Annotated in this window: 99 protein-coding genes, 5 tRNA genes and 1 pseudogene; 33 read left to right on the top strand and 72 right to left on the bottom strand. The window is 71.4% G+C overall.

What is annotated here, in order from left to right; genetic code table 11:
* Window positions 1-184 precede the first annotated feature (184 nt).
* Both ACZ6B1_RS26495 and ACZ6B1_RS26490 read left to right on the top strand, forming a co-directional pair.
* Window positions 185-418, top strand: coding sequence for an Lrp/AsnC family transcriptional regulator (locus ACZ6B1_RS26495; protein ID WP_143635949.1), 234 nt, complete (start codon window positions 185-187; stop codon window positions 416-418).
* A gap of 20 nt (window positions 419-438) precedes the next feature.
* Complete coding sequence (locus tag ACZ6B1_RS26490) at window positions 439-957, top strand: DUF3515 domain-containing protein (protein ID WP_468782315.1); 519 nt, start codon at window positions 439-441, stop codon at window positions 955-957.
* Window positions 958-967: 10 nt separating this feature from the next.
* Here ACZ6B1_RS26490 and ACZ6B1_RS26485 read toward each other — a convergent pair whose 3' ends face one another.
* The 3 genes from ACZ6B1_RS26485 to ACZ6B1_RS26475 all read right to left on the bottom strand — a co-directional run bounded on the left by ACZ6B1_RS26485 (window position 968) and on the right by ACZ6B1_RS26475 (window position 4,100).
* Window positions 968-2,125, bottom strand: coding sequence for a D-alanine--D-alanine ligase family protein (locus ACZ6B1_RS26485; protein ID WP_468782314.1), 1,158 nt, complete (start codon window positions 2,123-2,125; stop codon window positions 968-970).
* A 125-nt stretch (window positions 2,126-2,250) separates the two neighbouring features.
* On the bottom strand, window positions 2,251-3,261 hold the full coding sequence (locus ACZ6B1_RS26480) for an NAD(P)H-dependent glycerol-3-phosphate dehydrogenase (RefSeq protein ID WP_468782313.1): 1,011 nt from the start codon (window positions 3,259-3,261) through the stop codon (window positions 2,251-2,253).
* Window positions 3,258-4,100 carry a lysophospholipid acyltransferase family protein gene (locus tag ACZ6B1_RS26475; RefSeq protein WP_468782312.1) on the bottom strand — a complete coding sequence of 281 codons (843 nt, stop codon included), beginning with the start codon at window positions 4,098-4,100 and terminating at the stop codon, window positions 3,258-3,260. Before ACZ6B1_RS26475 ends, ACZ6B1_RS26480 begins: the two co-directional genes overlap by 4 nt.
* Before the next feature lie 217 nt (window positions 4,101-4,317).
* On the opposite strand from ACZ6B1_RS26475, the gene cofC reads away from it, so the two are divergent.
* Together cofC and ACZ6B1_RS26465 are read left to right on the top strand one after the other, a co-directional pair.
* Window positions 4,318-4,956, top strand: a complete 639-nt coding sequence (gene cofC, locus ACZ6B1_RS26470; protein ID WP_468782311.1) for a 2-phospho-L-lactate guanylyltransferase — start codon at window positions 4,318-4,320, stop codon at window positions 4,954-4,956.
* Between the two features lie 109 nt (window positions 4,957-5,065).
* Window positions 5,066-5,269, top strand: a complete 204-nt coding sequence (locus ACZ6B1_RS26465; RefSeq protein WP_468782310.1) for a hypothetical protein — start codon at window positions 5,066-5,068, stop codon at window positions 5,267-5,269.
* A gap of 82 nt (window positions 5,270-5,351) precedes the next feature.
* On the opposite strand, the gene ACZ6B1_RS26460 is transcribed toward ACZ6B1_RS26465, so the two are convergent.
* The 4 genes from ACZ6B1_RS26460 to leuC all read right to left on the bottom strand — a co-directional run bounded on the left by ACZ6B1_RS26460 (window position 5,352) and on the right by leuC (window position 8,657).
* On the bottom strand, window positions 5,352-6,002 hold the full coding sequence (locus ACZ6B1_RS26460) for an HU family DNA-binding protein (protein WP_468782309.1): 651 nt from the start codon (window positions 6,000-6,002) through the stop codon (window positions 5,352-5,354).
* A gap of 136 nt (window positions 6,003-6,138) precedes the next feature.
* Complete coding sequence (locus ACZ6B1_RS26455) at window positions 6,139-6,369, bottom strand: SCO5555 family protein (protein ID WP_390057876.1); 231 nt, start codon at window positions 6,367-6,369, stop codon at window positions 6,139-6,141.
* A 264-nt stretch (window positions 6,370-6,633) separates the two neighbouring features.
* The gene (gene leuD, locus ACZ6B1_RS26450; RefSeq protein WP_468782308.1) at window positions 6,634-7,227 is read right to left on the bottom strand and encodes a 3-isopropylmalate dehydratase small subunit; all 594 of its coding nucleotides are present in this window, start codon (window positions 7,225-7,227) and stop codon (window positions 6,634-6,636) included.
* Window positions 7,228-7,229: 2 nt separating this feature from the next.
* A complete protein-coding gene (gene leuC, locus ACZ6B1_RS26445; RefSeq protein ID WP_468782307.1) occupies window positions 7,230-8,657 on the bottom strand; it encodes a 3-isopropylmalate dehydratase large subunit in 1,428 nt (475 codons plus the stop codon).
* A gap of 190 nt (window positions 8,658-8,847) precedes the next feature.
* Between leuC and ndgR the strand changes: the two genes are divergently transcribed.
* Window positions 8,848-9,564: an IclR family transcriptional regulator NdgR gene (gene ndgR, locus ACZ6B1_RS26440; RefSeq protein ID WP_009320373.1), complete on the top strand. Its 717-nt coding sequence runs from the start codon at window positions 8,848-8,850 to the stop codon at window positions 9,562-9,564.
* Window positions 9,565-9,645: 81 nt separating this feature from the next.
* Here ndgR and ACZ6B1_RS26435 read toward each other — a convergent pair whose 3' ends face one another.
* Window positions 9,646-10,170 (bottom strand): DUF4188 domain-containing protein, encoded by a 525-nt coding sequence (locus ACZ6B1_RS26435; RefSeq protein ID WP_468782306.1) that lies wholly within the window; start codon window positions 10,168-10,170, stop codon window positions 9,646-9,648.
* 88 nt (window positions 10,171-10,258) lie between these two features.
* Here ACZ6B1_RS26435 and ACZ6B1_RS26430 point away from each other — a divergent pair, with 88 nt between their 5' ends.
* Entirely contained in the window at window positions 10,259-10,903 is a 645-nt protein-coding gene (locus tag ACZ6B1_RS26430) for a MerR family transcriptional regulator (RefSeq protein ID WP_468782305.1), read from the top strand.
* Window positions 10,904-10,956: 53 nt separating this feature from the next.
* On the opposite strand, the gene ACZ6B1_RS26425 is transcribed toward ACZ6B1_RS26430, so the two are convergent.
* The 9 genes from ACZ6B1_RS26425 to ACZ6B1_RS26385 all read right to left on the bottom strand — a co-directional run bounded on the left by ACZ6B1_RS26425 (window position 10,957) and on the right by ACZ6B1_RS26385 (window position 15,358).
* Window positions 10,957-11,029: transfer RNA gene (locus ACZ6B1_RS26425), tRNA-Glu, on the bottom strand.
* A gap of 28 nt (window positions 11,030-11,057) precedes the next feature.
* A tRNA-Gln gene (locus tag ACZ6B1_RS26420) sits at window positions 11,058-11,129 on the bottom strand.
* 21 nt (window positions 11,130-11,150) lie between these two features.
* Window positions 11,151-11,223 (bottom strand) — tRNA-Glu (locus tag ACZ6B1_RS26415).
* Between the two features lie 62 nt (window positions 11,224-11,285).
* Window positions 11,286-11,358: transfer RNA gene (locus tag ACZ6B1_RS26410), tRNA-Glu, on the bottom strand.
* A gap of 38 nt (window positions 11,359-11,396) precedes the next feature.
* A tRNA-Gln gene (locus ACZ6B1_RS26405) sits at window positions 11,397-11,468 on the bottom strand.
* Between the two features lie 92 nt (window positions 11,469-11,560).
* Window positions 11,561-12,295: an HAD family hydrolase gene (locus ACZ6B1_RS26400; protein WP_468782304.1), complete on the bottom strand. Its 735-nt coding sequence runs from the start codon at window positions 12,293-12,295 to the stop codon at window positions 11,561-11,563.
* A 146-nt stretch (window positions 12,296-12,441) separates the two neighbouring features.
* The gene (gene gltX / locus ACZ6B1_RS26395) at window positions 12,442-13,926 is read right to left on the bottom strand and encodes a glutamate--tRNA ligase (protein WP_468782303.1); all 1,485 of its coding nucleotides are present in this window, start codon (window positions 13,924-13,926) and stop codon (window positions 12,442-12,444) included.
* Window positions 13,919-14,704, bottom strand: coding sequence for a fumarylacetoacetate hydrolase family protein (locus ACZ6B1_RS26390; RefSeq protein WP_468782302.1), 786 nt, complete (start codon window positions 14,702-14,704; stop codon window positions 13,919-13,921). The genes gltX and ACZ6B1_RS26390 overlap by 8 nt, the downstream gene beginning before the upstream one ends.
* 462 nt (window positions 14,705-15,166) lie before the next feature.
* Window positions 15,167-15,358: a hypothetical protein gene (locus ACZ6B1_RS26385; RefSeq protein ID WP_358936900.1), complete on the bottom strand. Its 192-nt coding sequence runs from the start codon at window positions 15,356-15,358 to the stop codon at window positions 15,167-15,169.
* 566 nt (window positions 15,359-15,924) lie between these two features.
* Here ACZ6B1_RS26385 and ACZ6B1_RS26380 point away from each other — a divergent pair.
* The 8 genes from ACZ6B1_RS26380 to ACZ6B1_RS26345 all read left to right on the top strand — a co-directional run bounded on the left by ACZ6B1_RS26380 (window position 15,925) and on the right by ACZ6B1_RS26345 (window position 26,466).
* Complete coding sequence (locus ACZ6B1_RS26380) at window positions 15,925-19,665, top strand: sensor histidine kinase (RefSeq protein WP_468782301.1); 3,741 nt, start codon at window positions 15,925-15,927, stop codon at window positions 19,663-19,665.
* A 9-nt stretch (window positions 19,666-19,674) separates the two neighbouring features.
* On the top strand, window positions 19,675-20,088 hold the full coding sequence (locus ACZ6B1_RS26375) for a roadblock/LC7 domain-containing protein (protein WP_003973453.1): 414 nt from the start codon (window positions 19,675-19,677) through the stop codon (window positions 20,086-20,088).
* A 111-nt stretch (window positions 20,089-20,199) separates the two neighbouring features.
* Window positions 20,200-20,598 carry a DUF742 domain-containing protein gene (locus ACZ6B1_RS26370; RefSeq protein WP_143635912.1) on the top strand — a complete coding sequence of 133 codons (399 nt, stop codon included), beginning with the start codon at window positions 20,200-20,202 and terminating at the stop codon, window positions 20,596-20,598.
* The gene (locus ACZ6B1_RS26365) at window positions 20,579-21,154 is read left to right on the top strand and encodes a GTP-binding protein (RefSeq protein ID WP_067301226.1); all 576 of its coding nucleotides are present in this window, start codon (window positions 20,579-20,581) and stop codon (window positions 21,152-21,154) included. The genes ACZ6B1_RS26370 and ACZ6B1_RS26365 overlap by 20 nt, the downstream gene beginning before the upstream one ends.
* A gap of 377 nt (window positions 21,155-21,531) precedes the next feature.
* On the top strand, window positions 21,532-24,816 hold the full coding sequence (locus tag ACZ6B1_RS26360; RefSeq protein WP_468782300.1) for a sensor histidine kinase: 3,285 nt from the start codon (window positions 21,532-21,534) through the stop codon (window positions 24,814-24,816).
* 10 nt (window positions 24,817-24,826) lie between these two features.
* Entirely contained in the window at window positions 24,827-25,240 is a 414-nt protein-coding gene (locus ACZ6B1_RS26355) for a roadblock/LC7 domain-containing protein (RefSeq protein WP_005479603.1), read from the top strand.
* Window positions 25,241-25,334: 94 nt separating this feature from the next.
* A complete protein-coding gene (locus tag ACZ6B1_RS26350) occupies window positions 25,335-25,904 on the top strand; it encodes a DUF742 domain-containing protein (RefSeq protein ID WP_468782299.1) in 570 nt (189 codons plus the stop codon).
* On the top strand, window positions 25,885-26,466 hold the full coding sequence (locus ACZ6B1_RS26345) for a GTP-binding protein (protein ID WP_026248371.1): 582 nt from the start codon (window positions 25,885-25,887) through the stop codon (window positions 26,464-26,466). Before ACZ6B1_RS26350 ends, ACZ6B1_RS26345 begins: the two co-directional genes overlap by 20 nt.
* Window positions 26,467-26,609: 143 nt before the next feature.
* Here the strand turns inward: ACZ6B1_RS26345 and ACZ6B1_RS26340 are convergent, their stop codons facing one another.
* The 4 genes from ACZ6B1_RS26340 to ACZ6B1_RS26325 form a co-directional block, all read right to left on the bottom strand.
* The gene (locus ACZ6B1_RS26340; RefSeq protein ID WP_199212144.1) at window positions 26,610-26,798 is read right to left on the bottom strand and encodes an acyl-CoA carboxylase subunit epsilon; all 189 of its coding nucleotides are present in this window, start codon (window positions 26,796-26,798) and stop codon (window positions 26,610-26,612) included.
* A 57-nt stretch (window positions 26,799-26,855) separates the two neighbouring features.
* The gene (locus ACZ6B1_RS26335) at window positions 26,856-28,451 is read right to left on the bottom strand and encodes an acyl-CoA carboxylase subunit beta (RefSeq protein ID WP_468782298.1); all 1,596 of its coding nucleotides are present in this window, start codon (window positions 28,449-28,451) and stop codon (window positions 26,856-26,858) included.
* Window positions 28,452-28,605: 154 nt separating this feature from the next.
* Entirely contained in the window at window positions 28,606-30,930 is a 2,325-nt protein-coding gene (locus ACZ6B1_RS26330) for a polysaccharide lyase 8 family protein (protein WP_468782297.1), read from the bottom strand.
* 24 nt (window positions 30,931-30,954) lie between these two features.
* Complete coding sequence (locus ACZ6B1_RS26325) at window positions 30,955-31,461, bottom strand: hypothetical protein (RefSeq protein ID WP_468782296.1); 507 nt, start codon at window positions 31,459-31,461, stop codon at window positions 30,955-30,957.
* 270 nt (window positions 31,462-31,731) lie between these two features.
* On the opposite strand from ACZ6B1_RS26325, the gene ACZ6B1_RS26320 reads away from it, so the two are divergent.
* Window positions 31,732-32,331, top strand: coding sequence for a YceI family protein (locus ACZ6B1_RS26320; protein ID WP_468782295.1), 600 nt, complete (start codon window positions 31,732-31,734; stop codon window positions 32,329-32,331).
* Between the two features lie 13 nt (window positions 32,332-32,344).
* Here ACZ6B1_RS26320 and ACZ6B1_RS26315 read toward each other — a convergent pair whose 3' ends face one another.
* Window positions 32,345-33,685 (bottom strand): hypothetical protein, encoded by a 1,341-nt coding sequence (locus ACZ6B1_RS26315; protein WP_468782294.1) that lies wholly within the window; start codon window positions 33,683-33,685, stop codon window positions 32,345-32,347.
* A gap of 58 nt (window positions 33,686-33,743) precedes the next feature.
* Window positions 33,744-36,755 (bottom strand): glycoside hydrolase family 3 N-terminal domain-containing protein, encoded by a 3,012-nt coding sequence (locus tag ACZ6B1_RS26310; RefSeq protein ID WP_468782293.1) that lies wholly within the window; start codon window positions 36,753-36,755, stop codon window positions 33,744-33,746.
* 234 nt (window positions 36,756-36,989) lie between these two features.
* Here ACZ6B1_RS26310 and ACZ6B1_RS26305 point away from each other — a divergent pair, with 234 nt between their 5' ends.
* From ACZ6B1_RS26305 to ACZ6B1_RS26295, 3 genes are all read left to right on the top strand, one after another.
* On the top strand, window positions 36,990-38,858 hold the full coding sequence (locus tag ACZ6B1_RS26305; RefSeq protein WP_468782292.1) for a lectin: 1,869 nt from the start codon (window positions 36,990-36,992) through the stop codon (window positions 38,856-38,858).
* Window positions 38,859-38,892: 34 nt separating this feature from the next.
* Entirely contained in the window at window positions 38,893-39,375 is a 483-nt protein-coding gene (locus tag ACZ6B1_RS26300) for a hypothetical protein (protein ID WP_468782291.1), read from the top strand.
* A gap of 82 nt (window positions 39,376-39,457) precedes the next feature.
* On the top strand, window positions 39,458-40,060 hold the full coding sequence (locus ACZ6B1_RS26295) for a GPP34 family phosphoprotein (RefSeq protein WP_468782290.1): 603 nt from the start codon (window positions 39,458-39,460) through the stop codon (window positions 40,058-40,060).
* A gap of 1 nt (window position 40,061) precedes the next feature.
* Here the strand turns inward: ACZ6B1_RS26295 and ACZ6B1_RS26290 are convergent, their stop codons facing one another.
* The 9 genes from ACZ6B1_RS26290 to ACZ6B1_RS26250 form a co-directional block, all read right to left on the bottom strand.
* On the bottom strand, window positions 40,062-40,490 hold the full coding sequence (locus ACZ6B1_RS26290; RefSeq protein ID WP_468782289.1) for a VOC family protein: 429 nt from the start codon (window positions 40,488-40,490) through the stop codon (window positions 40,062-40,064).
* Between the two features lie 13 nt (window positions 40,491-40,503).
* Window positions 40,504-42,114: a citramalate synthase gene (gene cimA, locus ACZ6B1_RS26285; protein WP_468782288.1), complete on the bottom strand. Its 1,611-nt coding sequence runs from the start codon at window positions 42,112-42,114 to the stop codon at window positions 40,504-40,506.
* A 341-nt stretch (window positions 42,115-42,455) separates the two neighbouring features.
* Window positions 42,456-43,067 carry a TetR/AcrR family transcriptional regulator gene (locus tag ACZ6B1_RS26280; protein WP_468782287.1) on the bottom strand — a complete coding sequence of 204 codons (612 nt, stop codon included), beginning with the start codon at window positions 43,065-43,067 and terminating at the stop codon, window positions 42,456-42,458.
* Between the two features lie 9 nt (window positions 43,068-43,076).
* Window positions 43,077-44,096, bottom strand: coding sequence for an agmatine deiminase family protein (locus ACZ6B1_RS26275; RefSeq protein WP_468782286.1), 1,020 nt, complete (start codon window positions 44,094-44,096; stop codon window positions 43,077-43,079).
* A gap of 15 nt (window positions 44,097-44,111) precedes the next feature.
* The gene (locus ACZ6B1_RS26270; RefSeq protein WP_468782285.1) at window positions 44,112-45,836 is read right to left on the bottom strand and encodes an urease subunit alpha; all 1,725 of its coding nucleotides are present in this window, start codon (window positions 45,834-45,836) and stop codon (window positions 44,112-44,114) included.
* On the bottom strand, window positions 45,833-46,543 hold the full coding sequence (gene ureA, locus ACZ6B1_RS26265; RefSeq protein WP_468782284.1) for an urease subunit gamma: 711 nt from the start codon (window positions 46,541-46,543) through the stop codon (window positions 45,833-45,835). The genes ACZ6B1_RS26270 and ureA overlap by 4 nt, the downstream gene beginning before the upstream one ends.
* Before the next feature lie 212 nt (window positions 46,544-46,755).
* Window positions 46,756-47,844, bottom strand: coding sequence for a branched-chain amino acid aminotransferase (locus tag ACZ6B1_RS26260; protein ID WP_468782283.1), 1,089 nt, complete (start codon window positions 47,842-47,844; stop codon window positions 46,756-46,758).
* A gap of 245 nt (window positions 47,845-48,089) precedes the next feature.
* Window positions 48,090-49,133 carry a 3-isopropylmalate dehydrogenase gene (locus ACZ6B1_RS26255; RefSeq protein ID WP_468782282.1) on the bottom strand — a complete coding sequence of 348 codons (1,044 nt, stop codon included), beginning with the start codon at window positions 49,131-49,133 and terminating at the stop codon, window positions 48,090-48,092.
* A gap of 143 nt (window positions 49,134-49,276) precedes the next feature.
* Window positions 49,277-49,408 (bottom strand): hypothetical protein, encoded by a 132-nt coding sequence (locus ACZ6B1_RS26250; protein WP_359553267.1) that lies wholly within the window; start codon window positions 49,406-49,408, stop codon window positions 49,277-49,279.
* Window positions 49,409-49,759: 351 nt separating this feature from the next.
* Between ACZ6B1_RS26250 and ACZ6B1_RS26245 the strand changes: the two genes are divergently transcribed.
* Entirely contained in the window at window positions 49,760-50,368 is a 609-nt protein-coding gene (locus ACZ6B1_RS26245) for an SMI1/KNR4 family protein (protein WP_468782281.1), read from the top strand.
* Window positions 50,369-50,436: 68 nt separating this feature from the next.
* Here the strand turns inward: ACZ6B1_RS26245 and ACZ6B1_RS26240 are convergent, their stop codons facing one another.
* On the bottom strand, window positions 50,437-54,948 hold the full coding sequence (locus tag ACZ6B1_RS26240; protein ID WP_468782280.1) for a golvesin C-terminal-like domain-containing protein: 4,512 nt from the start codon (window positions 54,946-54,948) through the stop codon (window positions 50,437-50,439).
* Between the two features lie 268 nt (window positions 54,949-55,216).
* On the opposite strand from ACZ6B1_RS26240, the pseudogene ACZ6B1_RS26235 reads away from it, so the two are divergent.
* Both ACZ6B1_RS26235 and ACZ6B1_RS26230 read left to right on the top strand, forming a co-directional pair.
* Window positions 55,217-55,423 (top strand): annotated as a pseudogene (locus tag ACZ6B1_RS26235) (alpha/beta fold hydrolase); the annotation flags it as partial.
* Window positions 55,409-55,924 (top strand): alpha/beta fold hydrolase, encoded by a 516-nt coding sequence (locus ACZ6B1_RS26230; protein WP_468782279.1) that lies wholly within the window; start codon window positions 55,409-55,411, stop codon window positions 55,922-55,924. The pseudogene ACZ6B1_RS26235 and the gene ACZ6B1_RS26230, both read left to right, overlap by 15 nt.
* Here ACZ6B1_RS26230 and ACZ6B1_RS26225 read toward each other — a convergent pair.
* From ACZ6B1_RS26225 to ACZ6B1_RS26215, 3 genes are all read right to left on the bottom strand, one after another.
* Entirely contained in the window at window positions 55,884-56,753 is an 870-nt protein-coding gene (locus ACZ6B1_RS26225) for an alpha/beta fold hydrolase (protein WP_468782278.1), read from the bottom strand. The genes ACZ6B1_RS26230 and ACZ6B1_RS26225 overlap by 41 nt on opposite strands.
* 91 nt (window positions 56,754-56,844) lie before the next feature.
* The gene (pruA, locus tag ACZ6B1_RS26220; protein ID WP_468782277.1) at window positions 56,845-58,476 is read right to left on the bottom strand and encodes an L-glutamate gamma-semialdehyde dehydrogenase; all 1,632 of its coding nucleotides are present in this window, start codon (window positions 58,474-58,476) and stop codon (window positions 56,845-56,847) included.
* A gap of 39 nt (window positions 58,477-58,515) precedes the next feature.
* Window positions 58,516-59,442, bottom strand: coding sequence for a proline dehydrogenase family protein (locus ACZ6B1_RS26215; RefSeq protein WP_468782276.1), 927 nt, complete (start codon window positions 59,440-59,442; stop codon window positions 58,516-58,518).
* A 145-nt stretch (window positions 59,443-59,587) separates the two neighbouring features.
* Between ACZ6B1_RS26215 and ACZ6B1_RS26210 the strand changes: the two genes are divergently transcribed.
* On the top strand, window positions 59,588-60,826 hold the full coding sequence (locus ACZ6B1_RS26210) for a PucR family transcriptional regulator (RefSeq protein ID WP_468782275.1): 1,239 nt from the start codon (window positions 59,588-59,590) through the stop codon (window positions 60,824-60,826).
* Between the two features lie 17 nt (window positions 60,827-60,843).
* On the opposite strand, the gene ACZ6B1_RS26205 is transcribed toward ACZ6B1_RS26210, so the two are convergent.
* On the bottom strand, window positions 60,844-61,425 hold the full coding sequence (locus ACZ6B1_RS26205) for a TetR/AcrR family transcriptional regulator (RefSeq protein ID WP_468782274.1): 582 nt from the start codon (window positions 61,423-61,425) through the stop codon (window positions 60,844-60,846).
* Window positions 61,426-61,523: 98 nt separating this feature from the next.
* On the opposite strand from ACZ6B1_RS26205, the gene ACZ6B1_RS26200 reads away from it, so the two are divergent.
* Window positions 61,524-63,071 carry an MFS transporter gene (locus tag ACZ6B1_RS26200; RefSeq protein ID WP_468782273.1) on the top strand — a complete coding sequence of 516 codons (1,548 nt, stop codon included), beginning with the start codon at window positions 61,524-61,526 and terminating at the stop codon, window positions 63,069-63,071.
* Window positions 63,072-63,140: 69 nt separating this feature from the next.
* Here the strand turns inward: ACZ6B1_RS26200 and serA are convergent, their stop codons facing one another.
* From serA to ACZ6B1_RS26170, 6 genes are all read right to left on the bottom strand, one after another.
* Window positions 63,141-64,730: a phosphoglycerate dehydrogenase gene (serA, locus tag ACZ6B1_RS26195; RefSeq protein ID WP_468782272.1), complete on the bottom strand. Its 1,590-nt coding sequence runs from the start codon at window positions 64,728-64,730 to the stop codon at window positions 63,141-63,143.
* Between the two features lie 230 nt (window positions 64,731-64,960).
* Window positions 64,961-65,959, bottom strand: a complete 999-nt coding sequence (gene ilvC / locus ACZ6B1_RS26190; protein WP_468782271.1) for a ketol-acid reductoisomerase — start codon at window positions 65,957-65,959, stop codon at window positions 64,961-64,963.
* Window positions 65,960-66,077: 118 nt separating this feature from the next.
* Entirely contained in the window at window positions 66,078-66,602 is a 525-nt protein-coding gene (ilvN, locus tag ACZ6B1_RS26185; RefSeq protein ID WP_030216544.1) for an acetolactate synthase small subunit, read from the bottom strand.
* A 26-nt stretch (window positions 66,603-66,628) separates the two neighbouring features.
* On the bottom strand, window positions 66,629-68,476 hold the full coding sequence (locus ACZ6B1_RS26180) for an acetolactate synthase large subunit (protein ID WP_468782270.1): 1,848 nt from the start codon (window positions 68,474-68,476) through the stop codon (window positions 66,629-66,631).
* Window positions 68,477-68,719: 243 nt separating this feature from the next.
* Entirely contained in the window at window positions 68,720-71,743 is a 3,024-nt protein-coding gene (locus tag ACZ6B1_RS26175) for a putative bifunctional diguanylate cyclase/phosphodiesterase (RefSeq protein ID WP_468782269.1), read from the bottom strand.
* A gap of 373 nt (window positions 71,744-72,116) precedes the next feature.
* Window positions 72,117-73,070 carry a 2-hydroxyacid dehydrogenase gene (locus tag ACZ6B1_RS26170; RefSeq protein ID WP_468782268.1) on the bottom strand — a complete coding sequence of 318 codons (954 nt, stop codon included), beginning with the start codon at window positions 73,068-73,070 and terminating at the stop codon, window positions 72,117-72,119.
* Between the two features lie 75 nt (window positions 73,071-73,145).
* Between ACZ6B1_RS26170 and ACZ6B1_RS26165 the strand changes: the two genes are divergently transcribed.
* Together ACZ6B1_RS26165 and ACZ6B1_RS26160 are read left to right on the top strand one after the other, a co-directional pair.
* Entirely contained in the window at window positions 73,146-74,144 is a 999-nt protein-coding gene (locus ACZ6B1_RS26165; protein ID WP_468782267.1) for an aldo/keto reductase, read from the top strand.
* Between the two features lie 109 nt (window positions 74,145-74,253).
* On the top strand, window positions 74,254-75,423 hold the full coding sequence (locus ACZ6B1_RS26160) for a PQQ-dependent sugar dehydrogenase (RefSeq protein WP_468782266.1): 1,170 nt from the start codon (window positions 74,254-74,256) through the stop codon (window positions 75,421-75,423).
* A 24-nt stretch (window positions 75,424-75,447) separates the two neighbouring features.
* Here ACZ6B1_RS26160 and ACZ6B1_RS26155 read toward each other — a convergent pair whose 3' ends face one another.
* The 11 genes from ACZ6B1_RS26155 to ACZ6B1_RS26105 form a co-directional block, all read right to left on the bottom strand.
* Entirely contained in the window at window positions 75,448-78,492 is a 3,045-nt protein-coding gene (locus ACZ6B1_RS26155) for a helix-turn-helix transcriptional regulator (RefSeq protein ID WP_468782265.1), read from the bottom strand.
* Between the two features lie 107 nt (window positions 78,493-78,599).
* A complete protein-coding gene (locus tag ACZ6B1_RS26150; RefSeq protein WP_468782263.1) occupies window positions 78,600-78,791 on the bottom strand; it encodes a hypothetical protein in 192 nt (63 codons plus the stop codon).
* Window positions 78,792-78,987: 196 nt separating this feature from the next.
* Window positions 78,988-79,620, bottom strand: coding sequence for a hypothetical protein (locus tag ACZ6B1_RS26145; RefSeq protein ID WP_468782261.1), 633 nt, complete (start codon window positions 79,618-79,620; stop codon window positions 78,988-78,990).
* Window positions 79,621-79,665: 45 nt separating this feature from the next.
* On the bottom strand, window positions 79,666-80,241 hold the full coding sequence (locus ACZ6B1_RS26140) for a GNAT family N-acetyltransferase (protein WP_468782260.1): 576 nt from the start codon (window positions 80,239-80,241) through the stop codon (window positions 79,666-79,668).
* Between the two features lie 67 nt (window positions 80,242-80,308).
* The gene (locus ACZ6B1_RS26135; protein ID WP_468782258.1) at window positions 80,309-80,653 is read right to left on the bottom strand and encodes a hypothetical protein; all 345 of its coding nucleotides are present in this window, start codon (window positions 80,651-80,653) and stop codon (window positions 80,309-80,311) included.
* Window positions 80,654-80,785: 132 nt separating this feature from the next.
* Window positions 80,786-82,300, bottom strand: coding sequence for an Asp-tRNA(Asn)/Glu-tRNA(Gln) amidotransferase subunit GatB (gatB, locus tag ACZ6B1_RS26130; RefSeq protein ID WP_468782256.1), 1,515 nt, complete (start codon window positions 82,298-82,300; stop codon window positions 80,786-80,788).
* A 16-nt stretch (window positions 82,301-82,316) separates the two neighbouring features.
* Window positions 82,317-82,556, bottom strand: coding sequence for a hypothetical protein (locus ACZ6B1_RS26125; protein ID WP_468782254.1), 240 nt, complete (start codon window positions 82,554-82,556; stop codon window positions 82,317-82,319).
* Entirely contained in the window at window positions 82,553-84,046 is a 1,494-nt protein-coding gene (gene gatA / locus ACZ6B1_RS26120) for an Asp-tRNA(Asn)/Glu-tRNA(Gln) amidotransferase subunit GatA (RefSeq protein WP_468782252.1), read from the bottom strand. The genes ACZ6B1_RS26125 and gatA overlap by 4 nt, the downstream gene beginning before the upstream one ends.
* A 2-nt stretch (window positions 84,047-84,048) precedes the next feature.
* On the bottom strand, window positions 84,049-84,345 hold the full coding sequence (gene gatC / locus ACZ6B1_RS26115; protein ID WP_018544665.1) for an Asp-tRNA(Asn)/Glu-tRNA(Gln) amidotransferase subunit GatC: 297 nt from the start codon (window positions 84,343-84,345) through the stop codon (window positions 84,049-84,051).
* A gap of 173 nt (window positions 84,346-84,518) precedes the next feature.
* Window positions 84,519-85,013, bottom strand: coding sequence for a cupin domain-containing protein (locus tag ACZ6B1_RS26110; RefSeq protein WP_468782250.1), 495 nt, complete (start codon window positions 85,011-85,013; stop codon window positions 84,519-84,521).
* A gap of 32 nt (window positions 85,014-85,045) precedes the next feature.
* A complete protein-coding gene (locus tag ACZ6B1_RS26105; protein ID WP_468782248.1) occupies window positions 85,046-85,417 on the bottom strand; it encodes a DUF4267 domain-containing protein in 372 nt (123 codons plus the stop codon).
* A gap of 87 nt (window positions 85,418-85,504) precedes the next feature.
* On the opposite strand from ACZ6B1_RS26105, the gene ACZ6B1_RS26100 reads away from it, so the two are divergent.
* The gene (locus ACZ6B1_RS26100; RefSeq protein ID WP_468782246.1) at window positions 85,505-86,083 is read left to right on the top strand and encodes a TetR/AcrR family transcriptional regulator; all 579 of its coding nucleotides are present in this window, start codon (window positions 85,505-85,507) and stop codon (window positions 86,081-86,083) included.
* Window positions 86,084-86,100: 17 nt separating this feature from the next.
* Here ACZ6B1_RS26100 and ACZ6B1_RS26095 read toward each other — a convergent pair whose 3' ends face one another.
* From ACZ6B1_RS26095 to ACZ6B1_RS26075, 5 genes are all read right to left on the bottom strand, one after another.
* Entirely contained in the window at window positions 86,101-88,341 is a 2,241-nt protein-coding gene (locus tag ACZ6B1_RS26095; protein WP_468782244.1) for a putative bifunctional diguanylate cyclase/phosphodiesterase, read from the bottom strand.
* Between the two features lie 260 nt (window positions 88,342-88,601).
* Window positions 88,602-90,797 carry an NAD-dependent DNA ligase LigA gene (ligA, locus tag ACZ6B1_RS26090; protein ID WP_468782242.1) on the bottom strand — a complete coding sequence of 732 codons (2,196 nt, stop codon included), beginning with the start codon at window positions 90,795-90,797 and terminating at the stop codon, window positions 88,602-88,604.
* Window positions 90,798-90,812: 15 nt separating this feature from the next.
* A complete protein-coding gene (locus ACZ6B1_RS26085; protein WP_468782580.1) occupies window positions 90,813-91,769 on the bottom strand; it encodes a methionine synthase in 957 nt (318 codons plus the stop codon).
* An 88-nt stretch (window positions 91,770-91,857) separates the two neighbouring features.
* Window positions 91,858-92,556, bottom strand: coding sequence for an SDR family oxidoreductase (locus tag ACZ6B1_RS26080; protein ID WP_468782240.1), 699 nt, complete (start codon window positions 92,554-92,556; stop codon window positions 91,858-91,860).
* 7 nt (window positions 92,557-92,563) lie between these two features.
* Window positions 92,564-93,103, bottom strand: coding sequence for an LOG family protein (locus ACZ6B1_RS26075; protein ID WP_468782238.1), 540 nt, complete (start codon window positions 93,101-93,103; stop codon window positions 92,564-92,566).
* Between the two features lie 51 nt (window positions 93,104-93,154).
* Here ACZ6B1_RS26075 and ACZ6B1_RS26070 point away from each other — a divergent pair, with 51 nt between their 5' ends.
* The 3 genes from ACZ6B1_RS26070 (at window position 93,155) to ACZ6B1_RS26060 (ending at window position 95,125) form a co-directional block, all read left to right on the top strand.
* Window positions 93,155-93,487 carry a DUF427 domain-containing protein gene (locus ACZ6B1_RS26070; protein ID WP_468782236.1) on the top strand — a complete coding sequence of 111 codons (333 nt, stop codon included), beginning with the start codon at window positions 93,155-93,157 and terminating at the stop codon, window positions 93,485-93,487.
* 63 nt (window positions 93,488-93,550) lie between these two features.
* Window positions 93,551-94,330, top strand: coding sequence for an alpha/beta fold hydrolase (locus tag ACZ6B1_RS26065; RefSeq protein WP_468782234.1), 780 nt, complete (start codon window positions 93,551-93,553; stop codon window positions 94,328-94,330).
* A gap of 474 nt (window positions 94,331-94,804) precedes the next feature.
* Window positions 94,805-95,125 (top strand): hypothetical protein, encoded by a 321-nt coding sequence (locus ACZ6B1_RS26060; protein WP_468782232.1) that lies wholly within the window; start codon window positions 94,805-94,807, stop codon window positions 95,123-95,125.
* A 29-nt stretch (window positions 95,126-95,154) separates the two neighbouring features.
* On the opposite strand, the gene mnmA is transcribed toward ACZ6B1_RS26060, so the two are convergent.
* Window positions 95,155-96,279 carry a tRNA 2-thiouridine(34) synthase MnmA gene (gene mnmA / locus ACZ6B1_RS26055; protein WP_468782230.1) on the bottom strand — a complete coding sequence of 375 codons (1,125 nt, stop codon included), beginning with the start codon at window positions 96,277-96,279 and terminating at the stop codon, window positions 95,155-95,157.
* 93 nt (window positions 96,280-96,372) lie between these two features.
* Here mnmA and ACZ6B1_RS26050 point away from each other — a divergent pair, with 93 nt between their 5' ends.
* Entirely contained in the window at window positions 96,373-97,026 is a 654-nt protein-coding gene (locus ACZ6B1_RS26050; RefSeq protein ID WP_468782228.1) for an N-acetylmuramoyl-L-alanine amidase, read from the top strand.
* Between the two features lie 260 nt (window positions 97,027-97,286).
* On the opposite strand, the gene ACZ6B1_RS26045 is transcribed toward ACZ6B1_RS26050, so the two are convergent.
* The 3 genes from ACZ6B1_RS26045 to ACZ6B1_RS26035 all read right to left on the bottom strand — a co-directional run bounded on the left by ACZ6B1_RS26045 (window position 97,287) and on the right by ACZ6B1_RS26035 (window position 99,050).
* The gene (locus ACZ6B1_RS26045; RefSeq protein WP_468782226.1) at window positions 97,287-98,456 is read right to left on the bottom strand and encodes a cysteine desulfurase family protein; all 1,170 of its coding nucleotides are present in this window, start codon (window positions 98,454-98,456) and stop codon (window positions 97,287-97,289) included.
* Between the two features lie 118 nt (window positions 98,457-98,574).
* Complete coding sequence (locus ACZ6B1_RS26040) at window positions 98,575-98,853, bottom strand: DUF4190 domain-containing protein (protein WP_468782224.1); 279 nt, start codon at window positions 98,851-98,853, stop codon at window positions 98,575-98,577.
* 32 nt (window positions 98,854-98,885) lie between these two features.
* Complete coding sequence (locus tag ACZ6B1_RS26035) at window positions 98,886-99,050, bottom strand: hypothetical protein (RefSeq protein WP_445280879.1); 165 nt, start codon at window positions 99,048-99,050, stop codon at window positions 98,886-98,888.
* A gap of 145 nt (window positions 99,051-99,195) precedes the next feature.
* On the opposite strand from ACZ6B1_RS26035, the gene ACZ6B1_RS26030 reads away from it, so the two are divergent.
* On the top strand, window positions 99,196-99,822 hold the full coding sequence (locus ACZ6B1_RS26030) for a TetR family transcriptional regulator (protein WP_468782222.1): 627 nt from the start codon (window positions 99,196-99,198) through the stop codon (window positions 99,820-99,822).
* Window positions 99,823-99,972: 150 nt separating this feature from the next.
* On the opposite strand, the gene ACZ6B1_RS26025 is transcribed toward ACZ6B1_RS26030, so the two are convergent.
* A complete protein-coding gene (locus ACZ6B1_RS26025) occupies window positions 99,973-100,953 on the bottom strand; it encodes a helix-turn-helix transcriptional regulator (protein ID WP_468782220.1) in 981 nt (326 codons plus the stop codon).
* Window positions 100,954-101,053: 100 nt separating this feature from the next.
* Between ACZ6B1_RS26025 and ACZ6B1_RS26020 the strand changes: the two genes are divergently transcribed.
* Entirely contained in the window at window positions 101,054-101,650 is a 597-nt protein-coding gene (locus tag ACZ6B1_RS26020) for a TIGR03086 family metal-binding protein (RefSeq protein ID WP_468782218.1), read from the top strand.
* Here ACZ6B1_RS26020 and ACZ6B1_RS26015 read toward each other — a convergent pair.
* Window positions 101,637-102,500 carry a thioesterase family protein gene (locus ACZ6B1_RS26015; protein WP_468782216.1) on the bottom strand — a complete coding sequence of 288 codons (864 nt, stop codon included), beginning with the start codon at window positions 102,498-102,500 and terminating at the stop codon, window positions 101,637-101,639. The genes ACZ6B1_RS26020 and ACZ6B1_RS26015 overlap by 14 nt on opposite strands.
* 177 nt (window positions 102,501-102,677) lie before the next feature.
* Between ACZ6B1_RS26015 and ACZ6B1_RS26010 the strand changes: the two genes are divergently transcribed.
* Window positions 102,678-103,982: an alpha/beta hydrolase gene (locus tag ACZ6B1_RS26010; protein ID WP_468782214.1), complete on the top strand. Its 1,305-nt coding sequence runs from the start codon at window positions 102,678-102,680 to the stop codon at window positions 103,980-103,982.
* Here the strand turns inward: ACZ6B1_RS26010 and ACZ6B1_RS26005 are convergent.
* The 7 genes from ACZ6B1_RS26005 to ACZ6B1_RS25975 form a co-directional block, all read right to left on the bottom strand.
* Window positions 103,891-104,550 (bottom strand): trimeric intracellular cation channel family protein, encoded by a 660-nt coding sequence (locus tag ACZ6B1_RS26005; protein WP_468782212.1) that lies wholly within the window; start codon window positions 104,548-104,550, stop codon window positions 103,891-103,893. The genes ACZ6B1_RS26010 and ACZ6B1_RS26005 overlap by 92 nt on opposite strands.
* 47 nt (window positions 104,551-104,597) lie before the next feature.
* On the bottom strand, window positions 104,598-105,989 hold the full coding sequence (locus ACZ6B1_RS26000; protein WP_468782210.1) for a M1 family metallopeptidase: 1,392 nt from the start codon (window positions 105,987-105,989) through the stop codon (window positions 104,598-104,600).
* Window positions 105,990-106,085: 96 nt separating this feature from the next.
* Window positions 106,086-107,639 (bottom strand): ABC transporter ATP-binding protein, encoded by a 1,554-nt coding sequence (locus ACZ6B1_RS25995; protein WP_468782579.1) that lies wholly within the window; start codon window positions 107,637-107,639, stop codon window positions 106,086-106,088.
* 26 nt (window positions 107,640-107,665) lie between these two features.
* Window positions 107,666-108,760 carry an ABC transporter ATP-binding protein gene (locus tag ACZ6B1_RS25990; RefSeq protein WP_468782208.1) on the bottom strand — a complete coding sequence of 365 codons (1,095 nt, stop codon included), beginning with the start codon at window positions 108,758-108,760 and terminating at the stop codon, window positions 107,666-107,668.
* Window positions 108,757-109,764: an ABC transporter permease gene (locus ACZ6B1_RS25985; protein WP_468782206.1), complete on the bottom strand. Its 1,008-nt coding sequence runs from the start codon at window positions 109,762-109,764 to the stop codon at window positions 108,757-108,759. The genes ACZ6B1_RS25990 and ACZ6B1_RS25985 overlap by 4 nt, the downstream gene beginning before the upstream one ends.
* A 71-nt stretch (window positions 109,765-109,835) precedes the next feature.
* A complete protein-coding gene (locus ACZ6B1_RS25980; RefSeq protein ID WP_468782204.1) occupies window positions 109,836-111,584 on the bottom strand; it encodes an ABC transporter substrate-binding protein in 1,749 nt (582 codons plus the stop codon).
* A gap of 59 nt (window positions 111,585-111,643) precedes the next feature.
* Window positions 111,644-112,642, bottom strand: a complete 999-nt coding sequence (locus tag ACZ6B1_RS25975) for an ABC transporter permease (protein ID WP_468782202.1) — start codon at window positions 112,640-112,642, stop codon at window positions 111,644-111,646.
* Window positions 112,643-112,754 lie beyond the last annotated feature (112 nt).

Raw genomic sequence — 112,754 nt, 5'->3', positions numbered from 1 at the left:
CCTCTGCGTGCCCGGTCGCGCGTCATCAGTGTCCCCGATACCGTCGAGATGACCGTCAACTTCTGTCGTGCCTGCACCCTGGCGCGCAAGCCCGGTCCCCGCGGGTCTCCCCGTGGGGAGCGGCGACGCGATACCGTGGCGTTCCTTTTCCCCACATGATCCTCGTGGCCGCCCTGGAGGTTCCGTGGTACAGGCGTACATCCTGATCCAGACGGAGGTCGGCAAGGCGTCGACCGTCGCCGAGACGATCGGCAAGATCCCTGGAGTGATCCAGGCCGAGGACGTCACGGGACCGTACGACGTCATCGTGCGCGCCCAGTCCGACACGGTCGACGAGCTCGGCCGCATGGTGGTCGCCAAGGTCCAGCAAGTGGACGGCATCACCCGCACCCTGACCTGCCCGGTCGTCCATCTGTAGCCCCCGTCTACGCTTGGCCGGTGAACTTCTTCCGTCACCGGCCGTTCGGCCTGCTCGCGCCGGCGCTGCTGATCGCGGTCGCGGGCTGCTCCACAGCAGACGACAGCGCCACGGTCGCGGTTCCCACCCCCGACGCGAAGACGGCGAAGGTCTGCCGGGACCTGCACCGGGCGCTGCCCGGGAAGCTCGACGGACGGAGCCGTCACGACCCCGAGCCCCGGTCCGCCTACACGGCGGGCTGGGGAAGCCCGGCGATCATACTGCGCTGCGGTGTCGTACGGCCGCCGAAGATGGTCGACCCCGAGGTCGCCCAGGGTGACGACCCGGACGCCGTTGCGGGCCGGGTGAACGGTGTCGACTGGCTGATGGAGAAGGACGGCGACGGCACCTGGCGCTTCACCACGGCGAACCGCGTGGCCTATGCGCAGGTGAGCCTGCCCGGTGGGATGTCGGCTCAGGACGAGGGCGCCTCGGTGCTCACGGAACTGGCTGACGCCGTGAAGAAGGCGATCCCCGAGGGGATCGCCTCCATGCGGTGAGCGCGCGGGGTCAGCGCAGTCCGGTCGAGCGGCGCAGGGCCGCCTGCACCAGCCGGTCCACCAGCTCCGGGTAGCCGATACCGGTGGCCTGCCACATCTGCGGGTACATCGAGATCGGCGTGAAGCCGGGCATGGTGTTGATCTCGTTGATCACGAACTCGCCGTCCTCGTCGAGGAAGAAGTCGGCGCGGACCAGGCCCTCGCAGGAGGCCGCCTCGAACGCCTCGACCGCGAGCCGCCGCACCTCGGCGGTCTCCTCGTCGGTGAGCGGGGCCGGGACGATGCCGGGGGTGGAGTCGATGTACTTGGCCTCGAAGTCGTAGTACGCGTGCGCGTCCGGCGGCGGGATCTCGGCCGGCACGGAGGCGCGCGGCCCGTCCTCGAACTCCAGGACACCGCACTCGATCTCGCGGCCGCGGACGGCGGCCTCGATCAGGATCTTCGGGTCGTGCGACTGGGCCTCGGCGATCGCCTCGTCCAGGCCGGCGAGGTCATCGACCTTGGTGATGCCGATGGAGGAACCCGCGCGCGCGGGCTTCACGAACAGCGGCCAGCCGTGCTCGCCGGCGAAGTCGACGATCCGCTTGCGGGCCGCGGACTCGTCCTGCTCCCACTCGCGGGGGCGGATCACCAGGTACGGGCCGACCTTGAGCCCGAAGGAGGTGAACACCCGCTTCATGTACTCCTTGTCCTGGCCGACGGCCGAGGCGAGCACGCCCGAGCCGACGTAGGGCACTCCGGACAGCTCCAGGAGGCCCTGGAGGGTGCCGTCCTCGCCGTACGGGCCGTGCAGCACCGGGAAGACCACGTCGACCTCGCCGAGCGCCTTGGGCACCGAGCCGGGCTCGCTGTAGACGACCTCGCGGTTCGCGGGGTCGACGGGGAGCACCACACCACCCTCGTCCGACTCGGCCAGCTCCGCCACGCTCGGGGTGCGGCGGTCGGTGATGGCCATCCGGTCCGGCTCGTCGGCCGTCAGCGCCCAACGGCCGTCCGCGGTGATACCGATCGGCAGGACGTCGTACTTCGTCCGGTCGATGGCCTTGAGGACGGCGCCCGCGGTGACCACGGAGATCCCGTGTTCGGAGCTGCGCCCGCCGAACACGACGGCCACGCGCGGCTTGCGGGACGGCTGGTCAGGGCTGTGGGGGAGGTTCTCGGTGCTCATATCGCGTTGAGAGTACCCGTTGGTATCCCCCAAGTCAGCGGCCGCTCCGGCGCGGTCGCTCAGCGTCGCACGGACGGTCGCTCAGCGTCGCGCGGAGGGTGGCCCGGCGCCGTGTGGGGCGGGGTTCAGCGCCGCTCGGGCTTGGCGCTGCGCGACATCAGTTCCTTGAGGGCGACCACCGGCGGCTTGCCCTCGTGCACGATGTCCACGACCGTCTCGGTGATGGGCATCTCGACACCGTGCCGGCGGGCCAGATCCGCCACCGACTCGCAGGACTTGACGCCCTCGGCCGTCTGCTTGGTGACCGCGATGGTCTGCTCGAGGGTCATGCCCTTGCCGAGGTTGGTGCCGAAGGTGTGGTTGCGGGACAGCGGCGAGGAGCAGGTGGCCACCAGGTCGCCGAGGCCCGCGAGTCCGGAGAACGTCAGCGGGTCCGCGCCGAGCGCCATGCCGAGCCGGGTGGTCTCGGCGAGGCCGCGCGTGATGAGCGAGCCCTTGGCGTTGTCGCCGAGGCCCATGCCGTCGGCGATGCCGACCGCGAGACCGATGACGTTCTTGACCGCGCCGCCGAGCTCGCAGCCGACCACGTCGGTGTTGGTGTACGGCCGGAAGTACGGCGTGTGGGAGGCGGCCTGGAGCCGCCGGGCGACGGCTTCGTCGGTGCAGGCCACGACGGCCGCGGCGGGCATGCGGGCGGCGATCTCCCGGGCCAGGTTGGGTCCGGTGACGACGGCGATGCGGTCGGCGCCGACCTTGGCGACGTCGTCGATCACCTCGCTCATCCGCATGGTGGAGCCGAGCTCGACGCCCTTCATCAGGGAGACGAGCACGGTGCCCGGGGCGAGCAGCGGGGTCCACTCGGCGAGGTTGGCGCGCAGGGTCTGGGAGGGGACGGCGAGGACGGTGAAGTCCGCGCCGCCCAGCGCCTCGGCGGCGTCCGCGGTGGCCCTGAGGTTGCGCGGGAGTTCGACGCCGGGCAGGTAGTCGGGGTTGGTGCGGGTGGAGTTGACCGCCTCGGCCAGCTCCGGACGGCGGGCCCACAGGGTCACCTCGCAGCCCGCGTCGGCGAGAACCATGCCGAAGGCGGTGCCCCACGAACCGGTACCCATGACGGCGGCGCGGACGGTCTTGCTCACTTGCCGCTCTCCTCCTCGGTGCCGGCCCGCGAGACTTCCCGGCCGGCCTCGGTGGTCTCCGGACCGGCGGGGGCCGGAGAGGCGCCGGCTGCCGCTCGCGCGGCCTGCGCGGCGGTCCTGCGGCGCTGCTCGATCCGCTCGCGGCGCGGGTCGTAGGGGGTCTCGGGCGCCTTCTCGCCGCGGATCTCCTCGAGCTGGCGGGTGATGGCCGCCATGATGACCTCGGTGGCCTCCCTCAGGAGGTCGGCGGTCATCTCCTTGTCGTAGAAGCGGGAGAGGTCCACGGGCGGGCCCGCCTGGACCTGGTGCGTCTTGCGCGGCAGGAGGTGGGGCTTCTTGGCGTAGGGCGGCAGCAGTTCGTTGCAGCCCCACTGGGCGACCGGGATCACCGGGCACTTGGTCTGCAGGGCCACGCGGGCGGCGCCGGTCTTGGCGGTCATGGGCCAGCCGTCGGGGTCGCGGGTGAGGGTGCCCTCGGGGTAGAACGCGACGCACTCGCCGCGCTCCACGGCGTCGATCGCGGCCCGGAACGCGCTGAGCGCGTCCGTGCTCTCGCGATAGACGGGGATCTGCCCGGTGCCGCGCATGGCGGCGCCGACGAATCCCTTCTTGAAAAGGCCGCTCTTCGCCAGGAATCGCGGAACCCGTCCGGTGTTGTACTGATAGTGCGCGTACGCGAAGGGGTCCACGTGTGAATTGTGGTTCACCGCGGTGATAAACCCGCCCTCGGCCGGAATGTGCTCCATTCCGCGCCAGTCCCGCTTGATCAGAACCACCAGCGGCGGTTTGCAGAGGACCGCAGCGAAGCGGTACCAGAACCCGATTTGGCGGCGGGGCACGCGGACACCTTCCTCTAGGCCTCTATGGGCTTGTCACCTCGGCACTCGGCCGGGGGCCGCACAAGTGTCGCCCCAGGCCGCCGGTCTGTCGAGAACACCGTACGCCCGCCCGTCCCCGGCCACCGCCCTGCCGGGAGCCTCGCGTCCTCACCGGTACCCCGCGCGGCCGGACGCGGCGGGGTGACAATGAGCGCGACAAGAGAGGGGCGGTACGCCGGTGCAGTGGACGTTGGTCATCCCCCTGAAGCCTCTGGCGCGGGCCAAGAGCAGGCTCGCGGACACCGCCGCGGACGGGGTGCGCCCCGGACTGGCGCTGGCGTTCGCGCAGGACACGGTGGCCGCGGCGCTGGCCTGTGCGGCGGTCGCGGATGTGGTGGTCGTCACGGACGACGCGCTGGCCGGCCGGTCGCTCGGGGCACTGGGCGCCCGAATCGTCCCGGACGCTCCGGGCAGTGGGCTGAACGCCGCGCTCGGGCACGGGGCGGCCGTCGTACGGGAATCGCATCAGGCCGCCGCGGTCGCGGCCCTGAACGCGGATCTCCCTGCGCTGCGCCCAATGGAATTGTCCCGGGTACTGGACGCGGCGGCCGAATATCCGCGCGCCTTTCTCGCGGACGCGGCCGCGGTGGGCACCACTCTGCTGAGCGCGGCGCCGGGGCGGCCGTTGCGGCCGGCATTCGGCACCGATTCCCGTGCCCGGCACCGGGCGTCGGGAGCCGCGGAACTCGGGCTCGCGGACGTGAATTCGGTACGGCAGGACGTGGACACCGGTGGGGACCTGCGGGCGGCGCTGGCGCTGGGAGTGGGGCCGTACACGGCGGCGGTGTCCGCGGGGTTGCTGATCCCGGGGTCCTGACGAGCACCCCGAAGGAGCACGGGGAACGCGCGACCAGCCATGACGGGCCGGCGTCCGGCGGCGAACCGCGGCCCGGCGGCGAACCGCCGAAGGCACTACGCTGGCCGTCATGCAGGCCACCGCATACTCCTACGACCCCAGCAGCCGCAGCGGGCAGGTGCTGCTCGACGACGGGACCCCGGTGCCCTTCGACGCGGCGGCGTTCGACGCGGGCGGACTGCGGTTGCTGCGGCCCGGACAGCGGGTGCGGATCGAGACGGAGCGCGAGGGCGCGGCCGTTCGGATCACCCTGGTGACCCTGCAGACGTTCTAGGGGTGTTGATCAAGGCCGCACAAACGCCGCGGGCCGGGCTCCCCAGGGGAGTCCGGCCCGGCGCGTGAGTGCCCTGGTGGCCTCAGGAGGCCTTGCGGGCGGTGGCCTTCTTGGCGGTGGTCTTGCGGGCCGTCGACTTCTTGGCCGGGGCCTTCTTGGCGGTGACCTTCTTGGCCGGGGCCTTCTTGGCCGTCGCCTTCTTCGCGGTGGTCTTCTTCGCCGCGGCGGTCTTGGCGGTCGCCGTGGTCTTCTTGGCGGTGGTCTTCTTCGCCGTGGTCTTCTTCGCGGCGGCGGTGGTCTTCTTCGCCGGCGCCGCCTTCTTGGCGGTGGCCTTCTTCGCCGCGGCCGCCTTGGTCGTCTTCTTCGCGGCGGCCTTCTTGACCGTGGCGGAAGCGCCGCCGGTCAGGCTGCCCTTGGGCGCCTTCTTCACCGAGACCTCGCCGCCCCGCGGCAGCTTCTTCGAGCCGCTCACCAGGTCCTTGAAGCCCTGGCCCGCGCGGAAGCGCGGCACGGAGGTCTTCTTGACGCGAACCCGCTCGCCCGTCTGGGGGTTACGGGCGTAGCGGGCGGGGCGGTCCACCTTCTCGAAGGACCCGAAGCCGGTGACCGAGACCCGCTCGCCCGCGACGACCGCGCGGACGATGGCGTCCAGGACATGATCGACAGCCTCGGCGGCCTGCTGGCGGCCGCCCATCTTGTCGGCAATCGCTTCTACGAGCTGCGCCTTGTTCACGTCTTCCCCTTCGGAGACATCGCCAGAACGAAAGTGTTCAAGCTTTTTCGCACGTTAGGCAGATATATACCGCAAATCAAACACGAAACGGGCTTATCACCCTTGTGCCGCAGCGAAATCGGCTGTCCCGGACCGCTCAGTGGCCCTCTTCGGGGATCCGTCCCTCGTCGAGGTCCGCGTTGAACCGCTCCAGTCGCCTTGCCGCACCGGCGAGATCGTGCTTGGCCGCGGCCGTAATGACCAGCAGCTTCCGGGTCAGCGCCATCCGTACGCCCTCCGGGACTTGCAGTGCGCGCACCCTTGAGTGCGCTTCCTTGAGTTGGTCCGCGACCGCCGTATAGAGCTCGAGTTGGCCGTCGTGTTCCATGCACAGATTGTGCCATCTGGGGCGAGTTGTCGCCTGCGCAGGGTGCAACTGCCGCGCCGGACAGTCCTGTCGGCGCTCGCGCGGACCCCGGCCCCGCAGGGCGCCTACCCGGCCAACCACCCCTCTAACGTGGGAAGTTGTGAGGGCCGAGGGGCCGGCGCGGGGCCGTTCGGGTGCAGACATGGCTGTACCCCCAATCGTGGCGATCGGGGGTACAGCCGGTGTGTTGGGGTGGCCGAAAGTCGACCTGGTGGGGCCGCCGGGTCAGCCCTGGAGGGTGCGCGGCTTGTGGGCGGGGCGCTTGCCCTCGTAGTCGGCGATGTCGGGCTCGTTCCGCAGGGTGATGGAGATGTCGTCCAGCCCGTTCAGCAACCGCCAGCGGGAGTTCTCGTCCAGCTCGAAGGAGGCGGTGATCCCCTCGGCGCGCACCTCGCGGGTCTGCAGGTCCACGGTGATCTCGGCCTGCGGGTCCTCCTCGGTCAGCTCCCACAGCGCGTCCACGACCTTCTGGTCGAGCACCACCGTGAGCAGGCCGTTCTTCAGCGAGTTGCCCCGGAAGATGTCCGCGAAGCGGGAGGAGATCACGGTCTTGAAGCCGTAGTTCTGCAGCGCCCAGACGGCGTGCTCCCGGGAGGAGCCGGTGCCGAAGTCGGGACCGGCGACCAGGACGGTCGCGCCCTGCCGCTCGGGGCGGTTGAGCACGAACTCCGGGTCCTTGCGCCAGGCCTCGAACAGCCCGTCCTCGAAGCCGTCCCGGGTCACCTTCTTGAGCCAGTGGGCGGGGATGATCTGGTCGGTGTCGACGTTGCCGCGGCGCAGCGGGACGGCCCGGCCGGTGTGGGTGGTGAAGGCTTCCATGGTTATCGGACTCCAGCGGGCGTGCGGTCGTCGGTCAGGTCGGCGGGCGAGGCCAGGTGGCCCAGGACCGCGGTGGCCGCCGCGACCTGCGGCGACACCAGGTGGGTGCGGCCGCCCTTGCCCTGCCGGCCCTCGAAGTTGCGGTTGGAGGTGGACGCGGAACGCTCACCCGGGGCCAGCTGGTCGGGGTTCATGCCGAGGCACATCGAGCAGCCCGCGTGCCGCCATTCGGCGCCGGCCTCCTTGAAGACCACGTCCAGCCCCTCGGAGACGGCCTGCAAACCGACCCGGGCGGAGCCGGGGACGACCAGCATCCGTACGCCGTCGGCGACTTTGCGGCCGCGCAGCAGATCGGCGGCGGCGCGCAGGTCCTCGATGCGGCCGTTGGTGCAGGAGCCTACGAAGACGGTGTCCACGTCGATGGAGCGCAGCGGCTGGCCGGCCGCCAACCCCATGTACTCCAGGGCCTTTTCGGCGGCGAGGCGCTCCGAAGCGTCTTCGTACGAAGCCGGGTCGGGGACGGACGCCGAAAGCGGCGCGCCCTGGCCGGGGTTGGTACCCCAGGTGACGAACGGCGACAGCTCGTCGGCGGCGATGACGACCTCGGCGTCGAAGACCGCGTCCTCGTCGGTGCGCAGGGTCTTCCAGTACTCGACCGCGGCGTCCCAGTCGGCGCCCTCGGGGGCGTGCGGACGGCCCTTGAGGTACTCGAAGGTGGTCTCGTCCGGGGCGATCATGCCCGCGCGGGCACCGGCCTCGATCGACATGTTGCAGATGGTCATCCGGGCCTCCATCGAGAGCTTCTCGATGGCGGAGCCGCGGTACTCCAGGATGTAACCCTGGCCGCCGCCGGTGCCGATCCGCGCGATGATCGCCAGGATCAGGTCCTTGGCGGTGACGCCGTCGGGCAGCTCGCCCTCGACGGTGATGGCCATGGTCTTCGGGCGGGCCATCGGCAGCGTCTGGGTGGCCAGCACGTGCTCCACCTGGGAGGTGCCGATGCCGAAGGCCAGCGCGCCGAACGCGCCGTGCGTCGAGGTGTGCGAGTCGCCGCAGACCACGGTGGTGCCGGGCTGGGTCAGGCCCAGCTGGGGGCCGACGACGTGCACGACGCCCTGCTCGACGTCGCCCAGCGGGTGCAGCCGCACCCCGAACTCGGCGCAGTTCTTGCGCAGCGTCTCGAGCTGGGCGCGGGAGACCGGGTCGGCGATGGGCTTGTCGATGTCGAGGGTCGGGGTGTTGTGGTCCTCGGTCGCGATGGTGAGGTCGAGGCGGCGCACCTGACGACCGCTCTTGCGCAGTCCGTCGAAGGCCTGCGGGCTGGTCACCTCGTGCAGCAGGTGCAGATCGATGTAGAGGAGGTCGGGCTCGCCCTCGGCGCGCCGGACGACGTGGTCGTCCCAGACCTTCTCCGCGAGTGTCCTACCCATCGCTTTCCCTCCGGCCGGCAAACGTCCACCGGCCCAACTAGAGATCTTGGGGAGACGGCGCCCGCGCCCCGGGTTCTCGGACGTCCGCCGCCGGGCCCTGTGGTGCACGGGCCGCTGTGTCATTCCAGGGTGGCGCGTTCCACGGAAAATTGAACTTGCGTTTCACAGAGTGAGACGCGAGTATCGTTGCATGGACAACAGTAGCGGCGTCGGCGTTCTGGACAAGGCGGCCCTCGTCCTGAGCGCTCTGGAGTCCGGTCCGGCCACCCTCGCGGGTCTGGTCGGCGCCACCGGACTGGCACGACCCACGGCCCACCGCCTGGCCGTGGCCCTGGAACACCACCGCATGGTGGCACGCGACATGCAGGGCCGTTTCATCCTCGGCCCCCGCCTCGCGGAACTTGCGGCGGCGGCCGGCGAGGACCGCCTGCTCGCCACGGCGGGCCCCGTGCTCACGCACCTCCGCGATGTCACCGGCGAGAGCGCGCAGCTCTACCGGCGCCAGGGTGACATGCGGATCTGCGTGGCCGCGGCCGAGCGCCTGTCCGGCCTGCGGGACACGGTCCCGGTCGGCTCCACGCTGACCATGAAGGCCGGCTCCTCCGCCCAGATCCTGATGGCCTGGGAGGAGCCGGAGCGCTTGCACCGCGGTCTGCAGGGCGCCCGCTTCACGGCGACGGCCCTGTCGGGCGTGCGGCGGCGCGGCTGGGCCCAGTCCATCGGCGAGCGCGAGCCGGGCGTGGCATCCGTGTCCGCGCCCGTGCGCGGCCCCTCCAACCGCGTGGTGGCCGCGGTGTCCGTCTCCGGCCCGATCGAGCGCCTGACCCGTCATCCGGGCCGTATGCACGCCCAGGCGGTCATCGACGCGGCGGCCCGTCTCTCCGAGGCGCTGCGCCGCTCGGGCTGAGCCCGGGCCCCCCGGGAACGTCAACGGGGAGGGCCCGCCCCAACGCCGCGGCGAGCCCTCCCCGGTCCCCCGATCCCCCCGTCAGACGGTCCTCCCGGACTCCGGCGCCCGCTGCGAGCGGTACGCGAACCGGTCCTTGGCGTACCGCCCCCGCTTCTCCAGCGGCACCTGTCCGTGCGCGGCGGCCAGCCCGAACGCCGGCATGTCGCCGTAGACCGACTCGTAGGAGCCCTCCGGGACGATGTACGTCTCGTGCCAGATGCCCACGTGCCCGCGCGTCCTGCCGGCCCGCTCCTTGCGGTTGACCAGCGCCCAGACCCGGTGGTGGAAGGCGTCGGGCGCGGTCGCGTACGCGTAGAGCCGCTCCTTGGACTCCCAGTACTGGACGACGTAGTACGTCCGCGGCGAGGCCGTGAGCAGGACTCGTCCCAGCAGCCCCCGGTCCCTGTCCCGGGCGAGCTCCCCCAGCATGCGGAACATCGCCAGCATGACCGGGAGCCACTGGTGCACCGCCCAGAAGTGGTTGATGCGCATGCCGATCAGGAGGACCACCACGTCGCCCTCCGTCGCGGCGGTGGTGCGGCCGAGTACCGGTCTGGTGGACATCACGACCCCCTGTCGATCAATCGGATAGTGCTGCTATCCATGCGAGTGATGCTTGGATAGTGACACTCCCCAAGGAGAGGCGCAAGAGATGCGGCTGGCCGAACTGAGCGAGCGGAGCGGTGTGTCCACCGCGACGATCAAGTACTACCTGCGCGAGGGGCTGTTGGCCCCGGGCCGGCAGATCAACGTCACGACGGCGGAGTACGACGAGGAGCATCTGCGGCGGCTGCGCCTGGTGCGCGCGATGATCCAGGTCGGCCGGATCCCGGTGGCGACGGTCCGCGAGGTGCTGGGCCACGTCGACGACGACTCCCTGGGCCGCACCATCCGGCTGGGCGCGGCCCTGTGGGCGCTGCCGCAGGTGCCGGAGCCGGACGAGGAGGACGAGTGGATCCGGGCCGCGCACGAGCAGGTGGACGACCTGCTGGAGACGCTGGGCTGGTCCAACGCCAAGCTGCTGGTCACCATCTCTCCCGCGTACCGCTCCCTGGTGGTGGCGGTGGCCGCGTTCCGCCGGCTCGGCTACGACTGGAACCCCGAACTGCTCGTCTCCTACGCGAAGTTGATGCACCAGGCGGCGATCCTCGACCTGGACTTCGTGGAGACGCACCCCTCGGAGGCGGAGAAGGTGGAGACCGCGCTGCTCGGCGCGGTCCTCGTGGAGCCGATGCTGCAGGCGCTGCACCGGCTGGCGCAGGAGGAGGAGTCGGCGCGGCGGTACGGCTTCGAGTAGCCGGCGCCGGGAACGGCGAAGGCCCTCCGCCGAAGCGAAGGGCCTTTGTGTTGTACCCCCGACCGGATTCGAACCGGCGCTACCGCCTTGAGAGGGCGGCGTGCTAGGCCGCTACACAACGGGGGCCTGGACACTGCGTTTCCGCAGGTCCGAGCTGGTCTACCTGGACTCGAACCAAGACTAACTGAACCAGAATCAGTCGTGCTGCCAATTACACCATAGACCAATGATGGTTTAGACCAGTCAGTACCCCCGACCGGATTCGAACCGGCGCTACCGCCTTGAGAGGGCGGCGTGCTAGGCCGCTACACAACGGGGGCCCTAGCGATCCTGCATCGAGGTGAGGGGGAGCTACCCGAGCTCTCCTCGCGGGAAGGATCTGTACCCCCGACCGGATTCGAACCGGCGCTACTGCCTTGAGAGGGCAGCGTGCTAGGCCGCTACACAACGGGGGCTTGCGGATGTGATCCGCGGCGCAGATGAGCTCTGCGAGCTGGCCTACCTGGACTCGAACCAAGACTAACTGAACCAGAATCAGTCGTGCTGCCAATTACACCATAGGCCACTGGAACTCAAGCCCCTGAGGGGGTTCTCGTTCTAGTTCGCTCCTCCGGTTCCCGGCCTTTCGGCCCGCTCTCCGGCGGCGCAGGAAGAACATTACCTGAAGGTGGACGGGGCTCCAAAACGACTATCCGCGCCGAGGAGCCCGGGGAGTTCGGAGAGGGACGCGATGCGGTGCGGTCCGGTGGGCGGGTCCAGGGTCGCGCAGGCGCCGCCGCGGTCGATCCAGACGGACAGCAGCCCCGCCTCGGCGGCGCCCCGTCCGTCGATCTCCGGGTGGTCGCCGACGTACGCGACCTCGTGCGGCGCGAGCGAGAGCGCGTCGCAGGCGGCCAGGAAGGCGCCGGCCCGGGGCTTGGAGACGCCCAGCTCGGCGGCGCACAGCAGGGCCTCGAAGCGGTCGCGCACGCCGAGCAGGCGCAGCTTGCGGTCCTGGACGGTCAGGCTGGAGTTGGAGAGCACGGCGTGCCGGTGGCTGGCGGCCAGGGCGTCGAGCACCGGCAGGACGTCCGGGAACAGCGACCAGGCGGCCTCGTAGTGCCGCACGTACCGCTGGAACCAGTCGTCGGCCTCGGCGTCCGTCAGCTCCGGCCGGTTCAGGAAGACCCGGGCGCGGTCGCGCCGCTGTGTGACGAAGTCGACCTCGCCGGCGGCGAAGCGGGCCCACTGCAGGTCGGTGATCTCCCGCCAGCGCGCGAGCGCCTCCTCCGGCGACCCGTACCCGGCGAGGAGCCCTTCGGCCACCAGGTGGGCGCGCATGCCCTCGCGGTCGGCGGTGGTGTAGTCGAAGAGAGTGTCGTCCACGTCCCAGACCACGGCGCGAATGCTCATGACCCGACCGTAACCGGCGAGCGGCCGCCGTGTCCGGGTACGGGACGTGCCCGGTTCGGACCGGGCGGGATCAGGGACCGGGGAGGAGGTACGGCGGAGGGCGGCACCCGGGTGTTCCGGATGCCGCCCTCGGTGTGTGGCGTTCGTTACGCCGCGAGCTTCGCCAGCGCCGCGTCGATCCGGGCCAGCGTCCGCTCCTTGCCCAGGACCTCGAGGGACTCGAAGAGGGGCAGACCGACCGTGCGGCCGGTGACGGCGACGCGGACCGGGGCCTGGGCCTTGCCGAGCTTGAGGCCGTGCGCCTCACCGGCGGCCAGGACGGCCTCCTTCAGGGACTCGGCCGAGGTCCAGTCGGCCGTCTCCAGCTTCTCCCGCGCCGTGCGCAGGAGGTCGTCGGAGCCCTCCTTCATCGCCTTCGTCCAGGACGCCTCGTCGAAGACCGGCTCGGCGAGGAACAGGAAGTCGACGTTGTCGGTGATCTCGGACAGGACCTTCAGACGGGTCTGCGCGTGCGGCGCGATCGCCTGCCACTTGGCCTCGTCGAAGTCCTCCGGCGCCCAGGGGGCCGCCGGGGCCTTCAGCCACGGACGGCAGCGCTCGGTGAAGTCCTTGACCTCCAGCATCCGGATGTGGTCGGCGTTGATCGCCTCGCACTTCTTCAGGTCGAAGCGCGCCGGGTTGGGGTTCACGTCCGCGATGTCGAAGGCCTCGACCATCTCCTCGATCGAGAAGATGTCCTGGTCGGCCGAGAGCGACCAGCCCAGCAGCGAGAGGTAGTTGAGCAGCCCCTCGGGCAGGAAGCCGCGCTCGCGGTAGAGGTTGAGCGAGGCCTGCGGGTCGCGCTTGGAGAGCTTCTTGTTGCCCTCGCCCATGACGTACGGCAGGTGGCCGAAGGCCGGGGTCCGCTTGGCGATGCCCAGCTCGGTCAGCGCCTTGTACAGAGCGATCTGGCGCGGGGTGGAGGAGAGCAGGTCCTCGCCGCGCAGGACGTGGGTGATCTCCATCAGGGCGTCGTCGACCGGGTTCACCAGCGTGTACAGCGGGGCGCCGTTGGCGCGCACGATGCCGTAGTCCGGCACGTTCTCCGGGAGGTACGTGATCTCGCCGCGCACCAGGTCGTCGAAGGTGATCGTCTCGTCCGGCATGCGGAAGCGGACGATCGGGGTGCGGCCCTGGGCCCTGTACTGCTCGACCTCCGCCTCGCCGAGGTCGCGGCAGTGGCCGTCGTAGCCGGACGGCTTGCCCGCGGCGCGCGCGGCCTCGCGGCGGGTGTCCAGCTCCTCCTGGGAGCAGTAGCAGTGGTAGGCGTGGCCGGCGTCCAGGAGCTTCTGGGCGACGTCCTTGTAGAGGTCCATGCGCTGCGACTGGCGGTACGGCGCGTGCGGGCCGCCGATCTCGGGGCCCTCGTCCCAGTCGAAGCCCAGCCAGCGCATCGAGTCGAGCAGCTGGTTGTAGGACTCCTCGGAGTCGCGGGCCGCGTCGGTGTCCTCGATGCGGAAGACCAGGGTGCCCTGGTGGTGCCGGGCGAACGCCCAGTTGAACAGGGCGGTGCGGACCAGGCCCACGTGGGGGTTACCGGTGGGCGAGGGACAGAAACGGACGCGTACGGGTGAGCCGGATGCGCTAGCCACGCTTGACAACCTTGTTGGTGAGAGTGCCGATGCCTTCGATGGTGACGGCGACCTCGTCGCCGACGTTCAGGGGGCCGACCCCCGCGGGGGTGCCGGTGAGGATGACGTCGCCGGGGAGCAGGGTCATGGCCTCGGAGATGTTGACGACCAGGTCCTCGATGGGGTGGATCATCTCGCTCGTACGGCCGAGCTGCCGCTGTTCGCCGTTCACGGTGAGCTGGACGGTGAGGTCGTTCGCGCGCTCCAGGTCCAGGTCCGTCTCCACCCAGGGGCCGAGCGGGCAGGAGGAGTCGAAGCCCTTGGCCCGCGCCCACTGCTTCTCGCGCCGCTGCACGTCGCGCGCGGTGACGTCGTTGGCGCAGGTGTAGCCGAGGATCACGTCCTTCACGCGCTCGCGCGGGACCTCGCGGCACATGCGCCCGATGACGACGGCCAGCTCGGCCTCGTGGTGCAGTTCCTGCGAGAAGGACGGGTACCGGATCTCGTCGCCGGGGCCGATCACCGAGGTGGACGGCTTGAAGAAGGCGAAGGGGGCGTCGGGCACCTCGTTGCCCAGCTCGCGCGCGTGCTCGGCGTAGTTGCGGCCGAACGCCACGACCTTGTTGGGGAGCACCGGGGGGAGCAGCCTGACCTTGCTGAGCGGCACCTTCGTACCGGAGAGCTCGTAGTCCGCGAACGGGATGCCCTTGATGATGTCGAGGACGAGTTCGTCCTCCTTGTCGCCCTCGACCGCGCCGAAGGCTACGTTCCCGTCGATGGAGAACCTGGCGATGCGCACGGGATCCTGCGCCCCTCAACTAGAACCGGCGTACTGACGCCCCAGGTTAACCGGTCGGGCCGTGCGGCGTTCGGGCAGTGCGGCGTGGCGGGCTTTTCCGGCCCGTGGATCCTCGTGCGGCGATCCCGAATTCCGCGGTATTACCGCACGGGGCATTCGCGCATTCCCCGGGAATTCACGGAGGCGCCCGCGTGCGCGGCGGGCGCGCGGCGCCCGGGCCAGGGGCCGCCCCACGGGGGCGCCCGGCCGGGGCGGCGGGCCCCCGGCCCTCGGACACCGGCCAGGTCCCACGCGCGGAAAATCCACCGCGGACGGCATGCCCGCGTATCGGACCGGTGGTGGTGGCATGGATTCCGGCGCGGGTCGAAAAGGGGCCGTGGAGAGAATCCAGGTGAAAAGCGAGCGCGGCCCGGAGATCATTGATCTCCGGGCCGCGCTCGGTGTGTCCGGTGCCGGGCTCGGCTACTCGCCTGCCGCGACGGCGCCGACCGGCACCTCCATCAGGACGGTGCGGCGCGGGTTGGCCGTCTGGGCCGGGAGGTCGACGGAGTGCTCCGGCAGCTCCGGCGTCTGCAGTTCGTCGGCGTCCTCGAGGTGCGCCAGCGTCGTGCGCCGCGGGTTGGCTATGTTGCGGAACATCATCGTCGTCTTCACCGTTGTCATCCTGTGGCTGAGGGTGGGTTGACAGAGCATCTCATCCTGTAAAGCGCAAGGCTAAACATCGGATTCCCCGTCACGGACGCGAACTCCACAAGATCTCCATGTGAGTTTCCTCACGACCTCATGGGCAAATCGGTCAATTCCGACCCTCGCTTTCCGCCGGAGAAACGGACATTGACCCACTGAAGCCCTCATTCCGCTCCTGATCATGGCGACTGGGACACCCGACGGCGCGCGGCGAGTCGCAGCGGTACGCCCGTTTTGTGCGGAATCGACTTGCACCGGTCGTAGCCTGGGCCTCACACTCCGTCACGTAGGTCACAGCTCGGCTCATGGCCCTTGTTGGAGATCCGGCACTGTGCTGGAATTCCACGGACCGCCGCGGGATCGAGCCGGCGCGCAGGGGGCGCAACGCAGCGCCGAGTGGCGGCGAGATAGGGGGAACCAGCGCCGGGTCACTCAAGACCACCGGGGGGCGTATTCAGGGCGCTCTCCAAGACGCCGACACCGTGTCTCTCCGTTCGCGCGGGGAGGCGCCTGGTCCAGAGGTTGCGACGCTAGTGCAGGGACGTTTCAAGAGGGATGGCAGCGCTTCGGCGGAGCCGGAGGCGCACGGCGGGACCGACCGCGGTTCCTCCCCCCAGCACGCCCAGAACCCGGGCCCGGCCCAGCCCGGCGACAGCGGTGAGCGCTCCGGGCGCCCCGGCACGTCGTCCACGGCGGGCCCGGCCGGTTCGGCGAAGACCCAGAACCCCGCCCCGGCCGCGAAGCCGGCCGGCAGGAGTCCGAGCGGCCCCGGCTCGCGCCTGGCCCTGCGCAACTGGCGCATCTCCACGCGCCTGGTGTCGCTGCTGGCTCTCCCCGTCGTCGCGGCGACCTCGCTGGGCGCGCTGCGCATCGGCGACTCGATGGACGACATCCAGCAGCTCGACAACATGAAGCTGCTGACGGACATGACCAAGCAGGCGACCGAGCTGGCCATGGCGCTCCAGGACGAGCGCGACCAGTCCGCCGGTCCGCTGGCGCACGGCCTGAAGCCGACCGACTACACGGTCAAGGGCTACCAGGACAAGACCGACCGGGCCCGGGAGAACTTCCTCGACTCCTCCGAGCAGATCGACGAGGCGAGCAAGAACGGCAACCTCCAGGGTGTCCGCGACACCCTGGTCAGCCTCGCCAACCAGCTCGACGGCCTCGCCAAGATCCGCCAGGATGCCTACAAGTCGAAGAACAACTCGACGCAGACGGTCGAGGCCTACCACCGGCTGATCACCCAGCTGATCGACCTCTCCCAGTCCATGGCCGAGGCGTCCAGCAACCCGGAGATGATCTCGCGCACCCGCGCCCTGGCGGCCTTCTCCAGCGCCAAGGAGTACGCCTCCGTGCAGCGTGCCGTCATCGCGGCGGCCCTTACCTCCAGCAACACCTCCAAGGGTGAGCTGTCCAAGAACGACCAGCTCTACGGCGAGTCCGCGTACTCGAGCGAGAAGTCGCAGATCGCCATCTTCCGGAAGATCTACAGCAGCCAGAACCCGGACGAGCTGCTCAAGCCGATCGAGGACAGCAACCCGACGATCCAGGCGGCGGACCTGTACGCCAAGCGGGTTCTGGAGTCCCCCGGCGGCCTCAACGACCTGCCGGCGCGCTCCTACCGCGACTGGGTCGACGACAGCTCCACCAAGATCCAGCAGATGAAGAACATCGAGCACACGCTGCTCGAGGACATGGAGCAGAAGGCCCGCGAGCTGAAGTCGTCCTCCGAGCAGGAGGCGATCCTCTCCGGTGTGCTGATCCTCATCGTGCTCGGTGTCTCGCTGGTCGGCGCCTTCGTCGTGGCCCGGTCGATGATTCGCTCACTGCGCCGGCTGCAGGACACGGCCACCAAGGTCGCCCAGGACCGGCTGCCCGAGCTGGTCAAGCAGCTCTCCGAGTCCGACCCGCAGGACGTGGACACGTCCGTGGAGTCGGTCGGTGTGCACTCCCGGGACGAGATCGGCCAGGTGGCCGCGGCCTTCGACGACGTGCACCGCGAGGCCGTCCGCCTCGCCGCCGAGCAGGCCCTGCTGCGGGGCAACGTCAACGCGATGTTCACCAACCTCTCGCGCCGTTCCCAGGGTCTGATCCAGCGCCAGCTCTCGCTGATCTCCGAACTTGAGTCCCGCGAGGCCGACCCGGACCAGCTCTCCTCGCTGTTCAAGCTCGACCACCTCGCCACCCGTATGCGCCGTAACGGTGAGAACCTCCTCGTCCTCGCGGGTGAGGAGCCCGGCCGCCGCTGGACCCGCCCGGTCCCGCTGGTCGACGTCCTCCGTGCCGCCGCGTCCGAGGTGGAGCAGTACGAGCGCATCGAGCTGGCCGCCGTGCCGACCACCGAGGTCGCCGGCCGCGTCGTCAACGACCTCGTGCACCTCCTCGCCGAGCTGCTCGAGAACGCCACCTCCTTCTCCTCGCCGCAGACCAAGGTCAAGGTCACCGGTCACGCGCTGCCCGACGGCCGCGTCCTGATCGAGATCCACGACACCGGTATCGGCCTCTCCCCCGAGGACCTCGCGGCGATCAACGAGCGGCTCGCCTCGCCGCCCACCGTGGACGTGTCGGTGTCCCGCCGCATGGGTCTGTTCGTGGTCGGCCGTCTCTCGCAGCGGCACGGCATCCGCATCCAGCTCCGCCCGTCCGACTCCGGTGGCACGACCGCGCTGGTCATGCTGCCCGTCGACGTCGCCCAGGGCGGCAAGAAGCCCGCTCCCGGCAAGCCCGGCGCGCCCGCTGCGACCGGTGGCCCCGCCGCCGCGCAGGCCGCGGCCGGTGTCGCCGCCGCCCGCCGCAACAACGGCGGCGGTCAGGGCGGTGCCCTCGGCGGTGCGCCGTCCGCCGGACGTCTCGGCGCCGCTCCGGGCCCGCGTGGCCAGGTCGGCTCCGCCCAGGGTTCGCGGGCCGCGCTGCCCGGCACGGGCCAGGGCGGCCGTCCCGGTGCGCCGGGCGGAGCGCGCGGTCCGCAGGGTCCGGGTGGCCCGCAGCAGGGCCGGCCGGCTCCGGCCGGGGCCGGCGCGGGTGGCTTCGGCGCCCAGACGCCGGGCGCCGGGCAGGGCCAGCAGGCCGCGGGCGGTCCGCAGCAGGACATGTTCGGCGGTCGCGGTCCGGCGGGGCAGCGCGGTGGCGCGAGCGCCTCCGACCAGGGCCCTCAGCCCCAGCTTCCGCCGCGCGGCGGCCCCCGGGCCGAACTGCCCGGCGGCAACGCGCAGTCCGACCCCGCGGACTGGCGCGGCAACGCCCAGACCCCGCTGTCGCGTGCCTCGCTGGACACCCCGCGCGGCCACGACGAGCAGGCCCCGGGACAGACCTCGAGCATGCCGCGCTTCGACGACCGGCAGGGTCCGGGCTCGACGACGGAGATGCCGCGGATCGACGCGCAGGGTCCGGCCTCGACGGGCGATTTCCCCCGCCCGGACTTCGGGATGAACGGCTCCACCGGCCAGTTCGCGCGTCCCGGCGCCGAGAACCCGCAGCAGACCGGTCAGTTCCAGCGTCCGGCCGCACCGCAGGACAACGGCCAGTACGGCCAGCAGGGCGGCAACGGCCAGTTCGTCCGCTCCGACGTCTTCGGCACGTCGGCGCCCGGGCAGCAGGACTCGCAGAGCACCGGCCAGTTCGCGGCGCCGCAGGCCTACAACGGCGGCTCGACCGGTCAGCACGCGCTGCCCGGCCGCCAGTCCCCGTCCGACACCGGCCAGTTCGAGCGTCCGCAGCCGGGTGCCCGCGCCGACTTCGGCGCGCCGCGTCCGCCGGCCCCGCAGCCGCAGCAGCAGCAGCCGCCGCAGCAGCGTCCCGTCCGCCGTGAGCCGGAGGCGCTGCCGCCGGCCGCGGGTCCGGGCGACGGCCGCACCCCGCTGTACGACACGCTGGAGACCAACTGGTTCCACGGTCAGCAGCAGGGGCAGCAGGACAGCACCCCGGCCGCGGCGCCGCAGCAGGCGCCCGCGCCGGCCCCGCAACGTCCCGCCGCCACCGGTTCCTGGCGCACCTCGCCGAACGACGAACTCGTCCGGCAGGCGGAGCGCGTACGGCAGCCGGCGGCGGGCGGTGTCACCACCTCCGGCCTGCCGCGCCGGGTGCCCCGGGCGAACCTCGTCCCGGGCACGGCTCAGCAGCAACAGCACCAAGCCGGTCCGCAGGTCTCGCGTGCGCCTGACGACGTACGCGGCCGGCTGACCAATCTCCGTCGGGGCATCGCGCAGGGCCGTCAGGCCGGCAACGGCCAGACCGGCAGTTTCCAGAGCCCCACTCACCAGCAGGAGCGTTAGTTGAGTCCGATGAGCCAGGCGGCACAGAACCTGAACTGGTTGATCACCAACTTCGTGGACAACACCCCCGGGGTGTCGCACACGGTGGTGGTCTCCGCCGACGGCCTTCTGCTGGCCATGTCCGAAGGTTTTCCGCGTGACCGCGCCGACCAGCTCGCGGCCGTGGCGTCGGGTCTGACCTCGCTGACCGCCGGGGCGTCCCGGATCTTCGAGGGCGGCAACGTCGCGCAGACGGTCGTCGAGATGGAGCGGGGGTTCCTCTTCCTCATGTCCGTCTCGGACGGGTCTTCCCTCGCGGTCCTGGCCCACCCCGAGTGCGACATCGGCCTGGTCGGCTACGAGATGGCACTGCTGGTCGACCGCGCAGGGGCGGTACTCACCCCGGATCTGCGCGCCGAACTCCAAGGCAGTCTGCTTCACTGACCGGCCCCGGCACCACCCACCTCACAAAAACACCGTCCGGCCGCCACAATCCCCCCACCGGCCCCTTCCGACGGCTCGACTGACCGACTTGCTGTCCCGCCCGGAGGATTCATGACCCCGCCCACCGCCTCTCATGATCCGTACGCGGAGCCGTACGGGGACGAGGGCGACCAGCCGCTGGTACGTCCGTACGCGATGACCGGTGGCCGGACCCGGCCGCGCTATCAGCTCGCCATCGAGGCGCTGATCAGCACCACGGCCGACCCGGCAGCGCTCATGGGACTGCTCCCGGAACACCAGCGCATCTGCCACCTGTGCCGTGAGGTCAAGTCGGTCGCGGAGGTGTCGGCGCTGCTGGCCATGCCGCTCGGCGTGGCCCGGATCCTGGTCGCCGACCTCGCAGAGGCCGGCATGGTCGCCATCCACCAGCCGGGTGGCGACGAGAACAACGGCGGCGCTCCGGACGTGACGCTGCTCGAAAGGGTGCTCAGTGGACTTCGCAAGCTCTGACGCGGGCCGGGCCACCACCTCCGCGAAGATCGTGGTGGCGGGCGGCTTCGGCGTGGGCAAGACCACGTTCGTCGGCGCCGTCTCGGAGATCAACCCGCTGCGCACAGAGGCCGTCATGACGTCCGCTTCGGCCGGCATCGACGACCTGACGCACACCGGTGACAAGACCACCACCACGGTGGCCATGGACTTCGGCCGTATCACCCTGGACCAGGACCTGATCCTGTACCTCTTCGGTACGCCCGGTCAGGACCGCTTCTGGTTCATGTGGGACGACCTGGTGCGCGGCGCGATCGGCGCGGTGGTGCTCGTGGACACCCGCCGCCTCGCCGACTGCTTCCCGGCCGTCGACTACTTCGAGAACAGCGGCCTGCCCTTCGTCATCGCCCTCAACGGCTTCGACGGGCAGCAGCCCTACACCCCCGACGAAGTACGGGAAGCGCTGCAGATCGGTCCGGACGCCCCGATCATCACGACGGACGCCCGGCACCGCGCGGACGCCAAGAGTGCGCTGATCACGCTGGTCGAGCACGCGCTCATGGCCCGGCTGCGGTAACACCCAATTGAGACTCGCCGTACGGCAGTTGTCGTAGCGCAAGTGGAGCCGGCTGTGGCCTTTGACACGGTCGGCTCCGGTGTTCATAACAGTTCGGCAGAGGAATCGCCGTTCTTCGCCACGCGACGCGTTCGTACGGTGCCGCTGTGCGCACGACTGCCCCGTCTTTTGGCGGGGCTCGCTCTTTATGCCCGTTTTATCTAGGGCTTACATCACTCGGAACCTCGGGTTCCGAGTGTTTGGAGGAGCGGATGCTGACGTGCTGGAATGCCTGAACTGCCCATTAGTCAAAGACGTACTGAGTGATCGATGACGAACCGGGCTCTGAGAGACTGCGGCACGACGAAGGTGCCGACCGCCGAGAGGTTGTTGGTCGAGTGAGGCGAAGCAAGAACGGTCCCGAGCCGTCGGCGCGGGGCAACTTCACCCCGCCGCCGCGCGCTGCGGTGCCGGTGCCCACCCCTGTGCCGGGTGCCGAGGCGTCGGCCACTCCCCCGGCCGGCGGTGGCCGTTTCTCACCGCGGAACTGGCGGGTGCCGACGCGGCTGAACGCGATCCTGCTCATACCCGTGGCGGTCGGCCTCATCATGGGCGGCTTCCAGGTGAAGAGCTCGATCGACACCTGGAACGAGGCCCGGGACGCGGAGAACACCGCGCGCCTGGTGCGCGCCTCCCTGGGCTACGCCGACGCGCTCGAGAACGAGCGTGACGTCACCGCGGCCCCGCTGCTGCTGGGCAACCAGCAGGCCGTCGTCACCGCGGCCCGCAAGCAGACGGACCAGGCGGCCGCCGTCTTCCACGAGGCCGCGCAGAACGTGCCGGACAAGCCCGGCATCAAGCGCCGGCTGGATCTCTTCCGCAAGGCGGAGCCCAGGCTGCAGAAGCTGCGCCAGGTCGCGTACACCAAGAAGACCACCGGCGTGAAGACCGAAGAGGGCTACGTCGAGGTCTCGCACCCCCTGATGGAGTTCGCCAACGAGCTCGGTCTGGGCACCGGCAACATCACCTCCTACGGCCGTACCGTCTACGCCATCTCGCTCACCAAGGCGGCACTGTCGCTGGAGCGGTCGATCGGCATGCACCTGCTGGTCAAGCCCGGTCCGGACGACCCGAACCTGGCGACCCAGCGGGTCTCCCTGTCCTCGTACGCCTACCTGGAGCGCATCGCCCTCGAGGAGTACCTCGGCGGTGGCACCGACGAGGACGCGCAGAAGCTGACCGACGCGCAGGCCAAGATCAAGACGGACGGCGCCGCGCTGATCGCGCAGGAGAAGCAGAAGGACCCGAAGTACGTCGCGCCGCCGGCCAAGCCGAACGCGATGGTCTCGGCGCTGGCGACGATGAAGGACACCACCCCGCTCACCCGCCAGCAGATGGCGGCGGGCGGTGTGACGGCCCAGAACTGGTGGGCGGTCAACACCCTCAAGTACAAGGCCTACCGCCAGATCGAGTCGGACCTCGCCGACAAGGCCGTGACCGAGGCGTCCGGCATCGCCGACGACGCCAAGGCCTCGGCCATCACCACCGGTGCCGTGGTCGTCGTGGCCCTGCTGCTCGCCTTCATCCTGGCCGGTGCCGTGGCCCGCCAGATGAGCCGCTCGATGCGCCAGCTCCGCAACGCCGCGTTCGGCATCGCCGAGCAGCGTCTGCCGATGCTGGTCGACCAGCTCTCCCGTACCGACCCGGGCCGGGTCGACACGCGGGTCGCCGCGATCCCGATCCACACCAAGGACGAGATCGGCGAGGTCGCCCGCGCCTTCGACCAGGTCCACCGCGAGGCGGTCCGGCTCGCCTCCGAGCAGGCCCTGCTGCGGGGCAACATCAACGCGATCTTCACCAACCTCTCCCGCCGCAACCAGTCGCTGATCGAGGGCCAGCTGACCCTGATCACCGACCTGGAGAACAACGAGGCGGACCCGGACCAGCTCGAGAACCTCTTCAAGCTGGACCACCTGGCCACCCGTATGCGCCGCAACGGCGAGAACCTCCTGGTCCTCGCCGGCGAGGAGCCCGGGCGCCGCTGGGACCAGCCGGTCCCGCTGGTCGACGTGCTGCGCGCCGCCTCCTCCGAGGTGGAGCAGTACGAGCGCATCGAGCTGTCCGGCGTGCCGGAGGCGGAGATCCACGGCCGTGCCGTGACCGACCTCGTGCACCTGCTGGCCGAGCTGCTGGAGAACGCCACCACGTTCTCCTCGCCGCAGACCAAGGTGCGCGTCACCGCGACCCGTCTGCCCGACGGCCGCGTCATGGTCGAGATCCACGACAAGGGCATCGGCCTGACCGCCGAGGACTTCGCGGACATCAACCACAAGCTGGCCAACCCGCCGACCGTGGACGCCGCGATCTCCCAGCGCATGGGCCTGTTCGTGGTCGGCCGGCTGTCCGACCGGCACGGCATCCGGGTCCAGCTGCGCCCCTCGGGCGAGCAGGCCGGCACCACCTCGCTGGTCATGCTGCCGGACGCGATCACGCACGGCGGTGGCGGCGAAGCCCCGCTGGACCGCGAGGAGTTCACGGTCTCCCAGATCATCCCCGAGCAGCAGTTCCGGGGTGAGGACTTCGCCCAGGTGCAGCATCAGCCGATGCGCACCGCCGCCGAACTCGGCTTCGACGACAGCCGCTACTCGGAGGTCCCCGACGACCTCCGCGACCTGGACCCCGTGGGCCGCTCCCTGATGCGCGAGGAGCGTCGTGCCGCGCTGGAGGCCCAGTCGCACGGCGAGCAGTCGCAGCAGGAGGCCGACGGGCAGCGCGGCTACGCGGACGAGTTCGACGCCCGGCAGGCCGGCTACGACGGCACCGCCGGCTTCGGCGAGCAGCCCGCCCAGCCCGCCGCCTACGACGGGCAGCAGGGCTACGGCGACCAGCAGCAGCCGTACGAGGAGCACCGCAACGCCGGGTACGAGCAGTCGTACGACGACCAGTACTACGCGCCGAACGGCGGCCACCGGCGTGACGACGGCTTCGCCCCGAACGGCGGCGGTTACCCGGACCCCGCGTATGCGGAACCGGCCCAGGAGGAGCAGGCGTCCGCGCACGGCTCCGGGTCCGACGGTTTCGGCTCCTACGAGGACCGGTCCTACCAGGACGACTGGCCGCAGCAGGACAGCTACCAGAACGGCTATCCGGCTCATTACGCTCCGGAAACGGAACCGCAGGCCGCTGACGCGGGTGAGCGGAACGGCGTAGGCTTCCACCGTCCGGGACCGGCTTCTTCCGCCGCCCACCAGATGACCGACGCCGGTCTGCCCCGCCGGGGGTCCGCGAGCGGTCCGAGCGGCTCGAACGGCGCCGGGCGCGTGCAGCCGGAGACCCCGGCCCCCGCGGCGAACACCCCGGCGACCAACGGCGACGGCGACTGGCGTTCGGCCAACGACGAGCGCTGGCAGCAGGCTTCGCAGCTCCGCAAGCCCAAGGCCGGCGGAGTCACCGCCTCCGGTCTGCCCCGGCGGGTACCCAAGGCCAACCTGGTCGAGGGCACCGCCGAGAGCACCCCTCAGGGAGGCCCGCAGGTCTCCCGCGCCCCGGAGGACGTCCGGGGCAGGCTGAGCAACCTGCGTCGGGGCGTCCAGCGCGGACGCAGCGCAGGCAGTGAATCGAACGGCCAGGCCACTGGTAATCACCACAGTGGTCCTGACAGCACCTACAACCAGGAGCGTTAGTGTGAGCCCGATGAGCCAGGCGGCACAGAACCTGAACTGGTTGATCACCAACTTCGTGGACAACACCCCGGGGGTGTCCCACACGGTGGTGGTCTCCGCCGACGGACTCCTTCTGGCGATGTCCGAAGGGTTTCCCCGCGACCGCGCGGACCAGCTCGCGGCCGTCGCCTCCGGTCTGACGTCTCTGACGGCAGGCGCCTCCCGCATCTTCGAGGGCGGCAGCGTGAACCAGACAGTTGTGGAGATGGAGCGGGGATTCCTCTTCATCATGTCCGTCTCCGACGGTTCCTCGCTCGCCGTTCTGGCCCACCCGGAAGCGGACATCGGCCTCATCGGGTACGAGATGGCACTTCTGGTGGACCGCGCGGGCACGGTTCTCACCCCGGATCTCCGCGCGGAGCTCCAGGGAAGCCTTCTCAACTAACAGACGAACGGTGCGTATTCGCGTCCCGGGGCCTTAAGGTTTCGGGACGCGGCTCCACACGGATGGGTGCCCGGCACAGTCGGAGGAGGAGAAAGTGGCAACACCCCCAGGCGGTTCGCATTCGGGTAACTGGTCGTACGGCCCTGCCCAGGGCCAGGGCGACGGTTCGGCGAATGGGTACGGCTTCCCCTCCACCCCTGGTCACCGCCAGCCGTACGCTCCGCAGGGCCCCGGGCCCTCGCCGTACGACCAGCCGCCGGCCCCGCGGATCCAGCCGGTGCAGCCGCAGCGCCGCCCCGAGCCGGCGCCTGCGTCCGGATCGAACAACCCCCTGGTGCGTCCGTACGCCATGACCGGCGGCCGGACCCGCCCGCGCTACCAGCTCGCCATCGAGGCACTGGTGCACACCACCGCCGCTCCGCACCAGATGCAGGGCCAGCTGCCCGAGCATCAGCGGATCTGCAACCTGTGCCGGGAGATCAAGTCGGTGGCCGAGGTCTCGGCCCTGCTCACGATCCCCCTCGGCGTCGCCAGGATTCTCGTCGCCGACTTGGCGGAGGCGGGCCTGGTCGCCATCCATCAGCCCGGCGGCGACGAGAACGCCGGTGGCCAGCCAGACGTGACACTGCTCGAAAGGGTGCTCAGTGGACTTCGCAAGCTCTAGCGGCGGTCCTTCCCGCTCCACCACCTCCGCGAAGATCGTGGTGGCGGGCGGCTTCGGCGTGGGCAAGACCACGTTCGTCGGCGCCGTCTCGGAGATCAACCCGCTGCGCACAGAGGCCGTCATGACGTCCGCTTCGGCCGGCATCGACGACCTCACCCACACCGGTGACAAGACCACCACCACGGTGGCCATGGACTTCGGCCGTATCACCCTGGACCAGGACCTGATCCTGTACCTCTTCGGTACGCCGGGCCAGGACCGCTTCTGGTTCATGTGGGACGACCTGGTGCGCGGCGCGATCGGCGCGATCGTCCTGGTCGACACCCGCCGTCTCGCCGACTGCTTCCCCGCGGTCGACTACTTCGAGAACAGCGGCCTGCCCTTCGTCATCGCCCTCAACGGCTTCGACGGCAACCAGCCGTACAACCCGGACGAGGTCCGTGAGGCCCTGCAGATCGGCCCGGACACCCCGATCATCACGACGGACGCCCGGCACCGCGCGGACGCCAAGTCGGCGCTGATCACGCTGGTGGAGCACGCCCTGATGGCGCGTCTCCGTTAGCCGACCGGTCGCACAGGAACCCGCGTCCCCTCCCGGGGCGCGGGTTCTTCCTTTCCCCCGGTGTGCGCGCAGCGAGAAGGGCCCCTCCGCTCGGAGGGGCCCTTCTCATGTCGTGCGTGGGCGGCCCGTGGGGCCGGTGCCGGTCAGCCGTGCCAGCTGTGCGGGGCGCGGAAGCCGGGCTCGCGCTCCAGCCGGCGCCAGCCGGCCTTGGCACGGCCGCGGTGCGCCGGGGCGGCCGGCTGGGCGGCCGCACGGGCCAGCAGGACGGCCGTGATGGCGGCGACTTCCTCGGGCTCGGCGTGGCCCTTCTCGACGCGGATGTCAGTGTTCATGGGTGTCAGTCTCCGTCAGTAAGGGGTCCGCGGGGTTGCCGCGACGGGTCCGCTCGGTTACTGCGGGGGGTTGCCGTGCTTGCGGGAGGGCAGGTCGGCGTGCTTGGACTGCAGCATCGCCAGCGACTTCACCAGCACCTCGCGGGTCTCGGCGGGGTCGATCACGTCGTCGACCAGGCCGCGCTCGGCCGCGTAGTACGGGTGCATCAGCTCGGCCTTGTACTCCTTGACCATCTTCTGCCGCATGGCCTCGGGGTCCTCGGCGTCGGCGATCTGGCGGCGGAAGATGACGTTGGCCGCGCCCTCGGCGCCCATCACGGCGATCTCGTTGGTGGGCCAGGCGTAGGTGAGGTCGGCACCGATCGACTGGGAGTCCATCACGATGTACGCACCTCCGTACGCCTTGCGCAGGATCAGCGAGATCCTCGGCACGGTGGCGTTGCAGTAGGCGTACAGCAGCTTCGCACCGTGCCGGATGATTCCACCGTGCTCCTGGTCGACGCCGGGCAGGAAGCCGGGTACGTCCAGAAGAGTGACGATCGGGATGTTGAAGGCGTCGCACATCTGCACGAAGCGGGCGGCCTTCTCGGACGCCTCGATGTCCAGCACGCCCGCCAGCACCTGGGGCTGGTTGGCGATGATGCCGACGACCTGGCCGTCCAGCCGGGCCAGCGCGCAGATGATGTTGCGCGCCCAGCGCTCGTGGACCTCGAGGTACTCGCCGTCGTCGACGATCTCCTCGATGACCTTGGTCATGTCGTAAGGGCGGTTGCCGTCGGCCGGGACCAGGTCGAGCAGGACGTCGGAGCGGCGGTCCACCGGGTCCGAGGAGTCGGTCCCGGGCGGGTTCTCGCGGTTGTTCTGCGGCAGCAGCGAGAGGAGGTAGCGCACCTCGGCGATGCACGTCTCCTCGTCGTCGTAGGCGAAGTGGCAGACGCCGGAGGTCTCGGCGTGCACATCGGCGCCGCCGAGCCCGTTCTGGGTGATCTCCTCGCCGGTGACCGCCTTGACGACGTCCGGGCCGGTGATGAACATCTGCGAGGTCTCGCGGACCATGAAGACGAAGTCCGTCAGCGCCGGGCTGTAGGCGGCGCCGCCCGCGCACGGGCCGAGCATCACGGAGATCTGCGGGATGACACCGCTGGCCTTCGTGTTGCGCTGGAAGATGCCGCCGTAGCCGGCGAGCGCGGAGACGCCCTCCTGGATGCGGGCGCCCGCGCCGTCGTTGAGGGAGACCAGGGGCGCGCCGGCCGCGATGGCCATGTCCATGATCTTGTGGATCTTCGTGGCGTGGGCCTCGCCCAGGGCGCCGCCGAAGATCCGGAAGTCATGGGCGTAGACGAAGACCGTACGGCCCTCCACCGTGCCCCAGCCCGTGATGACACCGTCGGTGTAGGGCTTCTTCGCCTCCAGGCCGAAACCGCTCGCCCGGTGCCGGCGGAGCTGCTCCACCTCCTGGAAGGATCCCGGGTCCAGGAGCAGCTCGATGCGCTCCCGCGCCGTCAGCTTGCCCTTGGCGTGCTGGGCGGCGGTCGCCTTCTCGCTGGGACCGGCCACGGCCCGGGCACGGATCTCGTGCAGCTCGGCGACTCGCCCGCGCGCGTCCGCCGGCTCCGCGGTCGGCTCACCCGTCGTCTCTTCCAAAACGGTCATGTAGTGACCTTACGAAGGACACCAAGGAAAGCGAGCCGTCGACTCCGTACAGTCTCCGGACCGTTTTCCTGGTGCCACTGAACAGAACCACAGCGACATGCAGGCGTTCCGACTGCTCAGAGGCCGCTTCGGTTGTAGGGGGGCCACAAAGCCGTCACCCGAGAGCGACATCACATTGGTGGGTGGCACATGCCATCCCTGGAGTGACACGGAGCCTCAGACGGCGGTCGGCGGCGAGGACCTCCACGGTGTCGTCGGCGCGCACGACCGAGCGCACCGGACGGTCCCAGACGATCTCCAGGGGCGCGCCCGTGCGGGGCGGCTCGCTGATCCACAGCGTAGCGCTCCGCCCCCGGCGGCGGACGAGCACGCTCGCGCCCGCTGTCGCGGACACGCCGCCGGCGGTGCCGGCCTCCCAGAAGTTGACCGCGGTCACGCCGAGCGAGGGAACGGCGACGGCCTGGTGGCGGGCGTCGTTGGCGAGCACGCGCAGCCAGTGCCCGTCGGCGGCCCGTGCGGCGACCTCGTCGCGGCCGGCGCCGGGCATCAGCACGTAGACGTAGACCGCGTCGGCCGGGTCGGTTCCGTGGTCGAGCCAGAGGGTCTGCCAGCGGCGGGTGCGCCGCTCGTCAGTGCTGCTGGTGTTGATGTCGGACCAGGCGCCGGTGCGGTCTTCGCGCAGGGTGCGCAGCACGCCGCCGCGGGGCAGCAGCCAGCCGCCGTGGTCCTCCAGATGGGCCCAGCCGGGGCCGCGCGCGAAGGCCTGGGCGCCGCCCTCGCCGAGATTGCGGTTGTCCACGACCGTCTCGACCGGGACGCCGTCTGCGCAGCGGATCCCGGCGCCGAGGCAGACGACCGCGTCGGCGAGGAAGAACCAGGACTTGCGGGCCTCGAGCGTGGACTCCAGGCCCTTCAGGTGCTGGCCCACGGCCGCGTACTCGCCGTCGGTCGTGCCGCCGACCCAGCGGACGTCCGGCCTGGGCGCGCCCCACTCGCCGCCGGCCCGGTCGGCGAGCCGTTTGGTGGAGACCGTGGTGCCGGGCAGCCGGTACCAGTCGACGGTCGGCCAGTACCAGTCCGTGTACTGGTCGGACCGGGCGCCGCGCCCCGCGGGCCACCAGGAGAGCATCCCGGAGCCGGTGTGCCAGCCGCGCGGGTTCTCGCCGTTTCCGCATTCGTAGTGGGCGATGCGGTCGCCGGCCATGGAGAGCGCGGCGGTGAAGCGCGGGCGGCGGTGGACGGCCCGGTCCATGGCCGGGAAGAGCCGGTGGCCGAGGGGTTCGGGCGCCGCCGGCACGGGCGCGGCGGCGACGGTGTGCAGCCGGGCCAGATCCGCGATGCCGAACTGAGGCGCCGTCAGGATCGGTGTCACGGTGTCCCGTTCGATCCAGCCCTTGACGCGGCCGTACCAGCGCTGCCGTTCCTCCCCGCTCGCGCCGCCGGCCAGCAGGGCGACGGCCGCGATCAGCGCCTGGCCGTGGTAGTGGTCGCCGCGCATGATGTGCTGGTCGTCGTCACGCAGGTAACCCCGGCTGATGGCCCGGCCGTTGACGCAGTCCATCACCAGGCCGTCGTGGATCAGGGGGGCGTAGGCGTGCTCGACGCCGTCGAGGACGTTCCGCCGGGCGGGGTCGGTGATCTCCCACTGGGAGCCCGCCAGCAGGGTGAGGAGCCGCCCCAGACCGTCCAGCAGGACCTGGCCGTAGGTGCCGGAGTAGGCGACCCAGGTGTGCTGCACGAACGAGCCGTCGGCGTAGAGGCCGTCGCCTTCGGTGACGTACGGGAAGACCGGCGAGAGGGCGTCCCGGGCGAGCGTGAGGCGGTCGCCGGACCTGCCGAGGATGCCGCGCAGGGCGACGGAGCGGCACAGGTCGACGCGGTTGGCTCCGGTGGAGGTGCCGGAGTACTCGGTGAGCATCGCGTCCGGGATGAAGTGGTCGACGGCGGCACAGGCCGCCGCGATTCGGTCCGCGCCGAGGTGGTCGTACAGGGCGGCCGTGATGTCGGCCAGCAGCCGCGGGCTGCCGATCTGCCACTCCCACCAGTTGCCGTAGCGCGTGGTGGCGGGGTTGTAGACGGTCGCTGAGAGGTGGTCGAGGCCGCGGAGGACGCCGGCGAGGAGGGCGTCGTCACCGGTGGCGCCGGTGCCGGGCTGGACGTACGCCTGGGCCATGGTCCACAGGCGGCCGTAGCTGAAGGTGATCCCGGCGGGCGGGTCGAAGGGGTGGCCGGGCCACAGGGAGCCGGCGGTGGGGGTCATGCCGGCGTGGAAGTCGCGTGCCATCGCGCCGAGTTGGGCGAGGCGGGAGGCGTACGGCTCGGCGGCCGGGTCGAACCCGGTGCCGAGGGCGATGTCGAGCCACCGGCGGCGGAGGGTGTCGAAGGGGTCGGCGCCGGCCGCCGCGCGGGCCACGGGCGCCGTGGCGGCGGTGAGGGCGGCGGCCAGCAGCAGTGCGCGTCGGCTCGGTCCCGTGCTCATGCGGCCGGTCACCGCCCTCCTGGCTCAGCAGCCGCCGCAGTTGTAGTACAGGACGTCCCAGTGGTTGCCCTCGTCGGCGTAGATGTTGCCGGAGCCGGACTTGTACTGCGGGGCGCCGTCGCCGCGCAGGCCGATGTAGCTGAAGTTGTTCTTGATGTACGAGGTGACGCAGGTGTTCTTGCCGTAGTCGAGCTTGTAGCCGTTCCAGTGGGAGTAGGTGCCCGAGGCGTGGCCCGTCTCGGTGCCGCCGGTGATGTTGAGGGCGCAGCCGCTGGCCCCCTTGAGGGTCTGGGCGCCCTGAGCGGTGGCGAGGTTGAGCTGCTCGAACGAGGTGCAGGTGGAGTTGTTCCGGTCGGAGCAGTTGCCGGAGGACGACCAGGTGATGCCGACGCTGCGGAACATCCCGGTGGCGGTCGAGTGGCTGATCTTGGTGACGGCGAAGGCGTCGGTGGCGGTGCCGACCACGGCGACGCCGGGGGCGACGACGAGGGCGAGCGCGGTCAGGACGGAGCGGGCCTTCAGGGCCTTCATGGGGAGTGACCTTCCTGCGGTGGGCCGTGCTTCCTGGGGGTTCGGCTGTGCAGGTGGTGCGGGTGTGCAGGGAGATGGTGCCCGAGGTCTACGCGCGTTCGCCAGAGGGCGTACACGGTTACTCTGTGTTTTCATGAGAACACGTGGCGGATGATGTTGAAAACTAAACGGAATAGGTCTACGGTCGAGGTCGTTGGGCTAGTTGAACGTTAAACAGAAACCCGTCGCGGCTTCCCACGTAAGCCGCGGCCGTCCCCAAGGAGCACCGCAATGGGCATCTTCGGCCGCAAGGAAAACACCCCCGAGACCGCCGCCGCCCCCGCCGCCGATCTGGCCGCGCTGACCGGCGAGTACACGATCGACCCGGCCCACACCACGATCGGCTTCGTGGCCCGCCACGCGATGGTCACCAACGTCAAGGGGAGCTTCCACGAGTTCACCGGCGCCCTGCACCTGAACGGCGGCGAGCCCTCGAAGTCCACCGCCACCCTCGACGTCCGGATGGACAGCATCGACACCGGCAACGCCGACCGCGACGGGCACCTGAAGTCCTCGGACTTCTTCAAGACCGACGAGTTCCCGGCGATGACCTTCCGCTCCACCCGGGCCGAAGCGCTCGGCGGAGACGACTACCGCATCACCGGCGACCTCTCCATCCTCGGCGTCACCAAGCCGATCACCATCGACCTCGAGTTCAACGGCGCCGCGAAGGACCCCTTCGGCAACGAGCGCGTCGGCTTCGAGGGCAAGGCCGAGATCCTGCGCTCCGAGTGGGGCCTGACCTGGAACGCGGCCCTGGAGACCGGCGGCGTCCTCGTCTCCGACAAGATCAAGCTGGTCTTCGACATCTCGGCCATCAAGAACGCGTGAGCCTGCGGCGTGGTCAGAAGCCCCCGCCGAAGTCGCCGCCGCCTCCTCCGCCGTCGAAGCCGCCTCCGTCGCCGAAGCCGCCGCTGAAGTCGCCCGGGTCGAAGTCGGCGCCGGAGATGTCGCCTCCCTGGTAGCCGGCGGCGCCGAAGTCGCCGTAGTCGGAGGCGTAGGACGGGGTGGACATCATGCTGCCGAGCAGGGTGCCGACCAGGAGGCCGGGGAGGATGCCGCCGCCGAAGTAGCCGCCGGCCCAGGGGCCGTAGGCGGGGCCGGCGTCCCAGTAGGGGCGGCGGCCGTGGTCGGTGTCGACCTCGCGGATCACCGGGTCGCGGCCGTCGGCCAGGCGGGTGGCGTCGGCGGCGCAGACCGGTACCTCCCGGAGGCTGCCGCCGGGCGGGGTCCAGGCCGCGTCGGTGACGGAGGGGCCGTGGCGGGGGTCGAAGAAGCAGGGCGGGCGGCGCTCCGGCAGGGGACGGCCCTCGCGGCGGGCGGCCAGTTGGGCGAGGGAGAAACGGCCGTCCTCCAGGGCCTCGGTGACCGGCCGGACGTCCTCGGGCCTGCGCGCCTCCGCCATGTACTGCTTGGCCTTTTCGTAGGCGTCGAGGGCCCGTTCGTAGTCCGCGCGCATCGCGTCGTCGGCGCCCGGCTCGGCCGGGTGGAAGTCCAGCCGGTCCAGTTCCTCGCCGAAGGCGGTGATGTCCTCGTCCACGACCACCCGCAGCCGGTCCAGCGCGGCCCGCTGCTCCTCGGCGTGACGGCGGCGGCTGCGGCGGACCAGGGTGTAGGCGCCCGCGCCGCCGGCCACCAGGATGACGCCCGCCGTGATCAGCGCCGTGCTCGACGCGCCTGACCCGCCACTTCGGCCGCCCCAGCTCGCGGGCGCGCGGCCGCCTATGTTGGCCAGGGCGCGGTCGGTGAAGTCGGTGAGCTGGGTCCTGGCGTCCTCGCCCTGCACGCTGGCGACGAGGTTCCGCACGGCGGTGCGGGACAGCACCGAGGAGTCCGCGCGGGCGTCGAAGCGGTCACCGAGCCGGATGGCGTACAGGCCGGTGATACCGGTGGCCGTGCGCAGGCCGGAGAAGAGGTTCGCGGTCGGGTAGCCGGCCGGCAGGACCGTGATGAAGAGGGGCTTGCCGGCGCCCTTTATCCGCTTGGCGAGCCCGTCGGCGTCGGCCCTGGACAACTGCCCGGAGGCCGCTGGGTCGACGTAGACCGGGCTCTCGCGCAGAGCCTGGGCGATGCCGGACACGCTGGTGGCGGCCGTCGCGCCGGGGGCCAGGGCGGTCGCGACGACCAGCGCCAGCGCGGCCAGCAGCAGCGCCGGGAGGCTTCGGATCCGAAGGACGGCCTTCACCCTTCGAAACTACCCGAAGCCTCCCAAACCAGTCATGTACGGGGTTCGCCGGGGGAACTCACGCGGCCCGGTAGGCCTCCGTGAGCTTCTGCACCGCCTTTCCGTAGTGGCCGGTCAGCAGCAGGTGGTCCGCGTCGGCGAAGGGCTTCGCCACCGCGGCCGTCATCCGGTCGCCCGCCTCGTGCTGGACGATCAGCCGGGCTCGGGTGACCAGCTCGCGTCCGGTCCGGTCGGCGCCCGTAAGCTCCGCCGCCGCTGCCGCGAGCCCGAGCGCCCGCAGCGCGGCCGTGCCGCCCCGCGGGACACGGGTGAGCGTGGTCAGGCCCCAGCCGTAAGGGAACTGCGGGTCGTACGCCGCGTCACCGACGTTGATCGGCAGCTGGGACTCCGAGCGGGGCCAGGTGACCGGGAGCTGCCCGGTGAAGGGCCGCCTGCCGAAGAGGACGTCGGCGACGCCGGCGCCCTCGGTGCCCGGCAGCCAGGAGGCGACGAGCGCGTCGATCCGGCCGAGCCGGTCGCCGATGAGCTGCGGGCGCCCGGAGACGATCAGCACCGCGCACTTCATGGCCGCGCACACCTTGTCCACGGCGGCCTGGTCGGCGGCCGAGAGGGTGAGCCGGTGACCGTTGCCGACGTCGCCGACGCCCTCCGCGTACGGGGTCTCGCCGACGACGACCACGCCAGCGTCGTAGCCGCCGGTCGGAGCGGAGGCGTCCTTGGAGTACGTGACGTTTCCGCCCGCCTCGCGCATGCCGTCGAGGATCGTCGTGCCCGGGATGGTGTTCCCCGAACCGCCCTGCCAGGTGACGGTCCAGCCGCCGGTCTGGTTGCCGATGTCGTCGGCGTTGGACCCGGCGACGTAGACCTTCTGGCCCTTCTTCAGGGGCAGCAGCCCGCCGCTGTTCTTCAGCAGCACCTGGGACTCGGCCGCCGCCCGGCGGGCCACCGCCCGGTGCTCCGGGGAGCCGATGGCGGCGGCGCCGCTGGTGTCGGCGTACGGGTGCTCGAAGAGGCCGAGCCGGAACTTCTGGGTGAGGATGCGGGAGACGGCGTCGTCCATCCGCCGCTCACCGATCCGGCCGGCCCGCACCTCGTCGACGAGCGTGCCGGTGAAGTCCTTGTACGTGTACGGCACCATCATCATGTCCAGGCCCGCGTTGACCGAGGTGCGGACATGGGAGGCGTAGTCGCCGGGGAGCTGGTCGATGGCGTTCCAGTCGCTGATGACGAACCCGTCGAAGCCCATCCGGCCCTTGAGCACGCCGTTGATCATGTCTGCCCGGGCGTGCATCTTCACCGGGCCCTGGCCGTCGCCGAGGATGTCGAGCGAGGAGTACGACGGCATGACCGTGCCGATGCCCCGGTCGACGGCGCTCCCGAACGGCGCCAGGTGGACGGCCTCGAGCTGCTGCCGGGTGACCTTGGTGACGCCCTGGTCGATCGTGTAGGTGCCGGTGGTCGAGGAGCCGTACCCGGTGCCGCCGTCACCGACGAAGTGCTTGGCGGTGGCGAGCACCTTGTCGCCGCGGCTCAGGTCCCTGCCGTCGGCCCGGCCCTGGAGGCCCTGGATGACGGTCTCCATCGACTCGACCAGCGCCGGGTCCTCGCCGAAGGACTCGTAGGAGCGCCCCCAGCGTTCGTCGCGGCTCACGCACAGGCAGGGCGCGAAGTCCCAGGGGATGCCGGTGGCCCGGACCTCGGCCGCGGTCACCGCACCGGTCCGCTCGGCCAGTCGCGGATCCCGGGTGGCGCCGAGGCCGACGTTGTGCGGCATGATCGTGGCGCCGACCAGGTTGTTGTGGCCGTGGACCGCGTCGACGCCGTAGATCAGCGGGATCTGGAAGCGGGTCGCCTGCGCCCGCAGCTGGAAGGCGTCGATCATCTTCGCCCAGGCGCCCGGGGTGTTGGGCGTGGGCGTCGAGCCGCCGCCGGAGAGGAGCGAGCCGAGCGCGTATCCGGCGATGTCCCCCTGGTCGGTCAGGGCGCCGCGCTCGGCCTGGGTCATCTGGCCGGCCTTCTCCGCCAGGGACATACGGCTCAGCAGGTCCGCCACCCGCTTGCGCACGGGCAACTTGGCGTCCAGATAAGGCAGTCGGTGGGCGTCGATGACGACCTGCGGCGTCTCGGCGGGTGCCTTGGCGCCGGTCACCGTGAGCTTCAGCGGGATGGTCTCGGCGGGCTCGGCGGCCTTGTCCCGGAGGGTGGGCACCCGGACGGTCCGCGAGGTTCCGGAGGGGGTGCCCGCGGGGAAGGTGAGGGTGCCGGAGACCGGGGCGTAGTCGCTGCCGGGGCCGGCGGTGCCGCCCGCCGTCGTATAGGTGACGGTCACCGGTTCGCCGAGGGGCTGGGCGCCGGTGGTGGCCACGGTGACCCCGACCTTCGCCGTACCGCCCTCCTCGATGGGGTACACGGCCGCGCCGGTGCTCACCGAGGCGCGCAGCGACTGGTCGGCCCTGCCGTACAACTCCACGCCGTCCATGGCGAAGCGGCCCTTGACGCCGGTCGGCAGCGTGACGGCGTAACCCCACACGCGGTCCAGGCCGAGGACGTGGTCGATACCGCCGACGGGCTGGTAGTCCGTGCGATAGGTGAAGTCGGTGAAGGGGATCTCGATCTGTTTCCAGCCGGCGAAGTCGTCGGTGAAGGAGGTGGTCCACAGCTCGGAGGCCTCGCCGTGGGCGCCGCCGTCCTTGATCTCGAAGGCGATCTTCCTGCCGTTGTCCTGGCCGTCCCACCAGAACCGGATGCCCCGGTGGGCGGACCAGTCGTGGCCGGGCTCGGTGGCGGCGAAGTCGTGGGTGAACCCGCCGTAACCGCTGATGTCGTAGGAGCCGGTGAGGACCTTGGCGCCCTCGGGGGCATCGGCGCGGCCGGCGAGCTCGAGGGCCGGCGGGTCGTCCGTGTCGCCACCCCAGGTGAAGATGCCCTCGGCGGGCTGGGCGGCGAAGGGGACCTCTCCCTCGAAGCGGTCGACGGGGACGGGTGCGGGATCGTCGGCGGCTCGGGCGGTCGCCCAGGGGAGCAGCCCGGCGAGGAGTGCGGCGGAGACGAGCAGGGCGGTTCTTCGCATGTACCTTCCCTCGGCTCTTGATTCACTCATGACTTAGATCACGTCGTGAGTTAACTCGCCCCACATGACGCCGTCAATACTTCACGTCAGAAGTGGTGCGGGACCAACAGGCGGCCGGAAGACGGCGGTTGTGCGTTCGGAAGCTGAATGCGCAAACTCTTGACGCGCCCGCGAAGCCGTCATTTACTCACGGCTCGCACGCCCCCCATCCCCCACCCCGAAGGGCGGCGCTCCATGAGACGACCCCTGCGCACGGCCCGGCTGCTGCTCGCAGGCCTGCTGACCACCGCCGGGCTCACGACCCTGGGCATGCCCTCCGCGCACGCGGCCGGCGAGCAGGTGACAGCCTGGCTCACCACCACCGACGACTCCGGCGGACGGCACGTCGTGCGCGGTCTCCAGGCGCAGACGCCGTTCGCCTTCCAGTCCGGGGCCGGCGGCAGCGGCGAGAACATCACCGTCGACGAGAACACCCGCTACCAGACCTTCACCGGCGGCGGCGCGTCGTTCACGGACACCGCGGCCTGGCTGATGAACAGCAGCGGCGCGCTCTCCCAGGCGACGCGGGACGCGGCCATGAAGAAGCTCTTCTCCCCCACGGACGGCATCGGGCTGTCGTTCCTGCGCAATCCGATGGGCGCCTCGGACCTGGCGCGGTACGGATACACGTACGACGACGTGCCGGCCGGGCAGACGGACCCGAACCTGAACAACTTCTCCATCTCGCACGACCTCGCGGACGTCGTCCCGCTGACCAAGCAGGCCCTCCAGCTCAACCCGTCCCTGACCGTCATGGCCTCGCCCTGGACGGCTCCGGCCTGGATGAAGGACAGCGGTTCGCTCAACGGCGGCTGGCTGAAGGCGGAGGACTACGGGGCCTACGCCTCGTACTTCGTCAAGTACCTCCAGGCGTACAGGAACCAGGGCATCGACGTCTCGTACGTCACCCCGCAGAACGAGCCGACGTGCTGCTCCGGCTATCCGTCGATGAGCTGGAACGCCTCCGGCATCCAGTACTTCCTCAAGAGCGAGCTGCTGCCCAGACTCCAGTCCGCCGGACTCGGGACCAAGGTCCTGGCGCACGACTGGAACTGGGACGTCTACGACTCCTACGCGGCCCAGAGCGTCGACGACGCGGCGATCCGCAACCACCCCAACTTCGGCGGCATCGCCTGGCACGGCTACGGCGGTGACATCGCCAAGCAGACCTCGGTCCACAACCAGTACCCGGACCTGGACGCTTTCGGCACCGAGCACTCCGGCGGCACCTGGATCGCCAACCAGCAGCGCGAGGACATGAACAACATCATCGACTACACGCGCAACTGGGCGAAGTCGGTGACGAAGTGGTCCCTCGCGGTGGACCAGAACATGGGCCCGCACAACGGCGGTTGCGGCACCTGCACCGGTCTGGTCACCGTGCACAACGGCGACGGGGCGAGCGGGACCGTCGACTACACCGTCGAGTACTACACGATGGGCCATCTGACCAAGTTCGTCCGGCCGGGCGCCCAGCGCATCGCCTCGACGGCGTCGAGCGCCGTGCCGAACGTGGCGTGGCGCAACCCCGACGGGAGCAAGGCGCTGATCGCGTACAACGACTCGGCCTCGGCGAAGACGGTGACCATCGGCTGGGGTTCGCAGCACGCCACCTACTCGCTTCCGGGCAGGACCTCGGCCACGTTCACCTGGTCCGGCACCCAGTCCGGAGGCTCCGCCGGCAGCGGCTCGTTCGTCGGACTGGCCGGCAAGTGCCTCGACGTGGCGGGCGGTTCGAGCGCGAACGGGACGGCGGTGCAGCTCTACGACTGCAACGGCAGCGCGGCGCAGAAGTGGACGGTCGCGGCCGACGGCTCGGTCCAGGCGCTAGGCAAGTGCCTCGACGTCACGTCCGGCTCGACGGCCGACGGGGCGAAGGTTCAGTTGTACGACTGCAACGGAACCGGTGCCCAGCGGTGGTCGTACAACTCCGCCACCGGTGATGTGGTGAACGCGGCGGCCGGCAAGTGCCTCGACGTCACCGACAACTCGTCGGCGAACGGGGCCCGGGCCCAGATCTGGTCGTGCACGGGTGCCGCCAACCAGAAGTGGAAGCTGCGGTAGGGCGGGACACCTCCCGCCCGTGAGGGGGCGGGGCATGCGCGGGAGTGCCGTACTGGCGACGGTCGCCGGGTGTCTGCTGCTCGGCGGCTGTGCGGCGGTCGATCTGCCGCTGGCCGGGGTGGGGGTCGGGGCGGACGGTGCGCCGTACGCCCTGATCCGGCCGTGTGGCGACGACGGCTATCAGAGGCCCTACCTGGACGGGCGGGCGCGCGGTGGCGGCGACGGGCCCGTCACCACGGGCTGGGACGTGCGGCAGGAGGATCTGCACGGGGACGCCGGGTTCCCCCTGTTCACGCCGCCGGGGAACTGGCGGGCCCGGCACCGGGGCGAGCAGCGGCTGCTCGCCCGCCACCGGTACGAGCTGGGCTTCGGGCACTACGTGACCGGCGACTCGTACAACGGGAGGGTGGAGTTCACCGGGGAGCGGATCGGGCGGCTGAGGCCCGGGCAGGTCTGGGCCGACGGCCGGGTGCTGAGCCGGGCCGGCTTCGAGAGGCTCGCGGCGGATTCCTGCTGAGCGGCGCCGCCTTGTCGCGGATCGGCCTTCCACGCTTCATGGTGGTCGTAGGGAAAGCCGTCCGGGACCGGGAGTGCGCCACATGACCACAGCACGGGATCTGTTCATCGTCGCCACCGACGTCTCCGGCGACCGCCCCGTGGAGCAGGGCGACCTGTCGCTGGCGCTCGCGGGTGCCGAGCTCGTCGACCTGCTCGGCGTCCGTGCCGTGACCCTGGAGGGCGAGCGCATGGTGCCGGGGCCGCCGCTGGCCCTGGACGACCGGATGCTGGAGGAGGCGGGCTCGGCGCTGGTCCGGCAGGAGCCGTACGAGACGGTCGAGGACTGGCTGTGGCGCCGGGGCGAGGGGCTGGCCTCGGCCTACTTCGACGTCCTGGACACCGAGGGGCAGCTCACCGGCGAGCGCAGGCCCTGGTTCCCGCGCCGGCCGCGGACCGCCGCTGCCGCCGACACCGCGGCCCGGCGGCAGGCCACCGATCGCTGGGAGTCCCGCGAGCCGGTCCTCGCCACCCTCGCGGCCGCCCTGGGCATCGGGGACGGGGAAGGGGCCGGGCAGGAGTTCACCGACGAGCCGGTCGTGACCGTGCTGGCCACGGTCGGTGACGCGGTGACGGAGCTGACCGCCGTGCGGCAGCGCCGGGAGATCGAGAACGCGGCCTTCGACAACATCTGGCGGGCGCCCTGACTCAGCGCACCGGCTGCCCGATCCCCAGCAGATTGCCCTCGCTGTCCCGGAACCAGGCCCCGCGCTCGCCGCGGGCGCCCTTGCTCGGGTAGTTGCCCTCGATCTCGGCGATGCCGTCCCGGGTGTGGAACCCGGGCGCGTCGACCTCCTCGAAGACCACTCCGCGCCGCCTCAGCTCCGCCACGACCGACTCCAGGTCGCCGTCGGTCTCGAAGCCCATCTGGGTGAAGGTGCCGGGCGAGGACCCGGTGGAGCGGAACAGCACGAAGTCCGTTCCGCCGCACCGGTACAGCAGCCCGCCGGGCCGTTCGTCGACGGGCCGCAGTCCGAGTTTCTCGGCGTAGAAGCGCCTGGCCCGGTCCAGGTCCGCGGCGGGCAGCCGGGTCGCCACGCGGGCGCCGGACAGGAGGGCGCGGTCGTCTTCGGTCATGCCTCCACTGTGCCTACTCGGCCGGTTCCACGCCCGCCCGCAGCAGCCCGTAGGTGTAGGCGTCCTCCAGGGCCTGCCAGGACGCGGCGATCACGTTCTCCGCGACGCCGACCGTGGACCACTCGGCGCCGCCGTCGGAGGTGGAGATCAGGACCCGGGTGGTGGAGGAGGTGCCGTGCACGCCCTCCAGGATGCGGACCTTGTAGTCCACCAGGTCCAGCTTGGCGAGCTGCGGGTAGATCTTCTCCAGCGCCACCCGCAGGGCCCGGTCCAGGGCGTTGACCGGGCCGTTGCCCTCCGCGGTGGCGACGATCCGCTCGCTCTTGGCCCACAGCTTGACGGTGGCCTCGTTGGCGTGGGTGCCGTCGGGCCGGTCCTCGACGATGGCCCGCCAGGACTCGACCTCGAAGTACCTCAGCGGCCTGCCCTCGACCTCGGCCCTGAGCAGCAGCTCGAAGGAGGCGTCGGCGGCCTCGTAGGTGTAGCCCGCGAGCTCGCGCTCCTTCACCCGCTCGACCACCCGGCCGACCAGTTCCCGGTCGCCGCCGAGGTCGATGCCGAGCTCCTTGCCCTTCAGCTCGACGGAGGCCCGGCCCGCCATGTCGGAGACCAGCATGCGCATGGTGTTGCCGACCAGCTCGGGGTCGATGTGCTGGTACAGGTCGGGGTCGACCTTGATCGCGGAGGCGTGCAGCCCGGCCTTGTGGGCGAAGGCTGAGACGCCGACGTACGGCTGGTGCGTGGAGGGCGTGAGGTTGACGACCTCGGCGATCGCGTGCGAGATCCGGGTGGTCTCGCGCAGCCGGCCCTCCGGCAGCACCTTCTTGCCGTACTTCAGCTCCAGGGCCGCGACCACCGGGAACAGATTGGCGTTGCCGACGCGCTCGCCGTAGCCGTTGGCCGTGCACTGCACGTGGGTGGCGCCGGCGTCGACGGCGGCCAGGGTGTTGGCGACCGCGCAGCCCGTGTCGTCCTGGGCGTGGATGCCGAGCCGGGCACCGGTGTCGGCGAGGACGGTGGAGACGACGGCGTGGACCTGGGCGGGCAGCATGCCGCCGTTGGTGTCGCAGAGGATGACGACGTCGGCGCCGGCCCGTGCGGCCGTGCGCACGACCGCCTTCGCGTACTCGGGGTCGGCGCGGTAGCCGTCGAAGAAGTGCTCGCAGTCCACGAAGACCCGGCGGCCCTGTTCGCACAGGTACGACACGGTGTCCCGGACCATCTCCAGGTTCTCGTCCAGCGTGGTGCGCAGCGCCAGCTCGACGTGCCGGTCGTGCGACTTGGCGACCAGCGTGATCACCGGGGCACCGGACTCGAGCAGGGCCCTGACCTGGGGGTCGTCCGCCGCCTTGGATCCGGCGCGGCGGGTGGCGCCGAAGGCGACCAGCTGGGCGTGCCGGAAGTCGATCTCCGCCTGCGCCCGCGCGAAGAACTCGGTGTCCCGCGGGTTGGCGCCGGGCCAGCCGCCCTCGATGAAGCCCACGCCGAAGTCGTCCAGGTGCCGTGCGATGGCGAGCTTGTCCGCGACCGTGAGATTGATGCCCTCGCGCTGCGCGCCGTCGCGCAGCGTGGTGTCGAAGACGTGGAACGAGTCGTCGAGCTCGCTGGTTACCGTCTCGGTCATGAGTTCAAGGCTCCTGATTGTGAATCTTCGGTCTTACCGGAATGTCCGGCTCCACCGCCCCTGCGATACTCCTCGCGCCGCGCCTCCCGGCCGTGGGTGAGCCGGAAAACGAAAAGACCCCTCGCGGGTGCGAGAGGTCTGCGCGCGGGTCTGAGACGACGATGGCCACCCGCACCTGGTAGTACGAGATGGTCACTGCGGACCGGCGCGCCTGCTGCCGATAATCATGGCGAACGAGGGCACGGAGGAAGTTTCGCACAGTCCCGGCCCCGTCCGGCCGGCCGTCTCAGTATCCGGTCGCCCCGGTGGACGGGGCCCGGTCCCGGGCCCGCTCCGCGACGTCACGCGTCCGGCACCCGCGGCGCCTGCAGCGCTTCGGTGAGGAACTCCCGCACGTGGGATATCACCTGCTCGCGGTCCGTGCCGCGCAGGCCGATGGCGACATGGATGGAGAAGCCGTCCAGCAGGGCGCGCAGCCGGGCGGCGAAGCGGTCCGCGTCGACCGGCCGGAACTCGCCGCGCGAGACGCCCTCGGCGATCAGCGCGACCAGGTCGCGGTGCCATGCCCCCTCGATGGCGGCCTGCCGCTCCCGGGCGTCCTCGGCGGCGTTCTGCGAGCGGTTCCAGACCTCCAGCCACAGGGTCCAGTGCGGGTCGCGGTGTCCGTCCGGGACGTACAGGCCGACGTACGCCTCCAGCCGCTCGCGGGCGGTGCCCGGGCGGGTGAGCAGCCGGCCGCGCTCGGCGCCGAGCCGGCCCTCGCTCCACTCCAGGGTGCGCAGCAGCAGCTCGTCCTTGGAGCGGAAGTAGTACAGCAGGTGGCCGCTGCTCATCCCGACCTCACGGCCGAGCGCGGCCATGGTGAGCTTCTCCAGACCGCGCTCGGCGATCATGTCCATGGCGGCGGCGAGGACGTCCTCGCGCGGCGGCGCGTTCCTGCGCGCACCGGCCATCGGCTGCTCCTAGCTCTTCGGCTGCTGTTGTGTGATGCAGTGGATGCCTCCCCCGCCGGCGAAGATCGTACGGGCGTCCACCGGCGTCACCTCCCGGTCGGGGAAGAGGCGGCGGAAGATGCCGGCCGCGACCTCGTCGTTCGGGTCGTCGAAGGCGCAGAGCACGACGCCGCCGTTGCACAGGTAGTGGTTGATGTAGGAGTAGTCGACCCAGTCGCCCTCCTCGTCCTTCAGGACGGTGGGGGCCGGCACCTCGACGACCTCCAGCGGGCGCCCCTGGGCGTCGGTCTCGCCGCGCAGGATCTCCAGGTACGTCCTCGAGCGGGCGTGGTCCGGGTGGGCGGGGTCCCGCTGGCTGTGCACGAGGACCGTGCCGGGGCGGGCGAAGGCCGCGACGATGTCGACATGGCCCTGGGTGCCGTATCTGCCGTAGTCGCCGGACAGGCCGTGCGGGAGCCAGATCGCCTTGCTGGTGCCGAGCCTGGCGTGGATCTCCGCCTCGACCCGCTCGCGGCTCCACCCGGGGTTGCGGCCGGCGCCGAGCTGGACGGTCTCGGTGAGCAGCACCGTGCCCTCGCCGTCGACGTGGATCGCCCCGCCCTCGTTGACGAGTTCGCTGCTCAGCACCGGCACCCCGGCCAGGTCCGCGACCTGGCGGGCGATCTTGGAGTCGTGCTCCCAGCGGGCCCAGTCCTGGCCGCCCCAGCCGTTGAACACCCAGTCCACGGCGGCCGGCCGGCCCTGCTCGTCCAGCACGAAGGTCGGGCCGATGTCGCGCATCCACGCGTCGTCGAGCTCGCGCTCCACCAGCTCGGCGTCCGGGCCGAGCAGCGCGCGCGCCGACTCGCCCTGGCCGGGGCCGTGCACCATGGTGACCGGCTCGAAGCGGCCCACCGCGCGGGCCACTTGGGCCCAGGCGGCGCGGGCCGCGGCCAGCTCCTCGTCATCGGCGAAGGTCGGGTTGGGACCCGGCCAGGCCATCCAGGTGCGCTCGTGCGGGGCCCACTCGGGGGGCATGCGGTAGGTCATGGACAGGTCCTTGGATCAGAGGAAGTAGAGCCGGTTGAGGGACACGGACTCGGCGGGTTCAGAGCGCAGCGGGTCGCCGTCGAGGGTGACCAGGCCGGTGCGCCGGTCGACGTCGACGGCTCCGGTACGGGAGTTGAGCCGCAGGTCGGCCGGGCCGATGCCGCGGGTGCCGCGGACGGCGACCCGGCGGCGCCGGGTGGGCATCGTGTCGCTCCCCTGCTCGGCGGCGGCGCGGGCGACGAAGGCGACCGAGAGGTCGGCGGCGGTGGCACCGTAGGCGCCGAACTGCGGGCCCAGCACCAGGGGTTCGCAGGTGTCGGTGGCCGCGTTGGGGTCGCCGGTCACGCCGTAGGCCGGGAACCCGGACTTGAGGACGAGCTGCGGCTTGGCGCCGAAGTACTCCGGGCGCCACAGCACGATGTCGGCGAGCTTGCCGGTCTCGATGGAGCCGACCTCGTGGGCAAGGCCGTGCGCGATGGCCGGGTTGATGGTCAGCTTGGCGATGTAGCGCAGGACGCGGGCGTTGTCGTCGCCCTCGCCGTCGCCCTCCAGCGGGCCCAGCTCGGCCTTCATCTTGCCTGCCATGGCGAAGGTGCGCCGGACCGTCTCACCGGCCCGGCCCATGCCCTGCGCGTCGGACGAGGTGATGCCGATGGCGCCCAGGTCGTGCAGGACGTCCTCGGCGCCCATCGTGCCGGCCCGGATGCGGTCGCGGGCCATGGCGGCGTCGCCGGGCAGGTCGGTCTTCAGGTCGTGGACGGAGACGATCATGCCGTAGTGCTCGGCGACCGCGTCCCGGCCGAAGGGCAGGGTGGGGTTGGTCGAGGAGCCGATGACGTTCGGGACACCGGCCATCTTGAGCACGTTGGGCACATGGCCGCCGCCGCAGCCCTCGATGTGGAAGGCGTGGATCGTACGGCCCTCCAGCACCCGCAGGGTGTCCTCCACGGAGAGGCACTCGTTCAGGCCGTCGCTGTGCAGGGCGACCTGGACGTCGTGCTCCTCGGCCACCCGCAGGGCCGTGTCGAGCGCGCGGGTGTGGGCGCCCATGTCCTCGTGCACCTTGAAGCCGCTCGCCCCGCCCTCGGCCAGTGCCTCGACGAGCGGCGCCTCGTGGGACGACGAACCCCGGCCCAGGAAGCCGATGTTGACCGGCCAGGCGTCGAAGGCGCCGAACGCGTGCCGCAGCGCCCAGGGCGAGTTGACGCCCACGCCCCACACCGGGCCGAACTCCTGCCCGATGATCGTGGTCACCCCGGAGGCGAGGGAGGCCTCCATGATCCGCGGCGACAGCAGGTGCACATGGGTGTCGACGGCACCGGCGGTGGCGATCAGCCCCTCGCCCGACACGATGGACGTACCGGTGCCGACGACGACGTCGACGCCGTCCAGGGTGTCCGGGTTGCCGGCCCGGCCGATGGCGTGGATGCGCCCCTCGCGGATGCCGATGGACACCTTGCGGATGCCCTGGACCGCGTCGATCACGACGACGTTGCTGATCACGACGTCGCACGTGTCACGGACGGCGGCGGCCTTCAGGTGCAGTCCGTCGCGGGCGGTCTTGCCGAACCCGGCGAGGAACTCGTCGCCGTACCGCTGGGCGTCCGACTCGATCCGGACGGTCAGCCCGGAGTCGCCCAGGCGGACGCGGTCGCCGGCGCGGGGGCCGTGGGTGGCTGCGTAGGCGTGCGGGTCGACGTGGACCGACCTGCTCACCTCTCGCCCCTTCGAGCGGCTCATCGCTCCTCGCCTCCGTCCTCTGTGCCCTGATGCGCGACGCCCAGGTATCCGCAGGCCGCGGCTCTGCGCAGGGCCTCCCGCTTCGCGCCGGGCGCGTCCAGCGGGCCGTCGACCAGACCGGCGAAGCCGATCGCGATCCGCTCGCCGCCGATCGGCACCAGGCCGACCTCCTCGCTCTCCCCCGGCCCGAACCGCACCGACGAACCGGCGGGCACGGCGAGCCGCATGCCGTAGGACCTCTCGCGGTCGAAGTCGAGCCGCGGGTTGGCCTCGAAGAAGTGGAAGTGGGAGGTGACGGAGACCGGCACGGACGCGGTGTTGGTGACCCGGAGCCGGACGGCCGGCTCGGGGTCGGCGTGCTCGGGCCCCGGCAGCAGCGCACCCGGCGCCCGCTCCCCCTGGCCGCCGCCGATGGGGTCGGAGACCACCGCCAGCCGGGAGCCGTCGTCGAAGACGGCCTCGACCATCACCTCGGTGACGACGTCGGCGACACCCGGCAGCACGTCCTCGGGGCCGAGCACCGAGCGGGCCGCCTCGACGGCCTCGGCGAGCCGCCGGCCGTCGCGGGCCGCCTCGCAGACCGTGTCCGCGATCAGCGCGGTGGCCTCCGGCACGTTGAGCCGGAGTCCGCGCGCCCGGCGGGCCCGGGCCAGCTCGGCGGCCCCGAAGAGCAGCAGCCGGTCCCGCTCGGTGGGAGTCAGTCTCACGGCACGGCACCTCCTTGTCGTCCGTCGTTTAGAGCATCACTCTAAACGCAGCGCTGAAGCAAGAAGTGGTCGGCTTCGATAGCTCGACCAATGTCACATTGAGCGGCGCTCGAATCCTTCCGTACGAGAGGGCAGGATCAAGGCCCCCGAACGCACGGGGGCCGCCCCGGACGCGGAAGTCCGGGGCGGCCCCTGAGGATGCCGGGCGGGCGTCAGCCCAGCTTGTGCATCCAGCCGTGCGGGTCCTCGGCCTTGCCTCGCTGGATGTCGAGGAGGGCCTGGCGCAGGCGGACGGTGACCTCGCCGGGCTCGCCACCGCTCTGCTGCCACTCGGCACCGGCCCGCTTCACGGTGCCCACCGGGGTGATCACGGCCGCGGTGCCGCAGGCGAAGACCTCGGTGAGGGTGCCGTTCTCGGAGTCGCGCTGCCACTGCTCGACCGAGACCCGGCCCTCCTCGGACCGGTAGCCGAGGTCGCGGGCGACGGCGAGCAGGGAGTCACGGGTGACGCCCTCCAGGATGGAGCCGGTCAGGGTGGGCGTGACGATCTTGTCGCCGTACACGAAGTACAGGTTCATGCCGCCCAGTTCCTCGACCCACTTGTGGTCCACGGCGTCGAGGTAGCAGACCTGGTCGCAGCCCTTGGCGGCCGCCTCGGCCTGGGCGAGCAGGGAGGCGGCGTAGTTGCCGCCGGTCTTGGCGTCGCCCATGCCGCCGGGGACGGCGCGGACGCGGTCCTCGGAGACCCAGATGGACACCGGCCGGACCCCGCCCGGGAAGTAGGCGCCGGCCGGGGAGGCGATGACGATGAACAGGTACTCGTTGGCGGGCTTGACGCCCAGGCCGACCTCGGTGGCGATCATGAACGGGCGCAGGTAGAGGGACTCCTCGCCGCCGTGCGCGGGCACCCAGTCCCTGTCCTGCTGGACCAGGACGTCGCAGGCCTCGACGAACGTCTCGACCGGCAGCTCCGGCATGGCGAGACGGCGCGCGGAACGCTGGAAGCGCTTGGCGTTCTGGTCCGGGCGGAAGGTGGCGACCGAGCCGTCGGGCTGGCGGTAGGCCTTCAGGCCCTCGAAGATCTCCTGGGCGTAGTGCAGGACGTTGGTGGCCGGGTCGAGGGGGATCGGCGCGTACGGAACGAGCTGGCCGTCGTGCCAGCCGCGCCCCTCGGTCCACTTGATCGTCACCATGTGGTCGGTGAAGTGGCGGCCGAATCCGGGGCTGGCCAGGATCGCCTCGCGCTCCGCGGCGGCGATCGGGTGGGCGGAGGGCTTGAGCTCGATCGTGGGCGTCGTCATGAGTGGTTGTCCTTCACCGGTGAGTAGTGACCGGGCCGCGCTCACGCCCGCACCGGCCGGTGGCCGGTGCTAGGACGTCCGAGCTTTCCCTCATGTCGCGGCTCCGCGTTCGATTATCGCGCGCGGGCCACGCCGGACGGAATCGGGGTGAAAGCGGCCCAGTGGTTGATGGTGGCACCCGGCGAGGCACAAAAGAAGCCGCCGGGTGCGTGTGCGACCCGACGGCTTGTGCGCGGCGCGGCGGGTCAGCCGGCTACGCGTACGGCGAGGGCGTCGCCGACCTCGGAGGTGCTGCGGGCCGGCTTGCCCACCCGCTCGGTGAGGTCGGCGGCGACCGCGGCGTCGATGCGGTCGGCCTCGGCGTCGTGGCCGAGGTGACGCAGCAGCAGCGCGACGGAGAGCACCGTGGCGCTGGGGTCGGCCTTGCCCTGGCCCGCGATGTCCGGGGCCGAGCCGTGGACCGGCTCGAACATGGACGGGAACTCGCGGCCGGGGTTGATGTTGCCGGAGGCGGCCACGCCGATGCCGCCGGAGACGGCCGCGGCGAGGTCGGTGATGATGTCGCCGAAGAGGTTGTCGGTGACGATCACGTCGAAGCGGGCGGGGTCGGTGACCAGGTAGATGGTCGCCGCGTCCACGTGGATGTAGTCGGTGGTGACCTCGGGGTACTCCTCGGCCACCTTGTTGAAGACGTTCGTCCACAGGTGCCCGGCGAAGGTCAGCACGTTGTTCTTGTGGACCAGCGTGAGCTTCTTGCGCGGGCGGGCCTGGGCGCGGGCGAAGGCGTCGCGGACCACGCGCTCGACACCGTAGGCCGTGTTGACGGAGACCTCGGTGGCGACCTCGTGCTCGGTGCCCTTGCGGATGGTGCCGCCGTTGCCCGTGTAGGGGCCCTCGGTGCCCTCGCGGACGACCACGAAGTCGATCTCCGGCTGGCCGGCCAGCGGGGTGGAGACTCCGGGCAACAGCTTCGACGGGCGCAGGTTGACGTGGTGGTCGAAGGCGAAGCGGAGCTTGAGCAGGAAGCCGCGCTCCAGCACACCGGAGGGGACCGACGGGTCCCCGATGGCGCCGAGCAGGATGGCGTCGTGCCGCTTCAGGGCGTCGAGGTCGGCGTCGGTGAGGGTCTCACCGGTGGCGTGGTAGCGCTTGGCGCCGAAGTCGTACTCCTGGGTCTCCAGCTTCACATCCTGCGGCAGGACGGCGGAGAGGACCTTCAGACCCTCGGCCACGACCTCCTGGCCGATGCCGTCACCGGGGATCACTGCGAGATTGATGCTGCGAGACATGTCGGCACCCTACTCCTCGTCCCAGAGGATGACACGCCCTGTCCGCGATGCGGACATGGGTGCCGTCGGAGCGTTCCGGGGTGCGGCGCGGCGGGAGGCCGCGCCGCACCCCGGGCGGGTGCGGCTCCCGGATCGGGGTCGGCTCAGTGGCCGGTCTCGCCGCCGTTGTCGCGGCGGTCGAGGGCGCGCTGGAGGGCGGCGGCGGCGTTCTTGCGCTCGGACTCGGTCGAGCGGGAGACGTGGCGGACTCGGCGGCGGACGGTCGTCTCGGCCATGATGAATCGACTCCTTCGGGAAACCGGAGTACTTCAAGGGGGGTTGCGAGACTCCCCCGCTGCCTAATGGGCGCGGGCGGGGCCCCCAAGAGGGCGGAGAGCGGTGCCGCAGGGGTTGCCTGCACGGGGCCCGGCTCACGACCGCCACTCGCTGGATCGAGCGAGACGTTCGACTCCTACAAAAGTAAGGGAGCCCGCCGCGCCTGTCTGCACAATTACTCGGACTTCCTACTATCTGAGACGGCGGATCCCGCCACGCGGCCGCGACCTGCGCTTTGTCCGTGTACGGTCGAACCAGGCGTCACTCGACCGACACGGACGTCCGCCACCGCGGGCAAGGGAGAGGGTCCGATGAATCAATCCACGCGCGAGGGGACCTTCGCGTTCGAAGACCTGTGGCCGCGGTTCGAGGGGTGGCTCGCCCGCAACACCCCGGAGGACGAGGCGGCGCTCCGTCCCGGCGCGTCCGCCGCGGAGCTGACCGCGCTGGAGGCCGAGCTCGGGTTCCCGCTCCACGACGATCTGAAGGCGCTGCTCGCCCGGCACAACGGTGTCGTCCCGCGCCGGTCGAGCACCCAGGCCGGGGCCTTCGTCCTGGGCCACGGCCTGCTCGACACCGAGGGGATCGCGGAGTGGCGGCGCAATCTCGCCGACATGGCCTCGGAGGCCGTGGAGGAGGGTTACGAGGAAGAGGTCGTGGGGCGGACCGCACACGAGCGGTGGGTGCCCTTCGCGCAGAGCCTCACCGGCGACCTGCTCTTCGTGGACCACCGCGGCGACCACTACGGCGAGGTCGGGGAGATCTCGTTCGGCGATCCCGAGTACCGGTGGCTGTGGCCGGGTCTCGGCCTGATGCTGCAGGACCTGTGCGAGTCGCTGGAGGGCATGGCCCCTCTGCCTACGGCGGGCCGCCGCCCCTCCGTCCACGAGGGGCGCATGCTCGAGTGGGTCACCGCCTGAGCGTGCCGGGAGACGGAACCGGCCCTCCGGGTAGGTGACCCGGAGGGCCGGTTCATAGGCGACTGCAGCTAACTGATGTTGCAGACGGACTTGATGTCGCAGCCCTCGAAGCCGGTCTGGACGTAATACGCGTCGTTGTCCAGGAGCCTGATCTCGGAGGTGAACCGTCCGAGGTCACCACCGGCGTCGGTGTTCTGCTTGGCCGGAACCGCGGCCCGGCCGCAGATCTCGTTCCAGGACGGATACGGGTAGTTGTTGTCCAGTTCCAGCATCCAGCTCCCGTCGGTCTGCTTGTCCGCGTACATCTGGACGCAGTACTTGCCGGAGCTGAGCGTCTGCCCGCCGCTCTCGCGCGACTTGGCGAAGGGGTACTCGTCGCAGCTTGTCCCGTCCGCGGCCGGGTTGGGGTTCCACTCAGCCACGGCGAGCATGCACATCTTGTCCCGGTTCTCCTTGGCCTTCGTATCGTCGGCCAGGCGGTGCAGCGGCTTGTCGTACTCCTCGCTGCCTGGGTGGGACGCCAGCTTCTCCATCAGCACCCAGTAGTACGAGGCCGCGGCCGGATACTTCTTCGTGTTCAGCTGCAGCGTGGGGGTGTACTTCGGGAAGACGCACCCCGTGTTGCCGCCCACCTTGTTGTCGCACCGGACGTCGAACCCGTTGTTGCTCCACTTCGGGACCGCCTGGACGGCGGCGTCCGGGGTGGACCAGCTGGTCTGCCAGGTGAAGTCGAGCAGGGCCTCGCCGCCGCTGACCTTGTTCCACGAGAAGGTGTTGGTGCGGGTGGCGACGTGCGGGTCCCCGGCGGTCCAGGTGGTGCCGCCGGTCCAGGTGCCGTAGCTCTCCGAGCAGGCGGTGGTGGACCAGCACTCCTCGTCGTACGAGGTCATCGTGGTGGAGCTGATGCCCGTCATGCTGACCAGGGAGACTTCGGTCCACGTGGTGAACTGGTTCGACTTCGGGTCGAGATTGATCTCCTGGATGACCTTGACGGTCGCGTTGCCGACGGGAGCTCCGTCGCGGGTCGCGGTGAGCACGAGGAGCCCGCGCATGCAGCCCTGCGTCCTCGTCTGCATGGCGGCGCCGTTGATGTCCTTGCACCATCCCACGGGGCCCGCGGCGGCTGCCGCGGCGGCCGCGGACGACGCGGCGCTCTTGGCGGCCTTCGCGCTCTTGTCCTCCTTCTTGGTCAGTGGCTTGTACGCGGCGCACATGGTGACGCCGTCGTGACCGGTCGAGCACGACTCCTTGCCCGAGGCGCCGCTGAGCGCACGGGACATGAGCGAGGTCGTGGTGCCGACCTCCTTGGCGTCCTGGGCGGCCACGAAGTCGACGTCGGGAGCGTTCGGATCCGCCTCGGGGAAGGTGATGGCGTTCAGGCCGTCGTGGTCGCCGGGCACGAACGCGAGGGCGTCGAAGGCGACGTCCTTGGTGCCGTCGCCGCCGTTGAAGTTGTCCAGGCTCACCTGGGGCGTCGTGCCGGTGAACCGGTACGAGCCCAGGGACACCCACTTGTTGGACTGGTTGTCCGCCTGTGAGATCTGCTTGGTGACGGTGCCGAAGGCCGTCTGGATCTTGTAGTTGGCGGCGCCGGTCTGCGCCCCGTGGTCCGGGATGTGCGCGAACACCTCGGCCTGGCCGCCGTATTCGGTGATCTTCTGGCCCAGCTTCCAGGTCCCGGTCACCTTCATCCGGTCACCCGGCGGCGGGTAGGACTCCGGGGAGCGGGTGTGGGTGAACCAGAAGTGGTTGCCGTAGCCGGCGCCGATCTGATGGGTGTCGATCTTGCCGGGGTAGGTGGTGATGGTCTGCCCGGTCTCGGAGTCGACGATGTCGGAGGGCTGGTAGGTCAGGGTGAAGGTGCCGTCCGATTTCGCCGGGCCGCAGCCCCGTGAGTTCGATCCGGCCGGCGTCGTGCCGTCGGGGATGTCGTCGACGATCAGCGCGTTGGCGGGCAGGCCCGTGGAGCAGCGCGGCGGATAGGAGGCCGCGTCGGCCTGTTCCGGGTAGCTGGTGTTGAAGCGGTGCACCTGGTGGCCGCACTGGGCCAGCTTGTCGCAGTCCTTCCACTTGGCCGACTTGTCCCACCAGCAGTGCAGCCAGTGCGGGTTGGTGTCGCTGTCGCCCGAGTCCAGGGTGCAGGCGCCCTGGCCGGGATCGTTGGAGTCGTTGTCGCCGATCTTGGACGGGGTGCAGTTGTTGCTGCTGTCGCAGAACAGGTCGACCGGCGGCTTGACCGAGGTGCGCTCGTCGACGCTGTTCCACCAGGCGGCGAGGTAGCCGGCGCGGAAGTCACCGGGGGCGAACATCGCGGAGATGGGGCGTGCGGCCCAGCCGAGCACCTTCTCCTCGTAGGGCCAGTCCTGCGGGTGGGCGGCGTGGCTGTAGTCGTCCTTCGACGGGTCCACGGCGCTCTGCAGGAACGGCACACGGTTGGCCTTCCACAGCGGGTTGGCCGGGTTGTTGGTCCAGCCCAGGCCCTGGTGGCCGGCGGAGTCCGGGGTGTTGTAGAAGCCGGAGTTGTAGGCCCACAGGGCGAAGAACCAGTTCTCGATCCACTGCGGGTTACCGTTGTTGATCTTCATCCCCGCGTAGTACGTGTCGTTCCACTTGTGGGAGAGGATCTGCACGCCATAGGCGACGTTGGCGGCGTAGTCCAGCGCGACGGCCTCCTGCGTGGCCGGCGGCAGCGCGGTCTCCCCCGGCTTGGTCTTGCCCGCCAGGCGCATGCCGTCGGTGGCCTGGGTGATCCCGTAACCGCAGTCGGCCTCGGAGAAGTTGATGCGCCAGGGGTCGGCCTGGGTGCCGTCGGAGGTGTACTGGGTGCCGTAGTAGTTGCCGATGAGGCTGTTGGAGGTCACCCCGGGTACGGCGAAGCGGGTGGCCTGCCACATGTTGGACTCCTGCGCGGTGACACCGAGCATCACCTGCGAGGGGATGTGCCACCGGTCGGTGACGGCGGGGTCCTCGTTGTCGAGGGTGCCGTTGGGGTCGCCGGCCAGCACGACCGGCGGGAACAGCCCGCCCGGGCTGTAGCCGTCCATGCCGGTGTTCTTCCAGTTGGCCGGGCGGTCCAGGCGCAGCTCACCGACGACGGCCTGGTCCACGGCCCACTCGACCTGACGCGGTGTGGGCTGGAACGCCTGCTTCTTGACGTCGTTGCGGGCGACGGCGCAGTAGCGCTCGTCGGTGCCCTCGCTCGGGCCGGTCGGGGACGCCGACAGCGGCATGCTGCCGATGAGTTGGGTGGAGGCGCCGCCCTTGCCGGCGGCCTTGCCGGCGGTGTCCACGGCGGCCTTTCCGGCGGACCGCTTCCCCGTCGGGACGCCGAGCGCCGGGGACGGCCCGATGCCGGTCGCGGCGTTCTTCCCCTTGGCCTTCGGGGTGGCGTCCAGGGTGACGGACGCGCCGGTGGCGAGCACCCGCAGGCTGGTGCGGGCGGCCCGTGCGGCGTCGGCCTTGTCCGGGGTGATCAGGCTGGTCCTGCCGTCCGCCCAGGTGGTGGTGACGGCGGCGTGCCCGAGGCTGGACATGCGGGCGCCCTTGGGCAGCCGGCCGGGGTTGGCGACCGTGCGGGGCAGGGTGCCCTTGCTGGTGGCCTTCCCGGTGATGAACACCTTGCCCGCCGGGGTGCCGGTCAGGTCCCACTCGGTGAGCTTCCCGGAGGCCAGCGTGGTCGGGGTGGCCCGCTCACCGCCGCGGACCTTCGCCTGGGTGAGGTGCTGGGCCCGGCTCGTCGCCTTCGTCGTCGCCTTCTTGTCGGCGTCGCGGTCGATGAAGGTGATGCCGCCGTCGGCGTCGGCGGTGATCTGGAACGGCGTGTGGCGGGTGCGTGCCAGTTCCTTCTCGGCCCCGCCGTCGATGCGGACGAGCCGGTTGCCGTGAGCTGCGACGATGCCGTCCGCGGTGGGGACGGCGGAGGTGACCTCGCCGGGACGCCGGATCGGCTCGTCCTGCTTGCCGGTGTGGGTGTCGACGGATATCAGCCGGGTGGTCTGAGCCTTGTCGCCCTCGTAGGAGAGCTGGGTGAACACGGCTTCCTCGCCGTTGCCGCAGCCGGGACTGAAGTAGGCCAGTGAGGAGGTGAACGGCAGTTTGGTGACCTTGCCGGACGTGAGGTCGACCACGGCGGTGAACGCGCCGCGTGCCATCAGTTCGGGCCGGTTGGTGAAGGTGCGCGGGGCGTAGGAGACGGCCGCGTACCGGCCGGAGGCGGTCAGACAGGCGTTGCCGATCCAGTTGTCCGCGTCGAAGCCGTTCTCGCGCAGGGTGGCCGCCGTCCGCCATCCGTACCCGGCGGCCTCGTCGGCGACCAGCAGATGGAAGCCGGTGGCGTCGCCGCTGGTGGTGAACGCGGTGTCCTTGGACGCCCGGTAGCCCGGACCCAGGGTCCGGGCACGGTCCCCGGCGGGAATCGCGGACGGCTCGGCCGTCACCTTGGCCGGCGTGCTCCGCCAGCCCTGTACCGCTCCCTTGGGCGGTGCGGGGTCGGCCGCCTGGGCGGGCACGGCGAGGGGCAGGGCGAGCGCGGTGGCCGCCGCTGCCGCCGTCAACGCGAGTGATCGCTTTCTGTGTCTCACGGATCCTTCTCGGTTGTGGGGGTGGCCGGGCACGACCGGGACGAGGTCGCCGCACACAGAAGGAAGCCCCCGCGCCGGGTGTGGTGCGGGGACTCGGCTGAACGCGCTAGTCCATGACTAGGCCATGCCAATCAGATGGACGTTCGGACCTTATCCCGAGAGGGCTGGACGGAGCATCGGGAATTCCGCTGGGTGACGCGGCGTCAAACCAGGTGCCGGACAATCCGATCCAAGGCCGGCGGACGACGCGGGCCGGGAGTCCGCGGGAAGCCGCACCCGACCACATCGGCTTCGGCCGGTCGGCGACGCCGGTCCGGCGGAGTTCTCGTACACCTTCGCCGAACTCGCGGCCGTCACCGACGAGTTCACCCAGCGGCTGGGACTGGAGCGGTACCCGCTCTACATCCAGGACTACGGCGCCCCGATCGGCCTGCGCCTGGCCCTCGCGCACCCCGGACGGGTGACCGCGATCGTCACGCAGAACGGCAACGCCTACGAGGAGGGGCTCGGCGAGGAGGCCTGGGCGCCCGTGCTGGCCCTGATCGAGAAGCGCGCGCCGGAGACGGAGGCGCCGGTGCGGGAGATCTACTCCCCCGACGGCGTCAAGTGGCAGTACCTGCACGGCGTTCCGGACCCGTCACTGGTCAGCCCGGACGCCTACGAGCACGACGCGGCGCTGCTGGCCCGCCCCGGCCAGCCGGAGATCCAGCTCGACCTGACCTCCGACTACGGCGCCAACCTCGCGCTCTACCCGGCCTTCCACGACTACTTCCGCGCCAGTCAGGTCCCGCTGCTCGCGGTCTGGGGCGGACACGACGAGGTCTTCGTGCCGGCCGGCGCGCTCGCCTTCCAGCGGGACCTGCCCGAGGCCGAGGTGCACCTGCTGCCCGCCGGGCACTTCGCCCTGGAGACGCACGCCGACCGGATCGCCGCGCTCATGCGGGACTTTCTCGGCCGTCACCTGCCCACCGGCTGAGCAGTTCACGGAAGCCTTCGGGGTCGTCCACCCACGGCATGTGCCCCGCGCCCGGGAAGGTCACCCGGCGGACGTGCGGCAGTGCCGCGGCGAGGGAGTCGACGGCGGTACGGGGGCGGACGTCATGGGCGCCGTCGACGATCAGCACCGGCACCCGGAGGGCCCGGCAGGCGGGGTACAGCGCGGGGGTGCCCCAGGCCCGCCCCCGTTCCTCGTTGAGGGCGCCGGCGCACTCGGAGTTGATCCCGAACCACGGCTCGGCCATGCGCCCGGCCGGCTCCAGGGCCCGGTCCCGGTCCTCGAACTCCACGGACCAGTGCAGCACGGCCCGTTCCCGCTCCTCGTCCCGCGTGCGCGTCGCGATGCCGGACAACTCCCGCCAGCGGGCCAGACGTTCGGGGTGGTCGGCGAGGCGGGCGAGGAAGTTCTCCTTGTACCCGGGGTGCCAGTCGGCGTCCGGGCCGATGCCGGTGCCCGAGACGTACACCAGCGCGCTCACCCGGTCGGGATGGGCCAGTGCGTAGCTCAGGCCCAGCTGAGCGCCCCAGGAGTGGCCGAGCAGCGCCATCCGCTCCAGGCCGAAGTGCCGCCGTACGGCGTCCAGATCGGCGACGAACCGCTCGCTCGTCCAGGGGCCGTCACAGTGCTCCGAGCGGCCGCAGCCGCGCTGGTCCCAGCGGATCACCGGGGTGAGGTCCGCGAGCAGCGCGGCCAGGTCGCCGAACATGTCCCACAGGCCCGGCCCGCCGTGGCACAGCACCAGCGGGTCGCCGGTGCCGCCCGAACGCTCCGCCCACAGCCGTACCCCGTCGTCCGCCGTCACCGTCATGAACGCATTGTGACAGGGCCGGAATTGGCAACGGGCCGGGAAGCCTGCTCGGGGGTCAGGCTTCCCGGCCCGAGTTCACGGGATGGGCGGATCAGCCCATGTGCGGGTAGGAGTAGTCGGTCGGCGGGACCAGGGTCTCCTTGATGGCGCGGGTCAGGGTCCAGCGCATCAGGTTCTGCGGGGCGCCCGCCTTGTCGTTGGTGCCGGAGGCGCGGCCGCCGCCGAAGGGCTGCTGGCCGACCACGGCACCGGTCGACTTGTCGTTGATGTAGAAGTTGCCCGCCGCGAAGCGGAGCTTCTCCATCGTGTACGCCGCGGCGGCGCGGTCGCCCGAGATGACCGAGCCGGTGAGGGCGTAGTCGGAGACCGACTCCATCTGGGTCAGCATCTCGTCGTACTGGTCGTCCTCGTAGACGTGCACGGCGAGGAACGGCCCGAAGTACTCGGTGGTGAAGACCTCGTTCTCCGGGTCGGTGCACTCGACGACGGTCGGGCGGACAAAGTAGCCGACCGAGTCGTCGTAGGTGCCGCCCGCGACGATGGTGCAGGTCGGGTCCGCCTTGGCGCGGTCGATGGCGGCCTTGTTCTTGGCGAAGGAGCGCTCGTCGATGACGGCGCCGATGAAGTTCGACAGGTCGGTGACGTCACCCATGGTCAGGTGGTCGACCTCGGCCGCGAACTCCTCCTTGAAACCGGAGTTCCAGATGGACGCCGGGATGTAGGCGCGGGAGGTGGCCGAGCACTTCTGGCCCTGGTACTCGAAGGCACCGCGGGTCAGGGCGGTCTTCAGGATCGCGCGGTCGGCGCTCGGGTGGGCGACCACGAAGTCCTTGCCGCCGGTCTCGCCGACCAGACGCGGGTAGGAGCGGTACTTCTCGATGTTGTTGCCGACCGTCTTCCACAGGTACTGGAAGGTCTTGGTCGAACCGGTGAAGTGGATGCCCGCGAGGTCCCGGTGCTCCAGGGCGACCTTGGAGACCTCGATGCCGTCGCCGGTGACGAGGTTGATGACGCCCTTGGGCAGGCCCGCCTCCTCCAGGAGCTGCATGAGCAGCACGGCGGCGTGGGTCTGCGTCGGGGACGGCTTCCACACCACCACGTTGCCCATCAGCGCGGGGGCGGTGGGCAGGTTCGCGGCGATCGCGCTGAAGTTGAACGGCGTGATCGCGTAGACGAAGCCCTCCAGCGGGCGGTGGTCCATGCGGTTCCAGACGCCCGGGGAGTTCGCCGGGGGCTGCTCGGCGAGGATCTGGCGGGCGTAGTGGACGTTGAAGCGCCAGAAGTCGACCAGCTCGCAGGGGCTGTCGATCTCGGCCTGCTGGGCGGTCTTGGACTGGCCGAGCATGGTGGAGGCGGCGATGGTCTCGCGCCAGGGGCCGGACAGCAGCTCCGCGGCGCGCAGGATGATCGCGGCGCGGTCGTCGAAGGACATGGCGCGCCAGGCCGGCGCGGCGGCCAGGGCCGCGTCGACGGCGTCCTGGGCGTCCTGCTGGGTGGCGTGCCGGCCGGTCCCGATGACGGCCTTGTGGTTGTGCGGCTGGACGACCTGGAAGGGCTCGCCGCCGCCGAGGCGCTTCTCGCCGCCGATGGTCATCGGCAGCTCGATCGGGTTCTCGGCCAGCTCCTTGAGCTTGGCCTCCAGGCGGGAGCGCTCGGGCGAGCCGGGGGCGTAGCCGTGCACCGGCTCGTTGACCGGGGTGGGGACCTGGGTCACAGCGTCCATAGGATCCTTGACTCCTTGTACGTGAGCGGGTGTTCGGGCTCAGCCCTTGCTGACCATGCTGCGCAGGAAGAAGCGCAGGTTCGCCGGCTTCTCCGCGAGACGGCGCATGAAGTAGCCGTACCAGTCGGTGCCGTAGGCGGTGTAGACGCGCATGCGGTGGCCCTCGGCGGCCAGCCGCAGGTGCTCGTCGCCGCGGATGCCGTACAGCATCTGGAACTCGTACTCGTCCAGCTTGCGGCCGGCCTGGTGGGCCAGCTCCTGGGCTATGGAGATCAGGCGCGGGTCGTGGGACCCGATCATCGGGTAGCCCTCGCCCTCCATCAGCGTCCTCAGGATACGGACGTACGCCTTGTCGATCTCGTGCTTCTGCTGGTACGCGACCTCGGCGGGCTCCTTGTAGGCGCCCTTCACCAGGCGTACCCGGCTGCCGGCCTCCGCGAGGCGGCGGGCGTCGGCCTCGGTGCGGAAGAGGTAGGCCTGGATGACGCAGCCGGTCTGCGGGAAGTCCTTCCGCAGTTCCTCGTGGATGGCGAACATCGAGTCCAGGGTGGTGTGGTCCTCGGCGTCCAGCGTGACGGTGGTGCCGACGGCGGCGGCGGCCTCGACGACCGGGCGGACGTTGGCGAGGGCCAGCTCGTGGCCGCCTTCCAGCGCCTGCCCGAACATGGAGAGCTTGACGGACATCTCGACCTTCTCACCCAGCCCCAGCTCCTCGAGCCGGCCGATGAGCTCGAGGTAGGCGTCCCGGGCGGCGGAGGCCTGCTCGGGGGTGGTGATGTCCTCGCCGACGACGTCCATCGTCAGCTCCAGGCCCTTGGCCGTCAGGTCCCTGATGATCGGGACGATGTCGGTCACGGTCTCGCCGGGGATGAAGCGGTCCACGACCTGCTTGGTCACCGGGGCCGCCGAGATCAGGCGTCGCATCCGGTCGCTGCGCGACGCGGCGAGAATCACGGGACCCAGCACGGGGCACCTCCACTACAAAAGCACCAAATAGGGCCGACGTCCGACGATTCGGATACGGCACGGAGAACCACCGTGAAACTTACGGATCACTCCGATCGTCTGCCATCGACAGCTGTCACGCATCCGTGCCCGGGATCTCAGACAGATGTATGAAGCGGACGCGGAAGTGCGCGAGAATACGGGGGTGGCGTCGGAGTACAAAGCTGACTACCAGGAGCTCGTGGACGAGATCTCGGAGCTGCTGGGCGTTCCCGCGACCCTGGAGAACCGGGACTTCGAGTTGATCGCCTTCGGCGCGTACGACAGCGAGGGCGACCTGGACCCGTCGGCCCTGGACCCGGTGCGCACCCGCTCGATCCTGACCCGGCGTTCCACCACGACGGTGCGGGAGTGGTTCGAGGGCTTCGGCATCACCCGGGCCACCGGACCGGTGCGGATCCCGCCGACCCCGGAGGCCGGCGTCTACCGCGGACGCATCTGCCTGCCGGTGCGCCATCGGGGTGTGGTCCTCGGCTATGTCTGGCTGCTGGACGACGACCCGGGCCCGACGGAGGCGCAACTGGGCGCCGCCATGCAGGTGACGGGCCGGATCGGCGCCCTGCTCGCGGACGAGCAGCGGGCGGGTGCGGGGCTGGGCCGGGAGCTACGGGCGGTACTGACCGCGGAGCGCGGCTGGCAGCAGGACATGGCGGTGGCCGAACTGCGCACCGCGCTGGGGACCCGCGCGGACGGTCCGCACACGCTGGTCTGCGTCGCCCCCTGGCCGTCGGCCGACCCGGACGACGCGCCGTCCGTCCGCACCGTTCCGCACGCCACGGCGTTGTGCACGGTCCCGTGGGGGGCCACGGAGCAGAGCCTGGCGGTGCTGGTGCGGCTCCGCTCGGCGGACGTGGCGGCACCGGCCCTGACGGCGGCCTCACGGGTGCTGAAGGAGTCGGCGGCGGCGCTCGGCACGCGCCGGTCCAGGGACGCGGCCGCCGCCGGGGTCGGTGAGCCCCGTATCGGGCTCGCCGCCCTGGGTGAGGTCTGGCAGGAGGCGTCCGCCGCGGCGCGCGCGGCGCTGGCCGAGCCGCGGTTCGGGCCGGTCGCCGAGTGGGGGCGCGTCGGGCCGTACCGGCTGCTGACCGCGCTGCCGCCGCAGACCGCCCACGATCCCGCGGTCGGCCCGCTGCTGGCCCCGGCCCACCGGGAGCTGGCCCGCACCGCCGAGGTCTACCTCGACTGCGCGGGGCAGGCCGGCCGCACGGCGGCCGAGCTGGGCGTCCACCGGCAGACCCTCTACTACCGCCTCTCCCGCGTCGAGCAGCTCACCGGCCTCGACCTGGACGACGGCGAGGACCGGCTGCTGCTCCACATGGCGCTGAAGCGGGCGCGGCTGACCTGAGCGGCCGAGCCGAGCGGTCAGCGGCTGGCGGCCTCGATGATCAGGCGCAGGCCCTCGGTCAGCGCGTCCCCGTCGGGGGCGGTCTTCGGGTCGAAGGTCCACTGGGCGATGAGCCCGGTCATCAGGGTCACGTAGAACCTGCCGAGGGTGTCCGCGGTCTCGTCCGGGACATCCTCCTCCCGGCCGCCCATGAGCATCGGGATGAGGCCGCGGCCGGCCTCCCGCTGGGCGAGCGCCAGATGGTCACGGACCTCGGGCAGCTGGTCGCCCATGACCACGATCTCCATACTGAGGCGCCACATCGAGCCGGGCTCGCGCATCGTGTCGACGATGTTCGACCACACCCACCGGAAGCGCTCCAGGGACCCGGGCGCGCCCTCCGGCTCCACGGCACCCCCTCCGTCGAAAGCGTCGGACAGGCCCTCCACCAGCGCGACGTACGCCTTGGCCAGCAGGGCGTCCTTCGATCCGTAGTGATAGCCGATCGAGGCCAGGTTGGTCCCCGACGCCTTGACGATGTCGCGCGCCGTGGTGCGCGCGAAGCCCTTTTCCAGCAGGCAGCTCTTGGCGCCTTCCAGCAGATCCTCACGATGTCCCATGCGGACCAGCCTAGCGCCGGATCCATACAGCTGTCCTAGACGCCTGACTTATACAAGCGTTCTAGACAAGCGTTTAGGACGTCCGTACAGTCACCGTCATGACGAACCCGACGAGCAACGAATCCCCCGGCGGCCGCGCGGGCCGCCGCGAATGGACCGCGCTCTGCGTGCTGATGCTGCCGCTGCTGCTGGTCTCGATGGACGTCTCCGTCCTGTACTTCGCCATCCCCGCGATCAGCGCGGACCTCGAGCCGAGCGGCACCCAGCAGCTGTGGATCTTCGACATCTACGCCTTCGTCCTGGCCGGCCTGCTGATGACGATGGGCTCGCTGGGCGACCGCATCGGCCGGCGCCGGCTGCTGCTGATCGGCGCCGCCGCCTTCGGTGCCGCGTCCCTGGTGGCGGCGTACGCGAACAGCGCCGAGACCCTGATCGCGGCGCGCGCCGTCCTCGGCATCGGCGGCGCGACCCTGATGCCGTCGACCATGGCGCTGGTCCGCACGATGTTCACCGACCCGGCGGAGCGGGCGAAGGCGATCGGCGTCTGGTCCGGTGTGATGACCGGCGGCATCGCGCTCGGCTCGGTGCTCAGCGGTGTCCTGGTCCAGTACTTCTGGTGGGGCTCGGTCTTCCTGGTCAATCTGCCCGCGATGGCGCTGCTGCTGCTCCTCGGCCCGGTGCTGCTGCCCGAGTCGAAGAACCCGAGGCCCGGCCGCTTCGACCTGCTGAGCGTGCCGCTGTCGATGGCCGCGGTACTCCCCGTGGTCTACGGCCTCAAGGAGATCCCCTCCGAGGGCTGGCACCCGCGGTACGTCGTCCCGGTCACCGTGGGCCTGCTCTTCGCGGCCCTGTTCGTCCACCGGCAGCGCACCGCGGCCTCCCCGATGATCTCGCCGGCCCTCTTCCGCGGCCGCGGCTTCGCCCCCGCCATCGTCCTGAACCTCGTCTCCGCGCTGGCGATGATGGGTTCGGCCTTCTTCACCACGCAGTACCTGCAGTCGGTGCTGGACAAGAGCGCGATGGAGGCGGCCCTGTGGGCGCTGCTGCCGTCGGTGCCGATCGGCATGGCGGCCCCGGCCGCGACCGCCCTGGTCCAGCGGGGCGTCGACCGCGCCTACGTGGTCACCGCCGGCTTCACCGTCGCGGCGGCGGGCTACGGGATGCTGGCCCTGACCGGCACGGACTCGCTCTGGCTCGTCCTCGCCGCCTGCGGCGTACTGGCGTCCGGCATCGTCATGGTGATGTCCCAGATGACCGACCTGGCGATGGGCACGGCTCCGGTGGAACAGGCGGGCGCGGCCTCGTCACTGCTGGAGACCGGCCAGGAGTTCGGCGGCGCGCTGGGCATGGCGGTCCTCGGCTCCATCGGTACGGCGCTCTACCGCCACGAGATGCCGGCCTCGGCCCCGGCCGAGGCGCACGAGACCCTGGGCGGCGCGCTTGCGGTCGCCGGACGACTGCCGGGGCGCACGGGTGACGCCCTGGCGACCGCGGCCCGGGAGGCGTTCACCACCGGGATGCACGGGGCGGCGATCGCCGGGGCGGCGGTGCTGGCCCTCGCGGCCGGCGCGGCGGCGGTCACGCTGCGCGGTACCGGGACGCGGCGCACCCCGGCGGCCACGGCCGGGATGGAGACCGCGGCCTGAGACGCCACCGGACACGAGAAAGCGCCGGACGGGTCACGACCCGTCCGGCGCTTCGCGGTTGCCGGTCCGTCAGACCAGGTTCACCGAGCGGGCGGACGTGGCCCCGATCTCCTCCGCGACCTCGGCCAGCACGCCGGCGGCCACCGTGTCGTCGACGGTCAGGACGGCCAGCGCCTCCCCGCCCGCCGCCGCGCGGGCGACCTGCATGCCGGCGATGTTGAGGCCGGCCTCGCCGAGGATGCGGCCGACGGTGCCGACGACGCCCGGACGGTCCTCGTAGCGCAGGACGACCATGTGGTCGGCGAGGGCGAGGTCGACGTCGTAGTCGCCGACCGCGACGATCTTCTGCAGGTGCTTCGGGCCGGCCAGCGTGCCGGAGACCGACACCTCCTCGCCACCCGCCAGCGTGCCGCGCACGGTCACCACGTTGCGGTGCTCGGCGGACTCGGAGCTGGTCGTCAGACGCACCTCGACACCGCGCTCCTGCGCGAACAGCGGGGCGTTGACGTACGACACCGTCTCGTCGACGACGTCCTCGAAGACACCCTTGAGCGCGGACAGCTCGAGCACCTTCACGTCGTGCTGGGTGATCTCGCCGTACACCTCGACGTCGAGGCGGACCGCGACCTCGCCCGCGAGGGCGGTGAAGATACGGCCGAGGCGCTCGGCGAGCGGCAGACCCGGCTTGACGTCCTCGGCGATGACACCGCCCTGGACGTTCACCGCGTCCGGCACCAGCTCGCCGGCGAGCGCGAGGCGCACCGACCTGGCGACGGCGATACCGGCCTTCTCCTGGGCCTCGTCCGTGGACGCGCCGAGGTGCGGGGTGCAGACGACCTGGTCCAGCTCGAACAGCGGGGAGTCCGTGCAGGGCTCCTTCGCGTACACGTCGAGGCCGGCGCCGGCCACCCGGCCCTCCTTCAGCGCCGCGTACAGCGCCGCCTCGTCGACGATGCCGCCGCGGGCCGCGTTGACGATGCGCACGCTGGGCTTGACCTTGCGCAGCGCCTCGTCGCCGATCAGACCGAGGGTCTCGGGGGTCTTCGGCAGGTGGACGGTGATGAAGTCGGAGACCTCGAGCAGCTCGTCCAGCGACAGCACCTTGACGCCCATCTGCGCGGCCCGCGCGGGCTGCACGTAGGGGTCGTAGGCGACGACCTTCATGCCGAAGGCGGACATGCGCTGGGCGACGAGGGCGCCGATGCGGCCCAGGCCCACGACACCGAGCGTCTTCTCGGCCAGCTCGACACCGGTGTACTTGCTGCGCTTCCACTCGCCGTTCTTCAGCGCGGCGTTGGCCTGCGGGATGTTGCGGGCGGTGGCGAGGAGCAGACCGCAGGCCAGCTCGGCGGCGGTCACGATGTTGGAGGTCGGGGCGTTGACGACCATCACGCCGGCCTTGGTGGAGGCGGAGACGTCGACGTTGTCCAGGCCGACGCCGGCTCGCGCGACGACCTTGAGCTGCTTCGCGGCGGCGACGGCCTCCGCGTCGACCTTGGTGGCGGACCGGATCAGGATCGCGTCGACGTCGGCGATGGCCGGGATCAGCTCGGCGCGGTCGGCGCCGTTGCAGTGCCGGATCTCGAAGTCCGGGCCAAGCGCGTCGACGGTGGCGGGCGACAGCTCTTCAGCGATGAGTACGACGGGTTTCGAGCTCACGTGAGTCCTCACAAGTCCAATGCGGACGGCCGTCCCGACGGCCGCTGGCGGTGGAGGGGGGCTAGCCGCGGAAGACGCACGACGCTGTGGGCCTGACGCGTATGTTGTGCAGCAGTCTAGTGGCGTGCAGGAGGCCGTCTTGCGCCTCTGCGGAAGGATCACCCGTCCGTGGCTGGACGGGGTGGACAAAGGGGGCCGGAGCAGTGTGCCCCGACCCCCTGACGTGGGGCTTACGCCTCCTCGTTCACCCAGCTCATCAGCTTGCGGAGCTGCTTGCCGGTGGTCTCCAGCAGGTGCTCGGAGTCCTGCTGCTTGTACTCGTTGTACTTCTTCAGGCCGCCGTGGTACTCGTCCATCCAGTTCTGGGCGAAGGAGCCGTCCTGGATCTCGGCGAGGACCTTCTTCATCTCGGCCTTGGTGGCGTCGGTGATGATGCGCGGGCCGGTGACGTAGTCGCCCCACTCGGCGGTCTCGGAGATGGACCAGCGCATCTTCTCCAGGCCGCCCTCGTACATGAGGTCCACGATCAGCTTCAGCTCGTGCAGGCACTCGAAGTAGGCGATCTCGGGCTGGTAGCCCGCCTCGGTGAGGGTCTCGAAGCCCGCCTTCACCAGCGCGGCGGTGCCACCGCAGAGGACGGCCTGCTCGCCGAACAGGTCGGTCTCGGTCTCCTCGGTGAAGGTCGTCTTGATGACGCCGGCCCGGGTGCCGCCGATGCCCTTGGCGTAGGACAGGGCCAGCGCGAAGGCGTTGCCGGAGGCGTCCTGCTCGACGGCGGCGATGCAGGGAACGCCGCGGCCCTCCTCGTACTGGCGGCGGACCAGGTGGCCCGGGCCCTTCGGGGCGACCATGCAGACGTCCACGCCGGCCGGGGGCTTGATGAAGCCGAAGCGGATGTTGAAGCCGTGGCCGAAGAAGAGCGCGTCGCCGTCCTTCAGGTTCGGGGCGATGGACTCCTCGTAGACCTGGCCCTGGATCGGGTCCGGGACGAGGATCATGATGACGTCGGCCTCGGCGGCGGCCTCGGCCGGGGTCACCACGCGCAGGCCCTGCTCCTCGGCCTTGGCCTTGGACTTGGAGCCCTCGTGCAGACCGACACGGACGTCGACACCGGAGTCACGCAGCGACAGCGCGTGGGCGTGGCCCTGGCTGCCGTAGCCGATGACCGCGACCTTGCGGCCCTGGATGATGGACAGGTCGGCGTCAGCGTCGTAGAACAGCTCGGCCACTTTGGGTTCTCTCCTTGGTGTGCAGTTTCTGCTCCCACCGTATGCCGGTGAGGGGGAAGGAAGTTTCGGGGTCTCGGCATACGGGCGGACGGTGCGCGCCGGCCGCCCGTACCCAGCCTTACGCGGATCGGTCCAGAGCGCGAAGCGACCGGTCCGTGATCGAACGGGCGCCGCGGCCGATAGCGATCGTGCCGGACTGGACCAGCTCCTTGATGCCGAACGGCTCCAGCATCTTGAGCATGGCGGACAGCTTGTCGCTGGATCCGGTGGCCTCGATGGTCACGGCCTCCGGGGAGACGTCCACGGTCTTGGCGCGGAAGAGCTGGACGATCTCCACGATCTGGGAGCGCGTCTCGTTGTCGGCGCGGACCTTCACCAGGACGAGTTCGCGCTGAACGGCCTGGCCGGGCTCCAGCTCCACGATCTTCAGCACGTTGACGAGCTTGTTGAGCTGCTTGGTGACCTGCTCCAGCGGGAACTCCTCGACGCTGACCACGATGGTGATCCGGGAGATGTCGGGGTGCTCGGTGACCCCCACCGCGAGCGAGTCGATGTTGAAGCCGCGACGGGAGAAGAGGGCGGCGATCCGGGCGAGGATGCCGGGCGTGTTCTCCACCAGGACGGAGAGCGTGTGCTTGGACATGTCTGGTCTTCCTTCGCTCTGCCGGCTCAGTCGTCTTCGCTGTCGCCGAAGTCGGGGCGGACGTCCCGGGCGGCCATGATCTCGTCGTTGGAGGTGCCGGCGGCGACCATCGGCCACACCATCGCGTCCTCGTGGACGATGAAGTCGACGACGACCGGGCGGTCGTTGATGGAGTTCGCCTCCTCGATGACCTTGTCCAGGTCCTCGGGACGCTCGCAGCGGATCGCGTGGCAGCCCATCGCCTCCGACAGCTTCACGAAGTCGGGGACGCGGGTGCCCCTGGCCTCCGGGTTGACGTCCTCCGGACCGGAGTGCAGCACGGTGTTGGAGTACCGCTGGTTGTAGAACAGGGTCTGCCACTGGCGGACCATCCCGAGGGCGCCGTTGTTGATGACGGCGACCTTGATCGGGATGTTGTTCAGGGCGCAGGTGGTCAGCTCCTGATTGGTCATCTGGAAGCAGCCGTCGCCGTCGATCGCCCACACCGTGCGGTCGGGCTGCCCGGCCTTGGCGCCCATCGCGGCCGGGACCGCGTAGCCCATGGTTCCGGCGCCGCCGGAGTTCAGCCAGGTGGCGGGCCGCTCGTACTGGATGAAGTGCGCGGACCACATCTGGTGCTGGCCGACGCCCGCCGCGAAGATCGTGCCCTCGGGCGCGAGCTGCCCGACGCGCTCGATGACCGCCTGCGGGGACAGCGAGCCGTCCTCGGGCTGGTCGTAGCCGAGCGGGTAGGTGTCGCGCCAGCGGCTCAGGTCGCTCCACCAGGCGGTGTAGTCGCCCCTGTGGCCCTCGCTGTGCTCCTTCTGCACCGCCTGGACCAGGTCGGCGATGACCTCACGGGCGTCTCCGACGATCGGCACGTCGGCGGCGCGGTTCTTGCCGATCTCGGCGGGGTCGATGTCGGCGTGGACGATCTTGGCGTACGGGGCGAAGCTGTCCAGCTTGCCGGTGACGCGGTCGTCGAAGCGGGCTCCGAGGGCGACGATCAGGTCGGCCTTCTGCAGCGCGGTGACGGCGGTGACCGCACCGTGCATGCCCGGCATTCCCACGTGCAGCGGGTGGCTGTCGGGGAACGCGCCGAGCGCCATCAGGGTGGTGGTGACGGGCGCTCCGGTGAGTTCGGCGAGGACCTTCAGCTCGGCGGTGGCCCGCGCCTTGAGGACGCCGCCGCCGACGTAGAGGACGGGACGCTTCGCCGTGGTGATCAGCTTGGCGGCCTCGCGGATCTGCTTGGCGTGCGGCTTGGTCACCGGGCGGTAGCCGGGCAGGTCCGTGACCGGGGGCCAGGAGAAGGTGGTCCGCGCCTGGAGGGCGTCCTTGGCGATGTCCACCAGGACCGGGCCGGGGCGGCCGGTGGAGGCGATGTGGAAGGCCTCCGCGATGGTCCGCGGGATGTCCTCGGCCTTGGTGACCAGGAAGTTGTGCTTGGTGATCGGCATGGTGATGCCGACGATGTCCGCCTCCTGGAAGGCGTCCGTGCCGATCGCCTTGGACGCGACCTGCCCGGTGATCGCCACGAGCGGCACCGAGTCCATGTGCGCGTCGGCGATCGGGGTGACCAGGTTGGTCGCGCCCGGGCCCGAGGTCGCCATGCAGACGCCGACCTTGCCGGTGGCCTGCGCGTAGCCGGTGGCCGCGTGGCCGGCGCCCTGCTCGTGCCGGACCAGGACGTGCCGGACCCGGGTGGAGTCCATCAGCGGGTCGTACGCGGGCAGGATCGCACCGCCGGGAATGCCGAATACCGTGTCCGCGCCGACCTCCTCGAGGGAGCGGATGAGGGACTGCGCACCCGTGACGTGCTCGACGGGGGCGGACTGATGTCCTCCGGATCGGGGCCGGGGCTGCGGATGGGCCCCGGTGGCCTGCTCGGTCATCGGCATTCTCTTCTCGATGCTGAGGTCTTATGCGAGGTTTGGGCGGAGTCGAAGCGCCGCACGAAAGGCACTCGTGCAACAAAAAACCCCTCGTGCCGGAAGGCAAGCGAGGGGAGCGCGCCGGGGAGGTCGCTGGGGATTCCGGAACGTCCTCCGGTGGGTCCCAGCTCAGCCGACGCGCTGTCCAAGTACGAGAATTCGGGTGCGCATGGCACTGACCCTCCCCCCGGCACGCACCGCGTGTCAAGTGGGTGGGACGGGCGTCTCAGCATGTGAGCGAAGGGCATTGCCACCTCCGATGACGGCGGACACCCCTCCGGTGTACACCCCCGCGGCTCCACCGGCGAACGCCGGTTCGGCAGGTGTGTGGGGCACCGGATAATGGCCGGATCCGAGCGCCCGGCGCAGCCGGTACTCGTCCAGCGGGCCCGCGAACGCGCTGCCCTGGCCGTGGGTGCAGCCCATCGCGCGCAGCGCGGTCACCTGCTCCGGCAGATCCACGCCCTCGGCCACGGACTGGAGCCCGAGATCGCAGGCGATACGGAGCAGCCCGCTGGTGATCTTGTGCAGCCGAGCGGACTCCGCGACCCCCTCGACCAGACCCCGGTCCAGCTTGAGGATGTCCACGGGCAGCCGCCTGAGGGCCGTGATGGCCGCGTGGCCGCTGCCGAAGCCGTCGAGCGCGATCCGCACGCCGAGCCGGCTGAGCGCGGTCAGCCGCCGCTCCAGTTCCTCCAGCGACGTCCGGTGGTCGGTGTCGGACAGCTCCAGGACCAGTGCGCCGGGCGGCAGACCGTGCCGGGTCAGCAGCGCCTCCACGGTGCCGAGGGGCATCGAGCGGTCCAGCAGCCGCCGGGCGCTCAGCCGCACGGCGACCGGCACGACGTGCCCGGCGGCGGCCCGCTCCGCGGCCTGGTCCACCGCCTCCCGCAGGATCCAGCGGTCCAGCTCCGCCGTCTTGTCGCCGTCCTCGGCCACTCTCAGGAACTCGGCGGGGGTGAACAGCACCCCCTGGGAGGAGCGCCAGCGCGCCTGCGCGGAGACCGCCGTGATCCGGCCGTTCCCGAGGCTCACCACCGGCTGGTGGAGCAGCGCGAACTCGCCGTCGTGCAGGGCGGCGCGCAAACGGGTGGCCAGCTCGGCCTTGCGTACGACGTCCTGCTGCATCTGCGGCCGGTACAGCTCGACACGGCCCTTGCCGGCCGATTTCGCGCGGTACATCGCGAGGTCGGCGTTGCGCAGCAGCTCGCCCGCGCCGAGGCCCGGCTCGGCGAAGGCGACACCGATGGAGGCGTTGACCCGGACATCGTTGCCGTCGATGGAGTAGGGCTGGGAGAGCGTGGTCCTGAGGCGGTCGGCGAGCTCCAGGATGTTCCGCTCCCGGGCGGCCCGGTCGCGGGTACCGTCCCCGGCGATCAGGGCCGCGAACTCGTCGCCGCCGAGCCGGGACGCGGTGTCTCCCTGCCGGACCGCGTCCTGGAGTCTGCGGGCGGCCTGGACGAGCAGCTCGTCCCCGGCCTGGTGCCCGATCGTGTCGTTGACGGCCTTGAAGCCGTCCAGGTCGATGAAGAGCACGGCGGTGCCGCGCAGGGCGGCGCCCCGGTCGGTGGCACGGCGGCCGGAGAGGGCCTGCTGGACGCGCCGGGTGAACAGCGCGCGGTTGGGCAGGTCGGTGAGCGGGTCGTGCTCGGCGTTGTGCTGCAACTGGGCCTGGAGCCGGACTCTCTCGGTCACGTCCCGGCTGTTGAAGATCAGGCCGCCGTGGTGGCGGTTGACGGTGGACTCGACGTTGAGCCAGCCCCCGTCGCCCGACCGGAAGCGGCACTCGATGCGGGTGGTGGGTTCGTCGAGGGGGCTGGCGGCGAGGAAGCGGCGCACCTCGTGCACCACGCAGCCCAGGTCCTCCGCGTGGATCAGGGCGGCCAGTTCGGTGCCCACCAGGTCCTCGGCGGGCCGTCCGTAGACCCCGGCGGCGGCCGGGGAGACGTAGCGCAGGATGCCGTTGGGCGCGGCGATCATGATGACGTCGCTGGAGCCCTGCACCAGGGAGCGGAAGTGGTTCTCCTTCTGCGCCAGTTCCTGGGTGAGGGTGATGTTGTCCAGCAGCATGATGCCCTGCCGCATGACGAGAGCCAGCACGACCGCGCCCGCGGTGATCAGTACCACGTGGTCGGGCCTGCGGCCGTTGAGCACGTTGTAGAGGATGCCCAGGGTGCACACGGCGGCGGCCAGGTACGGCGTGAGCGCGGCCAGTGAGCCGGTGATCGGCCGGCCGGGCAGGTACCGCGGGTGGTCGCCGCCGCCCGGCGCGGGCGGGGGCACGTGGGCCTGGCCGGGGCCGCGCTGCCCCGGTACGTGCTCGTGGACCACGCGGGAGTGCCCCTCGGGCACGCGCCGTTCGCGGTCCGCTGCCCCGGTGCGGTGGGACGCGGCCCAGGGGGCGTAGGCGAGCAGCAGCGAACCGGCGAACCAGCCCGCGTCCAGCAGTTGCCCGGAGTGGTAGCTGCTGTGCAGCAGCGGCGAGGTGAACAGCGCGTCGCACATCACCGTCAGGGCGAGCGCGCCGATCGCGGTGTTGACCGCCGTGCGGTTGCCCGGGGAGCGGCGGAAGTGCAGCGCGAGCACCATGCTGACGAGCGCGATGTCCAGCAGCGGGTACGCCAGTGACAGGGCGGTGTGCGCCACGCTCGGCCCGTCGAACCGGGCGGCCTGGGCCAGCGCGAGGCTCCAGGACAGGGTGAGCAGCGAGCCGCCGATCAGCCAGGCGTCCAGCGCCAGGCAGATCCAGCCCGCCCGGTTCGCCGGCCGCTGGGCGAGGACCAGCAGGCCCACGATGGCGGGCGGCGCGAAGCACAGGAAGAACAGGTCGGCGTAGCTGGGGCTGGGCACGGGCCGGCCCAGGACGACCTCGTACCACCCCCAGACCGCGTTGCCGAGGGAGGCCATCGCGGAGGAGAGCGCGAAGAGCAGCCAGGCCGGCCGGAAGCGGATCCGGGGCCCGCGGGCGTAGCGGAAACAGGAGACGGCGGCGGCGCCGGCCGCGGCGCTCAGCCCGAAGTCGCCCATGACCAGCGCCACTTGCTCGGAACCCCAGTCGAACATGGAGCCGATCGCATAGGCCCCGCAGACCAGGGCGAGGACGAGTTGGGGCACCAGCCGCGGGCCCTCGGCGGCGGACGGCGGCCGGGCGGGTGCCGGGGCCGGCGGCGCGGACGGAGCGAGCGGCGTGCCGTCGAGGGTGCCCGTCAGGGCGGGCGGGGCGTTCACCGGGGCCTCCCGGTGCGCGCCGCTCGCGGCTCCCCGGTGTCCCGGTGCGCCGCGAACCTCCCGCGGCCGGCCGGTTTGCGGTGGCAGTGATGGCTCGTGTGGTGGCCGCGTCTGCGCGCGGTCGTGCGCCAGGGTCCCCGCCGGCGGCTCCGCCGCGTCGGATCGTTCGTCCATAGGCCGTGCATCGCCCGTCGCCCCCCTCACAAGTCCGATCTGTCGCTCCCCGGCGCCGAACGGTCAGCGGCGCAGCCCCTGTCGGGACGATACACCAGGATCGTCACTCAGGGACATAGCTTCTCTACGCTCCGTGACGATCAGCGAAGATGTCAACACGTTCCGCGCTCGGAAGATTGCGGAGGGTGCCGGGAGTGTGTCAGGTCCCCGTAGTGAGGATCACGTTCCGCAGGGGCTCGTGGTTCACGAATCGGTGCAACTGGTCCACCAGAAGCCGCTTGGCGCGCGGCAGGAAGGCCGAGGTGGGTCCGCCGACGTGGGGGCTGATGAGCACACCTGGCGCCGTCCACAGGGGGTGCCCCGGCGGCAGCGGCTCGGGGTCCGTGACGTCGAGGGCGGCCGTGATGCGCCCCTTCTCCACCTCGGTGAGCAGCGCGTTCGTGTCCACGACAGGTCCGCGGGAGACGTTGACGAGCAGCGCCCCGTCCTTCATCAGGCTCAGGAAGTCCGCGTTCACCAGACCTCTGGTCGCCTCCGTCAAGGGCGTGGAAAGGATCACGACATCGGCTTTCGGAAGCAGAGCGGGCAATTCGGGGAGCGGATGCACGGGACCGCGCGCCGTAGTGCGCCCTGAGCGCGCGACGCGCGCCACCCGCGCGAGTTCGAAAGGCGCGAGCCGGTCCTCGATGGCGGCGCCGATGGCCCCGTAGCCGATGATCAGGGCGGTCCTGTCGGCGAGCGCGGGGTGGAAGCCCCCGCCCCACTCGCCCCGGTCCTGGGCCCGGACGAAGTCGGGGATGCCCCGCAGGGAGGCGAGGACGAGCGCGAGGGCCAGTTCGGCCGTGCTGGCCTCGTGGACTCCGCGCGCGTTGCACAGCTTCACGCCCGGGGGCAGGTGCCGCAGACCCGGGTTCAGGTGGTCCACGCCGGCCGACAGCGTCTGCACGACCCGCACGGTGCTCATGCGGTCCATCGGCCGCAGCCCCACGGCGCTTGAACGCATGTACGGCACGACGTAGAAGGCGCAGGCGGCGGGGTCGCCGGGGAACTCCTGCTCGCCGTCGTCGCCTCCGTCCCAGAACAGGTAACGGGGCCCCTGGGGAAGCCCCTCGATCTCCTCCGGCGCGATGGGAAGCCACACGTCTTGTGTCATGGCAAGGAGGCTATGTCAGGCGTACAGGCGTGGGGCGTTAGGTTGGGGGACCGGACGAGGGAGGTTCACGAGCAGGTGGAGCGCAGGACGATCGGCGCGGGGGCGCTCGCGGTGGGGGCCGTCGGACTCGGGTGCATGCCGATGAGCTGGGCGTACACCGGCTCCCGGCAGCGGGGCGACGAGTCGCTCAGAACCGTGCACCGGGCGCTCGACCAGGGCTCGAACCTGCTGGACACGGCCGACATGTACGGCCCGTTCACCAACGAGCTGCTGCTGGGTCGGGTGCTCAGGGAGCGGCGCGGGGACGCCTTCGTGTCGACGAAGGCGGGGCTGCTCGTGGGCGAGCAGCACATCGTGGCCAACGGCCGCCCGGGCTATGTGAAACGGGCCTGCGACGCCTCGCTCAGGCGGCTGCAGACGGATGTGATCGACCTCTACCAGCTGCACCGCGCCGATCCCGAGGTCCCCGTGGAGGAGACCTGGGGCGCGATGGCCGATCTGGTGCTGGCCGGGAAGGTACGGGCGCTGGGCCTGTGCGCGGTGGGCGCGCGCGGCCACCGCCGCTCCGGCAACCGGCTCTACGACACCACGCTGCGTCAGCTGCACCGGGTGCAGCAGGTCTTCCCGGTGAGCGCGGTGCAGGCGGAGCTGTCGGTGTGGTCGCCGGAGGCGCTGGACACGCTGCTGCCGTGGTGCGAGGCGCGGGGTGTGGGCTTCCTGGCCGCGATGCCGCTGGGCAACGGCTTCCTGACCGGCACGCTCACGCCCGGCGAGGGCTTCGAGCCGGACGACGTGCGCGCCCGGCACCCCCGCTTCACGGCCGAGATGATGGCGGCCAACCAGCCGATCGTCGCCGGTCTGCGCCGGATCGCCCGCCGGCACGGCGCGGACGTCACTCCGGCACAGGTGGCGCTGGCCTGGGTGCTGGCACAGGGCCGTCACGTGATCGCGCTGCCCGGCACCAAGCGCGAGCGCTGGGCCGGGGAGAACGCGGCGGCGGCCGCGCTGCGGCTGACCGCGGAGGACCTGGCGGAGGTGTCCCGGCTGCCGGCGGCGCGGGGCTCCTGGGACTGAGCGGTCCCGCGTGCGGTGCGCGCCGGGCGGGAACCCGGGCGGGACGGGCGGAGTATGAGAGGGAGGAACCCGGGAGAAACTGTCGTACGTCCGCCGCTGCGAAGGGACCATGATCGTGCAACGCCGAGTTGTGACGGCCGTGTTGGCCGCGACCGCGCTCCTGCTGACGGCGGGCTGCTCCTCCGGCGGCCAGGGCTTCCCGGGTGACGGCGGGAGCACCACGCCGAGGGGGACGGCGACGGCCACCGCTCCGTCCGGCCGGGCCACCGAGTCGGCGCCGCCGGCCAAGGGCTCGGTGAAGGTGCTGCGCACCGTCGCCGACGGCCTGAGGACGCCGTGGGGGCTGGCCCCGCTCCCCGGCGGCGGGCTGCTGGTCTCCTCCCGGGACGACGGCACGATCACCCGAATCGACGAGAGGACGGGCCGCAGCACCGGGCTGGGCACGGTCTCCGGGGTCTCCGCGGACGGCGAGGGCGGCCTGCTCGGCATCGCCCTCTCCCCCGGCTTCGCCTCGGACCACATGATCTACGCCTACTTCACCTCGGCCTCGGACAACCGCATCGTCCGGATGCTGTACGACGAGAAGAAGCCGGCCGGTGAGCAACTGGGCGCCCCGGACACGGTCTTCAGGGGCATCCCCAAGGGGTTCATCCACAACGGCGGCCGGATCGCCTTCGGCCCGGACCGGATGCTGTACGCGGGCACGGGCGAGAGCGGCGACCGCGGCCTGGCCCAGGACAGGAAGTCGCTGGGTGGCAAGATCCTGCGCCTGACCCCGGAGGGCGAACCGGCCCCCGGCAATCCGTTCCCCGGCTCCCCCGTGTACTCGTACGGCCACCGCAACGTGCAGGGGCTGGCCTGGGACTCCAGGCAGCGCCTGTTCGCCTCCGAGTTCGGCCAGGACACCTGGGACGAGCTGAACGCGATCGTGCCGGGCGGCAACTACGGCTGGCCGGACGCCGAGGGACGGTCCTCCGGCGCCGGCTTCCGCGACCCGGTGGCCCAGTGGCACACCGACGAGGCCTCCCCGAGCGGGATCGCCTATGTCGACGGGGTGATCTGGATGGCCGGTCTGAAGGGCGAACGGCTGTGGCGCGTCCCGCTGCGCGGCACCGCCGCCTCGGCGGCCCCCCAGGCGTTCCTCACCGGCGAGTACGGCCGGCTGCGCACCGTCGTCCCGGCGGGGAACGGCAGGATCTGGCTGGTCACGAGCAACACCGACGGCCGGGGGTCGCCGAAGAAGGGGGACGACCGGGTGCTGGAGGTGTCGGTCCGATGAGCGGACCGTTGCTGTCCGCCGCCCTCATCCCGCCACCAGCCGGTCCTCGCTGTCCGGTGGGAACAGGTCCAGCCGGTGTGCCACCGCCGCCGCCTCGCCCCGGCCCGAGACACCGAGCTTGGACAGGATGTTGGAGACGTGCACGCTCGCGGTCTTCGGGGAGATGAACAGCTCCTCGGCTATCTGGCGGTTGGTGCGGCCGGCCGAGACCAGGCGCAGGACGTCCCGCTCCCGGCTGGTGAGGCCGAGGGCCGACACCGGATCGGCGGGCGCGAGGGCCCGGCGCGGGGCATGGCCGAGGGTGAGCCGGGCACGCTGGGCGAGCCGGGCGACCGCGTCGGCGAGCGGCCGGGCGCCGAGGTGGCCGGCGACCGCTCCGGACAGTCTCAGCAGTTCCACGGCCCGCTCCCGGTGCTCCTCGGCGGCGTCGGTCAGCAGCGCCTGGGCGAGGCGGTGGCGGACCCGGGCCAGGTCGTAGGGGCGGTCCAGGCCCTCGAACGCCGTGACCACCGGTGACCAGGTGCCGTCGGTGTCCCGGCCCTCGGCCCGGAGCAGTTCGGCCCGGGTCCACTGGTCGTAGGCGCGCCACAGGGGGGCGTCGGCGATGAGCCCGCGGGCCGCCCCGGAGAGCCGGCCGAGCATGTCCGCCCGGCCGGCTTCGGCGGCGGGCACGGTGCCGGCGTCGGCCTCGGCGGTGGCCATCGCCAGCAGCAGAGGCCAGGCGTAGCGCTGGGTACCGGCCGGGAAGCCGGCCTCCAGGGCGGTCAGGAACTCGGTGCGGGCGTCGGGGAGCCGGCCCTCCCACGCGGCGACGCCCACGGCGATGCGGGCCAGGGGCAGCCCGTTCTGGGGCATCGGGTCACGGGTGCCGTAGTGGGTGCGGGCGGTGGCCAGTTGGCGGGCGGCCTCCGCGCCGTCCCCCTGGGCCAGGGCGAGGTGGGCCAGGCGCAGGGCGCCCGCGCCGCGGGGTTTGGCGCCGCGCCCGATGCGGATCGCCTGTCCGGCCGCCTCGGCGGCCTCCTCCCACCGGCCCAGCGAGTACAGCGCGTCGGAGAGGTTGCCCCACACCCACGCCTGGGAGTCGGGCAGTCCGTACCTGCGGGTGAAGGCGATGCCCTCGCGCAGGATGGGCTCGGCGTCCCGGTCCCGGCCGACGGACTGCAGCGAGCCCGGCAGGTTCACATGGGCGCGGCCCGCCACCTGGGACACGCCCTCGGCGATCGCCTCGTCCTTGACCCGGGACATCTCCGCGAGTCCGGCCTCGATCTCACCGGCGTCGACCATGAGGCCGCCCAGGGTGAGGCGGGCGTTGAGCTCGATCTCGCGGGCGTTCACCATCCGCGCGTACTCGACGGCCTGCTCGGCGTCCGCGAGGGCCTCGGGTCCGGGCCGGTGGAGCATGGACCAGCCGGCGGACTCCGTCAGCACCTCGGCGTGCACCTCGGAGGGCGGCAGGCCCCGCACCAACTCCTGCGCGGTGGCCAGTTCCAGCCGTCCGTCGCCGCGGGCCAGGGCCTGGACCAGGCGGGAGCGCTGGACCCAGAACCAGGCGGCGCGCAGCGGGTCCGGGTCGTCCTCGAGCAGTTGCAGCGCCCGCTTGACGATCTTCAGGGCGCGTTCGCGTTCGCCGCCGAAGCGGCCGGCGACCGCCGCCTCGGCCATGAGGTCGAGGTAGCGCAGCGGGGTGGTGGCCGGGTCGCAGCCGCACGGGGGGTAGACGCCGGTGTAGTCGACCGGGCGCAGGCCGGAGCGGACCTCCTCGGGCACGGTGTCCCACAGCTCCATCGCCCGCTCCAGGAGCCGCAGTTGCTCGGTGTAGGCGTGCCGGCGGCGGGCCACGACGGAGGCCTCCAGGACCGTGGGCAGGGCCTTGGCGGGGTCATGGGCGTGGTACCAGTAGCTGGCCAGGCGCATCACGCGGGCGCCCGCGGGGACGAGCGAGGGGTCGGCCTCCAGCGCCTCGGCGTAGCGGCGGTTCAGGCGGGAGCGTTCACCGGGCAGCAGGTCGTCGGCGACGGCCTCGCGGACCAGGGCGTGCCGGAAGCGGTAGCCGTCGCCGTCCGGGGTGGCGGTGAGGATGTTGGCGCCCACGGCGGCCCGCAGCGCCTCGATGAGGTCGTCCTCGGTGAACCGGGCGACGGCGGCGATCAGCCGGTACTCCACGGTGGAGCCGCCCTCGGCGACGATCCGGGCGACCCGCTGGGCGGTCTCGGGCAGTTTCTCGACCCGGACCAGGAGCAGGTCGCGCAGGGAGTCGGAGAGGCCGGCGCAGCAGCCCTCGCAGGCGGCGACGGCCAGTTCCTCGACGAAGAAGGCGTTGCCGTCGGAGCGTTCGAAGATCGCGTCGACCTGGGCGGGGTCGGGTTCGGTGGCGAGGATGCCGGCGATCTGGCGGGCCACCTCCTCGCGGGTGAACCGGGCGAGTTCGAGGCGGCGGACGGTGCGCAGCCGGTCGAGTTCGGCGAGCAGGGGTCGCAGCGGGTGGCGGCGGTGGATGTCGTCGGCGCGGTAGGTGGCCAGCACCAGGAGGTGGCCGGTGCGCAGGGTGCGGAAGAGGTAGGCGAGCAGGTGGCGGGTCGAGGCGTCGGCCCAGTGCAGGTCCTCCAGGACGAGGACGACCGTGCGCTCGGCGGCGGCCCGCTCCAGCAGCCGGGCGGTGAGTTCGAACAGGCGGGCGGTGCCCTGCTCGTCGTGGCGGCTCGAGGCGGCCTCGCCGAGCTCGGGCAGCAGCCGGGCCAGTTCCTCCTCCTGTCCGGCCGCGGCGGCGGCGAACTCCTCGGGCAGGGCGTCGCGCAGGGCGCGCAGCGCGCTGGAGAAGGGGGCGAAGGGCAGCCCGTCGGCGCCGATCTCCACACAGCCGCCCACGGCGACGACCGCGGACCTGCGGCCGGCGACGGCGGCGAACTCCTCGACGAGGCGGGTCTTGCCGACCCCCGCCTCGCCGCCGAGCAGCAGCGCCTGCGGCTCGCCCGCGGCGGCACGGGCGAGCGCGTCGTTCAAGGTGTCCAACTCGTCGGCGCGGCCGACGAACACGGGACTGACGGACCTGTTCTCCACGGGCCCGAGCATCGCACGAGGTCCGGAGGGCGCGGGACCCGTTTTCCACAGTCCCGGTGCGATGGTCGTACGAACGGCCGGGACGGCCGTGCCGGTACCGGCGCCCGCGGGCCCGGCACTCACGCGGTGCGCGGGAGCCGGTGCCGGCGGGGGCGGTCGGTATGGGGTTCGGCGCCGGGGGCGCCGAGCGGGGCCGCCTCCTCACGGCGTGCGGCGCGCCGGGCGCCGACGGCCTCGCGGGCCAGGCGCTCCTGGGCGGCCGCACGGCGCAGCTCGGCGTGACGGAGCCGGTGGGTCTCGTACTCGTACATGGCGTGGTCCTTCCGGAGGCCGGTGTCGGCGTCGCTTGTTGCGATGCCTCCACACTCGTCCCCCAGGGGGGTGCGCCACATCGGGAGAGTTCCGCATCTTGGGAACCGGCGGCCGGGCCCGGACACGGATAAGGGGCCCCAGGGGCTCCCTAAGGTGCTCAGGGATTCCCTAAGGCCCCTGCGGACCCGCGGGTTCTCAGCCCGTGGAGGGCAGGGCGAGCAGCGCGTCGGAGTACTTCAGTACGGCCAGCAGCAGGCCGATGACGCCGAGCGAGACCCCGCCCCACGCGACCGACCTGATCCACGCGGCCGACGGGCGGCCGTGGGCGCCGAACGCGGGCCGGACGAGCACGACCACGCCGGTGACGAGCGCGGCCAGCGCGAACAGGCCGGCCCACAGGGCGGTGGTGTGCCACGCGTCGCCGTAGACCTCCTTGATCTGCTTGGCGACGCTCGCGCCGGAGGAGGTCTGGAGCTGGCCGACCAGGGTCTCGCGGGCGGCGGCGACGGTACCGATCCAGCCACCGGTGAGGGAGACCAGGCCCAGCGCGGCGGAGACCACGGCACCGGCGCCCAGTCCGACCCCGGAGGGCACCTTCTCCACGGGCTCGTCCTCGAAGGCGTCGGACTCCTCGGAACCCGCCGGCTCCCCGGGCGCCTTCCGCGCCCCGGTCTGCGGCGTTCCGTCGGTCCCCCGCGTCTCCTCGCCGTTCGCGGCCGGGCCGGTGCCGTCCGCCGAGTTCGCGGCGTCCGTCCCGGTGGCGGCCGCTTCCTCCTCCGCCGTCCGCTCGTCGTCGGTCCTGTTGACGTCCTGTGTGTTCGTTGCCATGCCCGGCACCGTACGGACGCCGTCTGAGAGGTCCCTTAATGATCGTCAATGATCGTCGGGCGCGGTGCGCGCGCGTGCCGCACGCCACTCGGGCGCCAGCACCGACCAGATCTCGGTGTCCGTGCGCACTCCCCGGTACGGGTAGTTCTCCCGTAGCACGCCCTCCCGGGTCATGCCGAGGCGCCGGGCCACGCCGATGCTGGGCTCGTTGGCCGACGACACGTGCCACTCCACCCGGTGCATGCCGCGCTCCTCGAACGCCCAGTCCAGCAGCGCCCGCATGCCGCGCGTGACCAGCCCGCGCCCGGCCGCCGCAGGCTCCAGCCAGCAGCCGGCCTCGCAGACCCCGCTGGGGGTGTCCCACACCCGGAACAGCAGTCCCCCGGCCAGCCTCCCGTCCAGCCACACTCCGTGCAGGCTGCCGGTGTCGGCGCCGCGCTTCTCGGCGTACGACGCCAGGTAGGCGCGGGCGGCGTCCAGGTCGGTCACCACGTCCGGCAGGCCGACGTGCCGGCCGATGAACTCACGTCCCCGGTCGATGTTGGCGAGCAGGTCAGCCGCGTGCCAGACCTCCAGGGGCCGCAGTTCGGCGCCGTCGTCACCCAGGGACATCGCGTACATCGCGCTGCCGCTCCTCCCGCTGTGCCACCGTCCGGACGTCGCTCACCCTCTCATGTGCGGGCAGCGTTCAGTCGAACTGGTCTCCGAGGGCCATGACCGCCGTACCGGCGACCAGCAGCCACAGGGCCCGGCGGGTACGGCCGCGGCCGCCGAGGAGGGCGGCGAGGGCGCACAGGGCGGCACCGAGGGCGTAGGCGGCGGGGACGAGGGCCGGGGTAGAGCCGGTGAGCCGGAGCAGCGCGGCGGCGCAGCCGGCGAGGCAGAGCAGGCCTCCGGTGCCGGCCGCGGTCCACCGGGCCCGGCGGGCCTCCTCGACGTCGTCGACGTCGTCGACGTCATGGCCGTCCGGCTCGTCCGGCTCGTCCGCCGCGGCTATGGCGGGTTCGGCGTCGGAATCGGTACGTCCACTCATGGCGGGTGAGCGTATAACGTACGCCCGTTCGCCCCGGTGCGGGGCCGTGCCCCGGGCCGGGGCACTCGGTCGCCCGAGCGGCAGCGCGACGGCCCCGGAGGGGGTCACCTCCGGGGCCGTCGCGGTGGTGGCTCAGCCCTCGCCGACGCCCAGCTTCTCGAGGATCAGTTCCTTGACGCGGGCCGCGTCCGCCTGACCCCGGGTCGCCTTCATGACCGCGCCGACCAGAGCGCCGGCCGCGGCCACCTTGCCGCCGCGGATCTTGTCGGCGATGCCCGGGTTCCCGGCGATGGCCTCGTCGACCGCCGTACCGAGCGCCGAGTCGTCGGAGACGACCTTCAGACCGCGCTTGTCGACGACCTCGTCCGGGGTGCCCTCGCCCGCGAGAACGCCCTCGATGACCTGGCGGGCCAGCTTGTCGTTGAGGTCACCGGAGTTGACCAGCGCGGTGACCCGGGCGACCTGCTCCGGGGTGATCGCCAGCTCGTCCAGTGCCCTGCCCGACTCGTTGGCGCTGCGCGCCAGTTCGCCCATCCACCACTTGCGGGCGGAGGCGGCATCGGCGCCCGCGTCGATCGTGGCGACGATCGGGTCGAGCGCGCCGGCGTTCAGGATCGCCTGCATGTCGGTGGCCGAGATGCCCCACTCGGCGAGCAGCCGGGTGCGGCGGGCCAGCGGCATCTCCGGCAGCGCGGCGCGGATCTCCTCGACCCACTCGCGGGACGGGGCGACCGGGACGAGGTCGGGCTCCGGGAAGTACCGGTAGTCCTCGGCCTCTTCCTTCACGCGGCCGGAGGTGGTGGACCCGGTGTCCTCGTGGAAGTGCCGGGTCTCCTGCACGATCGTGCCGCCGGACGACAGCACGGCCGCGTGCCGCTGGATCTCGAAGCGGGCCGCGCGCTCCACGGACCGCAGCGAGTTGACGTTCTTCGTCTCGGAACGCGTGCCGAACTTCTCGGTGCCGTTCGGGCGCAGCGACAGGTTCACGTCGCAGCGCATCTGGCCCATCTCCATGCGGGCCTCGGAGACACCGAGGGCACGGATGAGCTCGCGCAGCTCGCGGACGTAGGCGCGCGCGACCTCGGGGGCGCGCTCGCCGGCGCCTTCGATCGGCTTGGTGACGATCTCGATGAGCGGGATGCCCGCGCGGTTGTAGTCCAGCAGCGAGTGGGACGCGCCGTGGATACGGCCGGTGGCGCCGCCGACGTGCGTCGACTTGCCGGTGTCCTCCTCCATGTGGGCGCGCTCGATCTCCACGCGGAAGTTCTCGCCGTCCTCCAGCTGCACGTCGAGGTAGCCGTTGAAGGCGATCGGCTCGTCGTACTGGGAGGTCTGGAAGTTCTTCGGCATGTCCGGATAGAAGTAGTTCTTCCGGGCGAAGCGGCACCACTCGGCGATCTCGCAGTTCAGCGCGAGGCCGATCTTGATCGCGGACTCGACGCCGGTCGCGTTGACGACCGGGAGCGCGCCGGGCAGGCCGAGGCAGACCGGGCAGGTCTGCGAGTTGGGCTCGGCGCCCAGCTCGGTCGAGCACCCGCAGAACATCTTGGTCTTGGTGCCGAGTTCGACATGGACCTCGAGGCCCATGACGGGGTCGTACGACGCCAGCGCGTCCTCGTACGACACCAGGTCGGTCGTGGTGGTCACGGTGAAAACTTCCCTCTCAGCCCAGCAGGACGTCGTCGTCGCCCAGCCGCTTCAGCTCGCGGTAGAGGATGGCGAGGCCGGTGACGATCGCGACGGCGGACACGGCGGCGTCGATCAGCCGCAGTGTGTCCTGCTCGGCGCGCGCCTTCTTGATCTGCTTGGCCACGCCGAACGCGCTGAACGCGGTCCCGGCCATCGACAGGTACGTGCCGGACTTCGACTTCTTGAAGCCCTTGGCCTTGTTCAGTGCGCTCACAGCGACGGAGCCTCCTCGATCAGCGGGTGCCCCCACCTTTCCACGAAGGCGGCCTCGACGGCGGCTCCGACCTTGTACAGCCGGTCGTCCTTGAGCGCCGGGGCGATGATCTGCAGGCCCACCGGGAGGTTGTCCTCCGGGGCGAGGCCGCAGGGCAGCGACATGGCCGCGTTGCCCGCCAGGTTGGTCGGGATGGTGCACAGGTCGGCCAGGTACATCGCCATCGGGTCGTCGGCGCGCTCGCCGATCGCGAAGGCGGTGGTCGGCGTGGTCGGCGACACGATGACGTCGACCTGCTCGAAGGCCTTCTCGAAGTCACGCGTGATGAGCGTGCGGACCTTCTGCGCGGAGCCGTAGTAGGCGTCGTAGTAGCCGCTCGACAGGGCGTAGGTGCCGAGCATGACGCGCCGCTTCACCTCGGGGCCGAAGCCCGCCTCACGGGTGAGGGAGGTGACCTCCTCGGCGGAGTGGCCGCCGTCGTCGCCGGTCCTGAGGCCGTAGCGCAGGCCGTCGAAGCGGGCGAGGTTGGAGGAGCACTCGGACGGCGCGATCAGGTAGTACGCGGAGAGCGCGAGGTCGAAGGACGGGCAGTCCAGCTCGACGATCTCGGCGCCCAGCTCCTTCAGCAGCTCCACGGACTCGTCGAAGCGCTGCACGACGCCCGCCTGGTAGCCCTCGCCACGGAACTGCTTGACGACGCCGACCCGCATGCCCGCGACGCTGCCGTTGCGCGCGGCCTCGACCACCGGTGGGACCGGGGCGTCGATGGAGGTGGAGTCGAGCGGGTCGTGCCCGGCGATGACCTCGTGCAGCAGGGCGGCGTCCAGGACCGTGCGGGCACAGGGCCCGCCCTGGTCCAGCGAGGACGAGAAGGCCACCATGCCGTAGCGGGAGACCGCGCCGTAGGTCGGCTTCACGCCGACCGTGCCGGTGACGGCGGCCGGCTGGCGGATGGAGCCGCCGGTGTCGGTGCCGATGGCGAGCGGGGCCTGGAAGGAGGCGAGCGCCGCGGAGGAACCGCCGCCGGAGCCGCCGGGGATCTTGGTGAGGTCCCAGGGGTTGCCGGTCGGGCCGTAGGCGCTGTTCTCGGTGGAGGAGCCCATGGCGAACTCGTCCATGTTGGTCTTGCCGAGGATGACGACGTCGGCGGCCTTCAGCCGCTTGGTGAGCGTCGCGTCGTACGGCGGGATCCAGCCCTCGAGGATCTTCGAGCCGACGGTGGTCGGCACGCCCTCGGTGGTGAAGATGTCCTTGAGGGCGAGCGGGACGCCGGCCAGCGGGCCGAGCTTCTCGCCGTGGGCCCGCTTCTCGTCCACGGCGCGGGCCTGGGCGAGGGCGCCGTCGCGGTCGACGTGCAGGAAGGCGTGCACCTTCTCGTCGACGGCCTCGATGCGGGCGAGGTGGGCCTCGGTGACCTCGACGGCCGTCAGCTCGCCGGAGGCGATCTTCTCGGCGGTCTCGGCGGCCGTGAGCTTGATGATGTCCGTCATGGTCAGTCCTCCCCCAGGATCTGCGGCACCTTGAAACGCTGCTGCTCCTGGGCCGGGGCGCCGGAGAGCGCCTGCGCGGGGGTGAGCGAGGGACGGACCTCGTCCGCGCGCATGACGTTCGTCAGCGGCAGCGGGTGGGAGGTCGGCGGTACGTCTTGGTCGGCGACCTCGCTGACGCGGGCGACCGCGCCGATGATGTCGTCGAGCTGGCCTGCGAAGTGATCGAGTTCTTCGGGCTTCAGCTCCAGACGCGCCAGCCGGGCGAGGTGGGCGACCTCCTCGCGCGTGATGCCAGGCATGCAGCGTTCCTCTGGGGTGAGTGTGTGTGGTTTGGGGCCAATCCTATGGGGCGGGGGGCCGTGCCCGTGAAACGGTTTGCCCGCGCCACCCGCCCGCGCCCCGGCCCGCGGCGGCCGCACACCCGGTTCGGTGGCGCGCGCGTCCTCGGTTCGGTGGCGCGCGCGTCCTCGGCTCAGCGGCGGCGGGCCTCCCAGGACCGGCTCCTCAGGAAGTGGTTGTCGTACAGCTCCTGCACTTCCAGGAGGCTCTCGGGGGTGGCCTCGCCGAGGGCGATGCGCTGGATGTGGCGGAAGTACTCGAAGCGTTCGACGCCCGGGGTGAGGACGATGAGCAGGTCCGCGTCGGCCCCGGGCACGGCGGCGAAGGCGTGCGGCCTGCCGGGCGGGACGACGACGAGGTCGCCCGGACCGGCGGTGACGACGTCGTCGCCGGAGAGGATGTCGGCGGCGCCGTCCAGCAGGAAGAACATCTCAGCGGAGTTGTCGTGCCAGTGCGGTTTGGCGCCGTCGGCGCCCTCCCGGAGGGTGACGCGCTGGGTGGACAGGGCGCCTCCGGTCGCACTGCTGTCGGCCAGCAGGCGGATGGTGGTGGGCGCGCGGCCGACCACCTCGGCCTCGGCCTCGCGGACGATCACGGTCTCGTCGAACTTCGGAACGAACAACGACATCTTCGAACCCCCTGGTGACGGTGGTGCCGTGGTCAGACGAGGAAGAGCAGGGCGGCACTGATCAGGACGACGACCGCCGTGGCGAAGTGGATCCCGAACGCGACGGCCCGCGCACCACCGTGCCGCAGGACTATCAGCGTGTCACCGAGCGGCACGAGCGCCACGCAGACCATGAACCAGGCCTCGGCCCGCGCTCCGGCGAAGGCCAGCAGCACCAGGCCCAGCACACCGAGGGTGCCGTCCCTGAGGCCCTTGACCATGAGGTACGCCCCGGCGTCGCCGGCCGGGTCGGCCGCGGCTCCGTAGCCGGTCGCGGCGGGCCCGGGCTGGAACAGGAAGCGGTAGCCGAGGAACAGGCAGAACAGGTCGAGCACGACAGCCAGGGTGTACGCGGTGACGGTCACGTCATCTCTCCTTGCTAGCAGCGCTAGTGACGCAAGCAAAGCTAGCAGAGCGCCGACAGAATGACTAGCGGTGCTAGAATCACGGTCATGTCGATCCAGACGCGCCGGGAGCGCGAACGAGCGGAACGCGAGCGGCTGATCGTCACGGCCGCACGGGAACTCGCGGAGGCGGAGGGCTGGGACGCGGTCACCACGCGCCGGCTGGCCGCCGAGATCGAGTACAGCCAGCCCGTCCTCTACAGCCACTTCAAGGGCAAGGGCGCGATCATGGCCGCGGTCGCGGTGCAGGGCTGCGCCGACCTTGCTGCCGAACTGCGGACGGCGCGCGCGGAGGCGGGGGACCCGCGGGAGTCACTGGCGGCGGTGGCGCGGACGTACGCGTCCTTCGCGCGGCGCCGGCCGGCCCTCTACGACGCGATGTTCACCCACCTGGTGGACCTGCCGTTCGCCACGCCGGAGGCGCCCGCGCCGCTGCAGGAGGCGTTCGGGGAACTGCTGCTCGCGGTGGAGCCGGTCGCGGTGGAGGGTGACGAGCCGGGTCTGCTCACGGAGACTTTCTGGGCGGCCCTGCACGGGCTGGTGACGCTGATGCGCAGCGGACGGCTGCCGGAGGAGGCGCACGAGCGCAGACTGGCCCTGCTGGTCGGGCACTTCGCGGCGGGCTGACCGCCCGCGCGCAGGCGCTACTCGGCGGCCGGCAGCGCGGCCCGCGGCCGCTGCCAGCCGCGCGACCCGCGGGCCCGGAGCCACGCGGTCGTCTCGTCCGGCGGCATCGCGGCGGCGACCAGCCATCCCTGCACCGCGTCGCAGCCGAGGTCCCGCAGCCGCTCCCAGGTCTCGTCGTCCTCCACGCCCTCGGCGACGACGAGCAGCCCCAGCGAATGCGCCAGGTCGACCGTGCAGCGCACGATCTCGGCGTCCTCGGTGTCCACGGCCAGCCGGGCCACGAAGGAGCGGTCGATCTTCAGCTCGCTGACGGGGAGCCGGCGCAGGTGCACCAGCGAGGAGTACCCGGTGCCGAAGTCGTCCAGGGACATCTTCACGCCGTGCCCGGTGAGCGCGGCGAGCGTGTCGGCGGCCCGCTGCGGGTCCTCCAGCAGGACGTGCTCGGTGATCTCGAGCTGGAGCGCCCCGGCCGGGACGCCGTGCCGCGCCAGGCGGGCGGCGACGGAGCCGGCGAAGCCGGGCGTGTGCACGTCGCGCGGGGAGACGTTGACCGCCACCGGCACCCGCAGCCCCTGCGCCCGCCAGGCGGCGACCTGCCCGAGCGCGGTCTCCAGCACGTACTCCGTCAAATGGGGCATCAGCCCGGAGGACTCGGCGATCGCTATGAACTCGTCCGGCGGAACCTTCCCGCGCTCGGGATGCACCCAGCGGACCAGCGCCTCCAGGCCCGCGACCTGCCCGTCGAAGCGCACCTTGGGCTGGTAGTGCAGCTGCACCTCGTGGGCGTCCAGCGCCCGGCGAAGATCGCCCAGCAGGCCCAGCCGGTCGGGCGTGTTGGAGTCCCGCTTGGACTCGTAGACCTCGACGCCGGTGCGGTCCCGCTTCGCCTGGTACATCGCCACGTCCGCCCGCCGCAGCAGCCCTTCGGCGTCCAGCGCGTGGTCGGGGAACACGGCGACGCCGGCGCTGGCCTCCAGGACGAGGGTGAGCCCGTCGAGGTCGAGCGGGGAGCTGAGTTCCGAGACGAGGCCGCGGGCGATGCGGGTGGCGGAGGTGGTGGAGTCCGCAACGGGCAGTAAGACGGCGAACTCGTCGCCGCCGAGCCGGGCGGCCTCCGCGCCGCGCGGCAGGGCCTGACGGAGCCGGTCGGCGATCTGCAGCAGCAGCCGGTCGCCGGCGAGATGGCCGAGGGTGTCGTTCACCGAACGGAACCGGTCGAGGTCGATCAGCATGAGCGCGGCCCGGGCGCCGATCCGCTCGGCGTCGTCCAGGGCGGTCCAGATCCGGTCCAGCAGCCACTGCCGGTTGGGCAGTCCGGTCAGCGGGTCGCGCAACTGCTCCTCGGCGCGGGCCCGGGCCATCCACAGCGTGGAGTCGAGGGCGATCAGCGGAATGGCGAACAGCGGCAGCAGGACCGGCCGGGCGTCGGCGACCACGCACACCAGCGGGGCGATGCCGAGCAGTGCCACGGCGAGCAGGCCCTGCCGGATCAGGGCGGTGCGGGCGACAGTGGGCAGGGGGCCACCGCGCGGGGCGTGCGAGTACCACAGCAGGCCGCGGCTGACGGCGAGATAGGCGGCGGCGACGAGCACCACCTCCGGTGCGGTGGCGATGCCCCAGCTTTCGGGCCGCCAGGGCTCCTCGACGCTCGGCACGCGCCCGAAGAAGCCCAGCACCAGGGCTCCGGCGCTGATCCCGAGCATGTCGACCGCGCCGTGCAGCACGCCCTGCCGCCAGCGCTGCCGTCTGGCCAGGCCGACCAGGACGACGACGGTGAGGCTGACCATCCCGGCCGGCATCCAGCCGTACAGCAGCAGGACGGCCAGGGTGAGGGCCGCGCCGGAGCCCGTGCCGCCCCACCAGCGGGCACGGCCGAGCATCACGAGGTGGCCGACGATGATGCCGGTGAGCACGGCCAGCGACCAGCCCGGCGTCTCGCACGGGAACAGGGCGTGGTGGCCGGCGAAGGCACGGTAGAAGCCCGCGGCCAGGGCGAGCGCGGCGGCGGCCACGAGGGCCGCGTGCGAGGCGGGCCAGGGCGGACGGTGTTCGGGGTCGGTGCCGGGTCGCGTCCGGGCGGCCTCGACGGCCGTCGGGACCGTGGGGTGCGACTCGGGCGCGGCGCCCGCTTGGGCCGGGTGGGGCCGGACGGCGGTGCCCCCGGCGCCCCGTCCTGTCCACCGGATCCCCCGCCACGCGCCCGCGCGGCGGCGCAGGCGCAGCCATGCGTGCGGGGCGGCGCTCTCGGTCGGTTCCATTCCCGTCCCTCTCACAGCCGGCGGTGCCCACGCCACGCGGCCCGGTGCCCGACAACCATCAGCGGCTCCGCGTCGAACAATCCTTTCCCCGTGCCCCTGGCGGGCAGGGGGATGCCCCGACCGCAGCTCGGCACGGCAGGCGCACACCTCAACAGTAGGCCGCAGAAGGCTTCCTCGGGCAGCGGTCGTCGGCGGTTGCCCGAATGCGCCCGGGCCACCCGTATGCAACTGATATGCACCGATCGGGTGGCCTTCAACCGCTACTCCTCGGTCGGAAGCGCGACTTCGGCCGCCGCTTCGGGCCCCTGCTCCAACAGGACGCCGAAACCGGCCTCGTTCAGGACGGGAACCTTGAGCTGCATCGCCTTGTCGTACTTCGATCCCGGGTTGTCGCCGACGACCACGAACGAGGTCTTCTTCGAGACCGAACCGGTCACCTTGGCACCGCGGCTCTGCAGTGCCTCCTTGGCGCCGTCCCGGGTGAAGTTCTCCAGGGTGCCGGTGACGACGACGGTGAGTCCCTCCAGCGGACGCGGGCCCTCGTCCTCGCCGGACGACTCGTCCTCCAGCGGGACCCCGGCGGCCTTCCACCTGCGGACGATCTCGCGGTGCCAGTCCTCGGCGAACCATTCCTCGAGGGCGGTGGCGATGATGGGGCCGACGCCGTCGGTGGCGGCCAGCTCTTCCTGGGTGGCCTGTTCGATGCGGTCGATCGAGCGGAACTCGCGCGCGAGGGCCTGTGCCGCGACCGGGCCGACGTGCCGGATGGAGAGCCCGTTCAGGAAGCGGGCGAGCGGACGGGTCTTCGCCGCCTCGATGTTCTCCAGCAGCGCCAGGGTGTTCTTCTTCGGCTCGCCCTTCTGGTTGGCGAAGACCGCGACGACCTTGTCCTCACCGGTCTTCGGGTCCCGCTTGGGCAGGCCGCTGTCCGGGTCCAGGACATAGGCCCTGATGGGCAGCAGCTTCTCCACCGTCAGGTCGAACAGGCCGCCCTCGTCGACCAGCGGCGGGTCGGCCGGCTCCAGCGGCTGGGTCAGCGCGGCGGCGGCCACGTCGCCGAAGTGCTCGATGTCCAGGCACTCACGGCCCGCGAGGTAGGACAGCCGCCCGCGCAACTGGGCCGGGCAGGTACGGGCGTTGGGGCAGCGGAGGTCGATGTCGCCCTCCTTCATGGGCCGCAGCGGGGTGCCGCACTCCGGGCACTCGCCCGGCATCACGAACTCCCGCTCGCCGCCGTCCCGCAGGTCGGCCACCGGACCGAGGATCTCGGGGATGACGTCACCGGCCTTGCGCAGGACGACGGTGTCGCCGATGAGCACCCCCTTGGCCTTGACGACCTCCTGGTTGTGCAGGGTGGCGAACTCGACCTCGCTGCCCGCGACCGTGACCGGCTCGACCTGGGCGTACGGCGTGACCCGGCCGGTGCGGCCGACACCCACCTTGATGTCGATGAGCTTGGTGTTGACCTCTTCCGGGGCGTACTTGTAGGCGATCGCCCAGCGCGGCGCCCGCGCGGTGGAGCCGAGGCGCCCCTGGAGGCGCATCTCGTCCAGCTTGACGACGACACCGTCGATCTCGTGTTCCACGGAGTGCCGGTTCTCGCCGTAGTGGGCGATGAACTCCCGTACGCCGTCGAGGTCGTCGACCACCCGGTTGTGCCGGGAGGTGGGCAGCCCCCAGGTCTTCAGCAGGTCGTAGGCCTGGGAAAGACGGGTCATGCCCGTGAAGCCCTCCAGGGCGCCGATGCCGTGGACGACCATGTGCAGCGGGCGGGTGGCGGTGACACGCGGGTCCTTCTGGCGCAGCGAGCCGGCGGCGGCGTTGCGGGGGTTGGCGAAGGGCTTGTCCCCGGCCGCGACCAGGCGCTCGTTGAGCTCGAGGAACTTCTCCATCGGGAAGTAGACCTCACCGCGGATCTCCACCAGGGCGGGGACGTCGTCGCCCTTCAGGCGGTCCGGGATGTCGGCGATCGTGCGGACGTTGGGCGTGATGTCCTCGCCGGTGCGGCCGTCGCCGCGGGTCGCCGCGCGCGTGAGGCGGCCGTTCTCGTAGGTGAGGTTGACGGCGAGGCCGTCGACCTTCAGCTCGCACAGGAAGTGGTACTCCTGCTCGCCCAGTTCCCGTGCGATGCGGTCGGCCCAGGCGGCCAGCTCGTCGTCGTTGAAGGTGTTGTCCAGGGACAGCATCCGCTCGCGGTGCTCGACCGCGGTGAACTCCGTCGCGTAGGACCCGGCGACCTTCTGGGTCGGCGAGTCCGGCGTACGCAGCTCCGGGTACCGCTCCTCCAGTGCCTCCAGGCTCTTCAGGAGCTGGTCGAACTCGGCGTCGCTGACGACGGGGGCGTCCTTCACGTAGTACCGGAAGCGGTGCTCCTCGATCTGCTCAGCGAGCTGCGCGTGCTTCTCCCGTGCCTCGGCGGGCACTGCCGTCTCCGCCTGCTGCTTGTCGCCGGCCACCGTGGTGTCCTCCCGTTACTCAGGGTTGTCCGCGAGGGATCTCGCCGCCCGGACGCAGTGGGCGAGCACCTGGCGTGCGTACGCGGGAGAAGCGCCCGCGAGACCGCATGCCGGGGTGACCGTGACCGCTTCCGTGAGCAGCCCGGGACGCAGCCCCAGCCTGCGCCACAGCGTCCTGACACCCATGACGCTACCGGCAGGGTCTGACAATGGGCCGTCCGTGCCCGGCACGACACCGGCGAACAGGCTGATGCCGGCCTCCACGGCCTCACCGATGGCGTCGTCGTCACGTTCGGTGAGGAGCGAGAAGTCGAAGGAGACGGCGTCGGCGCCGGCCCGGCGCAGCAGGGCGAACGGCACGTCGGGGGCGCAGGAGTGGACGGCGACCGGGCCGTCGTCGTGCACCGCGATCACGTCCCGGAGGGTGGCCTCGACCACCTGCCGGTCCACGGCCCGGTGGGTGCGGTAGCCGCTGGCGGTGCGCACCTGGCCGCGCAGTACGGCGGTGAGCGAGGGCTCGTCGAGCTGGAGGACGAGGCGGGCGCCGGGGACGCGGCGCCGCACCTCGGCGAGGTGCAGCCGCAGCCCCTCCGCCAGTGAGGCGGCGAGGTCGCGGCAGGCGCCCGGGTCCGACAGTGCCGCCTCCCCGTTCCTCAGCTCGAGGGCGGCGGCCAGGGTCCAGGGCCCGACGGCCTGCACCTTGAGGTCGCCCTCGTGGCCCTGGGTGAACTCCTCCAGGGCGTCGAGGTCCTCCCCGAGCCATGCCCGGGCGCGCTTGGTGTCCCGGCCCGGCCGGTCGCCGAGCCGCCAGCCGCTGGGCTCCACGCGCGCGTACAACTCGACCAGCATCCCGGCGGTGCGCCCGATCATGTCGGCGCCGGGCCCGCGCGCGGGCAGCTCGGGCAGGAACGGAAAGTCCTCGAAGCTGCCGGTGACGGTCTTGGCGGCTTCCCGGGCGTCCCCGCCGGGCATCGACCCGATCCCGGTTGCGCCGCCGAAGCGAATGTTCTCGTCCACGGGGTGAAGCCTACGTAGCCTTCACGCCCCGGGTGACCGGTGGTCAGCGGCCCGGGCGCACCGTCAGGTCATTGATCTCCGCGTCCCTCGGCAGGTCCAGGGCGGTGAGGATGGTGGTCGCGACCGACTCGGGGTCGATCCACCGCGAGGCGTCGTACTCCTTGCCCTCCTGGTGGTGGACCTTGGCCTGCATGGGGCTGGCCGTGCGCCCGGGGTAGACGGAGGTGACGCGGACGCCGTCGCCGTGCTCCTCCTGGCGCAGGGAGTCGGCCAGCGCCTTCAGGCCGTGCTTGGAGGCGGCGTACGCGGACCAGCCGGCGTGGGCGTTCAGGCCGGCTCCGGAGTTGACGAAGATCACATGGCCGCGGGCGGCGCGGAGCTGGGGCAGGAAGTGCCGGGTCAGCTCGGCGGGGGCGATCAGGTTGACGTTGAGCTGGTGGCGCCAGGACTTGGGGGTCAGCTCGCCGACCTCGCCGAGGTCCACGACTCCGGCGATGTGCAGGAGCGAGTCGACCCGTTCCGGGAGCGACTGGTGGGAGAAGGCCCAGGAGAGCTTGTCGGGGTCGGCCAGGTCGCCCACCAGGGTGCGCGACCCGGGGAACTCGGCCGCCAGCTCCTTGGCGCGGCCCGCGTCACGCGCGTGCAGGACGACTTCGTCCCCGCGCGCGTGCAGCCGGCGGGCGACGGCGGCGCCGATGCCGGAACCGGCCCCGGTGATCACATGAGTAGCCATGTGCGCCATGCTCGCATCAGCCCGCCGCCAGTGACTCCTCGAGGTGGGCCAGGGCGGCCGCGGGCTCCTCGGCGAAGAACATCAGCTCGGCGAGCGGGCGGGGCAGGAAGCCCTCCGCGTCCATGCGGCGGAACTGCTGCTGGAGACCGTCGTAGAAACCGGCCGTGTTCAGCAGCACCACCGGCTTGTCGGTGCGGCCGTGCTTCTTCAGCTCCAGGATCTCGGTGGCCTCGTCCAGCGTCCCGGTGCCGCCCACCATGATCACCACCGCGTCGGCCTTCTCCAGCAGCAGCCTCTTGCGCTCGGCGAGGTCGGCCGCGACCACCATCTCGTCGGCGCCGGGGCGTGCCTTCGCCGCGAGGAACTCCACGGAGACGCCCAGCAGCCTGCCGCCCGCCTTCTGCACCCCGTCGGCGACGACCTTCATCAGACCGACGTTGGAACCGCCCCAGACCAGGGTGTGGCCGGCCTTGCCGAGCAGTTCCGCGAACTCGCGCGCGGGCCGGGTGTAGCGCTCGTCGAGGTCGGCGGCGGAGAGGAAGACGCAGATGTTCATGCCGTCCACCGTACGCGGGAAGAAGTCCGGGCCCGTCGGCGCTGTCCTGGTATGACCCGAGGACACACGATCACCATCGAACAGGGCGAGCGGCGCGTGCGCGCGGTGCACGGCGGCCAGGTGCTCGCGGAGACCGACCGCCCGCTGCTGCTGCGCGAGACGGGCTGTCCGGTGCGGTACTACATCCCCGCCGAGGACGTCCGGCTCGAGCTGCTGACGCCGTCCGGCACCCACACCGTCTGCCCCTTCAAGGGCACCGCCTCCTACTGGTCGCTGCCGGACGCGCCCGATCTGGTGTGGGCCTACCCGGACCCGAAGCCGGACGTGGCCGCGATCAAGGATCACCTCTGTTTCTACGAGGTGGAGGAGGTCGAAGAGGCGTGAGTCTCCGCGACACCGACGTGTCGTGACCGGTGAGTCCCGCGCCGTGCGGCAGTCTGCACGGGCATGGACAAGATGACGACTTCACGCGACGGCACATCCCTCGCGTACCAAGTGACCGGCCGGGGGCCGACGGTGATCCTGGTGAGCGGCGCCATGTCCACCGGCGGCACCGTGGCGCCCCTGGCGCACCGGCTCGCCGACCACTGCACGGCCGTCGTCTACGACCGCCGGGGCCGCGGCGAGAGCGGCGACACGGCCCCGTACTCGGTGGAGCGCGAGGTCGAGGACCTGGCCGCGCTGGTCGACGCGGTGGGCGGCGCGGCGGGTCTGTTCGGGGTGTCCTCGGGCGGCGCGCTGGTGCTCGAGGCGGCGGCGAGCGGTCTGCCGGTCCGTCAGGCCGCCGTGTACGAGGTGCCCTTCGCCGACTTCCTGGACGGCGGCGCCGGGAAGCGGGCGTACACCGAGCGTCTGTGCGAGGCGCTCTCCGACGGCCGGCGCGGGGACGCGGTGGAGCTGTTCCTGCGGCTGACGGGCCTCGGCGAGGAGACGATCCGCAGCGCGCGCGAGTCACCGATGTGGGCCGGCATGGAGTCCGTCGCGCCCAGTCTGGCGTACGACGACGCGGTCCTGGGTGACGGACTGCTGCCCCGTGAGCGGCTGGCCGCGGTCTCCGTGCCGGTGCTGTCGGTGGCGGGCGGGGCGAGCCCCGGATGGCTGCGCGAGGCGGCCGAGACGGTCGCCCGGACCGCGCCCCGGGGCACGTACCGCACCCTGGAGGGCCAGACCCACGCGGTGGAGCCGGAGGTACTGGCCCCGGTCCTGGCGGAGTTCTTCACCGGCTGACCGACGGATGTGAGGACGGGCCCGGCCCGGTGGAGCGGTGCTCCGGACCCGTCCTCGTCTCTGGGGTCACTGCCCGGACCCATCCCCCGAGGTGGGTCCGGGCAGCGTCAGGGGCCTCCCCCGGCCTCGCTCCCCTCCGTGCGAGACCGGGACCCTGTGCGTGGCGGGGGGCTCCTCCGGCCGCCGTCGGGGTGAGCCCGGACGGCCACGGAGGCCGCCTCCCGGGGTCCCCCTCCGGGCGAGAGCGGCGTCCTGTGGGGGAACGCCTCCCGGACCCGCCGAGCTGGAGGCCCCGCAGGACGGCGGGCTGCACACCGTGCTGCAGTACGAGCGGGTACGGATCGGCGCCGAGCGCCGGCCGGCCAGCCGCGAGGCCGAGCATGTGGTGCGGGCGCACCGGGACGGCATGGACCGGTACGTGGCCATCCTGCCGGGTCGGGCGGGTGCGCCGGGCACCGGAGGCCGGAGGCCGGAATGGTGGCCGTGGAGCTGCTGTTCGACGCTCGGCTCGCGGCGGGTGAGACGGCGATGATCCGGTACCGCTTCGAGGACGGCACGGGCGAGCGGAGCCACGAGTACTACCGGGGCTTCAGCTACGCGGGCGGCGCCTACGTGCTGCAGGTCGCCTTCGACCGCGCGGCGCTGCCGGTGCGCTGCCGGCGGTTCGGGCGGCCCACGGGGCAGGCGCCGCCCGAGTTCCTCGGCGACCTCACGCTGAACGCGCACGGCACGGTGCACATCCTGGAGCCCGAGATCCAGCCCGGGCACGTGGGCGTGACCTGGGACTGGGAGTAGGGCCGGGCGCCGGCCGTCCGGCGGCGTCCTCAGGCCACGGGAGCCTGTACCCGCACCGTGGACGCGATCGTCGCCGAGCCGACCACGCGCGTGCCGTCGTACAGCACGATCGCCTGGCCGGGCGCGACGCCCCTGACCGGCTCGGTGAACGACACCTCGAGGGAGCCGTCGACGAGTTCCGCCGTGACCTCGGTCTCGCCGCCGTGGGCGCGGAGCTGGGCGGTGTAGGTGCCGGGGCCGGCCGGGGCGGTGCCGCACCAGCGCGGCTTGACCGCCGTCAGGGCGGTGACGTCCAGGGCGGCGGCCGGGCCCACGGTCACGGTGTTGTTCACCGGGGAGATGTCGAGGACGTAACGCGGCTTGCCGTCGGGGGCCGGGGTGCCGAGCCGCAGGCCCTTGCGCTGGCCGATGGTGAAGCCGTACGCGCCCTCGTGGGAGCCGACGACCGTGCCGGACTCGTCGACGATGTCCCCTTCGGTCTTGCCGAGCCGGCCGGCCAGGAAGCCCTGGGTGTCGCCGTCGGCGATGAAGCAGATGTCGTGCGAGTCCGGCTTCTTGGCGACGGCGAGGCCCCGGCGCTCGGCCTCGGCGCGAATCTCGTCCTTGGTGGTGACCGTGTCGCCGAGCGGGAACAGCGCGTGGGCGAGCTGCCGCTCGTCCAGCACGCCGAGGACGTAACTCTGGTCCTTGGCCATGTCCGAGGCCCGGTGCAGCTCGCGGGAGCCGTCCTCACGCGTGATCACCTGGGCGTAGTGACCGGTGCAGACGGCGTCGAAGCCGAGCGCCAGCGCCTTGTCCAGCAGCGCGGCGAACTTGATCTTCTCGTTGCAGCGCAGGCAGGGGTTGGGGGTGCGGCCGGCCTCGTACTCGGCGATGAAGTCCTCGACCACGTCCTCGCGGAATCGGTCGGCGAGGTCCCAGACGTAGAACGGGATGCCGATGACGTCGGCGGCGCGGCGGGCGTCGCGCGAGTCCTCGATGGTGCAACAGCCCCGCGCGCCGGTGCGGAAGGACTGCGGGTTCGCGGAGAGCGCGAGGTGGACGCCGGTGACGTCGTGCCCGGCTTCCGCGGCACGCGCGGCGGCGACGGCGGAGTCGACGCCGCCGGACATGGCGGCGAGGACGCGGAGGGGGCGCTGCGGGGTCTCAGTCATAACCCTTCCAGGGTACGGGGCCGCGGGAACCCCGGCCGCCGTACATCCGTTGACGAACACAGCGGACGGGACGGGCTCGAGGCGGGGGTGACCATGACCGACACGGACCGGCGGCCTGGGCGGCGGGCGCTGCTCATCGGCGGGCTGGTGGCCGCCGTGGGCACGGCCGCGCTGGCCCGGGAGGAGCTGTCGCACCTGTGGTGGCGGCTGCCCGGGGTGGAGAAGTCGCGGGTGGCCGGAGCGGTGGACTTCCGGACCGCGCGCTGGGTGGCGGCGGACCCGGCGAACTACCGCCGGGCGGACCGCCCGGACGACTACACCGTCGACCGTGTCGTCGTCCATGTCACGCAGGGCGGTTACCAGAGCGCGGTGCGGGCCTTCCAGGACCCGGCGCACGGCGCCGCGGCGCACTACATCGTGCGCGGGGACGGGCGGATCACCCAGCTCATACGGGAGCTGGACGTGGCGTTCCACGCCGGCAACCGGGAGTACAACGAGCGCAGCGTCGGCATCGAGCACGAGGGCTTCGTGGAGGACGCCTCCTCCTTCACGGACGCGATGTACGCCGCTTCGGCGCGGCTGACGGCCGCGATCTGCGCGCGGTACGGCATACCCGTCGACCGGGAGCACGTCATCGGGCACGCGCAGGTGCCGGGGACGGATCACACGGACCCGGGGCCGCACTGGGACTGGAAGCGTTATATGGGGCTGGTGTGGCAGGCGAAGCAAGCGTCTGGAAAAATCTAGGTTTCACCCCTTTTTGACCGGAACGAGAAGTTCTATTCTGGGAGCAGGCCTACGGGACGAGTGAGGGAGTTACAGCGGAGTAGCCGACTTCTGCGAGAGGCGCAAAGCTTCCGCCGGGGCCGACGTCGACGCTAGGACTGAGAGGCCGGAAGGTCGCAGGGACTGGACCGGAAGGCGACCCCCAGCCACCTGATCCGGGCAATACCGGCGAAGGGAACCCGTTTCGTAGGTCTTTCGCATGCGCCGGGCCGGGCCGCCCGTCAGCTGAGTCCGGCCGCTCGCGCGCGTTCCACCGCGGGGCCGATGGCCTTGGCGACCGCCTCCACGTCCGCCTCGGTCGAGGTGTGCCCGAGGGAGAAGCGCAGGGTGCCGCGGGCCAGGTCCGGGTCGGTGCCGGTGGCGAGCAGCACGTGACTGGGCTGGGCGACGCCCGCGGTGCAGGCGGAGCCGGTGGAGCACTCGATGCCCTGGGCGTCCAGCAGGAGCAGCAGGGAGTCGCCCTCGCAGCCGGGGAAGGTGAAGTGGGCGTTGGCCGGGAGACGGCCGCCGGGCGCCGGGTCACCGCCGAGGATCGCGTCCGGTACGGCCGTGAGGACGGCGTCCACCAACTGGTCCCGCAGGGCGCCGATCTCGCGGGCGAACCACTCGCGCTGCTCGGCGGCGAGCCGGCCGGCCACCGCGAAGGAGGCCACGGCGGGCACGTCGAGGGTGCCGGAGCGCACGTGACGCTCCTGGCCGCCGCCGTGCAGGACGGGCACCGGGGTGTACTCGCGGCCGAGGAGCAGCGCGCCGATACCGTACGGGCCGCCGATCTTGTGTCCCGACACGGTGAGCGCGGCGAGGCCGGAGTCGGCGAAGCCGACCGGGACCTGACCGAAGGCCTGGACCGCGTCGGCGTGCAGCGGGACGTCGAACTCGGCGGCGACGTCGGCCAGTTCGCGGACCGGCATGACGGTGCCGATCTCGTTGTTGGCCCACATCACGGTGGCCAGGGCGACGCTGCCGGGGTCGCGGGCGATGGCCTCGCGCAGCGCGTCGGCGTGGACGCGGCCGTGGGAGTCGACGGGGAGGTACTCGACGGTGGCCCCCTCCTGCTCACCGAGCCAGTGCACGGCGTCGAGGACGGCGTGGTGCTCGACCGGGCTGGCGAGGACCCGGGTGCGGGCCGGGTCGGCGGCGCGGCGGGCCCAGTACAGGCCCTTCACCGCGAGGTTGTCGGCCTCGGTGCCGCCCGAGGTGAACACCACCTCGCTGGGGCGGGCGCCCAGCGCCTCCGCCAGGGTTTCGCGGGACTCCTCGACGGTACGGCGGGCCTTGCGGCCGGATGCGTGGAGGGAGGAGGCGTTGCCCGTGATGCTCAGCTGGGCGGTCAGCGCCTCTGCCGCCTCCGGGAGCATCGGGGTCGTCGCGGCGTGGTCGAGGTAAGCCATGGTGACGCCGATTCTACGGCGCCCTCACGACGCCCTCGGCTGCCCCCGGGTGCCCCTCGCCCCCCACGGGGGCCGGGCCCGGCGGCGACGCACCGGCGACGGCGGCACGCCGGTCGCCTCACAGGCTCCAGGACACGGTGTTCGACAGCTCCATCGCGAGACCCAGGACCGCCAGGTCGGCGACGCCCAGGCTCAGGCCCAGCCAGGCGCGGCCACGGCGGGACGTGCCGCGCCAGAGGGAGACGGCGGCCAGGACGATGGCGACCGGTCCGAGGAAGACGTTGAGGACGAGCAGGCCGAGGAGGCCGAGGATGAAGGACGCCACGGCCATCCCGTCGGCGTCCCGCGTGCGCGGGCGGTTCTCCGTGCGGCCCGAGGCCGGTGCGGTGAGTTGCATGGTGCTCAGCTCCTGGAAGTCGGTACGGACGGTCAGTCGGCCGAGGTGTGGCGGCGGCCGTGGCGCTCGCGGATCGCGAAGATGCCGAGCCAGACGGCGATGACGGCGGCCGCGGCGGCGGTGACGGTCAGCGGTGCGTGGGCGACGGTGCCCAGCACGACACCGAGCAGCATGAGTGCGGCGACGAGGAACAGCATGGGATGAGATCCCCCCTCCGGGTTGCCTCGTGTTGTTCGCTTGTGAACTTTGGGTGAACAGTTGTAGTAACAGTTGTTCACTGACTTAGAGTCTAGCGCGTCCCCCGGCTTCCCAATTCCAGAGAACAGTTGTTAACTGGATGACATGAGTCACACCCTCGGCATCCGGCAGGCCCAGAAGCAGAAGACGCGGCAGGCGTTTCTGGACGCGGCGCTCGCGCTGCTGGAGGAGCAGAGTCTGAGCAGCCTCGGCCTGCGCGAGGTCACCCGTGCCGTCGGAGTCGCTCCGACCGCCTTCTACCGGCACTTCCGCTCCACCGCCGACCTCGGCGTGGCCCTGGTCGACGAGGCACTGGGCAGCCTGCATCCGATGGTGCGGACGACGGTGTCCGCGGCCGGTGACAGTGGCGAGCGCATCACGCGCGCCGTCGAGCTGATCGCCCGCCACGTGGACGCGTACCCCGCACACGTCCGTTTCATCGCCCGTGAGCGACATGGCGGAGTCCAGCCGGTCCGCGAGGCCATCCGCGACCAACTGGCCCGTTTCGCCGAGGAGGTGAAGGCCGAGCTGGCAGGCGACCCGGAGGCGCGCGGCTGGAACGACGACGACCTGCGGATGCTCGCGCACCTCTACGTCGACCAGATGCTGCTGACGGCCTCCCTGTTCCTGGAGTCACTGGAAGCACCGGAGGAAGAGCGGGAGCGCGTCACCCTGCTCGCCCGGCGGCAGTTGCGGCTCATCAGCATCGGCCGCCACCACTGGCTGGACTGAGCCGCTCCGTGCGGTCCGGCGCCTCCCGGCCCGTCAGCCCTGCCACGCCTGCCCCCCGGACCGCCCCTCGGCCTGACCCCCGCCGGGCCCCTGTCCCGGCGCAGTCAGTCGGGCAAAGCGCGCCTCAAGTACAGCCGTCCACCGGGCACTTCAATCGACCTCCGGACCGGCCCGCTGATACAGGGCCGTGACGGAGCCGACCGCCCGCAGCAGTTCGGCGCGCGCCTCGGGCGGGCCGAGGATCTCCACCTGGTCGGAGAATCCGAGCAGTTGGCGCACCGCGCGCAGCACCGGGTACGTCATCCGGGCGGTGACCCAGTCGCTCACCCCGTCGTCGTCGGGGACCTCGGTCAGTTGCGCGGCGGCCATGCGCCGGAACATGTCGAGGCGTTCGCGCCGCACCCGCACGGTGACGTCGACGCCGCCCCCCGGCCGCTCCTCCACCTGACGGCGCAGCACCTCCCAGACGTCCGCGAGTTCGACGCCGGGCCGCCGCCGCACGGGATCGTCGAGCAGCCGGGCCGAGCGCACCCGGTCGGCGCGGAACAGCCGGGGCGCGCCCCGGCGGTCGGCGGCCAGGTACCAGACCCCCGCCTTGGCGACCAGGCCGTAGGGGTCCACCGTGTACGTGGACGGCTCCCGGTCCCCGCTGTGCCGGTAGCGCAGCCGCAGCCGCCGGTCGGAGAAGACCGCGTCCTGCAGCACCTCCAGATCCACGGCCGGCTGGGGGCCGCCGAGCCAGCGGGTGGCGTCGACCAGGATGCGGCGGCTGGTGACCTCGGCGGCGGGCCGGTGGGGCGCCGGCAGGGCGGCCATCACCTTGCGCAGGGCGGAGCCGAGGGCGGTGTCCAGGCCGAGCGCCGCGTGGGCGCCCTGCGCGGCCAGGATGAACAGCGCCCGGGACTCGTCCGCTGTCAGGCCGGTGACGTCGGTGCGGAAACCGGCGAGGAGTTCGATGCCGCCGTGCCGGCCGCGCTCGGCGTACACCGGCACACCGGACGCCGACAGGGCCTCGACGTCCCGGTAGATGGTGCGGACCGACACCTCGAGCCGGTCGGCCAGTTCGCGCGCCGGTACGCGCCCACGGGTCTGCAGGAGCAGCAGGATCGACAGCAGCCGGTCGGACTTCACGCGCCCAGAATCCCGCCGCGTCCCGGTCCACGCAAATGCTGACGGCAGGTGTCAGGTTATCCGGGGATGCTCGACGCAACGACTCACCGAGAGGCATGTCATGACGAACGAGTTCACCGACCCGCGCCCCTATTACGTCCGCGCGACCGAGCAGGCGGCCGCCCTCATCAAGACCGTGCGCCCCGAGGACCTCACCCGGCCGACCCCGTGTTCCGAGTTCGATGTCCGTGGCCTGCTCGGCCATGTCGTCGGCGGCACCCGGCGGATCGCGGTGGTCGGCGAAGGCGGTGACGGGCTCGCCGTCGACCCGTCCACCGACGGGGTCGCCGACGACGGCTGGGCGGCGGCCTACGACGAGGTCAGGGTCCGGGTGCTCAGGGCCTGGGAGAGCGACGAGCGGATGGTGACGACGGTACGCGTGCCGTGGGGCGAGGTCCCAGGCCACGCGGCGCTGTCGGGCTATGTGATGGAGATCGTGACCCACACCTGGGACCTCGCCGAGGCCCTCGGCCACCCGCTGGAACTCGACCCCGAGCTGGCCGAGTTCTCGCTCGCCAACGCCCGCCGGGTGCTGCCCGACGCAAGGCCGCGGGACGCCGCCACCCCGTTCGCCGCTCGCACCGGCGCCCCCGAGGGCGCCGGTGTCTACGAGCGGCTGGCGGCCTGGCTGGGCCGCACCCCGCTCAGCCGAGCCTGACCCGGGCGAGCTGCCGGGACTGGGCGACCAGCCGGTCCGCGCTGTCCCAGACCTCGGCGTCCTCCTCCAGGAATCCGCCGGCCAGGTTGCGGGTGGTGATCGACACCCGCAGCGGTCCGGGGGCCGGGCGGTGCCGGACGTGGACGGTGAGTTCCACCGTGGGCACCCAGCCCTTGAGGCCGATCTCGAAGGCGGTGGGCGGCAGCGCGTCGACCGCGAGCAGCAGCGAGAGCGGATCGGCGTCGCGGCCGTCGGCCAGCCCGAACCAGGCCCGCATCTCGCCCTTGCCGGAGGGCGCGCCGAGCGCCCAGCCGAGGGTGGCGGGGTCCAGCTTGAGCATCAGCCGGTCGGCGATGGCCGAGCTGCCCTCGACCGGGGCGGGACCGTCCTGCGGGCCGAAGCACTGGTCCAGCGGCGGGATCGCCGGCGGGGCGGCCGTGGTGCGGACGTCGTCTGGCAGGTCGGCGAGGTCGCCGTAGGAGGCGAGGACGCGGATCCGCTCGACCTCGTTGCCCTCGTCGTCGTACTGGAGGAGCGAGGCCTGGCCCGTGGAGAGGGTGCGGCCGGTGCGGACGGTCTGCGTGCGGACGACCGCCGGGCCCGGCTGGGACGCCGTCAGGTAGTGCGCGGAGACGGTGAAGGGGTCCGGGTGCGGGAGGGTGTCCGCGAGGGCCCTGCCGAGGACGGCCAGCAGATAGCCGCCGTTGACGGCGTTGATGATGGTCCAGCCGGCCGAGAGGTCGATGTCGTAGACACCGGTCTCGCGCCGGGTGACCGCCGTGTCACGGTCGAACTCGCTGTCGCCGATCACGGCCCGCGACGGGGAGGGGGCGGAAGCTGCTTCTGGCATGGGTGAACGGTACAACAGGAAATTACTAAGCGGTAGCTTTTGAGAGTGGGGCCGGGTGAACGTGATCCGGCCACCCGGCCCAGCCAGGAGGGCTCCCCGGGTGAGATTCCGGCAATTTCCAGGTAAGTGTCCGAACACGTCCACAACCCCCGGCCGGTGATCACCCTCTATGGGGACATGAGCCTCACCGGGACTCCGTTCCTCTGCACGATCGTCGTGCTGTCCGTGGTCGCCCTCATACTGCCGCTCCTGCTGTGGTCGAGGACGCCCGGGCCGAAGCCGCTGCGCGCCGCGGCCCGGGTGCTGATGCTGCTGTTCGCCCAGGGCACGGCCGTGACGCTGGTCTTCGTGCTGGTCAACAACCAGAACGGCCTGTACGACAACTGGGCCGACCTCATCGGCACCGGCGACCACGTCCAGCAGGCCGCCGACCTTGGCCGGGACGGCACCGGCGGGATCGCCCTGAAGCGACTGCCCCGGGTCGCGCAGGACTTCAGGCCGGCCGACGGAGCCGGGATGCGCGCGGCCGGCGGGGTGCGCGTCACCCAGCTCCGGGGGCGGGTCTCCGGTGTGAACGCCGAGGTCTACGTCTGGCTGCCGCCCCAGTACGGCGAACCCGCCTTCCGCCACCGGAAGTTCCCGGTCGTGGAGCTGCTGCCGGGCTACCCCGGCTCGGCGAAGGCCTGGTTCGGCGCGCTCAGGGCGCACGAGCAGGTGCTGCCGCTGATGCGCGACGGCCGGGTGGCGCCCTTCATCCTGGTCGCGCCGCGCACCAACCTGCTGGCCGGCGTCGACACCGGCTGCGCCAACGTCCCCGGGCAGGTCAACGCGGACAGCTGGCTGAGCGTCGACGTGCCGAGGATGGTGCTGGACAACTTCCGCGCCCAGCCGGCGCCGTCGGGCTGGGCGGTGGCCGGCTACTCGGCCGGCGCGCACTGCGCGGTCAAACTGGCCGTGGCCCACCCCGACCGTTACCGGGCCGCCGTGAGCCTGTCCGGCTACAACGACCCGATCGGCGAACGCAACTCGCTGGCCGCCCAGAGCCCCGCCCTGCGCGCCCGGAACAACCCCTACCTGCTGCTGCGCAAGGCTGCCGAGCCGCCCCGGATCGCCCTCTACGTCTCCGGCGAGTCCGGCGACGGCTACCAGGCGGGCGCGGCGCTGCAGGCGATCGCCAAGGCGCCGACGACCGTGCACGTGGTGTTCCTGCCGCGCAGCGCCGGCGGTCACACCATGGCGCTGTGGCGGCCGCAGGTCCCCGAGGTGTTCCGCTGGCTGACCCTGCAGATGGGCCAGAACCGCGCCAGGGGTGAGGACGGCTCGCTCGCCGGGGCCGGCACGGCGCCCCTGAGCGGCCCCGGCGCCGGGACCGGAAACGGGGTCGCCGGGGCTACTCCTCGGTCACCGTCGAGCGCCGGTTCCACGCACGCGGCGCTCGCCAGTGGAACTTCATCGCGAGCAGCCGCAGGACGAAGGCGGTGACGACCGCGAGCCCGCTGGTGAGCGGGGTCAGGGTGTCGTAGCGGATGCAGAGGGCCACCATGGTGGCGCCGACGATCGCGGGGACCGCGTACAGGTCGCGGTCCCAGCGCAGCAGCGAGGGGACCTCGTTGGCGAGCACGTCCCGCAGCACACCGCCGCCGACCGCCGTGGCGAGGCCCATGGTCGCCGACGCGGTCAGGTTGAGGCCGTAGGAGTACGCCTTGGTCGTGCCGCTGACGCAGAAGAGGCCGAGGCCGGCCGCGTCGAAGACCAGGACCCCCGTCTGGATGCGCTCCACGTGCGGGTGCAGGAAGAAGACCACGAGCGTGGCGAGCAGCGGGGTGAGGAAGTACCCGAGGTCCGTGAAGGCGGCCGGGGGCACGGCCCCGATGACCACGTCGCGGAACAGTCCCCCGCCCAGCGCGGTGACCTCGGCGAGTACGGCGATCCCGAAGATGTCGAAGTTCTTCCGGACGGCCAGCAGCGCGCCGGAGATCGCGAACACGAAGATGCCGATGACGTCGAGCGTGTGCTGGACGGAGGGACTGAAGAGTTGCTGGAGCTGCACCCTGCCATTCTCACCCGTCAGAGGGCGTGCGCCTTACAAGTGCAGGGTCAGAGGGCGGGTCGGCCTGTCGTATACAGCCAGGTGCCGAACAGATCGTCCAGTCGCTGCCCGCTGATCCGCTCGGCGAGGTGGACGAAGTCGGACGTCTCCGCGTTGCCGTACCGGTGCAGCCGGGTCCAGGCGGGCAGCAGCCTGAAGAACGCCCGGTCGCCGATCCGCTCCCGGAGCATCTGCAGGGTCATCGCGCCGCGCTGGTAGACGGCGGAGGCGAACATGGTGTCCCGCTGCGGGTCGGCCACCTTGATCTGCCAGAAGGAGGAGTCGGCCGGGCGGGCGTCGTAGGCGGCGCGGAAGGAGTCGTGGGCCGAGCGGGTGCCCTGGTGCTCCGCCCAAAGCCACTGGGCGTAGGTGGCGAAGCCCTCGTTGAGCCAGATGTCCTTCCACCGCGCCACGCTGACCGAGTCGCCGAACCACTGGTGGGCCAGCTCGTGCACGATCGTCGACTCGTTGCGCACGGCCGAGTAGGCGGGCTTGCTCTGCACCTCGAGGGAGAACCCGGCCGCGGGCATGTCGTCCACGATGGCGCCGGTCTCCTCGAAGGGGTACGGGCCGAAGATCCGGGACCAGTAGTCGGTGGCGGCGGCGGTGACGGCGTAGACGTCGACGTTGTTGCTGTTCTTCAGCACGGGGTCGATGGCCACGTAGACGGGGATGCCGCCCGGGGTGCGGCCCGTCCGCACGTCGAACCTGCCGATGGTGGCGGTCGCCAGGTACGTGGCCATCGGCCGGCTCTCCCGCCAGTGCGTGTACGTCGAACCGCCCCGGTCGCGGGTGGAGACGAGCCGGCCGTTGGAGACACCGGTCAGGCCCTTGGGCGCCTTGATCCGGATGTCGTAGGTGGCCTTGTCGGAAGGGTGGTCGCTGGACGGGAACCAGGTGGAGGCGGCGTTCGGTTCGCAGGCGACGAAGACACCGTCGGGCGTCTTCATCCAGCCGTAGCTGGAGCCGAAGACGATGGGGCCGCCGAGCGGTTCGGGAACGCCGCCGTAGGTGACGGAGACGGTGAACTCGCGGCCCTTGCGCAGGGTGTGGCGCGGGGTGACGGTGACCTCGTCGCCGTGCCGGGTGAAGCGCGCGCTTCTGCCGTCGACCTCGACCCGGGTGATCTCCAGCCGCTGGAGGTCGAGATCGAAGGAGGAGAGGTTCTGGGTGGCGCGCGCCGTGAGGGTGGTACGGCCGTCAAGGCGGCCGGTGCCGGGGGCGTAGGCGACGTCCAGGTCGTAGTGGCGGGCGTCGTAGCCGCCGTTGCCGAGCCCCGGGAAGTAGGTGTCGCCGATGCCGGGCGCGCCGGCGGTCGGGGCGGGCGACGCCGCGATGAGGAGGAAGGAGGCCGCCGCGGTGGCGAGGGCCCCTAACCGTGCCGAACGGGAGAGTGCCATGGTCGTCCCTTCGAGCGTGCCGATCAGTGGTCGGGCACGGACGACTCTGCACTCTCCCGCTCAGACATGTACATGACTTTGCAGTTCCGTCATGTGCTACTTGCCGGTTGACTCCTGGGAGTCGGTGTCGGCGGCGGGCTCCTCGGCGGGCGCGGTGGCCTCGGGCTCGGCCTTGCCGGTCGAGGTCCTGGCACCGGGCCCGGTCTTCACGGAACCGGCCTCGGCGACGGCCTCGGCCGCCTCCGCCGACTCCTTCACCGCGTCGGGCTTCTCCGCGTCGGCCTCGGACTCCGCGTCGGCGTCGGACTCCGCGGCCGCTTCGGTCCCGGCGGTCGCGGGCTCCTCCTGCGCGTCGGTCGCGGACTCGTCCGCCGCGTCGGCCTCGGCAGCGGCGGGCTTCTCCTCCGCGTCGGCAGCGGACTCGTCCGCGGCAACCGCCTCGGGCTTGTCCGTGGCGTCGGCCTCGGACTTCTCCGTCGCGGCGACCCCGGCAGCCGCCGGCTTCTCCGCGGCGTCCGTTCCGGCGGCCCCGGCAGCCGCCGACTCCTCCAGCACGGCGTCCGGGACCAGTTCCGACGCTTCCTTCGCCACCGACAGCAGGACCGTGTCCTGCGGGGCCTGGTCGGCGAAGTTCTCCGGGTGGTGGCAGGCGACCCGCTGACCGGGCTTCAGCTCCAGGAGCTGCGGCTCGGTCGTCCGGCAGATGTCCGTCGCCTTCCAGCATCGGGTGTGGAAACGGCAGCCGGGCGGCGGGGCGATGGGCGAGGGCACGTCACCGCGGAGCAGGATGCGCTCGCTCTTCTGTCCCCGGCGCTTGGTGTCCGGCACCGGCACCGCCGACATCAGCGCCTTGGTGTACGGGTGCATCGGCGCCTCGTACAGCGAGGTGCGGTCGGCCAGCTCGACGATCTTGCCGAGGTACATCACCGCGATCCGGTCCGAGACGTGCCGGACGACCGACAGGTCGTGCGCGATGATCACGTAGGTGAGGCCGAGTTCCTCCTGGAGGTCGTCCATGAGGTTCACGACCTGCGCCTGGATCGACACGTCCAGCGCGGAGACCGGCTCGTCGGCAACGACCAGCTTCGGCTTCAGCGCGAGCGCGCGGGCGATGCCGATGCGCTGGCGCTGGCCGCCGGAGAACTCGTGCGGGTAGCGGTTGTAGTGCTCGGGGCTCAGACCGACCAGCTCGAGCAGCCGCTGGACCTCCTTCTTCACACCGCCCTCGGGCTCCACGCCCTGCAACCGGAACGGCGCGGAGACGATCGAGCCGATGGTGTGGCGGGGGTTCAGGGAGCCGTACGGGTCCTGGAAGATCATCTGGATGTCGCGGCGCAGCGGGCGCATCTGCCCGGTCCGCAGCCGCGTGATGTCCTGGCCGTCGAACGTGATCGTGCCGCCGGTCGGGTCCTGGAGGCGGGTGATGACCCGGCCCATGGTCGACTTGCCGCAGCCCGACTCGCCCACCACGCCCAGGGTCTCGCCCTTGCGCACCTCGAAGTCGATCCCGTCGACGGCCTTCACCGCGCCGACCTGGCGCTGGAGAATGCCCTTCTTGATCGGGAAGTGCTTCTTCAGGCCCTCGACCCTGAGCAGCACCTCACGGTCCGCCGAGTCACCCGCGGGGGCCTGCGCCTGCTGCGGGATCACGGCCTCGTCCGTCTTCTTGGTCTCACTCACAGCTTCGGCGCAATCTCTTCGGTCCAGATCCGCTCACGGTCCTCGGCCGGGAGGTGGCAGGCGGACCAGTGCCCGGTGCTCACCTGCTCCAGCTCGGGGCGCACCGTGCGGGTGACGTTCCCCTTGGGGATGTCCGCGTACGGGCAGCGCGGGTGGAAGGCGCAGCCCGAGGGGACGTTGATGAGGCTCGGCGGCTGGCCCTTGACCGGGATGAGCCGTTCGGAGGTGTCGCGGTCGATGCGCGGCATCGAGCCGAGCAGACCCCAGGTGTAGGGGTGCTGCGGCTGCTCGAATACCTGGGCGGCGGGCCCGCGCTCCACACACCGGCCGCCGTACATCACGAGGACGTCGTCGGCGATCTCGGCGACCACACCGAGGTCGTGGGTGACCATGATGACCGCGGAGCCGAACTCCTTCTGCAGGTCACGGATCAGGTCGAGGATCTGCGCCTGGACGGTGACGTCCAGCGCGGTGGTCGGCTCGTCCGCGATGAGCAGCTCGGGGTTGTTGACCAGGGCCATGGCGATCATGGCGCGCTGGCGCATACCGCCGGAGAACTCGTGCGGGTAGCCGTCGACGCGCTTGGCCGGCTCGGGGATGCCGACCCGGTCGAGCATCTCGATGGCCCGCTTGCGGGCGACCTTCTTGCTGACGTCGTGGTGGACCCGGTACGCCTCGACGATCTGGTCGCCGACCTTGTAGTACGGGTGCATCGCGGACAGCGGGTCCTGGAAGATCATCGCCATCTCGCGGCCGCGGAGCTTGCGCACCTCGTCCGGGGTGGCGGAGACCAGTTCCTTGCCGTCCAGCCAGATCTCGCCGGTCATCCGCACGTTCTTGCCGCTGGTGCCGAGCCGGTGCAGGCCCATGATGGCCTGCGAGGTGACGGACTTGCCGGAGCCGGACTCACCGACGACGGCGAGGGTGCGGCCCTTCTCCAGCGAGAAGCTGAGCCCGTCGACGGACTTGACCAGGCCGTCGTCGGTCGGGAAGTGCACCCTGAGGTCGCGGACCTCGAGGAAGGCCTTGGGGGGCTGGGACGCGGAGGTGGGCTCGCCCACGGCGGCGCCGGTCTTGGAGAGTTCGGTCACGAGAGCCTCACCCGCGGGTCGGCGGCGGCGTAGAGCACGTCCACCAGGAGATTTGCGATGACGACGAAGAAGGCGGCGAGCAGCGTCACGCCCAGGATCTTCGGCAGGTCGTTGTCGGTGATGCCCTGCACCGCGTACTGGCCGATGCCGGGCAGCGAGAACACCGACTCGGTGATCACGGCGCCGCCGAGCAGGAGGCCGATGTCCATGCCGAAGACCGTGATGATCGGGGTCAGGGCGGCCCGGAGTCCGTGCCGGACGACGACCCTGCGCTCGCGCAGCCCCTTGGCCCGGGCCGTGCGGATGAAGTCCTCGTTCATCGTCTCCAGCATGCCCGAACGGGTCAGCCGGGCGTAGATGGCGGAGTACAGCAGAGCCAGAGAACACCACGCCGGGAAGAGGGTGTTGGCCCACTGCTCGGGATTCTCGGTGAGCGGGACGTAGTCGCTTCCGAAGATGGGCCACTTGAAGTGGAAGAGCAGGAGCGCCAGGTTGCCCGTGAAGAACATGGGCAGCGAGACGCCGGTGAGCGCGATGCCCATGAAGGTCCGGTCGAGGAACGAACGCGGCTTCAGCGCGGAAATGACACCGGCCACGACACCCGAGAGCAGCCACAGCACGGCGGCGCCCGCGGCCAGCGAGAGGGTGATCGGAAGACGGGAGGTGAGCTCCGGCCACACTGCCTGGTGGTTCTTGAAGGAATAACCGAAGCAGGGTGCGTCGCAGTGCACCGTGGTGGGGCCGAGGTCGTAGGTGGCGCCGGCCACGATCCCCTTGATGAAGTGCCAGTACTGGACGTAGACAGGCTGGTCCAGACCGAGGTTGTGCTTGACAGCGGCGATGTCCGCCTTCGACGGGCTCTTGCCGATGTACTGCTGCGCCAACTGGTCCGCTGTCTGGCCGGCAAGCCGTGGCAGCAGGAAGAAGATGGCGAAGGTGACCGCGGAGACGACCAGCAGCAGGATCACTGCCGCGAACGTCCGGCGGAGGATGTACGAGATCACGGGGACCGGCGCTGGTGCCGCGGGCCGCGAAGCCCGCGGGCACCAATGCCTTCACCTGCCTTCCGGGGCTGCTACTTCGACGCGACGCCGATGTTGAGGTAGTCGTACTGACCGCTGAAGGCCGCCGTGGAAACCAGGTTGGTGTAGTTCTGCGGGCGGGCCAGCAGGACCTTGAAGTAGGTCAGCGGGACGAGGACGGCGTCGTCCATGGTCTTCTTGTCGATCTGCGTGTACAGGCTGTTGCGCTCAGCGTCGTCCTGCGTACCGATCGCCTTGCCCAGCAGGGAGTTGACGTCCTTGTTGTCGTACTGCGACAGGTTGGTGTTACCCGACTGGCTGATCGCCTTGCCGTTCAGGATCTGCTGCAGGAAGCCGTAGCCGGAGGGCCAGTCGGCACCCCACTGCATCATGATCAGACCGAGGTTCTGCTTCTCGGTGAACTTCGGGACACCGGCGTAGTCGGTGAAGTACTTGCCGGACGGGTACTGCTTCAGGCTGGCGTTGATGCCGACCTTCTTCAGCGAGTTGATGATCGCCGTGGCGGCGTCGATCTCCTGCGGACGGTCCGAGCGGGCCGAGATGTTGGTGCTGATCGACGACTTGCCGCAGGCCTTCAGCTGCTCCTTGGCCTTGGCCGCGTCACCCTTGTTGCCGGAGGTCGCGTAGACGTCCGACTTGGCGTAGCCCGGGATGTCCGGAGGCAGCACGGTGGAGGCGATGTCGCCGCGGATCGGGCCGCCCTCGGCGGTCTGCACCGAGACCTTGTCGATCGCGTACTGCACGGCCTTGCGGCACTCGACCTTGTCGAACGGCTTCACCTTGGTGTTGATCGCCATGTAGACGAGACGGCCACCGTAGGTGTTGTCCGTGCCGGCCTTCTTCGCGGTGTCGGTGAGCACCTTGGCCTGCGTGGAGGCCTGGACACCGGTACCGGCCAGGTCGATGGCCTTGCCGGCCATGACGTCCTGGTCGATGGTCTCCGGGTTGACCTTCAGCTTGACGACGATCTTTTCCGGGAGCTGCTTGCGCAGCGGGTCGGTCTTCGCGTCCCAGTTCTCGTTGCGCACGAGCACGGCCTGCTTGCCGTCCTCGTAGCTCTGGAACTTGTACGAGCCCGACGACACGATGTGCTTGACGTAGTCGACGCCCTTGTCCTTGGACTGGGGCACCGGCGCCGTCTGCGGGGCGGCGACGAGGTAGTCGAACTCCTGGAACGCCTGGTTCAGGTGGAAGACGACCGTGGTGTCGTCCGGCGTCTCGATGGAGGACAGGCCCTTGCCGCTCTTGTCCTTGTAGGGGCCCTTGTACTTGTCGCCCTTCGCCATGAACTGCTGGAAGTAGTTCGGGCCGAGGGAGAGCACGTCGCGCGCGAAGTTGGAGCGCTCGACGGCGTACTTGACGTCCTTCGAGGTGATCGGCGAGCCGTCCTCGTACTTCAGGCCCGAACGCAGCTTGTACGTCCAGGTCTTGCCGCCGTCGCTCGGGACGCCCTTGCTCGCGGCGAGGTCCGGGACGAGGGTGTTGCCCTTCTCGCCGGCGCCGGGCTGGAACGTCATCAGCGGGCGGGCGTAGAGCCGGCTGAGGTTGTACATGTACGCGTAGTACGTGTTGCCGGGGTCGAAGGAGTCCGGCACGTCGGACAGCTCGTAGGTGACCGTGCCGCCCTTCTTCTCGGAGGCGTTGACCACACCCTTGGTCGCGGCGTTGGCCCCGGCGGACGAGCCGTTGTTGTCCTTGTTGTCATCGGCCTTGCTGCAACCTGCAACGAGCAGGCTGGCGGAGCCGATGGCCGCGATAGCGGCCAGCGCTGACCTTCGCATGATGGGCGCTTTCCCCTCCATAGTCGGAAACTTTTCGGGCTCTCGGGTGGTGGCAGGCGTCAGCGGCTGCGCGGGTCGAGAGCGTCGCGGAGACCGTCGCCCAGCAGATTGAACGCCAGGACGGTGACGAAGATGGCGAGACCGGGCACGATCATGAACTGGGGATCGACCTGGTAGTAGGTGACCGCTTCGCGGAGCATGCCGCCCCATGAGGCCTGCGGGGGCTGGATGCCGACACCGAGGAAGCTCAGGGACGCCTCGAAGAGGATGTTGGTCGGGATGAGCAGCGTCGAGTAGACGATGATCGGGCCGACCAGGTTCGGCATCAGCTCCCGGAACAGGATGTACGGGCCCTTGGCACCCATGCCGCGGGAGGCGTCCACGAACTCGCGCTCACGCAGGGCGAGGGTCTGGCCGCGCACGATCCGGCCCAGATAGGGCCAGTTGAAGAAGCCGATGACGAAGATCAGCACGCTCAGGTGGAGCGGGAGCCCGTTGAGGCCGAACGCGCCGCCCTGCAGCGTGGCGGAGATCGCGATGGCGAACAGCAGGAGGGGGAACGCGAGGAAGGTGTCCATCAGGCGGCTGATGATGTTGTCGACCCGGCCGCCGTAGTAGCCCGCGACGACGCCCATGATGGCGCCGATCACGTTGGACAGGATCGTGGCACCGAAGGCGACCACCAGCGACACCCAGGAGCCCTCCAGGACGCGGGTGGCGATGTCCCGGCCGAACTTCGGGTCCACACCGAGCGGGTGGTCCGCGCTCATGCCGCCCCAACTGCCCTTGGGCAGCGAGGTGTCGGGGGTGATGAGGTCCTGGTGGAAGGCGTTGGGGTCGAGTCCGAGCAGGGCCTGCAGGGGCCGGGAGAGGATGGCCAGCGCGACGAGCAGGACGACGATGACGCCGCCCGCGACGGCGACCTTGTCCCTCTTGAATCTCGACCAGGCGATCTGGCCAAGGGAACGACCCTCGATCCGCCCCTTACCGGCACCCTCGAGCACAGCTTCCGGCTGTGTCTCGGCTGCCGCCCCGGTGGTCTCGATCGGTGCGGTCACAGTGACCCGACCCCTCTCGCCGGTGGTGACCGGCCTGCGCCTGCCGCGGTTTGCGGCTTTGTCGACTTGCCTCGATCGCGAGGTTCGACCTCACGTCTGAATCGGGAGTCTT

Source organism: Streptomyces sp. NPDC041129 (assembly GCF_055592265.1).
This window is presented reverse-complemented; position numbering and strand designations above follow the sequence as displayed.

Coding starts and splice junctions, on each gene's coding strand:
- ACZ6B1_RS26150 (WP_468782263.1), bottom strand. CDS start 78,791: ATGTACGAGTACGAGACCCACCGGCTCCGTCACGCCGAGCTGCGCCGT.
- ACZ6B1_RS26000 (WP_468782210.1), bottom strand. CDS start 105,989: ATGGCACTCTCCCGTTCGGCACGGTTAGGGGCCCTCGCCACCGCGGCG.
- cimA (WP_468782288.1), bottom strand. CDS start 42,114: ATGACCGAGACGGTAACCAGCGAGCTCGACGACTCGTTCCACGTCTTC.
- ACZ6B1_RS26200 (WP_468782273.1), top strand. CDS start 61,524: ATGACGAACCCGACGAGCAACGAATCCCCCGGCGGCCGCGCGGGCCGC.
- ACZ6B1_RS26065 (WP_468782234.1), top strand. CDS start 93,551: ATGGACAAGATGACGACTTCACGCGACGGCACATCCCTCGCGTACCAA.
- leuD (WP_468782308.1), bottom strand. CDS start 7,227: ATGGAAGCCTTCACCACCCACACCGGCCGGGCCGTCCCGCTGCGCCGC.
- ACZ6B1_RS26250 (WP_359553267.1), bottom strand. CDS start 49,408: ATGGCCGAGACGACCGTCCGCCGCCGAGTCCGCCACGTCTCCCGCTCG.
- ACZ6B1_RS26355 (WP_005479603.1), top strand. CDS start 24,827: ATGAGCCAGGCGGCACAGAACCTGAACTGGTTGATCACCAACTTCGTG.
- ACZ6B1_RS26335 (WP_468782298.1), bottom strand. CDS start 28,451: ATGACCGTTTTGGAAGAGACGACGGGTGAGCCGACCGCGGAGCCGGCG.
- ACZ6B1_RS26050 (WP_468782228.1), top strand. CDS start 96,373: ATGACCGACACGGACCGGCGGCCTGGGCGGCGGGCGCTGCTCATCGGC.
- ACZ6B1_RS26145 (WP_468782261.1), bottom strand. CDS start 79,620: ATGGCAACGAACACACAGGACGTCAACAGGACCGACGACGAGCGGACG.
- ACZ6B1_RS26010 (WP_468782214.1), top strand. CDS start 102,678: ATGAGCCTCACCGGGACTCCGTTCCTCTGCACGATCGTCGTGCTGTCC.
- ACZ6B1_RS26300 (WP_468782291.1), top strand. CDS start 38,893: ATGCGCGGGAGTGCCGTACTGGCGACGGTCGCCGGGTGTCTGCTGCTC.
- ACZ6B1_RS26430 (WP_468782305.1), top strand. CDS start 10,259: ATGCGGCTGGCCGAACTGAGCGAGCGGAGCGGTGTGTCCACCGCGACG.
- gatC (WP_018544665.1), bottom strand. CDS start 84,345: ATGCCTGGCATCACGCGCGAGGAGGTCGCCCACCTCGCCCGGCTGGCG.
- ACZ6B1_RS26370 (WP_143635912.1), top strand. CDS start 20,200: ATGACCCCGCCCACCGCCTCTCATGATCCGTACGCGGAGCCGTACGGG.
- ACZ6B1_RS26155 (WP_468782265.1), bottom strand. CDS start 78,492: ATGCTCGGGCCCGTGGAGAACAGGTCCGTCAGTCCCGTGTTCGTCGGC.
- ACZ6B1_RS26045 (WP_468782226.1), bottom strand. CDS start 98,456: ATGGCTTACCTCGACCACGCCGCGACGACCCCGATGCTCCCGGAGGCG.
- ACZ6B1_RS26140 (WP_468782260.1), bottom strand. CDS start 80,241: ATGTACGCGATGTCCCTGGGTGACGACGGCGCCGAACTGCGGCCCCTG.
- ACZ6B1_RS26160 (WP_468782266.1), top strand. CDS start 74,254: ATGATCGTGCAACGCCGAGTTGTGACGGCCGTGTTGGCCGCGACCGCG.
- ACZ6B1_RS26330 (WP_468782297.1), bottom strand. CDS start 30,930: ATGAGCACGGGACCGAGCCGACGCGCACTGCTGCTGGCCGCCGCCCTC.
- ACZ6B1_RS26290 (WP_468782289.1), bottom strand. CDS start 40,490: ATGACCGAAGACGACCGCGCCCTCCTGTCCGGCGCCCGCGTGGCGACC.
- ACZ6B1_RS25980 (WP_468782204.1), bottom strand. CDS start 111,584: ATGCGAAGGTCAGCGCTGGCCGCTATCGCGGCCATCGGCTCCGCCAGC.
- ACZ6B1_RS26205 (WP_468782274.1), bottom strand. CDS start 61,425: ATGGGACATCGTGAGGATCTGCTGGAAGGCGCCAAGAGCTGCCTGCTG.
- ACZ6B1_RS26210 (WP_468782275.1), top strand. CDS start 59,588: ATGTATGAAGCGGACGCGGAAGTGCGCGAGAATACGGGGGTGGCGTCG.
- ACZ6B1_RS26375 (WP_003973453.1), top strand. CDS start 19,675: ATGAGCCAGGCGGCACAGAACCTGAACTGGTTGATCACCAACTTCGTG.
- ACZ6B1_RS26095 (WP_468782244.1), bottom strand. CDS start 88,341: ATGGAACCGACCGAGAGCGCCGCCCCGCACGCATGGCTGCGCCTGCGC.
- ACZ6B1_RS26075 (WP_468782238.1), bottom strand. CDS start 93,103: ATGAACATCTGCGTCTTCCTCTCCGCCGCCGACCTCGACGAGCGCTAC.
- ACZ6B1_RS26015 (WP_468782216.1), bottom strand. CDS start 102,500: ATGCCAGAAGCAGCTTCCGCCCCCTCCCCGTCGCGGGCCGTGATCGGC.
- ACZ6B1_RS26455 (WP_390057876.1), bottom strand. CDS start 6,369: ATGGAACACGACGGCCAACTCGAGCTCTATACGGCGGTCGCGGACCAA.
- ACZ6B1_RS26100 (WP_468782246.1), top strand. CDS start 85,505: ATGTCGATCCAGACGCGCCGGGAGCGCGAACGAGCGGAACGCGAGCGG.
- ACZ6B1_RS26400 (WP_468782304.1), bottom strand. CDS start 12,295: ATGAGCATTCGCGCCGTGGTCTGGGACGTGGACGACACTCTCTTCGAC.
- ACZ6B1_RS26280 (WP_468782287.1), bottom strand. CDS start 43,067: ATGGCCGGTGCGCGCAGGAACGCGCCGCCGCGCGAGGACGTCCTCGCC.
- ACZ6B1_RS26275 (WP_468782286.1), bottom strand. CDS start 44,096: ATGACCTACCGCATGCCCCCCGAGTGGGCCCCGCACGAGCGCACCTGG.
- ACZ6B1_RS26180 (WP_468782270.1), bottom strand. CDS start 68,476: ATGACCGAGCAGGCCACCGGGGCCCATCCGCAGCCCCGGCCCCGATCC.
- pruA (WP_468782277.1), bottom strand. CDS start 58,476: ATGGACGCTGTGACCCAGGTCCCCACCCCGGTCAACGAGCCGGTGCAC.
- ACZ6B1_RS26110 (WP_468782250.1), bottom strand. CDS start 85,013: ATGTCGTTGTTCGTTCCGAAGTTCGACGAGACCGTGATCGTCCGCGAG.
- ACZ6B1_RS26485 (WP_468782314.1), bottom strand. CDS start 2,125: ATGAGCACCGAGAACCTCCCCCACAGCCCTGACCAGCCGTCCCGCAAG.
- ndgR (WP_009320373.1), top strand. CDS start 8,848: ATGGACAACAGTAGCGGCGTCGGCGTTCTGGACAAGGCGGCCCTCGTC.
- ACZ6B1_RS26245 (WP_468782281.1), top strand. CDS start 49,760: ATGAATCAATCCACGCGCGAGGGGACCTTCGCGTTCGAAGACCTGTGG.
- ilvN (WP_030216544.1), bottom strand. CDS start 66,602: ATGTCCAAGCACACGCTCTCCGTCCTGGTGGAGAACACGCCCGGCATC.
- ACZ6B1_RS26260 (WP_468782283.1), bottom strand. CDS start 47,844: ATGACGACGCCCACGATCGAGCTCAAGCCCTCCGCCCACCCGATCGCC.
- ACZ6B1_RS26020 (WP_468782218.1), top strand. CDS start 101,054: ATGACGAACGAGTTCACCGACCCGCGCCCCTATTACGTCCGCGCGACC.
- ACZ6B1_RS26255 (WP_468782282.1), bottom strand. CDS start 49,133: ATGTCTCGCAGCATCAATCTCGCAGTGATCCCCGGTGACGGCATCGGC.
- mnmA (WP_468782230.1), bottom strand. CDS start 96,279: ATGACTGAGACCCCGCAGCGCCCCCTCCGCGTCCTCGCCGCCATGTCC.
- leuC (WP_468782307.1), bottom strand. CDS start 8,657: ATGGGTAGGACACTCGCGGAGAAGGTCTGGGACGACCACGTCGTCCGG.
- ACZ6B1_RS26070 (WP_468782236.1), top strand. CDS start 93,155: ATGACCCGAGGACACACGATCACCATCGAACAGGGCGAGCGGCGCGTG.
- ACZ6B1_RS26085 (WP_468782580.1), bottom strand. CDS start 91,769: ATGCCCGGCGGGGACGCCCGGGAAGCCGCCAAGACCGTCACCGGCAGC.
- gatA (WP_468782252.1), bottom strand. CDS start 84,046: ATGACGGACATCATCAAGCTCACGGCCGCCGAGACCGCCGAGAAGATC.
- ACZ6B1_RS26030 (WP_468782222.1), top strand. CDS start 99,196: ATGAGTCACACCCTCGGCATCCGGCAGGCCCAGAAGCAGAAGACGCGG.
- ACZ6B1_RS26325 (WP_468782296.1), bottom strand. CDS start 31,461: ATGAAGGCCCTGAAGGCCCGCTCCGTCCTGACCGCGCTCGCCCTCGTC.
- ACZ6B1_RS26040 (WP_468782224.1), bottom strand. CDS start 98,853: ATGCAACTCACCGCACCGGCCTCGGGCCGCACGGAGAACCGCCCGCGC.
- ACZ6B1_RS26310 (WP_468782293.1), bottom strand. CDS start 36,755: ATGCGAAGAACCGCCCTGCTCGTCTCCGCCGCACTCCTCGCCGGGCTG.
- ACZ6B1_RS26060 (WP_468782232.1), top strand. CDS start 94,805: ATGGTGGCCGTGGAGCTGCTGTTCGACGCTCGGCTCGCGGCGGGTGAG.
- ACZ6B1_RS26465 (WP_468782310.1), top strand. CDS start 5,066: ATGCAGGCCACCGCATACTCCTACGACCCCAGCAGCCGCAGCGGGCAG.
- ACZ6B1_RS26035 (WP_445280879.1), bottom strand. CDS start 99,050: ATGCTGTTCCTCGTCGCCGCACTCATGCTGCTCGGTGTCGTGCTGGGC.
- ACZ6B1_RS26295 (WP_468782290.1), top strand. CDS start 39,458: ATGACCACAGCACGGGATCTGTTCATCGTCGCCACCGACGTCTCCGGC.
- ACZ6B1_RS26270 (WP_468782285.1), bottom strand. CDS start 45,836: ATGAGCCGCTCGAAGGGGCGAGAGGTGAGCAGGTCGGTCCACGTCGAC.
- ACZ6B1_RS26225 (WP_468782278.1), bottom strand. CDS start 56,753: ATGACGGTGACGGCGGACGACGGGGTACGGCTGTGGGCGGAGCGTTCG.
- ACZ6B1_RS26170 (WP_468782268.1), bottom strand. CDS start 73,070: ATGACACAAGACGTGTGGCTTCCCATCGCGCCGGAGGAGATCGAGGGG.
- ACZ6B1_RS26080 (WP_468782240.1), bottom strand. CDS start 92,556: ATGGCGCACATGGCTACTCATGTGATCACCGGGGCCGGTTCCGGCATC.
- ACZ6B1_RS26320 (WP_468782295.1), top strand. CDS start 31,732: ATGGGCATCTTCGGCCGCAAGGAAAACACCCCCGAGACCGCCGCCGCC.
- ACZ6B1_RS26340 (WP_199212144.1), bottom strand. CDS start 26,798: ATGAACACTGACATCCGCGTCGAGAAGGGCCACGCCGAGCCCGAGGAA.
- ACZ6B1_RS26435 (WP_468782306.1), bottom strand. CDS start 10,170: ATGTCCACCAGACCGGTACTCGGCCGCACCACCGCCGCGACGGAGGGC.
- ACZ6B1_RS26135 (WP_468782258.1), bottom strand. CDS start 80,653: ATGAGTGGACGTACCGATTCCGACGCCGAACCCGCCATAGCCGCGGCG.
- ACZ6B1_RS26305 (WP_468782292.1), top strand. CDS start 36,990: ATGAGACGACCCCTGCGCACGGCCCGGCTGCTGCTCGCAGGCCTGCTG.